General features: G+C 67.1%; 93 protein-coding genes, 10 pseudogenes and 4 riboswitches (1 of these 107 running past the window's edge). Of the genes and pseudogenes, 70 read left to right on the top strand and 33 right to left on the bottom strand.

What is annotated here, in order from left to right:
- The 4 genes from MSM1_RS00510 to MSM1_RS00495 form a co-directional block, all read left to right on the top strand.
- Nucleotides 1-977, top strand: the 3' portion of a protein-coding gene (locus MSM1_RS00510) for an APC family permease (protein WP_213439718.1). 502 nt of this gene lie to the left of the window's left edge; only the last 977 of its 1,479 coding nucleotides appear in the window; the start codon falls outside the window, past its left edge; it ends in the stop codon at nt 975-977.
- Between the two features lie 240 nt (nt 978-1,217).
- The gene (locus MSM1_RS00505; protein ID WP_307857238.1) at nt 1,218-2,657 is read left to right on the top strand and encodes an ammonium transporter; all 1,440 of its coding nucleotides are present in this window, start codon (nt 1,218-1,220) and stop codon (nt 2,655-2,657) included.
- Nucleotides 2,596-2,934, top strand: a complete 339-nt coding sequence (locus tag MSM1_RS00500; RefSeq protein ID WP_213439717.1) for a P-II family nitrogen regulator — start codon at nt 2,596-2,598, stop codon at nt 2,932-2,934. The genes MSM1_RS00505 and MSM1_RS00500 overlap by 62 nt, the downstream gene beginning before the upstream one ends.
- Nucleotides 2,935-2,984: 50 nt before the next feature.
- Nucleotides 2,985-5,465: a [protein-PII] uridylyltransferase gene (locus tag MSM1_RS00495; RefSeq protein WP_213439716.1), complete on the top strand. Its 2,481-nt coding sequence runs from the start codon at nt 2,985-2,987 to the stop codon at nt 5,463-5,465.
- Between the two features lie 257 nt (nt 5,466-5,722).
- On the opposite strand, the gene MSM1_RS00490 is transcribed toward MSM1_RS00495, so the two are convergent.
- Nucleotides 5,723-6,139: a trypsin-like peptidase domain-containing protein gene (locus MSM1_RS00490; RefSeq protein ID WP_374101646.1), complete on the bottom strand. Its 417-nt coding sequence runs from the start codon at nt 6,137-6,139 to the stop codon at nt 5,723-5,725.
- 153 nt (nt 6,140-6,292) lie between these two features.
- Here MSM1_RS00490 and ffh point away from each other — a divergent pair, with 153 nt between their 5' ends.
- The 4 genes from ffh (at nt 6,293) to MSM1_RS00470 (ending at nt 12,497) form a co-directional block, all read left to right on the top strand.
- Nucleotides 6,293-7,834, top strand: coding sequence for a signal recognition particle protein (ffh, locus tag MSM1_RS00485; protein WP_213439714.1), 1,542 nt, complete (start codon nt 6,293-6,295; stop codon nt 7,832-7,834).
- Between the two features lie 7 nt (nt 7,835-7,841).
- Nucleotides 7,842-8,942: an amidohydrolase family protein gene (locus MSM1_RS00480; RefSeq protein WP_213439713.1), complete on the top strand. Its 1,101-nt coding sequence runs from the start codon at nt 7,842-7,844 to the stop codon at nt 8,940-8,942.
- A gap of 9 nt (nt 8,943-8,951) precedes the next feature.
- On the top strand, nt 8,952-10,727 hold the full coding sequence (locus tag MSM1_RS00475) for a serine/threonine-protein kinase (protein WP_213439712.1): 1,776 nt from the start codon (nt 8,952-8,954) through the stop codon (nt 10,725-10,727).
- A gap of 87 nt (nt 10,728-10,814) precedes the next feature.
- Nucleotides 10,815-12,497, top strand: coding sequence for a serine/threonine-protein kinase (locus tag MSM1_RS00470; protein ID WP_213439711.1), 1,683 nt, complete (start codon nt 10,815-10,817; stop codon nt 12,495-12,497).
- Nucleotides 12,498-12,499: 2 nt separating this feature from the next.
- On the opposite strand, the gene MSM1_RS00465 is transcribed toward MSM1_RS00470, so the two are convergent.
- A complete protein-coding gene (locus MSM1_RS00465; protein ID WP_213439710.1) occupies nt 12,500-13,384 on the bottom strand; it encodes a D-alanyl-D-alanine carboxypeptidase family protein in 885 nt (294 codons plus the stop codon).
- Between the two features lie 258 nt (nt 13,385-13,642).
- On the opposite strand from MSM1_RS00465, the gene rpsP reads away from it, so the two are divergent.
- Genes rpsP through trmD form a run of 4 tightly spaced genes read left to right on the top strand, consistent with a single transcriptional unit; the run spans nt 13,643 to nt 15,723 of the window.
- Entirely contained in the window at nt 13,643-14,245 is a 603-nt protein-coding gene (gene rpsP / locus MSM1_RS00460) for a 30S ribosomal protein S16 (RefSeq protein WP_213439709.1), read from the top strand.
- A gap of 8 nt (nt 14,246-14,253) precedes the next feature.
- Nucleotides 14,254-14,496 (top strand): RNA-binding protein, encoded by a 243-nt coding sequence (locus tag MSM1_RS00455; protein ID WP_213441213.1) that lies wholly within the window; start codon nt 14,254-14,256, stop codon nt 14,494-14,496.
- Between the two features lie 28 nt (nt 14,497-14,524).
- Nucleotides 14,525-15,043 carry a ribosome maturation factor RimM gene (rimM, locus tag MSM1_RS00450; RefSeq protein ID WP_213439708.1) on the top strand — a complete coding sequence of 173 codons (519 nt, stop codon included), beginning with the start codon at nt 14,525-14,527 and terminating at the stop codon, nt 15,041-15,043.
- Between the two features lie 2 nt (nt 15,044-15,045).
- Entirely contained in the window at nt 15,046-15,723 is a 678-nt protein-coding gene (trmD, locus tag MSM1_RS00445; RefSeq protein WP_213439707.1) for a tRNA (guanosine(37)-N1)-methyltransferase TrmD, read from the top strand.
- A gap of 94 nt (nt 15,724-15,817) precedes the next feature.
- On the opposite strand, the gene MSM1_RS00440 is transcribed toward trmD, so the two are convergent.
- Nucleotides 15,818-16,720: a hypothetical protein gene (locus tag MSM1_RS00440; RefSeq protein ID WP_213439706.1), complete on the bottom strand. Its 903-nt coding sequence runs from the start codon at nt 16,718-16,720 to the stop codon at nt 15,818-15,820.
- A 359-nt stretch (nt 16,721-17,079) separates the two neighbouring features.
- On the opposite strand from MSM1_RS00440, the gene rplS reads away from it, so the two are divergent.
- The 8 genes and pseudogenes from rplS (at nt 17,080) to MSM1_RS00400 (ending at nt 29,840) form a co-directional block, all read left to right on the top strand.
- Nucleotides 17,080-17,421 carry a 50S ribosomal protein L19 gene (rplS, locus tag MSM1_RS00435; RefSeq protein WP_213439705.1) on the top strand — a complete coding sequence of 114 codons (342 nt, stop codon included), beginning with the start codon at nt 17,080-17,082 and terminating at the stop codon, nt 17,419-17,421.
- 72 nt (nt 17,422-17,493) lie between these two features.
- Nucleotides 17,494-18,357 (top strand): signal peptidase I, encoded by an 864-nt coding sequence (lepB, locus tag MSM1_RS00430; protein WP_213439704.1) that lies wholly within the window; start codon nt 17,494-17,496, stop codon nt 18,355-18,357.
- Nucleotides 18,358-18,359: 2 nt separating this feature from the next.
- A pseudogene (locus MSM1_RS00425) lies at nt 18,360-19,236 on the top strand (ribonuclease HII).
- A complete protein-coding gene (locus tag MSM1_RS00420; RefSeq protein WP_213439702.1) occupies nt 19,233-19,538 on the top strand; it encodes a DUF2469 domain-containing protein in 306 nt (101 codons plus the stop codon). Before MSM1_RS00425 ends, MSM1_RS00420 begins: the two are co-directional and overlap by 4 nt.
- Nucleotides 19,539-20,027: 489 nt before the next feature.
- Nucleotides 20,028-26,321: a type I polyketide synthase gene (gene pks2, locus MSM1_RS00415; protein ID WP_213441212.1), complete on the top strand. Its 6,294-nt coding sequence runs from the start codon at nt 20,028-20,030 to the stop codon at nt 26,319-26,321.
- A 48-nt stretch (nt 26,322-26,369) separates the two neighbouring features.
- The gene (locus MSM1_RS00410) at nt 26,370-27,821 is read left to right on the top strand and encodes a condensation domain-containing protein (RefSeq protein WP_213439701.1); all 1,452 of its coding nucleotides are present in this window, start codon (nt 26,370-26,372) and stop codon (nt 27,819-27,821) included.
- A gap of 67 nt (nt 27,822-27,888) precedes the next feature.
- Entirely contained in the window at nt 27,889-29,124 is a 1,236-nt protein-coding gene (locus MSM1_RS00405; RefSeq protein WP_213439700.1) for a glycosyltransferase, read from the top strand.
- On the top strand, nt 29,124-29,840 hold the full coding sequence (locus MSM1_RS00400; RefSeq protein ID WP_213439699.1) for a GAP family protein: 717 nt from the start codon (nt 29,124-29,126) through the stop codon (nt 29,838-29,840). The genes MSM1_RS00405 and MSM1_RS00400 overlap by 1 nt, the downstream gene beginning before the upstream one ends.
- 90 nt (nt 29,841-29,930) lie before the next feature.
- On the opposite strand, the gene MSM1_RS00395 is transcribed toward MSM1_RS00400, so the two are convergent.
- From MSM1_RS00395 to MSM1_RS00360, 8 genes and pseudogenes are all read right to left on the bottom strand, one after another.
- Nucleotides 29,931-31,676, bottom strand: coding sequence for an AMP-binding protein (locus MSM1_RS00395; protein WP_213439698.1), 1,746 nt, complete (start codon nt 31,674-31,676; stop codon nt 29,931-29,933).
- A gap of 94 nt (nt 31,677-31,770) precedes the next feature.
- The gene (locus tag MSM1_RS00390) at nt 31,771-33,147 is read right to left on the bottom strand and encodes a hypothetical protein (RefSeq protein WP_374101645.1); all 1,377 of its coding nucleotides are present in this window, start codon (nt 33,145-33,147) and stop codon (nt 31,771-31,773) included.
- A 36-nt stretch (nt 33,148-33,183) separates the two neighbouring features.
- Nucleotides 33,184-34,692, bottom strand: coding sequence for a DNA mismatch repair protein (locus MSM1_RS00385; protein ID WP_213439697.1), 1,509 nt, complete (start codon nt 34,690-34,692; stop codon nt 33,184-33,186).
- Nucleotides 34,689-36,263, bottom strand: coding sequence for a DNA mismatch repair protein MutS (locus tag MSM1_RS00380; protein ID WP_307857237.1), 1,575 nt, complete (start codon nt 36,261-36,263; stop codon nt 34,689-34,691). Before MSM1_RS00380 ends, MSM1_RS00385 begins: the two co-directional genes overlap by 4 nt.
- A riboswitch (Fluoride riboswitch) is annotated at nt 36,260-36,320 on the bottom strand. Its footprint overlaps the gene before it by 4 nt.
- A gap of 224 nt (nt 36,321-36,544) precedes the next feature.
- Nucleotides 36,545-37,510 (bottom strand): IS3 family transposase, encoded by a 966-nt coding sequence (locus MSM1_RS00375; RefSeq protein WP_213439696.1) that lies wholly within the window; start codon nt 37,508-37,510, stop codon nt 36,545-36,547.
- Between the two features lie 85 nt (nt 37,511-37,595).
- A pseudogene (locus MSM1_RS22830) lies at nt 37,596-37,799 on the bottom strand (transposase); the annotation flags it as partial.
- A gap of 262 nt (nt 37,800-38,061) precedes the next feature.
- Complete coding sequence (locus tag MSM1_RS00365; protein WP_213439695.1) at nt 38,062-39,300, bottom strand: MFS transporter; 1,239 nt, start codon at nt 39,298-39,300, stop codon at nt 38,062-38,064.
- Nucleotides 39,301-39,929: 629 nt separating this feature from the next.
- Entirely contained in the window at nt 39,930-40,706 is a 777-nt protein-coding gene (locus MSM1_RS00360; RefSeq protein ID WP_213439694.1) for a transposase, read from the bottom strand.
- A 223-nt stretch (nt 40,707-40,929) separates the two neighbouring features.
- Here MSM1_RS00360 and MSM1_RS00355 point away from each other — a divergent pair.
- Nucleotides 40,930-42,251 (top strand): annotated as a pseudogene (locus MSM1_RS00355) (ISL3 family transposase).
- 181 nt (nt 42,252-42,432) lie between these two features.
- Here MSM1_RS00355 and MSM1_RS00350 read toward each other — a convergent pair.
- On the bottom strand, nt 42,433-42,666 hold the full coding sequence (locus MSM1_RS00350; RefSeq protein WP_213439693.1) for a hypothetical protein: 234 nt from the start codon (nt 42,664-42,666) through the stop codon (nt 42,433-42,435).
- A gap of 143 nt (nt 42,667-42,809) precedes the next feature.
- On the opposite strand from MSM1_RS00350, the pseudogene MSM1_RS00345 reads away from it, so the two are divergent.
- Together MSM1_RS00345 and MSM1_RS00340 are read left to right on the top strand one after the other, a co-directional pair.
- Nucleotides 42,810-43,871 (top strand): annotated as a pseudogene (locus tag MSM1_RS00345) (IS110 family transposase); the annotation flags it as partial.
- Between the two features lie 103 nt (nt 43,872-43,974).
- Nucleotides 43,975-44,877 (top strand): hypothetical protein, encoded by a 903-nt coding sequence (locus MSM1_RS00340; RefSeq protein WP_213439692.1) that lies wholly within the window; start codon nt 43,975-43,977, stop codon nt 44,875-44,877.
- A 117-nt stretch (nt 44,878-44,994) separates the two neighbouring features.
- Here the strand turns inward: MSM1_RS00340 and MSM1_RS21375 are convergent.
- Nucleotides 44,995-45,135 (bottom strand): annotated as a pseudogene (locus tag MSM1_RS21375) (transcriptional regulator); the annotation flags it as partial.
- Between the two features lie 128 nt (nt 45,136-45,263).
- Between MSM1_RS21375 and MSM1_RS00335 the strand changes: the two are divergent.
- The 4 genes and pseudogenes from MSM1_RS00335 to istA all read left to right on the top strand — a co-directional run.
- Nucleotides 45,264-45,608 carry a transposase gene (locus MSM1_RS00335; RefSeq protein WP_213439691.1) on the top strand — a complete coding sequence of 115 codons (345 nt, stop codon included), beginning with the start codon at nt 45,264-45,266 and terminating at the stop codon, nt 45,606-45,608.
- A 369-nt stretch (nt 45,609-45,977) separates the two neighbouring features.
- Nucleotides 45,978-46,271: a transposase gene (locus tag MSM1_RS22825; protein WP_374101644.1), complete on the top strand. Its 294-nt coding sequence runs from the start codon at nt 45,978-45,980 to the stop codon at nt 46,269-46,271.
- 690 nt (nt 46,272-46,961) lie between these two features.
- On the top strand, nt 46,962-48,050 hold the full coding sequence (ltrA, locus tag MSM1_RS00325) for a group II intron reverse transcriptase/maturase (protein WP_213439689.1): 1,089 nt from the start codon (nt 46,962-46,964) through the stop codon (nt 48,048-48,050).
- Nucleotides 48,051-48,104: 54 nt separating this feature from the next.
- A pseudogene (gene istA, locus MSM1_RS00320) lies at nt 48,105-48,881 on the top strand (IS21 family transposase); the annotation flags it as partial.
- 12 nt (nt 48,882-48,893) lie between these two features.
- On the opposite strand, the gene MSM1_RS00315 reads toward istA, so the two are convergent.
- The 4 genes from MSM1_RS00315 to MSM1_RS00300 form a co-directional block, all read right to left on the bottom strand.
- Nucleotides 48,894-50,984, bottom strand: a complete 2,091-nt coding sequence (locus MSM1_RS00315) for a recombinase family protein (protein ID WP_307857236.1) — start codon at nt 50,982-50,984, stop codon at nt 48,894-48,896.
- Between the two features lie 73 nt (nt 50,985-51,057).
- Nucleotides 51,058-51,210: a hypothetical protein gene (locus tag MSM1_RS00310; protein WP_213441665.1), complete on the bottom strand. Its 153-nt coding sequence runs from the start codon at nt 51,208-51,210 to the stop codon at nt 51,058-51,060.
- Nucleotides 51,211-51,433: 223 nt separating this feature from the next.
- Entirely contained in the window at nt 51,434-51,913 is a 480-nt protein-coding gene (locus MSM1_RS00305; RefSeq protein WP_213439687.1) for a helix-turn-helix domain containing protein, read from the bottom strand.
- 174 nt (nt 51,914-52,087) lie between these two features.
- Nucleotides 52,088-52,372 (bottom strand): DUF5372 family protein, encoded by a 285-nt coding sequence (locus tag MSM1_RS00300; RefSeq protein ID WP_213439686.1) that lies wholly within the window; start codon nt 52,370-52,372, stop codon nt 52,088-52,090.
- Between the two features lie 47 nt (nt 52,373-52,419).
- Between MSM1_RS00300 and MSM1_RS00295 the strand changes: the two are divergent.
- The 4 genes and pseudogenes from MSM1_RS00295 to MSM1_RS00280 form a co-directional block, all read left to right on the top strand.
- Nucleotides 52,420-53,206, top strand: a pseudogene (locus MSM1_RS00295) (IS21 family transposase); the annotation flags it as partial.
- A 65-nt stretch (nt 53,207-53,271) separates the two neighbouring features.
- Nucleotides 53,272-54,027, top strand: coding sequence for an IS21-like element helper ATPase IstB (istB, locus tag MSM1_RS00290; RefSeq protein ID WP_213439685.1), 756 nt, complete (start codon nt 53,272-53,274; stop codon nt 54,025-54,027).
- Nucleotides 54,028-54,126: 99 nt separating this feature from the next.
- On the top strand, nt 54,127-54,438 hold the full coding sequence (locus MSM1_RS00285; protein WP_213439684.1) for a group II intron maturase-specific domain-containing protein: 312 nt from the start codon (nt 54,127-54,129) through the stop codon (nt 54,436-54,438).
- A gap of 47 nt (nt 54,439-54,485) precedes the next feature.
- The gene (locus tag MSM1_RS00280) at nt 54,486-55,226 is read left to right on the top strand and encodes an IS3 family transposase (protein ID WP_213439683.1); all 741 of its coding nucleotides are present in this window, start codon (nt 54,486-54,488) and stop codon (nt 55,224-55,226) included.
- Between the two features lie 72 nt (nt 55,227-55,298).
- Here MSM1_RS00280 and MSM1_RS00275 read toward each other — a convergent pair whose 3' ends face one another.
- Nucleotides 55,299-56,246, bottom strand: coding sequence for an IS5 family transposase (locus MSM1_RS00275; RefSeq protein ID WP_236054694.1), 948 nt, complete (start codon nt 56,244-56,246; stop codon nt 55,299-55,301).
- 148 nt (nt 56,247-56,394) lie between these two features.
- Here MSM1_RS00275 and MSM1_RS00270 point away from each other — a divergent pair, with 148 nt between their 5' ends.
- From MSM1_RS00270 to MSM1_RS22820, 4 genes and pseudogenes are all read left to right on the top strand, one after another.
- Nucleotides 56,395-56,679, top strand: a complete 285-nt coding sequence (locus tag MSM1_RS00270; protein WP_236054693.1) for a DUF2892 domain-containing protein — start codon at nt 56,395-56,397, stop codon at nt 56,677-56,679.
- 90 nt (nt 56,680-56,769) lie between these two features.
- On the top strand, nt 56,770-58,044 hold the full coding sequence (locus MSM1_RS00265) for an NAD(P)/FAD-dependent oxidoreductase (RefSeq protein WP_213439682.1): 1,275 nt from the start codon (nt 56,770-56,772) through the stop codon (nt 58,042-58,044).
- A 90-nt stretch (nt 58,045-58,134) separates the two neighbouring features.
- Nucleotides 58,135-59,042: pseudogene (locus MSM1_RS00260) on the top strand (FAD-dependent oxidoreductase); the annotation flags it as partial.
- A gap of 63 nt (nt 59,043-59,105) precedes the next feature.
- Complete coding sequence (locus MSM1_RS22820; RefSeq protein WP_374101676.1) at nt 59,106-59,471, top strand: hypothetical protein; 366 nt, start codon at nt 59,106-59,108, stop codon at nt 59,469-59,471.
- A gap of 412 nt (nt 59,472-59,883) precedes the next feature.
- Here the strand turns inward: MSM1_RS22820 and MSM1_RS00250 are convergent, their stop codons facing one another.
- Nucleotides 59,884-61,278 (bottom strand): IS1380 family transposase, encoded by a 1,395-nt coding sequence (locus MSM1_RS00250; RefSeq protein WP_213439679.1) that lies wholly within the window; start codon nt 61,276-61,278, stop codon nt 59,884-59,886.
- Between the two features lie 337 nt (nt 61,279-61,615).
- Nucleotides 61,616-61,675, top strand: a riboswitch (Fluoride riboswitch).
- Nucleotides 61,676-61,937: 262 nt separating this feature from the next.
- On the opposite strand from MSM1_RS00250, the gene MSM1_RS00245 reads away from it, so the two are divergent.
- Both MSM1_RS00245 and MSM1_RS00240 read left to right on the top strand, forming a co-directional pair.
- Nucleotides 61,938-64,253, top strand: a complete 2,316-nt coding sequence (locus MSM1_RS00245) for an APC family permease (RefSeq protein WP_213439678.1) — start codon at nt 61,938-61,940, stop codon at nt 64,251-64,253.
- A gap of 47 nt (nt 64,254-64,300) precedes the next feature.
- Nucleotides 64,301-66,390, top strand: a pseudogene (locus MSM1_RS00240) (APC family permease); the annotation flags it as partial.
- A gap of 34 nt (nt 66,391-66,424) precedes the next feature.
- On the opposite strand, the gene MSM1_RS00235 reads toward MSM1_RS00240, so the two are convergent.
- The 6 genes from MSM1_RS00235 to MSM1_RS00210 all read right to left on the bottom strand — a co-directional run bounded on the left by MSM1_RS00235 (nt 66,425) and on the right by MSM1_RS00210 (nt 71,182).
- Complete coding sequence (locus MSM1_RS00235; RefSeq protein ID WP_213439677.1) at nt 66,425-66,778, bottom strand: hypothetical protein; 354 nt, start codon at nt 66,776-66,778, stop codon at nt 66,425-66,427.
- Nucleotides 66,779-66,789: 11 nt separating this feature from the next.
- Nucleotides 66,790-67,236: a hypothetical protein gene (locus MSM1_RS00230; RefSeq protein WP_213439676.1), complete on the bottom strand. Its 447-nt coding sequence runs from the start codon at nt 67,234-67,236 to the stop codon at nt 66,790-66,792.
- Entirely contained in the window at nt 67,190-67,522 is a 333-nt protein-coding gene (locus tag MSM1_RS00225) for a hypothetical protein (RefSeq protein WP_213439675.1), read from the bottom strand. Before MSM1_RS00225 ends, MSM1_RS00230 begins: the two co-directional genes overlap by 47 nt.
- A gap of 248 nt (nt 67,523-67,770) precedes the next feature.
- Nucleotides 67,771-69,042: a phosphopyruvate hydratase gene (gene eno / locus MSM1_RS00220; protein ID WP_213439674.1), complete on the bottom strand. Its 1,272-nt coding sequence runs from the start codon at nt 69,040-69,042 to the stop codon at nt 67,771-67,773.
- A gap of 419 nt (nt 69,043-69,461) precedes the next feature.
- A complete protein-coding gene (locus MSM1_RS00215; RefSeq protein WP_213439673.1) occupies nt 69,462-70,862 on the bottom strand; it encodes a PPE family protein in 1,401 nt (466 codons plus the stop codon).
- A 20-nt stretch (nt 70,863-70,882) separates the two neighbouring features.
- Complete coding sequence (locus MSM1_RS00210; RefSeq protein ID WP_213439672.1) at nt 70,883-71,182, bottom strand: PE family protein; 300 nt, start codon at nt 71,180-71,182, stop codon at nt 70,883-70,885.
- Between the two features lie 362 nt (nt 71,183-71,544).
- Nucleotides 71,545-71,605, bottom strand: a riboswitch (Fluoride riboswitch).
- A 73-nt stretch (nt 71,606-71,678) separates the two neighbouring features.
- Here MSM1_RS00210 and MSM1_RS21370 point away from each other — a divergent pair.
- The 12 genes from MSM1_RS21370 (at nt 71,679) to MSM1_RS00150 (ending at nt 84,948) form a co-directional block, all read left to right on the top strand.
- Nucleotides 71,679-71,921 (top strand): hypothetical protein, encoded by a 243-nt coding sequence (locus MSM1_RS21370; protein WP_236054692.1) that lies wholly within the window; start codon nt 71,679-71,681, stop codon nt 71,919-71,921.
- A 22-nt stretch (nt 71,922-71,943) separates the two neighbouring features.
- Nucleotides 71,944-72,017: riboswitch (Fluoride riboswitch) on the top strand.
- A gap of 72 nt (nt 72,018-72,089) precedes the next feature.
- Nucleotides 72,090-73,049, top strand: coding sequence for a respiratory chain complex I subunit 1 family protein (locus tag MSM1_RS00200; RefSeq protein WP_213439671.1), 960 nt, complete (start codon nt 72,090-72,092; stop codon nt 73,047-73,049).
- On the top strand, nt 73,046-73,729 hold the full coding sequence (locus MSM1_RS00195; protein WP_213439670.1) for a hydrogenase: 684 nt from the start codon (nt 73,046-73,048) through the stop codon (nt 73,727-73,729). The genes MSM1_RS00200 and MSM1_RS00195 overlap by 4 nt, the downstream gene beginning before the upstream one ends.
- Nucleotides 73,730-73,732: 3 nt before the next feature.
- A complete protein-coding gene (locus MSM1_RS00190) occupies nt 73,733-75,244 on the top strand; it encodes a proton-conducting transporter membrane subunit (RefSeq protein WP_213439669.1) in 1,512 nt (503 codons plus the stop codon).
- Nucleotides 75,241-76,761, top strand: coding sequence for an NADH-quinone oxidoreductase subunit C (locus tag MSM1_RS00185; protein ID WP_307857235.1), 1,521 nt, complete (start codon nt 75,241-75,243; stop codon nt 76,759-76,761). Before MSM1_RS00190 ends, MSM1_RS00185 begins: the two co-directional genes overlap by 4 nt.
- On the top strand, nt 76,762-77,556 hold the full coding sequence (locus MSM1_RS00180; protein ID WP_213439668.1) for a ferredoxin: 795 nt from the start codon (nt 76,762-76,764) through the stop codon (nt 77,554-77,556).
- Nucleotides 77,553-79,568: a proton-conducting transporter membrane subunit gene (locus tag MSM1_RS00175; protein ID WP_213439667.1), complete on the top strand. Its 2,016-nt coding sequence runs from the start codon at nt 77,553-77,555 to the stop codon at nt 79,566-79,568. The genes MSM1_RS00180 and MSM1_RS00175 overlap by 4 nt, the downstream gene beginning before the upstream one ends.
- Before the next feature lie 158 nt (nt 79,569-79,726).
- Nucleotides 79,727-80,095, top strand: coding sequence for a YraN family protein (locus MSM1_RS00170; RefSeq protein ID WP_213439666.1), 369 nt, complete (start codon nt 79,727-79,729; stop codon nt 80,093-80,095).
- Nucleotides 80,096-81,607 carry a YifB family Mg chelatase-like AAA ATPase gene (locus MSM1_RS00165; protein WP_213439665.1) on the top strand — a complete coding sequence of 504 codons (1,512 nt, stop codon included), beginning with the start codon at nt 80,096-80,098 and terminating at the stop codon, nt 81,605-81,607.
- Nucleotides 81,604-82,782: a DNA-processing protein DprA gene (dprA, locus tag MSM1_RS00160; protein ID WP_213439664.1), complete on the top strand. Its 1,179-nt coding sequence runs from the start codon at nt 81,604-81,606 to the stop codon at nt 82,780-82,782. The genes MSM1_RS00165 and dprA overlap by 4 nt, the downstream gene beginning before the upstream one ends.
- 64 nt (nt 82,783-82,846) lie before the next feature.
- Entirely contained in the window at nt 82,847-84,019 is a 1,173-nt protein-coding gene (locus tag MSM1_RS00155) for an alpha-hydroxy-acid oxidizing protein (RefSeq protein WP_213439663.1), read from the top strand.
- 32 nt (nt 84,020-84,051) lie between these two features.
- Nucleotides 84,052-84,948 carry a tyrosine recombinase XerC gene (locus tag MSM1_RS00150; RefSeq protein WP_213439662.1) on the top strand — a complete coding sequence of 299 codons (897 nt, stop codon included), beginning with the start codon at nt 84,052-84,054 and terminating at the stop codon, nt 84,946-84,948.
- Between the two features lie 274 nt (nt 84,949-85,222).
- On the opposite strand, the pseudogene MSM1_RS00145 reads toward MSM1_RS00150, so the two are convergent.
- Nucleotides 85,223-85,708, bottom strand: a pseudogene (locus MSM1_RS00145) (M23 family metallopeptidase); the annotation flags it as partial.
- Nucleotides 85,709-85,998: 290 nt separating this feature from the next.
- On the opposite strand from MSM1_RS00145, the gene rpsB reads away from it, so the two are divergent.
- The 7 genes from rpsB (at nt 85,999) to MSM1_RS00110 (ending at nt 92,346) form a co-directional block, all read left to right on the top strand.
- On the top strand, nt 85,999-86,853 hold the full coding sequence (gene rpsB, locus MSM1_RS00140) for a 30S ribosomal protein S2 (protein ID WP_236054691.1): 855 nt from the start codon (nt 85,999-86,001) through the stop codon (nt 86,851-86,853).
- 1 nt (nt 86,854) lies between these two features.
- Nucleotides 86,855-87,697 (top strand): translation elongation factor Ts, encoded by an 843-nt coding sequence (gene tsf, locus MSM1_RS00135; RefSeq protein ID WP_213439660.1) that lies wholly within the window; start codon nt 86,855-86,857, stop codon nt 87,695-87,697.
- A gap of 336 nt (nt 87,698-88,033) precedes the next feature.
- Nucleotides 88,034-88,819, top strand: coding sequence for a UMP kinase (gene pyrH, locus MSM1_RS00130; RefSeq protein WP_213439659.1), 786 nt, complete (start codon nt 88,034-88,036; stop codon nt 88,817-88,819).
- Between the two features lie 117 nt (nt 88,820-88,936).
- Complete coding sequence (gene frr / locus MSM1_RS00125; protein ID WP_213439658.1) at nt 88,937-89,494, top strand: ribosome recycling factor; 558 nt, start codon at nt 88,937-88,939, stop codon at nt 89,492-89,494.
- Between the two features lie 17 nt (nt 89,495-89,511).
- Complete coding sequence (locus tag MSM1_RS00120; RefSeq protein ID WP_213439657.1) at nt 89,512-90,417, top strand: phosphatidate cytidylyltransferase; 906 nt, start codon at nt 89,512-89,514, stop codon at nt 90,415-90,417.
- Nucleotides 90,418-90,585: 168 nt separating this feature from the next.
- Nucleotides 90,586-91,677, top strand: coding sequence for a 23S rRNA (adenine(2503)-C(2))-methyltransferase RlmN (gene rlmN / locus MSM1_RS00115; RefSeq protein WP_307857323.1), 1,092 nt, complete (start codon nt 90,586-90,588; stop codon nt 91,675-91,677).
- A gap of 159 nt (nt 91,678-91,836) precedes the next feature.
- Nucleotides 91,837-92,346 (top strand): protein disulfide oxidoreductase, encoded by a 510-nt coding sequence (locus MSM1_RS00110; RefSeq protein WP_213439655.1) that lies wholly within the window; start codon nt 91,837-91,839, stop codon nt 92,344-92,346.
- Nucleotides 92,347-92,403: 57 nt separating this feature from the next.
- Here the strand turns inward: MSM1_RS00110 and MSM1_RS00105 are convergent, their stop codons facing one another.
- Entirely contained in the window at nt 92,404-92,670 is a 267-nt protein-coding gene (locus MSM1_RS00105; RefSeq protein WP_374101675.1) for a DUF2631 domain-containing protein, read from the bottom strand.
- Between the two features lie 77 nt (nt 92,671-92,747).
- Between MSM1_RS00105 and dxr the strand changes: the two genes are divergently transcribed.
- The 10 genes from dxr (at nt 92,748) to MSM1_RS00055 (ending at nt 104,419) form a co-directional block, all read left to right on the top strand.
- Nucleotides 92,748-93,920, top strand: coding sequence for a 1-deoxy-D-xylulose-5-phosphate reductoisomerase (dxr, locus tag MSM1_RS00100; RefSeq protein WP_213439653.1), 1,173 nt, complete (start codon nt 92,748-92,750; stop codon nt 93,918-93,920).
- On the top strand, nt 93,917-95,119 hold the full coding sequence (locus MSM1_RS00095; RefSeq protein WP_213439652.1) for an RIP metalloprotease: 1,203 nt from the start codon (nt 93,917-93,919) through the stop codon (nt 95,117-95,119). Before dxr ends, MSM1_RS00095 begins: the two co-directional genes overlap by 4 nt.
- A 79-nt stretch (nt 95,120-95,198) precedes the next feature.
- On the top strand, nt 95,199-96,365 hold the full coding sequence (gene ispG, locus MSM1_RS00090) for a flavodoxin-dependent (E)-4-hydroxy-3-methylbut-2-enyl-diphosphate synthase (protein ID WP_213439651.1): 1,167 nt from the start codon (nt 95,199-95,201) through the stop codon (nt 96,363-96,365).
- A gap of 39 nt (nt 96,366-96,404) precedes the next feature.
- Entirely contained in the window at nt 96,405-97,259 is an 855-nt protein-coding gene (locus tag MSM1_RS00085) for a GNAT family N-acetyltransferase (RefSeq protein ID WP_213439650.1), read from the top strand.
- 59 nt (nt 97,260-97,318) lie between these two features.
- Nucleotides 97,319-98,290: an amidohydrolase family protein gene (locus MSM1_RS00080; RefSeq protein WP_213439649.1), complete on the top strand. Its 972-nt coding sequence runs from the start codon at nt 97,319-97,321 to the stop codon at nt 98,288-98,290.
- 79 nt (nt 98,291-98,369) lie between these two features.
- Nucleotides 98,370-100,181, top strand: a complete 1,812-nt coding sequence (locus MSM1_RS00075) for a penicillin-binding transpeptidase domain-containing protein (RefSeq protein ID WP_213439648.1) — start codon at nt 98,370-98,372, stop codon at nt 100,179-100,181.
- A 24-nt stretch (nt 100,182-100,205) separates the two neighbouring features.
- Entirely contained in the window at nt 100,206-101,063 is an 858-nt protein-coding gene (gene map, locus MSM1_RS00070; protein ID WP_213439647.1) for a type I methionyl aminopeptidase, read from the top strand.
- Between the two features lie 79 nt (nt 101,064-101,142).
- Complete coding sequence (locus MSM1_RS00065; protein ID WP_307857234.1) at nt 101,143-102,657, top strand: cobyric acid synthase; 1,515 nt, start codon at nt 101,143-101,145, stop codon at nt 102,655-102,657.
- Between the two features lie 151 nt (nt 102,658-102,808).
- Nucleotides 102,809-103,360 (top strand): alpha/beta hydrolase, encoded by a 552-nt coding sequence (locus MSM1_RS00060; RefSeq protein WP_213441206.1) that lies wholly within the window; start codon nt 102,809-102,811, stop codon nt 103,358-103,360.
- Nucleotides 103,361-103,546: 186 nt separating this feature from the next.
- Nucleotides 103,547-104,419, top strand: a complete 873-nt coding sequence (locus MSM1_RS00055) for a gamma-glutamyl-gamma-aminobutyrate hydrolase family protein (protein WP_213441205.1) — start codon at nt 103,547-103,549, stop codon at nt 104,417-104,419.
- Between the two features lie 134 nt (nt 104,420-104,553).
- Here MSM1_RS00055 and MSM1_RS00050 read toward each other — a convergent pair whose 3' ends face one another.
- The 4 genes from MSM1_RS00050 to MSM1_RS00035 form a co-directional block, all read right to left on the bottom strand.
- A complete protein-coding gene (locus tag MSM1_RS00050; RefSeq protein WP_213439645.1) occupies nt 104,554-105,726 on the bottom strand; it encodes a PPE family protein in 1,173 nt (390 codons plus the stop codon).
- Between the two features lie 24 nt (nt 105,727-105,750).
- A complete protein-coding gene (locus tag MSM1_RS00045) occupies nt 105,751-106,065 on the bottom strand; it encodes a PE family protein (protein ID WP_213439644.1) in 315 nt (104 codons plus the stop codon).
- Between the two features lie 841 nt (nt 106,066-106,906).
- A complete protein-coding gene (locus MSM1_RS00040) occupies nt 106,907-108,028 on the bottom strand; it encodes a HoxN/HupN/NixA family nickel/cobalt transporter (RefSeq protein WP_213439643.1) in 1,122 nt (373 codons plus the stop codon).
- Between the two features lie 145 nt (nt 108,029-108,173).
- Nucleotides 108,174-109,292, bottom strand: coding sequence for an alkaline phosphatase family protein (locus tag MSM1_RS00035; protein WP_213439642.1), 1,119 nt, complete (start codon nt 109,290-109,292; stop codon nt 108,174-108,176).
- Between the two features lie 144 nt (nt 109,293-109,436).
- Here MSM1_RS00035 and MSM1_RS00030 point away from each other — a divergent pair, with 144 nt between their 5' ends.
- Entirely contained in the window at nt 109,437-109,874 is a 438-nt protein-coding gene (locus MSM1_RS00030) for a Fur family transcriptional regulator (RefSeq protein ID WP_213441204.1), read from the top strand.
- Between the two features lie 20 nt (nt 109,875-109,894).
- Here the strand turns inward: MSM1_RS00030 and mtr are convergent, their stop codons facing one another.
- Together mtr and MSM1_RS00020 are read right to left on the bottom strand one after the other, a co-directional pair.
- Complete coding sequence (mtr, locus tag MSM1_RS00025; RefSeq protein ID WP_213439641.1) at nt 109,895-111,274, bottom strand: mycothione reductase; 1,380 nt, start codon at nt 111,272-111,274, stop codon at nt 109,895-109,897.
- 5 nt (nt 111,275-111,279) lie between these two features.
- On the bottom strand, nt 111,280-112,317 hold the full coding sequence (locus MSM1_RS00020) for an alpha/beta hydrolase (protein WP_213439640.1): 1,038 nt from the start codon (nt 112,315-112,317) through the stop codon (nt 111,280-111,282).
- A 287-nt stretch (nt 112,318-112,604) separates the two neighbouring features.
- Between MSM1_RS00020 and MSM1_RS00015 the strand changes: the two genes are divergently transcribed.
- The 3 genes from MSM1_RS00015 to MSM1_RS00005 all read left to right on the top strand — a co-directional run.
- Nucleotides 112,605-113,024, top strand: a complete 420-nt coding sequence (locus MSM1_RS00015) for a hypothetical protein (RefSeq protein WP_213439639.1) — start codon at nt 112,605-112,607, stop codon at nt 113,022-113,024.
- Nucleotides 113,025-113,073: 49 nt separating this feature from the next.
- Entirely contained in the window at nt 113,074-114,621 is a 1,548-nt protein-coding gene (gene mqo / locus MSM1_RS00010; RefSeq protein ID WP_213439638.1) for a malate dehydrogenase (quinone), read from the top strand.
- A partial coding sequence (locus tag MSM1_RS00005; RefSeq protein ID WP_213439637.1) for an ATP-binding protein occupies nt 114,618-115,343 on the top strand: 726 nt, incomplete at its 3' end. The genes mqo and MSM1_RS00005, both read left to right, overlap by 4 nt.

Genomic DNA, 115,343 nt, shown 5'->3' with positions numbered 1-115,343 from the left:
TCACCAAGGTGTTCTTTGGGATTGAGATCGTGTCGCTGGTGGGCTTCGCGGTGCTGGGGCTGGTGAACCTGCACCGGGTCGGGGTGCCGGTCCACTTCGGCAAGCCCCCGATCGGGGGCATCCTCGTCGTCGCCGTCGTCGCCGCCACCGTGCTCGACGGCTGGGAGATCGACTCCTACGCGGCAGAAGAGTCCAAGCGGCCCCGCAGGGATACCGGCATCTCCGGCATCATCGGGGCGTTTCTCGCCTTGGGCTTTTACGCTGTGCTCTATCCGCTGATGTTCGCCGAGACGCCGATGGGGCTGCTTGCGAACGCCAGCGACCCGCTGGTGCAGTGGGCGAACCGGCTCATCCCCGGGCAGACGTGGGCGATGCTCATCCCCGTCATCGGCTCGACCGCCGGCGGCCTCTGGCTCACGACCTTCATCCTGACCAGGGCGCTCTTCGCCATGGGCCGGGAGGGGCTCATCCCCGACGCCTTCGGGCGCACGAGTTCGCGCGGGGTGCCGCACGTGGCCACCATCGTCGTCCTGGGCCTCACGCTGCTGGTCACGGCCCTGCAGATCATGGTCACCTCGCTGGGCGGCTTCTTCAACCTGGTGCTTTCCGCGGCGGGATTCTTCCTGCTGGCGGAGTTCTTCTTCGACTCGATCACCGCGGTGGTCTTCCTGACGTGGCGCCACGACCGCGTGCCGGCGGCGGAGCGGCTCGGGACCGCCCCGCGCCGGCTGCTGATCGTCGCTGCTCTGTTCGCAAGTGCTGTCATGGGGTGCTTGCTCGTGGCGTTCTTCGTCTATGGCCCGCAAGCCATCGGCAACGGCATCGACCAGACGTTGGCCGTGCTGCTGGTGCTCGGGCTCGGCTTCACTTGGTGGACCGCGCGGCGCGGGGCAGCGCGCTACGACTTTCACGGCCGAGACGCCGAGGACACCGGGCGTGGGCGCCCGGACCGGCGACGGCAGGCGATGGTCTCCTAGAACCGCTCGCCGAGAACCGCTCGCCGAGAACCGTTCGTCGAGGGTGAGCATAGCGCGACGCAGCCGCTAGAAGCCCCCGGCGGGGCGCGGCTCGGCTGACCCGCGCGTGGGTTCTGTAACGCCGCCGAAACACGGACGCGTCGAAACCGAAACAACCGGTGCGCATTGTCTTGGGCGAGTCATCAGTGTTGTCCCTGGCGGCCGTTGCGGACCCGGCCGCGGCGAAGGAGGTTGGCGCCCGTGGACCAATTCCCGACTATGGGAGTGCCGAACACCGGTGATACCGCCTGGATGCTGGCCAGCTCCGCGCTCGTGTTGTTGATGACGCCGGGACTGGCCTTCTTTTACGGCGGGATGGTCCGCGCCCGGGGCGTGCTGAACATGATCATGATGAGCATCAGCGCGATCGGCGTGGTGACGGTGCTGTGGGTGCTCTATGGCTACTCGCTGGCCTTCGGCGACGACGTTCATGATCTTGCCGGCAACCCCCTCGAATACTTCGGCCTGAAGGGTCTCATCGGGGGCAACGCCTCCGCGGGCGGCGCGGGCAGCCCGGGCGTGCAGATTCCGTTGGCGGGCACCGTGCCCCATGTCGTCTACGTGGCCTTCCAGCTGATGTTCGCCATCATCACGGTGGCGCTGATCTCCGGAGCGGTGGCCGACCGGCTGAAGTTCGGCAGCTGGCTGCTCTTCGCGGGCCTGTGGGCCACGGTTGTCTATTTCCCGGTCTCCCACTGGGTCTTCGCGTTCGACAAGGTCACTGCCGCCCACGGCGGCTGGATCGCCAACAAGCTGCACGCCATCGACTTCGCCGGGGGCACCGCGGTGCACATCGACGCCGGCGTGGCGGGCCTGGTCCTGGCGATCATTCTCGGCCGGCGGCAGGGCTGGCCGGGGATACCGATGCGGCCACACAATCTGCCGCTGGTGATGCTGGGCGCCGGCCTGCTGTGGTTCGGCTGGTACGGGTTCAACGCCGGCTCCGCCGTCAGCGCCAACGGCGCCGCCGGATCCACCTTCATGACCACCACCATCGCAACCGCCACGGCTATGCTCGCGTGGCTGCTGACCGAGCGCATCCGCGACGGGCGGGCGACCTCGCTGGGGGCGGCGTCGGGCATCGTCGCCGGATTGGTCGCCATCACGCCGTCGTGCTCATCGGTCAACGTCCTTGGCGCCCTCGCGGTCGGCGCGGCGGCCGGTGTGTTATGCGCGTTAGCAGTCGGCCTGAAATACCGTTTCGGCTTCGACGACTCGCTCGACGTCGTGGGGGTTCACCTGGTCGGCGGTCTGGTTGGCACGCTGCTGGTGGGTCTGCTCGCGGCGCCGCAGACCACGGCGATTGCCGGGGTCGAGGGCGTGTCGCCGGGGTTGTTCTACGGGGGCGGTTTGGATCAGCTGTGGCGGCAGATGATCGGCGCGTTCAGCGTTCTCACATATTCGGCCGTCGGCACGGCTATCTTGGCTTTGGCCCTGAAGTACACTGTCGGGTTGCGCCTGAGCGCCGAAGATGAAGCCTCGGGTATCGACGAGGCGGAGCACGCCGAAAGCGGTTACGATTTCGCGGCCCTGGGCACCGGCTCGGTTCTTGGTCGTCATGGCTTGGAGGAAAGAGGGCATGAAGCTGATCACCGCGATCGTGAAGCCGTTCACGCTCGAGGACGTCAAGGCCAACCTTGAGCAGGCCGGAGTCCTGGGCATGACGGTCAGCGAAGTTCAGGGCTACGGGCGCCAGAGGGGTCACACCGAGGTGTATCGGGGTGCCGAGTACTCGGTCGACTTCGTGCCCAAGGTACGCATCGAAGTTGTCGTCGAGGATGCTGCGGCCGACAAAATCGTCGACGGCATCGTGCGGGCCGCGCGCACCGGCAAGATCGGCGACGGCAAAGTATGGGTCACCCCCGTCGAGACGGTGGTGCGGGTGCGCACCGGTGAGCGCGGATCCGATGCGTTATGAGGCGCTGCGCGAGATTCAGCGCGCAGACCTGATGCGATCCGGATAGAGCGATGACGCAGCGCGGGCCGGATCCCTTGGGGTCTTCCGGGGGGGTGGTGCCTGAGAGCACTCGCCCGGCAACCGATTTGATCGCCGCGCGAGAGCAGTTGCTCGCCCGGGGTCCGCGGGAGCTGGATGCGGCCGAGTTCCGCGAAGCCTGGCTGAACCTGCACGAGTTGTGGTTGGCGACCAAGGCGGCGGAGATCGGTATCACCGAAACCAGCGGCTTCGCGATCGTTGCGACCGGCGGATTGGGCCGCCGCGAGCTGCTGCCCCACTCCGACTTGGACCTGATGCTGTTACATGACGACATGCCTGGCGATATCCTCGGGCGGCTCGCCGACCTGCTGTGGTATCCGTTGTGGGATGCCAACATTCGTCTTGACCACTGTGTGCGAACCGTCGCCGACGCCCTGCGCGTCGCCGGAGCGGAGCTCTCCGCGGGCCTGGCCATGCTGGAAGCACGCCACATCGCCGGCAATGCGGGGCTGTCGGCGCAGCTGGTCGCCGGGGCGCGTCAGCAATGGCGCACCGGAATTCGTGGCCGCTTAGACGAACTCGTCGAAGCGGCACATGCCCGCTGGCGTCGCAGCGGTGAGATCGCGCACCGCGCAGAGCCCGACCTGAAATTTGGGCGCGGCGGTCTGCGCGACGTCCAGCTGCTTGACGCGCTGGCGATTGCCCAGCTCGCCGACCGTCACGTCGCCCACCCTCCGGGTAGCCCGGCGGGGTCGCTGACCGGCGCGTATCGGACGCTGCTCAATATTCGCACCGAGTTGCACCGGGTATCCGGCCGCGAGCGTGATGTCCTGCTCGCGCAGTACGCGGATGAGATCAGCGTCGCCCTGAGCCTCGGCGACCGATTCGACTTGGCTCGTCTCTTGTCCGACGCGGCCCGCACCATCAGCTACTGGGTCGACGCCGGGCTGCGGACCGCCGCCAATTCGTTGCCACGGCAAGGGATATCGGCGTTACGGCGGCGGCGACGCCGACCGCTGGACGAGGGTGTCGTGGAGTACGCTGGGGAGGTCGTGCTGGCCCGCGGCGCCCGGCCGGACCGCGACCCGGGGTTGCTGCTGCGAGTAGCAGCGGCATCGGCTGTCGCCCAAATCCCCATTGCGGCAGCAACATTGGGCTGCCTTGCCGATACCGCCCCCGAACTGCGCACCCCATGGCCGCCCGAGGCATTAGACGACTTGCTGGTTTTGCTCAGCGCCGGCCAGGGTGCGGTGCCGACGATAGAATCCCTCGACCGGGCCGGACTGTGGTGCCGGATGTTCCCGGAGTGGAGCGCAATCCGCGATCTGCCACCGCGCGATGTTGTGCATACCTGGACGGTTGATCGTCATTTGGTCGAAACCGTAGCGCAAGCAAGCGCTTTCACGACCCGAGTGGCGCGTCCCGACCTGCTGCTGCTCGGTGCGCTGCTGCACGACATCGGTAAAGGCCGCGGTAGCGAACACAGCGAGATCGGTGCCGAATTGGCCGCGCAGATCGGAACCCGGCTGGGGATGGCGCCCCCCGACGTCGCGATGCTGTCGACACTGGTTCGTCACCACCTGCTCTTGGTCAAGATGGCCACTCGCCGTGACCTGAATGATCCGAAGACCATCGCAACCGTTGCGGAGGCCGTCGGTGGCGATTCGGCGCTGCTCGACGTGCTGCACGCGATGACCGTGGCCGACGCGCTGGCCACCGGCCCCGGGATGTGGGGCGAGTGGAAGGAGTCACTAGTCGGCGAGCTGGTCCGGCGTTGCCGAGCGGTGATGGCCGGCGAGGCGTTGCCGCGTCCCGATCCGGTCGAGCCCCGCTATCTGTCATTAGCCGCGGATCACGAGGTGCACGTGGAGGTCCGCCAGGACGGCAGCCCGCGCATCTACCGGGTCGTCATGATCGCTCCTAACCGGCGGGGACAGCTGTCGAAAGCCGCCGGCGTGCTAGCCCTGAACTCGTTGCGGGTGCACTCCGCCGCGGTGAACGCTCACCAGGATGCGGTGATCAACCAATTCGTGGTGTCGCCCCACTTCGGCTCCCCGGCCGCGGCTGAACTGCTGCGGCAGCAGTTCATCGGCGCGCTTGCGGGCGAGGTCGACGTCATCGGCATGCTGGAGCGGCGCAGCCACGAGGCCACCTCATCCACATCCGTTGCGGTCGGCGAGGTTCATGTGGGGGTGCCCGCAAATCATTCGAGCGCCCCGCCCCGCATTCGCTGGTTCGACGGCGCCGCCGCCGGGCAGCTGATCGTTGAGATCCGCACCACCGATCGGGCGGGGTTGCTCGCATTGCTCACCCGGGCGCTGGAGCGCGCCGGGGCGGACATTGTGTGGGCGAAGGCCACCACCGTCGGGTCGACGGTCGACGACACGTTCTGTGTCGTCTTGCCGGGCACGCTGGCCGGCGGGCCGGGCGGCGCACCCGACGCAGGCGAGCGAGCAGCGGTCGAAAGGCACCTGTTCGCGGTGTTGCGCGCCGCTGACGGGGCCGTCGGCTAGCGTAGTCGCGACCCGCGCCGGGCCGCGACGGTCATCCCGATCGACCGGGAGAGTCCGGCTCAGTGGACGCGGACCCACCGGGTTTGGCACGGCGTGATCGCCTCCGCCGCCGGGAAATTGGGCGCCGCCCTGCGGGGGATAAGGCGGCACCGGGCGTTGCGGCGGTTGCCGGCGTCCCCGCGCGCGCAGCACCACCAGCGGCACCACGGCCAGCGCCGCCACCGCTGCCGCAACGACCACACCAACAATGACCCAGATCAAGGGGAAAGCCTTGTTCGGCGCGGGCTGCGCCAAGTGCCGACCGTGGTTCTGCAGGAAGGCCCCGCGGGGTGGTTCTGCAGGAAGGCCCGCGGCGCGGAGGTGTCGGTGATCATGTTGAAGTTCTGCTCGACGCCCTCCTCGCCGACGAGGCTGTAGGAGTTGACTCCCAGCACTTGACCGGTTGCGTTGTCGACAGTTGGTCCGCCGCTCATACCGCCGGGCATGGTTGCGCTGATCTCGGTTCGCTGGCCCCCGCCCGCCACCGGCTGCACGCTCGAGACCGTCCCCGTTTTGAAGCTGGGCTGCGGCAGGCGGGTGGAGTCTAAACTAACCTTCCATCCAGCCAGGGTTGACGGACTTATTGATCGTGCGTATAGCGGCGGTCGGTACGGGCGAAAATTTCTAATTGCCAATTGCGCCGCTCCGCAGCGGGCTGCGTCGCCCGCATCGTCGCCCCATTACGCTGGTGTCAATGTCGTGTCAATGTCAGGGTGAGGTTGCCGCTTGGTGCGGTGGTTGGATCAACAGCCTTGCCAGCCGGCAGCGGCTTGACATAGGAGAAACACGTGTTTGAATCGTTGTCCGACCGGCTGACCGGCGCCCTGCAGGGGCTGCGCGGCAAAGGCCGGCTGACCGACGCCGATATCGACGCCACCGCCCGCGAGATCCGGCTGGCACTGCTGGAAGCCGATGTCTCACTTCCGGTGGTGCGGGCGTTTATCGGCCGCGTCAAAGAGCGCGCCCGGGGTGCCGAGGTATCCGGTGCGCTCAACCCCGCGCAGCAGGTCGTCAAGATTGTCAACGAGGAACTGGTTGCCATCCTCGGCGGCCAGACCCGCCGGCTGGCGTTTGCGAAGACACCGCCGACCGTGGTGATGCTGGCCGGCCTGCAGGGCTCCGGCAAGACGACGCTGGCCGGCAAGCTGGCGGCCTGGCTTCGCGGGCAAGGCCACACGCCGCTTTTGGTGGCCGCGGACCTGCAGCGCCCGGCGGCGGTGACCCAGCTGCAGGTTGTCGGTCAGCGCGCCGGTGTCGCGGTGTTCGCGCCGCACCCGGGCGCCTCGGCCCAGACGGGCCCCGGCGACCCGGTCGGCGTCGCCGCACAGGGGCTTGCCGAGGCCAAGGCCAAGCATTTCGACGTCGTCATTGTCGACACCGCCGGGCGGCTGGGCGTCGATGACGAGATGATGGCCCAGGCCGCGGCCATCCGGGCGGCGATCGACCCCGATGAGGTGCTGTTCGTCCTGGACGCGATGACCGGCCAGGACGCCGTCACCACCGCCGAGGCGTTCCGGCAGGGCGTCGGGTTCACCGGGGTAGTGCTGACCAAGCTCGATGGCGACGCCCGCGGCGGTGCCGCACTGTCGGTGCGTGAAGTGACCGGGGTGCCGATCCTTTTCGCCTCCACCGGCGAGAAGCTGACGGACTTCGACGTCTTCCATCCGGATCGGATGGCCAGCCGCATCCTGGGCATGGGCGACGTGCTGAGCCTGATCGAACAGGCTGAGCAGGTATTCGACGCCCGGCAGGCGGAGGCCGCCGCCGCCAAGATCGGCTCCGGGGAACTCACGCTGGAGGATTTCCTCGAGCAGATGCTCGCCATCCGCAAGATGGGCCCGATCGGCAACCTGCTGGGAATGCTGCCCGGTGCGGGCCAGATGAAGGAGGCACTGGCCGCCGTCGACGACAGACAACTCGACCGGCTGCAGGCCATCATCCGCGGGATGACACCGCAAGAGCGGGCCGACCCGAGGATCATCGACGCCTCACGGCGGCTGCGGATCGCCAAGGGCTCCGGCGTTACGGTGGCGGAGGTCAACCAGCTGGTCGACCGGTTTTTCGAGGCGCGCAAGGTGATGTCGTCGATGATGGGCGGGCCGGCGATACCCGGTTGGGGCCGTAAATCCGCGACGCGCAAAGCCGCGAAAGCTAAGGGGGCCAAGGGTAAGAAGGCCAAGAAGCGCGGCCCCACCCCGGCCAAGCGCAGTCCGGTGGGTCTGCCTCCCGGCTTTCCCGACTTGTCGCACCTGCCCGCCGGGCTCGACGAGCTGCCGCCCGGGCTGGCCGACTTCGATCTGTCGAAGCTGAAATTCCCGGGCAAGAAGTAGCCCCGCCGTGCGGCTGCACGTGCGGGGGCTGGCCCTGCCCGACGAGGTCCCGACCGAGCTGTGGGTCGTCGATGGACGCCTCAGCATGGAGCCGGTCGCGGGCGCCGAGACGGTGTTCGGCGCTGACGGGGCCGGCTGGATCCTGCCCGGCCTGGTGGACGCGCACTGCCATGTCGGGCTGGGACCGCAAGGGGCGGTCGACATCGGCGACGCGATCACCCAGGCCGAGACGGACCGTGACGCCGGTGCGCTGTTGCTGCGGGACTGCGGATCGCCGATCGACACCCGTGGCCTCGATGACCGCGACGACCTGCCGCGCATCATTCGCGCCGGCCGGCACCTGGCCCGGCCGAAGCGCTACCTCCGTGGGGTGGCGCTCGACCTCGAGGACGAGTCGCAGCTGCCGGCGGCGGTCGAGGCCCAAGCCCGCCGCAGCGACGGCTGGGTCAAACTCGTCGGGGACTGGATCGACCGGGACGCCGGTGACCTGGCGCCGCTGTGGTCCGACGAAATCCTCAAGGCCGCCGTCGACATCGCTCATGCGCACGGGGCACGAGTCACCGCGCACGTTTTCGGCGAGGATGCGCTGCCGGGCCTGGTCGCCGCGGGCATCGACTGTATCGAGCACGGCCCGGGGGTCACCGACGAGGTCATCGAGTTGATGCTGGCCCACGGCACCGCGCTGGTGCCAACCCTGATCAACGTTGACAATTTTCCCCGGATCGCCGACTCGGCGCAGCGCTACCCGAGGTATGCGGCTCACATGCGTGACCTCTATGCGCGCAGCCGCCGGCGGGTCGGTGCCGCCCGCGAGGCCGGGGTGCCGATCTATGCCGGCACCGACGCCGGCGGTGGTATCGCCCACGGCCGCATCGCCGACGAGGTCGAGGCGCTGAAGGGGATCGGGATGAGCCCCACCCAGGCGTTGGGCGCGGCCTGCTGGGACGCCCGCCGTTGGCTGGGCCGGCCGGCTTTGATCCACGGTGCGCCCGCCGACCTGGTGTGCTACAGCCACGACCCGCGGCGGGCCGCCGCCATCCTGAGCCGGCCCGATGTGGTGATCCTGCGCGGACGGCTATACCGAGCGGCCGGCGGCGACGGCGGTTAGTATCGGGGCATGCCGTTGGCCCAGGGCACGTCCTTTGCTGGGTACACCATTTTGGGACTGCTGGGCTCCGGCGGGATGGGTGAGGTCTATCTGGCCCAACACCCCCGACTGCCGCGCCGCGACGCGCTGAAAGTCCTGCCCAAGGCCGCGACCGCGGACCGCCAGTTCCGCGAGAGGTTCCAGCGGGAGGCCGAGGTGGCCGCCACGCTGTATCACCCCCACATCGTGGCGGTGCATGACCGCGGCGAGTTCGACGGGCAGCTGTGGATCGCCATGGACTACGTCGACGGCACCAACGCCGCGAAGCTCATCCGGGACCGATTTCCGGCCGGCATGCCGGTCGGTGAGGCGCTGGACATCATCACCGCCATCGCCGGCGCCCTCGATTACGCCCACCAGCGCGGACTGCTGCATCGCGATGTCAAGCCCGCCAACATCCTGCTCACCGATCCGGAAGATGGTGAGCGGCGAATTTTGTTGGCAGACTTTGGAATAGCGCGATACCTCGGTGATCCCAGTGGTCTCACGGCGACCAACCTGACTCTGGGAACGGTCGCTTACGCCGCGCCCGAGCAACTGATGGGTTCTGCCGTCGACGGGCGCGCCGACCAATACGCGCTGGCGGCCACCGCGTTTCACCTGCTCACCGGCGCGCCGCCGTTCCGGGATGACAACCCGGTCGCGGTCATCAGCCGGCATTTGACCGGCACCCCACCGAAACTCAGCGATCGGCGCCCGGAGCTGGCGCCGCTTGACGACGTGTTGGCTATCGCTCTCGCCAAGAACCCCGACGACCGCTTCGGCCGCTGCCGGGATTTTGCCGACGCGCTCGGTGCCCGCGTTTCGATCGGATATGCCGGCCCACCGGCCTCCGACACCGCCGGCGCCGTCGCCTATCCCGACGACGGGCCTGCGGTGGACCCCGCGTACGCCGGATCGACCCTGATATCCGCGGACCTATCCGCAAAGTCACAACTGCCCATCCCGCCCGGGCAGTCACTGCCCGGGCGGGATGGCAACGGGTCTTCCGGGGAGGCACATCCGGTTCCGGGAACGGTGGAGGAGATGCCGCCCGGGCCGATAAGACACCGGCGGCGCTGGATTCTCGTCGGGTCGGTGGCGGTTGCGGCGCTGCTGCTGGTGGTCCTGGGCAAGCTGGCCGTGGGCCTGGGGGCCGACCGCAAGACCGACAGGGCCGTAGCCGCAAACCCCGCCTCCGCGACTCGCACTGCCGCCCCGGCGGCCGCGCCGCCGCCCAGCGTCTCGAGCATGCCGCCCGCCCCCCTCGACGGTGTCTATCGCGTGGACATCGACCGCGCGCATCAGACTTTCAACGACAACCCCGATCCGCAGCCACCGAATGTGATCACCTGGTGGGCGTTTCGCTCGTCGTGCGCCCCCGGGGGATGTGTAGCCGACGCGGTCATGCTCGATAACAACGACCACCAAAAGGTGAGCGCGCCGACTGGGCCGCCGCTCGTGCTGGATTTCCGCGAGGGCGCCTGGCAGTCGCGCCCGCAAACCCTGCAATTCCCGTGCGTTTCAGCCAGCGGAACACCAAGCAAAGAAACCGTGACGCAGGTGCTGTCGTTGCAACCGCACACCAATGGCCCGCTGCGCGGGGTGATGACGGTGACCGTTCAAACCAATGAGTGCGGCCAGCAAGGTGGGCAGATCTCGATCCCGGCGGTAGCCGAGCGGGTCGGTGACGTGCCGCCCGGCGTCACGGTGCCCAACCCGGCGCCCGGCTCCCCGACGGCGCCGACCACGACGCCGAGTCGCTGATCGCCGCGCGGGTATCGCAGCCCCCGGATCGTCCCGCGGCCGATGTTCGGCCAAGCGGGCCGCCGCGGCGACCGATAGGATCTGGGCATGCCGTTGGCCCCCGGGGCGACGTTTGCCGGGTACACCATCCTACGGATGCTGGGAACTGGCGGGGCGGGGGAGGTGTATCTCGCGCAGCACACCAGCCTGTTGCACCGCGCCGCACTCAAAGTGCTTCCGGCGGAGATGACGACGGATCCCGAGTTCCGCGCGAGATTCACTCGAGAGACTGCGATCGCCACCGGGTTGTGCCATCCGCACGTCGTGGCGGTGCATCACCGCGGTGAGTTCGACGGACGGCTGTGGATCGCGATGGATTACGTCGAAGGCGTCACCGCCGCACAGCTCATGCGGGAGCGGTTCCCGGCCGGTATGCCGGTTGGTGAGGCGCTGGCGATCGTCACCGCGATCGCCAGCGCGCTGGATTACGCCCACCAGCGGGGAATGCTGCACCGCGATGTCAAGCCCGCCAACGTCTTCCTGACAAACCCGGGCACCGGTGAGCAACGGATTTTGTTGGCGGACTTCGGAATAGCGCGCCCACTCGGCGAGGCCGCCAGACGGACGGCGATCAACCTGAGCGCGGCAACGGTCGCCTATAGCGCGCCGGAACAACTGCAGGGCGCGGGTATCGACGGGCGCGCCGACCAGTACGCGCTGGCGGCGACGGCGTTTGACCTGCTTACCGGCGCGCCGCCATACGATGACGCCAACCCCGAGGCGGTCATCGGCCGCCACCTCAGCGCGCAGCCGCCGAAGCTTAGCGACCGGCATCCCGAGCTGGCACGCCTCGACGGCATCATGGGCAAAGCCCTTGCCAAAAACCCCGCACACCGCTTCGACCGGTGCGGTCAGTTTGCGGACGCGCTCAACCGCGCGGTCGGGGCCGGCGACCACAGCCCGGAGGCCGTCCGCACGGCCGGATATCCCGACGGCACGGCGCCCGGGATCCACGCCGCAGCGGGCGGGTCGCCCCGCCACGGCGTGCTCGCACGCCTGGGCGCCGCGGTCACGACACCGGTGCCCCCAGGCCGGTGGCGCTCGAGCGTGCCCGGGCGGGCGATCGCAGCGGCGGTGCTGCTTTTTGTCCTGCTCGTTTCCCTGCTGGTCCTGGGCATTGAACGCAGGAGCGGGACGACTTCCTCGCGGGAGGGTGCTCCCATGAGCGGCACCTCCCCGGCGTCCGCCGCCCCGTCGCCGGGCGGCTTCGCCGGTGTGCCCGCGTTACTGCAGGGCACCTACCGGATAGACCTCGAGCGCACGCAGGAGACCTACAACGGGACCCCGAACCCGCAACCACCCAACGCGGCAACCTGGTGGGCTTTTCGCTCGTCCTGCACTTCCACCGGATGTGTTGCTCGCGGGATCATGCTCGACGAGAACGATCACCGCGCGGCCAGCACGTCCGCCGGTGGGCGGCCGATCGTGCTGGATTACCAGGTCGGCGCCTGGCAGTCACGGCCGGAAACCCTGCCGTTTGCCTGCGCCAGACCGGATGGAACACCGGCCGAAGAGGCCACGACCCAGGTGATCTCCTTGCATCCGAGCGATCACGGGTCGCTACGGGGCGTGATGACCGTCACCGTGCACACCGATGAGTGCGGCCAGAAGGGCGGGCGGTTCGTGATCCCGGTGGCGGCCGAGCGGGTCGGCGAGCTGCCGCCCGGGGTCACGGTGCCCAACCCGGTCCCCGACACCCCGACGTCGCCGACAACGACGCGAACCCGCTGACGCTAGAGGGAGCCGACGCTGGATTGCCGGTCGAGGGCGAAGCCCCAGTCGAACAGGTTAGCGGCCTGATCCCAGTAGGTCGGCCCACCCGGGGTCACCAGCCCGTACATCAGGGCGAGCACCAGCCGGCGGCCGTCGCGGGCGGCGGCGCCGACAAACGTCTTGCGGGCGGCAGTGGTGAAGCCCGTCTTGCCGCCGATCGCGCCGGGATAACGCTGCAGCAACTCATCTTGGTTGATGATCGGACGGTCGCCGTTGTCGGTGGGGAACATCGCCGACGGCTCGGCGGTGATCTGCGCGAACAGCGGATTGGCCATGGCGGCGCGGAAGATGACCGCCAGGTCGTGCGCGGTCGACCAGCCGGGGCCGTCGGGACCGTCCAGGCCGGACGGGGTGGTGGCGTGCGTGTTCACCGCACCCAGGGCCACGGCCTTGGCGTTCATCTTGGCGACCGTGGCCTGTGGGCCACCCAGCATCTGCGCCAGCGTGTTGGCGGCGTCGTTGCCCGACACCAGCAGCAGCCCGTCGAGCAGTTGGCGGGCGGTGTAGGTGTGGCCGGGCCGGACACCCGCGCAGCTGCACTCGACGGCGGTGTCGGCGGTGTCGGCGACGACGGTGGCGTCCATGCTCAACTCATCGAGTGCCACCTGCGCGAGCAGCACTTTGATGGTGCTGGCCGGCGGATGGCGCACGTTCTCGTCGCGAGCGGCCAGCACCTGGCCGCTGTCCAAGTCGGCGAGGACCCAGGTTTGCGCCGGGCCGTCCGGGATCGGTACCGAACCCACGGGCTGCACGCTGGCGTCCGCCCGGGCCGGCACCGCGCCGGCAGCGGCCCAGCCGACGCCCGCGACCACCAGCGCCGCGGCCACGGCCGGAAACGTCCGCATGCCCGCCGAGCATAGCCCGGCGATTATTCGGGGAACACCGGCCGCGGCGACGGGCGGTGTGGACCCGCATCGTCGCGACCACGAGCCCCCGCGGTTGGCGGATTTTCACCGCGGTGGGCGGCTCTGGCACAATGGGCGGCTGTCCGCCCTGCGCCAGAGGGTGCCGGCGAGACACACACGCGAGGCAAAACCGAATCCGGGCATCCCGCCCTGATTGCTGAATTGCAGCGTGACACGTGCAGGAGTGTTCGCATCACCATGGCTGTGAAGATCAAGCTCACCAGACTGGGTAAGATCCGCAATCCGCAGTACCGTATCGCCGTCGCCGACGCGCGGACCCGGCGCGACGGCCGCGCGATCGAGGTCATCGGCCGCTATCACCCCAAAGAAGAGCCCAGCCTTATCGAAATCAACTCCGAACGCGCCCAGTACTGGCTTTTCGTGGGCGCCCAACCCACCGAACCCGTCCTTAAGTTGCTGAAGATCACCGGTGACTGGCAGAAATTCAAAGGCCTGCCGGGCGCCGAGGGCAGGTTGAAGAAGGCCGAACCCAAACCCAGCAAACTGGAGTTGTTCAACGCCGCGCTGGCGGCCGCCGAGGGCGCTCCCACCGCCGAGGCCGCCAAACCCAAGAAGAAGGCGCCGGCCAAGAAGGCGGCGGGGAAGAAGGCGGCCGACACCGAGAAGGCCACCGCGACCGAGGAGACGGCCCAAACCGGGAAGGCCGCTGCGATCGAGGAGGACGCCGCGACCGGGGAGACCGCCGCGACCGGGGAGACCGCTGCGTCGAGGGCGGCTGCGAAAGCCGCGGAAACGCCCGCCCAGGCCGGTGACCAGGCCGGGGCGGGAGCCGAAACGTGACGGGTGTGATGAATACCGTCGTGGTCGACGCCGTGGAGCATCTGGTCCGTGGGATCGTCGACAATCCCGACGATGTCCGGGTCGCCATGGTGACCAGCCGGCGGGGACGGACGGTCAAAATTCGCGTCCACCCCGACGATTTGGGCAAGGTGATCGGTCGCGGGGGCCGCACCGCGACCGCGTTGCGCACCCTGGTCGCCGGGATCGGCGGTCGCGGTATTCGCGTCGACGTGGTGGACACCGACCAGTAGCGGAGCCCTCGTCGATGGAGCCCGCATCATGGAGCTGCTAGTCGGGCGCGTGGTGAAAGCGCACGGCATCAGCGGCGCGATTGTCGTCGAGGTGCGCACCGACGAGCCCAAAGACCGGTTTATGCCCGGGAACACGGTGCGGGTAAAAGGATCCGGTGACCAAGAGCGCAGCTATGTCATTGATGCGGTGCAAGAGCATGGTGGGCGGCTGCTGGTGCGCTTGGCCGGGGTAAGCGATCGTGCGGCGGCCGATGCCCTGCGGGGCAGCTCATTCGTCATCGACTCCGAAGACTTGCCCCCGATCGACGAGCCCGACACCTACTACGATCATCAGTTGGAAGGTCTTCGGGTCATCACGGTGAGCGGCCAGCGGGTGGGCGTTGTCGCCGAGGTACGCCACACCGCCGGCGGAGAGTTGCTGGCCGTCAGGTGCGAGGCCGGCGGTGAGGTGCTGGTGCCATTCGTGAGGGCGATCGTGACGGCGGTATCCCTGGAGGAGCGCAGGATCGAGATCGATCCGCCGGATGGTCTCTTGGATTTGACATAGCGGTGCGCATCGACGTCATCACAATCTTCCCGGCCTACCTGGAGCCGCTGCGGCAATCGTTGCCGGGCAAGGCGATCCGGTCGGGTCTGGTCGAGCTGCAGGTGCACGACCTGCGCCGCTGGACTCATGATGCGCACCACTCGGTGGACGACACCCCCTACGGCGGTGGCCCCGGGATGGTGATGAAGGCACCGGTGTGGGGTGAAGCGCTCGACGAAATCTGCTCCGGTGACACACTTTTGGTGGTGCCTACCCCGGCGGGGGTACGGTTCACCCAAGCCGTGGCCCAACGGTGGAGCGGCGAAGCGCACCTGGTGTTCGCCTGCGGCCGCTATGAGGGCATCGACCAGCGGGTCATCGACGATGCCGCCCGGCGGATGCGGGTCGAAGAGGTCTCGATCGGTGACTACGTGTTGCCGGGAGGGGAATCCGCGGCCCTGGTGATGATCGAGGCGGTGATCCGGCTGTTGCCCACCGTCTTGGGTAACCCGCAATCGCACCGGGACGACTCGTATTCACAGGGTTTGCTGGAAGGGCCGTGCTACACACGGCCGCCGACCTGGCGGGGTCTTGCTGTCCCCGAGGTCCTCCTCTCCGGTGATCATGCGCGCATCGCCGAATGGCGCCGGGCGGCCTCGTTGCAGCGTACCCGTGAACGCCGCCCGGACTTGCTGAAATAGCCCGGTAGCCCGGCTCCTAGCGCGAGAAGGCGCAAACGCTCCGCGACACGCCCGTCGGAGGGTGCCGTTGTGTCTCCTCGCGCACCGGATCGCGTCAAATGCGGCCGACGGGAAAGATGGTTCTTACCGCGCGGGTGATCGTTGCTCGTGCGGTGGCGTCATCGGCCTGCTGGAGCGACTCGATCACCATGACGTAGCGGCGGTCCGGGCCGATCACTCCGGTCGACAGATGCATCCAGCCCTCGCCGATGCAGCACAGCCAGCCCTGTTTGACGGCAACGGCTTCGGCGTAAAGGCCCTCGGGAATGCCGAATCGCTGCGGGTAGCCGTCGATTCCGGCGGGGGTGGACCGGGCGAGGTTGCTGATAATGACGTCGGCCAGCTCCGGTGGCAGTCCCCCGGTGCCGTCGAGCAGCATGTCGTAGTAGCGGATCAGGTCCGGCACCGAGCTGCTGGTGTTCCACCAGCGGCCGTCGGCGGGCGGCGCGGTGGACGCCAGGCCGTACCGGGACGCGACCCGAGCGACGATGGCGCTCCCGCCACCCTGGTTCCAGAATTTCTCGGCGGCGTCGTCGTCCGACGATCGCAGCATGGCCTGCAGTGCCTGCTGGTCTTCGACGGAGAGGGTGATGTCGCCTCGCGACTCTTGCAGCAGCACCTCGTCGGCGATGAAGAGCTTGGCCACGGAGGCGGTCGCCAGAATCTGCGGATCGCCCTTGGCGACCATCTGATGCGTCGCGCGATCCAGCACCGCGACCGAGATGGTGGCGCCGTCGGCGGCGGCTTCGTCGGTCGCCCGCTGGAGCCGCGCCGGCAATCCACCGAACACGGACCGCGGTTGCGCGGGCCGCGGCAGGGCCGCCCGGGCCGGCGGGGCGGCCAACGGCGCAGCGGTCGAAACGGGCCGGGGTGCGCCGGGCACCGTGGCCTGGCACCCGGTCAGCGGCGCCAGCGCCGCTACCCAGGCGGTGACCAGTGCCGCTGACCCAGCTCGCATGGCTCTCCTTAGACGTGGCGGAACACAACGCCGCCTGCCGGCCCCGGCATCCGGTCGGGCGCATGCGCGGTTTTGCCCTCCGGCGGATGCTCCCGCGCCTTCCGGCGGATGCTCCCGTCATATCTACCATCCGGGTGGGGCAAACCGGCGCACCGATGGCCGACGCCTGCCGGGCGATTTTCGCCGCGTGCGCGGCGTCTGGCACAATTGAGGCACAATTGAGCAATTGTCCGCACCGGCCGGCGGCGCCCGCCTGGTGCGAGACGCACCCAGATCCCCCGATCCGTCGGCCCGGTGACTGGCTCGGCGCCTGCGGCGCGAGCGGGAACCCGTGGTCGCGAGCCACAAGGAAGTGTCCGATGAACACGCTGGACTTCGTCGACCGGGCATCGCTGCGCGACGACATCCCGGCCTTCGGCCCGGGTGACACGGTTACCGTGCATGTCAAGGTGGTCGAGGGCGCCAAGGAGCGCATCCAGGCGTTCAAGGGTGTGGTGCTTCGTCGCCGGGGCGGGGGGATCCGCGAGACGTTCACGGTGCGCAAGGAGAGTTACGGCGTCGGCGTCGAGCGGACCTTCCCGGTGCATTCGCCCGCCATCGACCACATCGAGGTGGTGACTCGGGGCGATGTCCGCCGCGCCAAGCTGTACTACCTGCGTCAGCTGCGGGGCAAAAAGGCCAAGATCAAGGAGAAGCGCTGACCACGGTGGCCCGATTACCGGTCTCCGGGGCCGTGGCGGCCCGCATCGTCGCCGACTGGCTACGCTTAGACCGTGACCGACACCACGGACTCATCACCTGAGCGCCCCCCCGATGCCACTGTGACGCAGCCCCCGATTTTCACCCGGGACCCGGGCGCTGACTCTGGTTTTGATGAGGCCGTCGCGGACAAGCCGACCCCCAAAAAGCACACGGCGCTACGGGAGACCGCGATCCTCGCGGCGATCGCGGTGATTCTCTACTACGTCATGCTGACCTTTGTGGCGCGCCCTTACCTGATTCCGTCGGAGTCTATGGAACCCACATTGCATGGATGTCCGGGCTGTGTCGGCGATCGCATCCTGGTGGATAAGCTCAGCTATCGCTTCGGCGCACCGCAGCCCGGTGACGTTGTCGTGTTCAAAGGGCCGCCCTCGTGGAACCTCGGGTACCGGTCGATTCGCTCGCACCACGCCGCGGTGCGCTGGCTGCAGAACACGCTGTCGTTCGTGGGCTTCGTGCCCCCGGACGAAAATGATCTGGTGAAACGGGTCATAGCGGTCGGCGGGCAGACGATCGAGTGCCGAAACACGACCGGGCTGACCGTCGACGGCAAGCGGCTGCAGGAGCCGTATCTGGATCCGGCCGTCATGATGGCCGACCCGTCGGTGTACCCCTGCCTGGGCAGCGAGTTCGGTCCGGTCACCGTCCCGCGGGGACGACTGTGGGTGATGGGTGATAACCGGACTCATTCGGCCGATTCGCGCGCGCACTGCGCCAGCGTCCCCGCCGACGCCTTGAAGGGCATCTTGTGTACCGGGGACCCGGCGTCGGGGACGGTGCCGGTGGCCAACGTCATCGGCAAGGCCCAGTTGATCGTGTGGCCGCCGTCGCGCTGGGGCCTGGTGCGTTCGGTGAACCCTCAACAAGGCCGCTAGCCGTGGCGACGACCACCTGGCCGCCGCGGACGGTGATCCGCAAATCGTCGGGCCTGCGCACCCTGGAGTCCGCGCTGTACCGCAACGGCCTGGGGCCGGTCGCCGGTGTTGATGAGGTGGGCCGGGGCGCGTGCGCCGGCCCGCTGGTCGTCGCGGCCTGTGTGCTGGGGCCGGGACGGTTGGATAGCCTGGCCGGCCTTGATGACTCCAAAAAGCTCACCGAGCCGGCCCGCGAGAAGTTGTTCTCGGTGATCTGCCGGCACGCGCTGGCCTACCACGTGGTGTTTATCGGCTCCGGGGAGGTCGACCGGCGCGGGGTGCACGCGGCCAACATCGAGGGCATGCGCCGCGCGGTGGCCGGCCTGTCGGTGCGACCCGGGTATGTGCTGAGCGACGGCTTCCGGATACCGGGAGTGCCCATGCCCTCGCTGCCGGTGATCGACGGCGACGCTACCGCCGCCTGTATCGCCGCGGCCAGCGTGCTGGCGAAGGTGAGCCGCGACCGGTGGATGACCCAACTGGACGCCCAGCATCCCGGATACGGCTTTGCTGAGCACAAGGGCTATTGCACCCCCGGACACAGCGAGGCGCTGACCCGGCTCGGCCCCTGCCCCCACCATCGCTATTCGTTCATCAACGTTCGCCGGGTGGCGACCGCCTCAGCACCGCGGGCGCTGGCCGAATTCGCCCCGCCGGATGAGCATGGCGATTAGCGGTGAGGAAAGATGGGAGCAGGTTTGCAGCCCAGCGACGACCCGGCCCGGGCGTTCCGCCCGTGAGGGCCCCCCGGCTTGCCGGGGGCACCTCCCATACGTGCGGAAACCAGACGGGGGGAAGGCCGGGCGAGTTGGCACAGCAGAAGGACGGCTGAGCAGATGAGTGCCGAAGATCTCGAGAAATACGAAACCGAGATGGAGCTCTCGCTGTACCGCGAATACAAGGACATCGTGGGCCAGTTCAGCTATGTCGTCGAAACCGAGCGGCGGTTCTACCTGGCTAACAGTGTCGAGATGGTGCCCCGCAACACCGACGGCGAGGTGTACTTCGAGCTGCGGCTCACCGACGCGTGGGTCTGGGACATGTATCGGCCCGCCCGGTTTGTCAAGCAGGTGCGGGTCGTCACGTTCAAGGACGTCAACATCGAAGAGGTGGAGAAGCCCGAACTGCGCCTGCCCGAGTAAGGGCCCGGCCGCGACAGCGCGTGGGCCGCGAGCTGTCGAGTCCATGGGAGCTGCCCACCGTGGGCGAACGGCTCGCGCCGTCCCTCCCGGCGCCTACCCATACCGGGGTGGGGTCTTGTCCACCCATCCGGTGTCGTCTTTAATGCCGCCAGCGCCCAGTCGGCTCGCCGCGGAGGAACTCGATGGGCGGGCCGCTGCGCGCCAATCCTGACAGCGGACCGGCAGGGGTGCCTTAGGTGATCTCCGGCGAGCGGCGCGATCCCCAAGTCGCCCCGGGCATCGACTTTGTTTACGATCTGTGCACCGAACCGGCTGCGCGGATCACCGCATGAACGTGCAATCGCGTGCCTCATGGAGTCGGTGGGTCCAAGGGGTCCAAGGGTGATGCTGCGGAGCTTTCGGCCGCCAGCAGCGGCCACGACCCCCGGTGCCATAGCGGTGCCGAAAAGGGGACTCACCCGCGGACCGAACGAGGAGAGGTGAACGGCCCTGGGTAACACACCTGTCACACCGGTCGCCGTCATCGGCATGGCCTGCCGGCTTCCCGGAGGGATCGACTCGCCGGAGCAGCTGTGGGAGGCGTTGCTGCGGGGTGCGGACCTGGTCACCGAGATTCCGTCGGACCGATGGGACGCCGACGACTACTACGATCCCGAGCCCGGGGTGCCCGGGCGCTCGGTCTCCAAATGGGGCGGCTTCCTGCACGACGTGGGCGGCTTCGATTCCGAGTTTTTCGGCATCAACGAGCGCGAGGCGATGGCGATCGATCCGCAGCACCGGTTGCTGCTGGAGACTGCCTGGGAGGCGATGGAGCACGCGGGTCTCACCCGGGAGACGATCGCCGGCTCGCTGACCGCCGTGTTCGTGGGATTGACTCACGGTGACTACCAATTGCTGGCCGCCGACGCCTCCTGCGTGGAGGGGCCCTACGGGTTCACCGGGACGACTTTCAGCTTGGCCTCCGGGCGGATTGCCTATGCCCTGGGGGTGCACGGCCCCGCGTTCACGGTGGACTCGGCATGCTCCTCTGGCTTGCTGGCCGTGCATCTGGCCTGCCGCAGCCTGCACAGCGGCGAATGCGACCTGGCTTTCGCCGGCGGTGCCTGCGTGTTGTTGGATCCGCGGAAATTCGTCTCCGGGTCGGCGCAGGGCATGCTGTCTCCGACCGGGCGGTGTCGCGCGTTCGACGCGGCCGCCGATGGGTTCGTCAGTTCTGAGGGTTGCGCGGTGGTGTTGCTCAAGCGCTTACCGGACGCGCTGGCTGACGGTGACCGCATTTTGGCTGTGGTGCGCGGCACGGCCGCTAACCAGGATGGGCGCACCACGACCATCGCGACACCGTCGCTTACCGCGCAGATCGAGGTGTATCGGGCCGCGTTGGCTGCGGCGGGCGTGGACGCCCACAGCGTCGGCATGGTCGAGGCGCACGGACCCGGCACCCCCGTGGGCGACCCGATCGAATACGCGAGCCTTGCCCAGCTGTACGGCGTTAGCGGCCCCTGCGCGCTTACCTCGGTGAAGACCAATTTTGGGCATACCCAGTCGGCAGCTGGCGCACTGTCCCTGATGAAGGCGGTTCTCGCGTTGCGCCATGGTGTGGTGCCCCCGAACCTGCACTTCACCCGCCTACCAGACGAACTCGCCCCGATAGAGACGAAACTTTTTGTGCCGCAGGAGACCACGCCGTGGCCCGGTAATGGCCGGCACCCGCGGCGGGCGGCGGTGTCCTCCTACGGGTTGTCCGGCACGAACGTGCATGCGGTCCTGGAGCAGGCGCCGGAGACCACCACGCGGGACGACGCCTCCACCGAAGGCACGGCGGGTCCGCTGCTGTTCCCGCTGTCATCCACCTCCGCGGGGGAGCTGCGCCGGACCTCTCGACGGCTGGCCGAGTGGGTGCGCCGGCATGCCGGTGGACATCCGGACGGCCCGGCGCTTTCCGACCTGGCCTACACTCTCGCGCGGCGACGGGCGCACCGGCCGGTGCGCACCGCCGTGATCGCCGCGGACCTGCCGGAGCTGCTGGCGGGCCTGCGCGAGATCGCCGAGGGCGACACCCCCTACCCGCCCGCGGTGGGGCAAGACGCTGGACCGGTATGGGTGTTCTCCGGGCAGGGTTCGCAGTGGCCCGCGATGGGCGCTGAGCTGCTCGCGACCGAACCGGCGTTCGCCGCCGCGATCGCGGAGCTGGAGCCGCTGATCGCCGGCGAGGCCGGGTTCTCGGTCAGCGAGGCGCTGTCGGCGCCACGGACCGTGACCGGTATCGACCGGGTCCAGCCCGCCCTGTTCGCCATGCAAGTCGCGCTCGCGGCCACCATGACCTCATACGGGGTGCGGCCGGGCGCGGTCATCGGGCACTCGATGGGCGAGGTGGCCGCCGCTGTCGTCGCCGGTGCGCTGTCGCTTGCAGACGGTGTGCGCGTGAGCTGCCGGCGGTCGCGGCTGATGTCCCGCCTGTCCGGCGCCGGCGCCATGGCCTCGGTGGAGCTGCCCGCCCAGCAAGTGCTCGCCGAGCTGCTGCCGCGCGGGGTGAACGACGTCGTCTTGTCGGTGGTCGCCTCCCCGCGGTCGACCGTCGTCGGCGGCGCCACGGCCGCGGTTCGCGACCTGGTCACGGCGTGGCAGCGCCGCGGCCTGATGGCGCGTGAGGTGGCCGTGGACGTAGCCTCGCACTCCCCGCAAGTCGATCCCATACTCGGCGAGCTCGCCGACGCCCTGGCAGGGCTCACCCCGATGAAACCGCAGATTCGCTTCTATTCCGCGACCTTGTTCGACCCACGCGAACAACCCGTCTGCGACGCCGGCTACTGGGTCGACAATCTGCGTCACACCGTGCGCTTCGCCGCGGCGGTGCAGGCGGCGTTGCAAGACGGCCACCGGGTTTTCGCCGAGCTCGCTCCGCACCCCCTGCTCATCCACGCCGTCGAGGAGACCGCCCGAGGTCTCGATGCGCCGGTGGCCGCGCTGGCCGGCATGCGGCGGGAACAGGAGCTTCCGCACGGGCTGCTGGGGTTTCTGGCGGACCTGTACAGCGCGGGCGCCGCGGTGGACTTCTCGGTGCGCTATCCGCGCGGGCGCCTGCTGGACGCGCCGCTGCCCACCTGGACCCACCGGCAGTTTCTGCTGACCCGCGACGGTCGGGCCGCCGACGGGGCCAGCACCGTCGCCGTGCATCCCCTGCTGGGCCCGCATGTGCGGCTGATGGAGGAGCCCGAGCGGCACGCCTGGCACGCGGAGCTGGGCACGGACGCGCAGCCCTGGCTCGCCGACCATCGGGTCCACCACGTGCCCGCCCTTCCGGGGGCGGCTTATTGCGAGATGGCGCTGGCGGCGGCGCGGACGGTGATCGGCGACGTGTCGGAGGTGCGTGACGTGCGCTTCGAGCAGCTGGCGCTGCTCGATGATCGCTCCCCGGTCGGCGCGGTCGCCTCGGTGGCGGCGCCCGGCGCCGCCACGTTCACCGTGGAGACGAACCGCCACGGTGAGCGCGCGCGGCTGGCCTCCGCGGCGCTGCACGCCGCGGAGAGCGACGACCAGCGACCCGGGTATGACGTGGCCGCGCTGCTGGCCGGGCACCCCCGCCGGGTGGGGGGGAGCGAGCTGCGGCGATCGCTGGACACCCGGGGTATCCAGTTGGGTCCGGCCTTTGCCGGGCTGACGGCGGCGTACACCGCCGACGGGGCCCGGCCCACCGTGCTGGCCGAGGTGACCCTGCCCAGCGCGATTCGCCCGCAGCACGGGCCCTATGGCGTTCACCCCGCCTTGCTGGACGCGTGTTTCCAGTCCGTGGCGGCGCACCCCGCCGTGCAGGAAGCCGGCCACGGCGGCCTGCTGCTGCCGTTGAGTGTGCGCCGGCTACGCGCCTACGGCCCGGCCCGCTCCGCCCGATACAGCTATGCCCGGGTGACCGCGGCCGACACCACCGGGGTCGAGGCCGACCTTGACGTCCTGGATGAGCAGGGGAGAGCCCTGCTCGTCGTGCGGGGATTGCGCATGGGCGCCGGGGCCGGTGCGGGCACCGAGCGGGATCGCGTGCTTGGCGAGCGGCTGCTGGCAGTCGAATGGCGGCGGCGCGAGCCACCCGAAATGGACCACGCCAACCCGGGGACGTGGTTGCTGATCAGCACGTCCACCGCCGCGGATGTCATGGCCACCCAGTTGACCGACGCGCTGAAGCTGGGTGGCGCGCACTGCACGACCATGTGCTGGCCGCCGCAGGCCGATCACCGGGCCAACGCCGGGCTGCTCGGCTCGCACCTCGGCGCCGGCGGGTTCACCGGTGTGGTCGTCCTCACCGGGCCGAGCACCGGTGACCCGGATGAGCACTGCGGGCGCCGGGCGGAAGCGCAGGTGCGCCATCTGGTGCGACTGGCCCGCGAGCTGGCGGAATATCCCGGCGAGTCACCCCGGCTCTACGTCGTGACCGGGGCGGCCCAGGCGGTGCTGCCCGGCGAGGCGCCCAACCTGGAGCACGCCGGGCTGCGCGGCCTGATGCGCGTGATCGGCGCCGAATATCCTCAGCTGCGCGCGACCTTGATCGACGTGGACGAGCGGACGGACCTCGAGCGGGTGGCGCGGCAACTGGTGGCCGGTTCCGAGGAGGACGAGACCGCCTGGCGCAACGGCGCGTGGTTTACCGCCCGGTTGTGCTCGAGTCCGCTGCGAGCCGACGAGCGGCGAACCACGGTCGTCGACCACGAGCACGACGGTATGCGCTTGCAGATCCGCATGCCCGGTGACCTGCAGACCCTGGAGCTGGTGGCCGTCGACCGTGTTCCCCCGGGTCCGGGGCAAATCGAGGTGGCGGTCAGCGCCTCCAGTGTCAACTTCGCCGATGTCCTCGTCGCGTTCGGCCGCTACCCGAGCTTTGAGGGCTGGTTGCCGCAGTTGGGTACCGATTTCGCCGGCGTGGTGACCGCGGTCGGGCCCGATGTCACCGATCACCGCGTCGGCGACCATGTGGGCGGCATCTCCCCCAACGGCTGCTGGGGCACGTTCGTGACCTGCGACGCCCGGCTCGCCGCAACACTCCCACCGGGCCTGACCGACGAGCAGGCGGCCGCGGTGGCCACCGCGCACGCCACCGCCTGGCACGGCCTGCACAACCTGGCCGGCATCAGGGCCGGTGAGCGGGTGTTGATTCACTCGGCGACCGGGGGCGTCGGGCAGGCGGCCATCGCGATAGCCCGGCGGGCGGGAGCCGAGATCTTCGCCACGGCGAGCAGCCCGAAGCGGCGAGAGCTGCTGCGCCGCATGGGCATCGAGCACGTCTACAACTCGCGAGGCACCGAGTTCGCCGAGCTGATCCGCCGCGACACCGACGGGTACGGCGTCGACATCGTGCTCAACTCGCTGCCCGGCGCCGCGCAGCGCGCGGGCCTGGAATTGCTGACGTTCGGTGGACGGTTCGTCGAAATCGGCAAACGTGACATCTACGGCGACACCCGGTTGGGGCTTTTCCCGTTCCGGCGCAATCTCACCTTCCACGGTGTGGATTTGGGCCTGCTGGCCGCCACCGACCCGGCACGGGTCCGGGGCCTGCTGGATACGGTGTACCGCCTCATCGCCGAGGGCGCGCTGCCGCGGCCGGAGCACACCCGTTACCCGCTCGCCGACGCGGCCACGGCGATCCGGGTGATGAGCGCCGCCGAGCACACCGGCAAACTCGTGCTGGACATCGCTCGCAGTGGGCGCAGCCGCGTGGTGGTGCCGCCGGAGCGGGCGCCGGTTTTCCGCCGCGACGGTGCCTACATCGTCACCGGTGGCCTGGGCGGCCTGGGGCTTTTTCTCGCCGGGAAGATGGCCGCGGCGGGCTGCGGCCGGATCGTCCTCAACTCCCGCTCCCGGCCCGACCGGCACGCGCGCGAGGCCATCGAGCGCATGCGCGCCACCGGGGCCGACGTCGTCGTGGAGTGCGGTGACATCGCCGAGCCGCAAACGGCACAACGCTTGGTGGGCGTGGCGACCGGCACGGGGCTTCCGGTGCGCGGTGTGCTGCATGCCGCGGCGGTGGTCGAGGACGCCACCCTGCCCAACATCACCGCGGAGTTGCTCAACCGCGACTGGGCGCCGAAAGTCTACGGCGCCTGGCATTTGCACCGGGCCACCGCCACCGCGCAACTGGACTGGTTCTGCTCGTTCTCGTCGGCGGCCGCTCTGGTGGGCTCGCCCGGTCAGGGCGCATACGCCGCGGCCAACAGCTGGCTGGATGCGTTCACCCACTGGCGCCGGGCCAAGGGTCTTCCGGCCACCGCAATCGCCTGGGGTGCCTGGGCCGACATCGGCCGGGCAACCGCATTCGCGGCGGGCGCCGACACCGCTATCAGTCCGGACGAGGGCGCCCACGCCTTTGAGGTGGTGCTATCCCACGATCGCGCATACACCGGCTATGCCCCGGCCATCGACGCACCGTGGCTGACGGCGCTCGCGCAGCGCAGCCCGTTCGCTGAGGCTTTCCGGGCCACCGCCGAAAGTCATTCGGCCGTAAGCAGGTTCCGGGCCGAACTGAGCACGCTGCCCCCGGACGAGCGGTTTGATCGGATTCGGCGTCTGGTCTCCGAGCAGGTGAGCCTGATTTTGCGCCGCACGGTCGACCCGGACCGCCCGCTGTCGGAATACGGGCTTGACTCGCTGGGCAACCTCGAACTGCGCACCCGCATCGAAACCGAAGCAGGGGTCCGGGTCAGCTCCACGGACATCACCACCGTGCGAGGTTTGGCAACCCAGGTGTGCGAGGCCCTGACCGGCCCGGAGGCGACCCCGGCATCACGGCCCGACCCCTGACGTCGGCGACCCGCTGAAAGCCGCAGCTGCCAGAGCATTGGAGGGATCGTGATAGCGGTAGGGAAGGTGACAGTAGGGCCGATCCGCGACTGGACGCCGGCCCCAGGTTCGGTGGTGTGCTGGCAACCCTCGCCCGCGTCACTTGCGGCAGCCCGGCGGGCCCCGGCCAGTGCGGTGCCCGCCAGCTACCAGCAGGCCCAGCATCTGCGCCGGTTCGGTGAGTATCGGTCCCGGGGTATCGATATGTCACGGCTGCTCACCGCCTGTTGGGACGTACCCGGCCGATGCGACATCCGTGCCATGACGCACGTCATCAACGCGCATCTTCGCCGGCACGACACGTATCACAGCTGGTTCGAGTGCAGCGACACCGGCGGCATCGTCCGGCGGACCATCCGCGAACCGGCCGACATCGCCTACCTCCCGATCCGGCTGGGCGAGATCACCGCGGCCGATCTACGGCGCGAGGCGCTAAGCACCCCGAATCCGCTGCAGTGGGATTCGTTTCGCTTCATGGTCATTCAGCGCGCGGATCATTTCACGTTTTGCCTGTGTGTCGACCATGTCCACATCGACGCGATGTTCGTGGGCGTGGCATTCGCGGAGCTTCATATGATGTACGCCGCCCTGGTGTCCGGTGCGGCGCCGCTCTCGCTGCCGGCAGCGGGCAGCTACGACGCCTATTGCGTGCGGCAGCACCGGGAGCTATCCGCCCTGACGTTAGAGTCCCAACCGGTGCGCAGCTGGGTCGAGTTCTTTGACGAAAATAACGGAACCCTACCGCAATTCCCGCTTCCGGTCGCCGATGAACCGGTTCCCTGCGACATGATGGGCGTTCGGCTGCTAGACGAGCGGCAGACAGCGCGGTTCGAATCCGCTTGCGTCGCTGCGGGTGCGCGTTTCAGCGGCGGTGTGTTCGCTTGCGCCGCGCTCGTAGAGCACGAGTTAACCGGCGCGGACACGTATTACGGAATCATTCCCGTCGACACCCGCAGCACTCAGGCCGAGCTGATGACGACGGGATGGTTTGTCGGCTTTGTTCCGCTCACCGTGCCCGTCGGCACCTCGTTCGCTGAGACCGTCCGCGCCGCCCAGGAATCCTTTGACTCGGGTAAAGAGTGCGCGCGTGTGCCGATCGACCGCATCCTGGAATTGGCGCCGTGGCTGAGAATGCCGCAGCGGGGCGCCCCGTTGCTGTTTTATCTCGACGCCGGTGTCCCACCCCTGTCGGCGTTCGTCACCTCACAGCTGGAGGGCATGAATGCCGGTCTTTATCACGACGGCAGGATTCCGTCCCAAGTCGCTATCCGGGTGAATCGGCTGGAAAACGAGACGCAGATGATTGTGTTGTTCCCGGACGATCCGGTCGCCCGGGAATCGATCACCCGCTACCTGGCGGCGGCGAAATCGGTGTACGTCCGCGTTGCCGAGCACGGCGGGGCGATGAGACCGCAGCGCCACGGCGCTCAACCAGGACACCACGTGGCCTGCCGGGTTTGAAGCGCGATGCGACCGTTGGGGCTTTGCGTACCCGGGGCCCGGGACAAGTGAGAAGCGGGCCCCACTGGTGAAATGCGCTCTGGCCGTTCACGGGTCACGCGGCGACGTCGAGCCGCACGCGGCCGTCGCCCGGGAGTTGCTGCGCCGCGGGCACGAGGTGCGCATCGCGGTCCCGCCCGACCTGCGTGGCTTGATGGAGTCGGCCGGGCTTGCCGCGGTCGCCTACGGGCCGGACACGCGGGAGGTGCTGTTCGGCACGGCCTGGGGGAAAAAGAATCCGATCAAGCTGTCCGCCTGGAGGAATTACCTCGGCCTTGTGTGGCGGGAGATGGCAACGACGCTGACGGCACTGGCAGACGGGGCCGATCTGCTGGTGACGGGCAATGTGCACCAGGGGCTGGCCGCCAACGTGGCGGAGCACTACGACATTCCGCTGGCTACCCTGCACAGCATGCCGATCCGGGTCAACGGGCGGCTTCTGCCGGGCCTGCCCGCGCCGCTGACCCGTTGCGCGATCTCGGGGTTTTGGTGGCTGCATTGGCTGCTGACGAAGGAGGCGGAAGACGCCCAGCGCCGCGACCTGGGCCTGCCGCAGACGAGCGCACCCTCGACACAACGGATCGCCCGACGCGGATCCCTCGAGATCCAGGCCTACGAGGAGTTCTTCTTCCCCGGGCTGGCGGAAGAATGGGCGCAATGGAACGACCGGCGTCCCTTCGTGGGCGCGCTGACGATGGAGTTGCCGACGGCGGCCGATGACGAAGTCCTGTCGTGGATTGCGGCCGGAACACCGCCGATCTACTTCGGCTTCGGCAGCACCCCGCTTCGGTCCCCCGCCGACACGGTCGCCATGATCGCCACCGCCTGCGCCCAGCTAGGTGAGCGGGCCCTGATCTACTCGGGCGCGCACGACCGCAGGCTCATCCCGCATGCCGAGCATGTCAAAGCGGTCGGCGCGCTGAACTACGGGGCTATCCTGCCCGCGTGCCGGGCGGTCGTCCACCACGGCGGCGCCGGCACCACGGCCGCGGGCCTGCGCGCCGGCATCCCCACGTTGATCCTGTGGATCAGAAACGAGCAGCCGATCTGGGGGGAGGTGGTCAAACGGCTGAACGTTGGATCCTGCCAGCGACTCTCGCGCACCACCCGGGAATCGCTGGTCGCGGGCCTGAGCTTTATCCTCAGGCCCGAATGCGTCCGCCGGGCCCGCGACCTCGCCACCAGGATGACCAAGCCCGCCGTCAGCGTCACCGCCGCAGCCGATCTGCTGGAAAGCACCGCCGGCGCAAGGCGGTTCGGCTGATGGGCGCGGTTCTCGCGATGGCGCTCATAGCGGCGGCCAACCCGGTGCGACTCGGTGTCGCGCTGCTGCTGATTTCGCGGCCCCGGCCCTTGCTTAACCTGCTGGCGTTTTGGCTGGGAGCCATGGCAACGGGTATCACCGCGGGCCTGAGCCTGCTGATAGCGATGCACGACTTCGGGCCGGCGGCTATGCAATCCCTGTCCGCGTTGGCCGCACGCCCCGCCGCCCGACGGGCTCACATCGCGATTGGGATGGCGGTGTTGTCGCTGGCCGTGCTCGTCGCGGTGGGCTTTTCTGTCCGGCGGGCACCGCTCACCGGCGGTGGTGCCGTGGCCCGGGTGCCGCGGGCCAGCACGCCGAGCCTGGTCAGCCGGCTGCTGGGCCGCGCTCAGGGCGTGCTGCAAGGCAAGTCGTTGTGGCCGGCGTTCGTGGTCGGCCTGAGCTCTGGATTCCCCGCCGTCGAGTACCCGATGGCACTGGCCGTTATCGCGGCCTCGGGAGGTGCCATCGGCACGCAGCTCAGCACCGTCATCATGTTCGTCGTGGTGATGCTCGCGGTCATCGAGCTCCCGCTGCTCAGCTACCCGGCCAGGCCGGAGCAAACGCAAGCGGCCTTGATGCGCCTGCACGGCTGGGTGCGGCCTCGTCGGCGGCGGATCCTGGCCCTAAGTCTCGGCGCGGCGGCGGTCGCGATCATGGCCACCGGGATGGGCTAGTCGCCGAAGTCCGTGAGTCACCGGCGTGCGAAAGCGCCCAAGTTCCCGCGCAATCGGGTCATGCGGTGTTGTTGGCGCGACCGGATCGCTCTACCCGTCCAGGCGGACGAACCGGCCTTGCCGGTACCGCTCCGCACACGCCGCCCGCCTGACCTTGCCGCTCGTGGTGATCGGTATCGAGCCGGGGGCCACCAGCACGAGATCCGCGACGCTAAGGCCGTGCGAGCAGGATATCGCCGCGGTAACGTCCCGCTTGACCGCGTCAAGTCCAGCCACCCCATCCTTGTGGGAGCCGCCACGGTTTTTGACTTCGATTATGGCGACAAGTTTTTCGGTGTGCTCATCGGAAACCGATATCGCCGCGCACCGGCCGCGGGTGATCTCCTGGATCGTGGCCTCGATGTCGTCAGGAGAGTGATTGCGCCCATAGACGATCAGCAGATCCTTGATACGGCCGATAATGAACAGCTCACCGTCGCAAAAGAATCCCGAGTCTCCCGTTCGCAGCCAGGGCCCCTCGGGTGTTCCGGCGGATGGAGCGGCAAGCCGTGCGCCAAAGGTGATTTCGGTCTCGTCCGGTTTCCGCCAGTAACCCATTGCGACGTTGTCGCCGTGCACCCAGATCTCCCCGACGGTTCCCGGCGCGCACTCGATACGGGTCTCGGGATCAACGACGCGAACCATCGGCGACTGTGGCGCACCGTAGCTGACTAGCGGTGTGCCCCTGGTGCCGTCGCAGCGTTGTGCGCGTCCGGCGGTCAGCTTCTCCGAGTCGAAGTGCACGACGGCCGGTGGCTGGGCGCCGACGCGGGTTGCCACATACACCGTCGCCTCGGCCAGGCCATACGACGGCCGGATCGCGCGCGCGGGCAGATTGAAGGGGGTGAACCGGCGGGTGAAGCGCCGTACCGTGGCGGGCTGCACCCGTTCACTCCCGTTGATGATGACGAGCACGTCGCCGAGATCGTGCCCGGCCATGTCCTCGTCCGACGTTTTTTGCGCCGCCAATTCAAACGCGAAGTTCGGCGCCGCGGAAAACGCCCGACTATGGCTTGCGAGCAAGCGCATCCACCGGGCCGGTCGCTTTAGGAAGGACACCGGGCTGGTCAGCACGGCGGGCAGGCCGCCGAGCAGCGGGAGGAAAATTCCTAGGACCAAGCCCATGTCGTGATAGAACGGCAGCCAGGACACAACGGTGGTGTGCGGCGGGGCCACTTTCCCGAATTCCAGGAAGTAGTCGGACATCAGCTGATCGAAATTGGCGAAAAGGTTTCGCGCAGAGACCATGACTCCGGCCGGCTGACGCGTCGACCCGGACGTGTACTGTAAATATGCCGCACCCGGGTAGCTCACGCGGCTGCGCAGCGATCCTCTCGGGCAGTCGAGGTCGAGCGAATCGACCTCGATGATCGCCGCGGCGGCGCGGCCGGACTCCGGCGCAGCGTATGCGGTCACCTGCCCTGCGGCGGCGGATGTCGTGAGAATCGTGGTCGGCGAAGCGTCCCGCAGCACCGCTGTGACCCGCTCATCGTGGGCGCGACCCTCGGGAACCGACAGCGGCACCGCGATCCGCCCCGCCTGCAACGCGCCGAGAAACGCGACGACATAGTCAAGCCCCTGTGGTGCCGCTATGACGGCGCGGTCTCCCGCCGAGCCGCAATCCTCGAGGGCCCGGGCAACGTTTCGTATCCGGCGATACAGCTGCGACCAGGTCAGGCTCTCGGCGACGCCGTTCCAGTCCTGTTCGTAATCAATAAACGTGAACGCCGTGTCATCGGGCTGCAGACTGGCGCGCTCACGCAGCACCGTGATAAGCGGGGACTCATTCACCGCCATCGCGGTCACCCACTATCCGACAGTCGTGCCGGTCAAAAAGCACCATCAGCGATCTCATCAGGGCTCTCCCGGGACCGTTATCCATGCTGATTTCCTAGTCGATCACACCTGCCAGGCCAAACTCCGCGAGCGTGTGCGCCGCCAGCTCGCGCAAGTCCGGCCGAGCGTCCCGGACCGAGTTGTTTCCGGCGAGGTGGTAAGCAACGACGGTGATGAAGATCTGTCCGCCGAGGCGTCCGGATACCAGCAGGATGCCGCGGGGGCGTTCGAAGCCCTCTTGGGTGACGTGTTGCCGCAGCCCTCGGATGAAGACCCGATCGGCGTCGGTGCCGTCGGGGCGGGCCACCGCCGGGTCGAGGTCGCCGAGATTGGAGCAACCCACGTCGGTGTAGCCGTAGGCCGTTGCCGCCAGTTTGCGTGCCAGCCGCTTGGGTGTAAACGGGGACAGCGGAAGCAGCCCCAACACCTCCTGCGGCGTCTCCCGCAGGGTCTGAAGCGCCCGGCCGATAGCGCCACGGACATCGCGCAGACATGCCGTCACCGTTGCCGGCTCAACCTCGACGATGGCAAACGACAATGCGTTCGCCCGCGTATCGCCCTGGACGCGGTCACTGACCGGGATAGATATCCGGACCGCGCCATCACCGGCGTCTCGGCATCCAGAGCGCTCCGCGAGTTTTGCCGCGAACCCAGCGAATAGTGAGTTACTTGTTCCACCAAGAGATTTCGCGCGGACATCCCAATCGTCTAGATCGACGAAGATCGTGACGGCCGGCGCCGGAGCACCGTGGCCGGCGGCGCCGCGCGCAATCCCAGCGCGGCTTGGGGCGCGCGGTGGGGCAAGGCCGGTGCGGCGACGACGAACCAGTTGGGCTGCCGTGACGAGCGCTCGCGCGGCCTCGGGCGCCCCCCGGGCGATCTGGTAGGCGTCTTGGAGCAGCGCACGGGTGAGGGTGCGCGAGTGCGGCGGCGGGTAGCCCAAATGACGGGTCTCACCCCTGACCGCGTCGGCTATCGCCTGGCACAACCCCATGCCGTCGACCAGGGTGTGCGATGCCACCAAGCTGATCGCCGTGGAGCCGTCGGTGAACGGCACAACTGCCAGGTGCCAACCGGGTCCGGCCAGCGGATCAACGGTTACTTGCCCGCGCTCGTCAGCCCATGCGCCCAGCTCGGCGCGCGGGCGGGGGCGGTCGGCGACGTCGATGGCGGCCGGCGCCGGGCAGGAAACCCACCGGTGACGGGCGAACGGCAGCGGAGAGCACTCGATCAGCCGTCCCAACAAGCCCAAGCCGAGGTTGTGGTGGAAGCGCCGCACGCCGTCGAGGTCGATGGCGCGCTCATAAACCCACACGCATTGGGCGACGGTCCCCTGCCCGGTGGCGCGCAGCACGAGCAACGACGTCTGATCGGTGAATGCGAGCAGGTTCTGCATCAGATAGGAATAGCCGACCCGGTGTTCGACGGTCAACGAAAGCGCACCGCGCGCCGGCGCCACCGCGTCCTGTCATGGCCCGCCCCCCGCCGAGGCGCCGAAGACTCGCTGAAATGAGTCCACACCGTGGCTGGTGGGTTTGGGTGCGCCGGGGATCAGCCGGAAGGTGCGCACACCGTCGGGGCGACGCTGCGCGCGTAAGAAGAGACAGCCGGGATCCCGGTGCGCGTACAGGCCGTGCGCGAGGTCGTAGAGATGGGTGACGAAAACAACCTTGACCCCGGCATCGAGCATGGCGCGCAGCACGCCGCGCGCGATTTCCGAGCCCTCGCGCTCGTTGGTCGACGCGAAGGACTCGTTGCACAGCAGCAGCGACCTCGGCCCGACGTAGTCGGCGATCATGCTCATCCGGGCCAGCTCTTCATCGAGCTTGCCGTGGGTAAGGGTGGTGTCCTCTTCCCGCTTGAAATGGGTGAAAACGCCATCACGCACGTCGGCGCGAAACGACTTCGCGGTGACGAACATGCCGGCTTGCATCATCACCTGAGCGGCGCCCACGCTGCGCAAAAACGTTGACTTGCCACCCTCGTTGGCGCCGGTGATCACGATCAGTGACTTTCCCTCGGCGTCGACGTCGTTGCCGGTGACCTTTTTAACCGTGGTCAGGCACAGCCCCACGTCGCGCAGGTCGCGGCACTGCAACCCCGGCGCGCCGGCCGGGGTGGGAACCGGAAAGCACGTCGGCGCACCGAATTTCGTGAGCTCATCATGCAGATTCAGGCACCCGAGATAAAATCCCAGTTCGGTGCGCAGCCGCCCGAAGAATCCCTCGACGTGCTCCGCGGATTGCGTGACGATGTTGGCGACGTCGTTGATCGCGCGGGCCGCTAATGCGGCGAGAGCCTGAGCACCGGCCTCGTCGCGGTCGTCGACGACGAACCCGCAGCCCTCGTGGTTTCCGGTCAACCTATCCCACCAGCTGCGCCGAGGCGCCTGGTGGAGCAGGTGACGCTCGCCCTTGTTGCCAAGCCCCAATTGGGCGCTCAACAGGACACCGCGCGGCAGGTGCAGCTCGGAAAGATCCTCGTCGAGCCGCCTCAGATAGTCGTCGGAAAGCTGTTCACCGATCATCGCGAGCAGCTGCCGAAATCCGGCGGAGCGAAACCGCCCGGCATGCGCGTCGCACACCCTGCGCAGTTGTTTGAGATTGCCCGCCAACAGTTCCAGGACCCGCACAGAACGACGCAGCAGCGAGTCCGGGTTGCGCACCATCAGCGCGCCGAGGAAGATCTTGCGCCGTACCTGAACACCGTCCACGGCGATGTCGTATATCTGTTGCACCGCTGCGCGATTGGCCAGGCAGTCGGCCAGCACCCGTTGGCGGTACACGATGACCTCGGGATCGGTGACGGGAAGCGACAGCACGGTCTTGGCGGTCTCGAGCAGGAATTCGTCGCCGGCCGCCATCGCTTGATAGACCCGGGTGAGCTCCAGGTCGTCGTCGATCAAAGCGCGCAGCTGCCCTGGGAGCGCCGGCTTCAGCTCGGGGTCGTGTGCGGGATGCAACAGCCGGACTTTCATCGGGTGATCCTCCGCCGCAAGGTGTCGTGGTCGAGCCCGTATTTGTGTGCCAGCGCGGCCGCGTAGGCCAGACCGTCGGCGGGTCTGCGGGTGAAGGCGAACGTCCGCCGTGTCGGATCATCTGGGGCGACTTCGCCGACCATGCTGACACACACCGGGTCGAGGCCGGCCAGCTCGTCGAGGAACGTGACATACACCGCGACACAGCCCAACTTGATCACGCGTTGAAGGACTTCGGTGCTGATCAGCAGCGCATCCTCAAGGGTGGTCGACGAGAAGCTCTCATTCATGATGATGATGCTCGCCGTGGTCGCGCGCGCGAGGATGTCGCGGACGCGCACCAGCTCGTCGTCGAGCTTTCCGCGCAGGGTCGACAGGCTCTCCCGGCGTTCGAAGTGGGTGTAGATCTGGTCCGGCAGGCTCAGTTCGGCGTGGCTCGCCGGGACCGGGCAGCCCAGCGCCGCAAGATAGGCGCACTGGCCGATGGCCCTGGCGAATGTTGTCTTGCCGCCCTGGTTGGGGCCGGTGATGACGAAGATCCGCTGTGGCCCCGAGAGCCGAAAGTCGTTACGCACCACGGGCTTGTTGTCCTTGACCGCCTTGATCGCCAGCGCGACGTCGAAGGCGTCGTTCGCGCGCATGACGCCGGGTTCGGTGGTGAGGTGGGGATAGCTGAACGTCAATCCGGCCGTGGCGAAGCGGCTCATGAAGTGAAGGTAGGACAAGTAAAACTGGATTTCGCGTTCGAACCGCTCGACGGTGTCGTCGACGAAGTTCCGGTTGCGGCCACAGAAGCGTTCCAGCCGCGCGAAACTCTCTGGGTGTAGTTTGGCGACGCACTCGAGAATCTGCTCTTCCACATGGTCCATGTCGGGGAAGTCTTTGAGCGGAACCCGATAATCCGTGCTCGCCTCGGTGGCAAAGCGCTCGAATGTCGCAGTGATCGCCGAGCTGTAATCGGCTTGCCCGGTGAATTTCTCGACGTGTACCCGCAGGCCTTGAATGTGCACGGTGTAGCGAACCTTGCGTAGTTCGGCCGCGACGGCTTGGGTCTCGGCGGACAGTCGCTGAAATGTTTCGCTGTCGACGTAGCCGGCCACATAGTCGGCGAAGCCGCGCAGGCCACGAGACGTCACCTCGACGTGGTCAAGATCATCTCGCAGGGCTTTCATCGCGCCGCAGTAACTGTCGGCGGCGTGCAGCAACCAGCCTTGCTTTTGCAGGGGATGCCAGACACGTTCGGCGTGGTGGAGCCGAAGCCGCACCGTGCGCATAGCGTCGACAAAGTTCTCGATGGGCTCACGCCGCTCGCGCTGCTCGAGATCGCGGAATACCTCCTGGCGATACTCGACCGCCGAAACATCGTGTAGCGGTGTGTAGAAGAACTGCTCGAGGCCATCGTCGGCGTGCGCGAACGTCACCTCGCCGATGATCTGGTCGAGGCACAAGTCGGCAAGGGAATCCGGTGGCGCCTGCCCCGTGAGACCGGGTGCCGGGTGCGCGCCGGGAATGAGGATGCTGCGAAAGCCTGCCATCGGGATGCTCATCCGTCTTTGCCGTGCGTCATTCACCGGTAGAAGCTATCAGCCGGTTCGGCAGTCAAGGCGGGCTTCATCGCCTACCGGCGATGTTACACCGTGATCGGCGCAGTCGGCCATCGCGACGCCCGAGGATTAGCGGGGCTTTGCGACCAAACCCGCCTTGGCTGTCAGCCTGGTCGACCGTGGTGTATGACTCGGAGACTGTTTTGGCCGCGAAAGTCCACGCGGCAGGGGTGGCCGGTGACGAAGTCTATGGCGGTCTATGGCGCCGGTCCCCGACCGCGCGCCGCGGTTGATGGTCACGGCCTGGGCTATGTGCTGGCCGTGGCGGCCAACCGGCGCGTACCTGCCGCCGGCCCGATCGGCGTTGGGCTTGACCCCGTTTGGTGGGCACAGGGTCGGGCGGCTTGTGCCGTCTGAGTGAGTCGGTCTTCGAACTCGACCGGCCTTATCATAGCGAGGGCCGAATAACCTCTGCGTCGGTTGTAGACCCGCTCGATCCCATCGCCGGCGGCGAGCGTGGCGGCCGTCTTGGTCGGCCACAGGTATCGGTCGTAGAACTCGACTTTCAGTGTCGCCCAAAACGATTCCTGCTGAGCGTTGTCCCAGCACACCGCGGTGCGGCCCACCGAGCGAGCCAGGTTGTGCTCGCGGGCCAACCGCGCCAGCTGCGCGGAGGTGCACCGGCAGCCGCGATCGGCGTGCACCACGACCCGCTGGGCGAGCTCGCCGCGCATCGCCACAGCCCTCTGCACGGCGGCCCGCACCAGATCGGTGTGCAGGCAATCGTGGCTGCCCCAGCCGATCACCCGCCGTGAGCAATTGTCGCGCACGGCACACAGATAAAGCCAGCCCTCACCCGTGCCCAGGTAGGTGATATCGCTGGCCCCCACCCGGTTGAGGATTGCGGTGTCGAAGCGGCGCGTGAGCGGGTCTTTAGGCACCGCGGCATCCAGGTCGACCACCGTGGTGGCCGGCGCGAACCGGCGCGCACAGATCCCGGCCAAAGCCCGCCGGCGCAGTGCGGCCGCCACCGTCTTGCGCGACACCCGCTCAGCCTCATCGCGCAGATCGGCCAGGATACGCGGGGCGCCGCAGCCACCGTCGGAGGCCCGCGTGGACCTTGGCGAGCGTGGCATCCAACTGCGCGCCGCCGCTGAGCCTGGACTCGGCTCGCGATCGCGGGATGTACGCCACTTGTAGTAGCCCGAGCGCGACACCTCCAGCAGCTCGCCCATCCGCTTGATCGGGTCGGTGGCCCGCTGCGCCTCGATCACCCACTAGTCTGCTACCGGTGCTGCTCGCAGACGAACAAGGCCGCGGCTTTTTCAAAAACTCACGATCCAAACGTAATTCGGCGTTCTTTTTACGCAGAGGCTCCAACTCAGCGCGCTCATCAGCATCGAACACCGCGCCAGTATCGCCAGCTTCGGCCGCGTGGCGTTGCAGGCGCACCCAACGCCCCAGCACTGGATCACCAACCCCGATCACGGCGGCCACATGAGCCACCGGGCGGCCGGTCTCAATCACCAGGCGGGCAGCCTGCTCCCCAAACTCCGGGGTGTACTTGCCACGCTTGCCCGAGACACGGACATCCTTCCCGCGGGACCAGCAGCCCCACCAGTCAGGTGTCCACCCTCAGGGGTCAACCCCATGAGACCCGGTCATACGCCACGCAAGACACGCTCTTAACCGAGCGTTCTTTGTGACCAACGCGAGATTCGCGGGGAGAGCGCAGACCCGTCCTGGTGTTGGCGCAGCGCCGCACCGTACAATATTACAATATTACCGGACGCAGCCCTAAGGCCGTTGCGCCGCGACATGTCCTTCAGTTCGTCGACCGACGCGCGACGAGCATAACCAGCGGGATCGCCGCGAGTTCGGTGACGACGCAGAACAGCACCACGGTGGACAGTGAGACCCTGAACAGGGCGCCGACCACGGTACTGCCCGCGAACCAGGCAACCCCGTAGACGGCGGTGAACAGCCCATAGGCGGAAGCGCGCCGGTCCGGGGACACCATGGGAGCGACGGCGGCGGGGATGATCGATTCGTGCACCCCCATGCCCAGGCCCCACAGGCAAGAGCCGACCAGGGCCGGCCAGAAGCCGCCCAGGAACGCTAGGGGCGCGTAGGCGGCACTGAGTAGAGTGAGCGGTATCAGCAGTCCAATTCCGAGCCGGTCGAACAGGCGACCAAACACCAGTGATCCGGTGCCGGATATCGCCATCGCTGCGGCGTAGAAAACTGGTGTGAGGTCAGCGGGTACGGTTCCGGTTCGCTGAAAGTGGAAGGCCATGATCGGAAAATCGGCGAATCCCGCGGCGACCAACGCGGCGGCCGCGAGGTAGATCCAGAATGCGCGCGGCAACCCGCGACCGCGCATGGTGGCGCCGTATTCGGTGGAAAGATCTTGCGGTCGGGGATAAAGGCTGCGGGCCACGGCCAGCAACGACAGCATGATCACCGCGGGCACCGCCAGCACGGCGAACGCGAGGCGGTAGTTCTGCGCGCTGGTGGCCCCCACGAACGCGACTAGCAGCGGGCCGAACAGCGCGCCGAACTGGTCGAGCGCTTCGTGCACCCCGAAGCCCCAGCCGTAGCCAATGCCCTTCGCGGCGCGAGACAGCATCGCGTCCCGCGGTGGGTTGCGCAGCGCCTTGCCGATCCGCTCGAGGATGATCAACGCGGCGGCTATCTGCCACGAGCTGGCCAGCGCGAGCAACGGTACCACCGACATTTGCAGCACGTAGCCGGCGATCGTGATCTGCCAGTACTTCCCGGTGCGGTCGGCGCCCGACCCAGAGACCAGCCTCAGCCCGTAGCCGAGCAGTTCGCCGAATCCCGTGACCACCGCGATGGCCAGCGCTCCTGCGCCGAGGAGACCCAAGTACTGGCCGATGATGCTGCGTGAACCTTCATAGGTGAAATCGGCGAAAAAGCTCATCACGCCGACCAGCAAGACGAACTTGAAAGCCGCGGACAGCCCTGCTCTGCCCTGGTGCCGCGGGCCGCCGCCAGCGGAGGTTCGCGGGGAGATCCCCGGCGGGCCGGGTGGCTGACTCATCTGCTGAGGCTCCTCACCTAACGATCACCTTATGGTCCTGGACGATGGCCGCTTGCTGAACGGCGTCGTCCAGACGATGGCACCGGAGCTGTGCGCATGGTGCCGCCCGGCGACCAGCGCATGGGTTCGCCGCACCGTCGAGTACATCGCAGCCAGGGCGAGGCCCACGACTGGGTTGCCTGAGTTTGCATGGCCGACCCGTTGCCGAGGTGGACCGTCTCCGCGCCGATCAGGACGGGCAGGCCGTCTGACGCGGCCCTGGCCAAGCTTGACGAAAGGGCCGCGCATCATATACGCGTCATACACGACATATGAGCAAAGTTATTTCTTCAGAGCAACCACTGACCCGTGACGTGGCATCGTGGCGGCGTGGAATCCAACGCCTAATTCTGACCCTGATTTTTCAGCCGGCCTGTGATGATCTTGTTTTCGGTGGCCGGGGCGGTGGTGGCTGCGCTGTTGGGATGCGCTGATGGGGGTTGGAGGCTGTTGGGTGATGGTGTAATTGGGGGTGGGCACGGCCGCGGGGCTGTGGTGACCGGTTTTAGGGATAGGTCGATCGCGTTGGGGCGCGGTGGAGGGTTGGAGATGGGGTGCGAGGTGTGCGTTGACGGGCCGGTTTGCGGCGGTCAACCGAAGGCCGGTAGCGCCCGGATGCGTGGTAGCGCGGTGGCGAACGCCTCCACGTGGGGGTAGGCGGCGGCAAAACGCAGGTGCAGGCGTCGGCCGTGACGCACCAGCCGGGCGGCGACGTTGAGAAATGCCAGGCGTAGTCGTTTTCCCCGCGCTCGACGCACCGCGCGGGGCAACGCCAGGGCGCGCAACCAGCACCCGATGTTGTGGGCCAGCGCGGCGGCCTGCCAGTACAGCCAGTTACCGAAGAACGATCGCACCGGGGCGTGGATCATCCCGAAGTCGTTTTTAAGCGCCCGGATGGTGTCTTCGGGGATGCCGCCGCGCAGCCGGTGATGCGCGGCGACCTCGGCGGCGCTCATCCGCTCGGCGGGCACGTTGGTGATGATCGCGTGCAGCCGCCAGCCATCCAGGTCATCGAAGGCCAGCTGCTCACCGGGCTGTTTGGGTTGGCGGCGCACGATCAGCCGCACACGCCGTCCCAGCACCGTGGTGGTGGTCTCGGCGATCTGGCTGCCCTTGTCGGTCTCCTGCCCTTTTGCCGGGGCCCATACGGTGTGCGGGTCGGTGGCCAGCGCGTGGATCACGGCCGCGACCGGCTTGTACTGTTTGACCGTGACCGAGTAGTCCGCGCCGTGGCGTTCGGCGGCCTCGATCACCTGCTGCTGGTAGCCGGCCGAGTCGACCCGCATCAGCGGGTGCGGCACCGGGTGTTTCGGACTCGCCAGCACCACATCATCGACATCGAACAACAAACCGGTAGCATTCACCACACGGGTTCCCTTTCTCTGGGATCATCGTCGCCTTCCACAAACACGATTATCCCTTGCAGGAAGGGCACTTCCGCGCTACGACGCGGCCCTCAATCCATAGCCGGCTGAAAAATGGCTCTTCTGACGCTTCCGTGGGTGGGTTGTTGATGTAAGGGGCGCACGTCGTTGTGGCTTAAGGTTTCTGGCTTGTGGAAGGTCAGGAACCAAAGGAGCCAACAACGACGTGCGCAATGTGAGGCTATGGCGTGCGCTGCTGGGTGTCGACCAGCGCACCGTGATCGAAGACATCGAGTTCGAGGAGTTCGGGCAGGAAGACGCCGACGGCGACACGCTGGTGGTGGCGCGGGTGCGGCCGCGAAGTGGTGTTTCGCGCCGTTGTGGCCGCTGCGGTCGCAGGGCGCCCTGGTATGACCGGGGTGAGGGTCGGCGCCGGTGGCGGGGCCTGGATTGGGGCACGATGCAGGTGGTGCTGGAGGCCGATGCGCCGCGGGTGAACTGCCCCGCCCATGGGCCTACGGTGGTGGCGGTGCCGTGGGCGCGCCACCATGCCGGGCACACTTTGGCCTTTGATGACACGGTGGCCTGGCTGGCGGTGGCGTGTTCGAAAACCGCGGTGTGCGAGTTGATGCGGGTCGCCTGGCGCACCGTAGGGGCGATCGTGGCGAGGGTGTGGGCCGACACGGAGAAGAGGATCGACCGGTTTGCGGGTCTGCGTCGGATCGGCATCGATGAGATCTCCTATAAGCGTCACCACAAGTAGCTCACGGTGGTGGTTGACCACGACAGCGGCCGGCTGGTGTGGGCCGCCCCGGGCCGCGACACCAAGACGCTGCGGCGGTTTTTCGACGCTCTGGGCGCCCAGCGGTGCGCGCAGATCACCCATGTGTCCGCCGACGCGGCGGACTGGATTGCCGATGTGGTCGCCGAGCGCTGCCCGGGCGCGATCCGCTGCGCAGATCCGTTTCATGTGCTGGCCTGGGCCACCGAGGCGCTGGACGCCGAGCGGCGCCGGGCCTGGAACGACGCGCGAGCGATCGCGCGCGGCGAGGCCAAGTGGGGCCGTGGTCGCCCCGGCAGGAACACCGCGCCGCGCCCGGGTCATGAGCGGGCACGGCGCTCAAAGCCGCCCGCTATGCGCTGTGGAAAAACCCCGAGGACCTCACCGAACGCCAAACCGCCAAACTGGCCTGGATCGCTAAGACCGACACCCGGCTCTACCGCGCATACCTGCTCAAAGAGGGCCTGCGGCATGTGTTTTCGGTCAAAGGACAGGACGGCAAAGACGCCCTCGACAAGTGGATCTCCTGGGCGCGGCGCTGCCGCATCCCGGTCTTCGTCGAGCTGGCCGGCCGCATCAAACGCCACCGCGAGGCCATCGACGCCGCCCTCGACCACGGCCTGTCCCAAGGATTGATCGAATCCACCAACACCAAGATCCGCCTGCTCACCCGCATCGCGTTCGGATTCCACAACCCCGCCGCGCTGATCGCCCTGGCCATGCTCGCCCTCGGCGGCCACCGCCCCACCCTGCCCGGCCGCGGCTAACACCCCTCCACCAGGGCACCCCTCGGGTTTCCCCTCTCAGACGTCGCCGATTCTGCGCTACCCGCTCGTCGGTGTCCATGTCGTTCCGCCTCGCTGCGCTCGGGGGCTCCACATGGACACCTCCCACCCGGGCAGCGCTACAGGCAACTATCGCGGAAGCAAGCACAAACGAATTCAACCATCAGATCACGGCCCCGAATCGGCCCCACCCACCCACGGATACGTCAGGAGGTCCTGAAAAATCAGGGTTAGAGAAATCGCGATGCTCGGCCAGATGCCGGTCCGTGAGGGCTCGGAGTTCAGCGAGATGGTCGTCCGCCAGCTCGCGATGCTCTCGCAAGTGTGCCTCGGCCATTTTCTCGTGCTCGGCCAGATGCGTCCGTGAGACCTCGGCGCTTTCCTTTGATGCGAGCATGAGATGTGCTCCTTGTGCGAATGCGACCGACTCGCATTATAGCCATCGGCGGAGTCTTCGTTGCATGACTGGACGCCTGGTGCCCTGCACCAGGACCCGACTTCCGCAGTCCGTAGGGCACCTGGTGGAGCAGAAGGACGTGTGTGGTGATGGAGGCCACCAGCGATTACTGGCGCCCGTTCTACTACCTGCTCGAAGAACACGTCGAGGTGATGCTGGTCAACGCCCGTGACGTCAAGACCGTGCCGGGCCGCAAAAGCGACGTGTCTGTCCGATTGCGCGTGGCTCGCCGATCTCGGGGCGCACGGACTGGTGCGCGCGTCGTTCGTGCCGCCCGAACCGGTCCGGGCGCTGCGTGATCTGACTCGTGCCCGCACCGTGATCACCCAGGAGCGCAGCCGCGAGATCCAGCGACTGGAGAAGCTGCTCGAAGCCGGGGTCAAACTGTCCTCGGTGGCCACCGACATCACCGGGGTGCCCGGGCGGTTGATGCTGGCGGCGTTGATCGAGGGCCGTGAGGATCCTGCGGGGATCGCCGATCTGGCGAAACGACGGCTGCGCAGCAAGATCCCGGCGTTGACCGAGGCCCTTAACGGGCACTTCAGCGCCCACCACGCGTTCATGGCCCAGCTGTTTTTGGACCGCATCGACGCCCACACCGCCGACATCGCGCAGCTCTCGGCCCGCATCGAGGAATCGATGCAACCTTTCTGCGCGGCCCGGGAGCTGCTGATCAGCATCCCGGGCTTCTCCCGGATCGTGGCTGAGGTGTTCCTCGCCGAAACCGGCGGGGACATGACCCAGTTCCCGACCGCCGGGCATCTGGCCTCGTGGGCGGGCACCGCGCCGGGGTCCAACGAGTCTGCAGGGCGGGTGAAATCGACCAAGACTCGCCCCGGCAACCACTACCTCAAGGGCGCCCTGGGCACTGCGGCATTGGCGGCAACCCGCTCCAAGAGCACCTACTTCTCGGCCAAATACAGACGCATCGCATCCCGCCAAGGCCCATGAAAGCCCTTGTGGCCGTGGAGCATGCGATGCTCGTCGCCGCCTGGAACATGCTCACCCACGGCGAGTTCTACCGCGACCCCGGCGCCGACTACTACACCCGGCGCGTTCCAGCCAAGACCAAAGCCCGCGCGATCGGACAACTCGAAGCACTCGGCTACCGCGTCACCTTGCAACCACTCGCCGACACCGCATAACCAAACCCGCCCGATCCACGCATGCACCGATACCGCTGGCGGGTCACCACCACCTGTGCTCACCAGGCTTGTGGTCACCTAATTTTCGTAGGAGAATGGCAACATGACGCAGCTGAGATCTGGGTCCGAGACCACGCCTGAAGGGCCTGTGACGCTTTATTTCGAGTTTCGCGTCGCCGGCCCGGAACACGACGCCGCCATGGGGACGCTGAGGGAACGGGCTTCGGCATGGCGGCAGGCCCCGGGTTTTTTGAGCCTCATGCTCAAGCAGATGAGCGGCGACTCGACCATGGTGAAAAACTACCCCGAGGCATATAAGGGAGTCCTCGCCGAGGCGTACCTCGATGGCATCAGGAGCCATTCACAGCCGTATTTCTATTCGCTGTTCGTTCGCTTTGCCGATCATGCGCAACTGCAGGCATCACAGATCAACGAGGACTTCGACCGCGCGGTGCTGCCGTTTCTTCATGCCGTGACGGAGACGTCGACCGGAATCGCCAAATCTCGCCGGCCGATGAGCCTCTACCGCAGCGTTTTTCAAACTATCGCCGCCGGCAACCGCGCGGGCATTTATACGACGACCAGGGAAATGACGGACTTTTTGCGCCATCCCGTCGAAGCCCCCGAGCGCGACACCGTCACGGTCGTCAACCATGTCATGGTCGCCGATGCCGGACACCTCGAGTGGGAGAAGCTCGTTCTCCCACTCCTCGAGGTGGCGCAAGAGACCTATCAGCCAACTGATGATCCAAACGGCATCGGCCAACCCGGCAGCAAGGCCAATCGGCTTTATCGCAAAGCGTTGTCGACCGAGATCCTGCGCAACGCAACCCCTGACGGCGAGTTGCGCGCCTACCTCATGCACGGCGTGTGGGAGTCGGTCTGGGATCATGAAAACTCCCATCTCGACACCAGGCTTCAGGAAGCCTTCGGTCCGGTCGGCGCCGGGGTCGTAATCGGCCCCATCGAACCGTTCTATCTGACGCGGTTCCTGGCCGAGGCGTGAGCAAACCATGAGTTCAACCGATCACGTTTGGCGCGGCACGGTCTTCGCATACACCTATCTGGGCTGGACGACGGCCAGATCCGGTCCTTCGCTCGGGCCTGCAGAGATCCTTGCCGGTCAAATCGCAGGACTGAGGGCGTCAGTCCCAAGCAGCTGCGAAAGTTGCTGCAGCGCATCCCGATTTACCCGGTAATACACCCACGAAGCACGCCGTTCGCTGTCCAGCAAGCCAGGCGTGCGCACAACCCTGACGTGGTAGATGCTGGCCTCGAGTTTTCACGGTGATCAGCGGATTTCGGGTGTCGTGAACGCGAAAAGTGCGCTCGCGCTGGGAGAATGGGGTTAGTTGAAGACTCCGCAATCCACACAACAGGCGCACTTCTAAGATGCAGACTACTACCGACTGGTCCAAGGACCTGGACATCGAGGTCCTTGGCGACGATGTCGTCTCCCACGCCGGGACCGTGATCACCCCGATGTTGGCCGACGGCACCGGGTTGACCGGGCAACTCTGCGATGCCCTGGCCCGCCCGGATGTGGTCCACGACCGCGGCCGGGTACTGGCCGACCTGGCGTTGGCGATCGCCGATGGCGCCACCTCGATCAGCGACATCTCCGTGCTCGGCGACCAGCGGCGGATCCTGGGCCCGGTGGCGTCGGCCTCCACGGCGTGGCGCACACTCAACGAAATCGACGAACGGGGGGTTGACGAGGATCACCGCGGCCCGTAACCGGACCCGTCAGCGGGTGTGGTCGCTGATCGAGGAACGCCACGGCGCGATTCCGCCGATCGCCACCGCCTACGGCGACATCTGCGGGGTGATCGGCATCCGCATCGACGCCACCTTGATCAACTCCTACAGCGACAAGCAGTGCGCGGCAGGCAATTTCACGGGCGGTTTTGGTTTTCACCCGCTGACGGCGTGGTGTGCCAACACCGGCGAATGCCTGGCGATCATCGCGCGTCCCGGCAACGCCGGATCCAACACCGCCACCGACCATATCGCGATCATCGACGCCGCGATCGCCGCCCTGCCGGCGAAGTATCGGCGGTGGGTTTCCCCTCGTAGCGTGGAGATGTCGCTATTGAGGAGGCGGCGATGGCAGCAAACAGAAGGAAGTTCGACGAGGACTTCAAGGCGGGCGCGGTGCGGATCGTGGCCGAGACGGGCAAGCCGATTGCGGCCGTGGCCCGAGAGCTCGGGATCCACGAGGGCACGCTGGGCCACTGGTGCGCCCAGGAGCGACGCCGAGCTGGCGGTACCGATGAGTTGAGTGAATCCGAGCGCCAGGAGTTGATCCGGCTTCGACGGGAGAATGCGGAGCTGGCGATGCAGCGTGATGTGCTCAAGCGCTCATGCGCCCTTTGGGTTCGAGAAGCGATGGGCCGGTAGAGATGTCGCGGTTCATCGACTCCCAAAGGGCGCACTACGGCATCGCGCACGCAACGACGTGCCGGGCGTTGGGGATCTCGCAGTCATGGTTCTATAAGTGGGTGCGTCCCGAACGTGGAAGGGAGTGAGATGTAGGTAGAGCTTCCAGAAGCGGTGCTGTGCAAAAGATGAAGGATTGTCGGCCCTTCGGAGCCGCCCTGCGGGGGGAGGCTTCAAACCACCACATGCTGCGGAATCGGAGACGTGACCGTGGTGAGCGATGTGGACACGGCGCGCATGACGTGTCAGGTGGGGATCGGGAAGGCGAGCGCGAGCGAATCGCTGTTGACGTGTCGAAATAGAAACAGGTGGCATCGAAACCGGGGTGTCCATTTGATCCCGGGATCAGTCTGGCGGGTGCCCGCTGATTGGCCAGGCGGTGTCCGGCATGGAGGCGACGCGAGCCCGGTCTGCGGCTTCTGCATGGAACGGGAGAGAGCCGGAGCCGATACGTTTCGTTCGGGTTTCCGAGCGGGCGAGAGGGAGTAGCCTGCGCCTGGCGTGGGTGTGAGTACCGTCGCGGGTCCGGCTGGCGGACTGGCTCGTAGTAGTGATGAAGCTCCTGTAATGGGGGTGGAGCGAAGGGGCCGGGTTATCTGTGACGGTGTTCGTTAGAGCAACTGAAACCCGCTGGGGTTCAGGAGGAGTCGCATGAACGCGTTGAAGTTGCCGGACAAGCCATTCGAGATTTCGAAGTGGGCGGTCCAGGAGGCATGGGAGAAGGTCAAGGCGAACAAGGGCGCACCGGGCGTGGACGAAGTAACAATCGAGGCATTCGAGGCCGACCTGCAGGACAACCTGTATAAGGTGTGGAACCGGATGTCGTCGGGCAGTTACTTTCCGCCTCCGGTGCGTGCGGTGGAGATACCCAAGCCGCACGGCGGCGGGACCCGAATGCTGGGCGTGCCTACCATCGCTGACCGGGTGGCGCAAACGGTGGTCGCAGAGCAGTTGAAGCCGAGGGTCGAGACGATCTTCCACGACGACTCTTATGGCTACCGCCCGGGCCGCTCGGCAGTGGACGCGGTGGGCGTATGCCGGCAACGCTGCTGGAAAACCGACTGGGTGATCGATTTGGACATCCAAAAGTTTTTCGACAGCGTGTCTTGGGACCTGATGCTCAAGGCGGTGCAGGCCAACACCGATTTGCCGTGGGTGATGTTGTATGTGCGCCGGTGGCTGCAAGCCCCGGTGCAGTTGCCCGACGGCACCCTGCAACAGCGAGACCGGGGCACCCCGCAGGGTTCGCCGGTCTCGCCCGTGCTGGCAAACCTGTTCTTGCACTACGCGTTCGACGCGTGGATGGGTCGGGAGTTCCCGACCGTCCGGTTCGAGCGCTATGTCGATGACGCGGTGGTGCACTGTGTCAGCGAGCGCCAGGCCCACCGGGTGTTGGCCGCGCTGCAAGACAGGATGGTCGACGTCGGGCTGCGGCTGCATCCCGACAAGACCCGGATCGTGTACTGCAAGGACGGCAAACGGCGCGGTGACTATGCGCACACGTCGTTTACCTTCCTCGGCTTCACGTTCCGGCCACGGGGAGCGCGGGCCAAGGACGGGAGCATGTTCGTCTCGTTCTCGCCTGCGGTCAGCAGGGACGCCTTGATGTCAGCGGTCACGCAATTCCCCAGGTTTGAGGGGGTTGTCCGTCACGGAATTCCCCACCCTGGCTGTCAGGTAATTCCCCACCCTGGGCGGCGTGTCTACCGGGTGTGGGCCTCGCACACATGTTCGCTCTGAAGTCGTCGGAGAACGGCGGACGGAAGGGCGCTGATGGCGAGGAGAGATATCGAGATGTTCGATCTGATCGAGTTGTACACGCATTGGCAAGCTGGCCGCTCACAGGTGCAGTTGTGGCAGTCGCTGGGGATGGATCGCAAGACGATCCGCAAGTATCTTGCCCCGGCAATCGCCGAGGGCATCGATCCTGGCGGCGAACCATTGACCGCCGGGCAGTGGGCTCAGCGGATCGCGGAATGGTTTCCCGGACTGGATGATCGGGGTGCACGGGCGTCGACGCGGCCGCTTATCGAGCCGCATCGCGACCGGATCAAGGCTTGGTTGGACGCCGATGTCACGGTCGCGACGATCGCGCAGCGGCTGCGGGATGACCACGGGGTCGAAGCGTCGGAGTCATCGGTACGGCGTTGGGTGGCGACGCAGTTCGCTGAGGAGGTGGCCCGGGCGCGGGTAACCGTGCCGCGTGGTGAAGTGCCACCGGGCAGTGAGGCGCAGATCGACTACGGCAAGCTGGGGATGTGGCTGAACCCGGCGACAGCCAAGCGGGTCGCGGTGTGGGCGTTCGTGATGGTGTTGGCGTGCTCGCGGCACCTGTTCGTGCGACCCGTGATCCGCATGGACCAAACTACCTGGTGTGCTTGCCATGTCGAGGCATTTGAATTCTTCGATGGGGTCCCGGCCCGGCTGGTGTGCGACAACCTGAAGACCGGGGTGGACAAGCCCGACCTGTATGACCCCAAAATCAATCGCGCCTACGCCGAGCTCGCCGCCGACTATGACTGCTTGATCGACCCGGCGAGAGCGTTCAAACCCAAGGACAAGACTCGGGTTGCATATTGCACCTCATTGGGTTGATGCGTGGGGAGTTTCTTGTTCGGGTTGGCCAGCGCGTTTTGGTCGTCTTCCGATTTTGGGTCGTTGCGGTGGGTTGTCGGGGTCGGGTGGGTGGTAGAGCGTTTCGCCTTTGTCGTTATAGCGCAGGCCACTGACAATTCCGGTGCGGTGCCAGGCCTTGAGGGTGTGCCTGCTGATGCCGAGCAGGGTGGCCGTCTCGGTGGGGGTGAGCATTCCGGCTGCGCGTAGGCGCTGGCGGCGGCTGCGCAGCCGGTAGGTGTGGATGATGTTGTCCACGATCTTGTGGTGGAAGGGCTGCCCGGTGCCGGTGGTCAGACCACGCTGGTTAAGGATCTCGGCGACTTCGCCGCTGATGTGTTCGTCGAGTAGTTCGTCAACGACGGCGACGATGTTGGCGGGTGTTTTGCGTTGCTCTCCAACGGGTTTGGGGGCGGGCAGGGTGAGCGTGGTGTCGGTGCCGCCGGAGAAGCGGACGTGCGCGGTGATGGTGTCGCTGTCGCGGTGGATGGTGACGTCGGTGAGGAGCAGCCGGGCGATGCGTTTGCGTTCCCGGGTGGGGGTGTGCGGGTCGTTCCAGATTGCGGGCAGGTCGGTGACCAGCTGGCCGATGCGGGCGCGTTGGGCGTCGGTGAGCTGCCCGGGGTGCTGCTGGCGGGCCTTGTCGTAGGCCTGTTGGGTGTCGCCTAGTTCGCGCAGGGCGGTGTTCCAGTCGGCTTCGAGGCTGTCGGCGACGAGCCGGTTGGCGGGGTCGACGGCCAGGTAGCGGCGCCGGGCCAGGTCGGCGCGGTAGCGGGCGCGTTCGACGTGGGCGGCGCGGATGCGGTCGGCGTCGGCGGAGCGTTGTTCGAGTTCGGCCGACACGGTGAGGGCTGCCTCTACAGCCAGCGGGGTCAGGGTGTCGCACAGCAGCTGTCCGATGCGCCGGTCGAGGTCAGCGCCGAAGATGTTGGCGCAGATCCGTTTTGCGTTCTCGATCCCGTCGCGTTGACACACGTAGGTGGGCAATGGCTGACCGCGGCGATGGTTGTGGCGCACCGTCATCCGTTTGCCGCACCGGCCGCAGATGATGATCCCTTGCAGCAGGGCAGGTCCCTCCCGAGGTGGCCCGCCGGCGCGGTCGCGGCCGTGCGCGGCGGCATTGGCGGCCAACCGGGCGCGGTTGGCGTCGTACTGGTCTAGGGTGATGTAGCCGGGGTGGGCGTCGGGAATGAACGAGATCCACTCCTCGCGCGGCAAAAGGGTGGACGACCATTTTCCGCTGGGCAGTTTGTGATGGCGGTAGCGGCCGTAGGTGAACGCACCGGCGTAGCGGGGATTGTGCAGCACCCGCAGCACGGTGTGATGCCCCAACGGCTTCCAGTCCAGTTCGTCCTTGCGGGGACCCTTGAGATGGCGCCACGGGAACAACAGGTCGGCCTCACGGAACGCCTTGACGCAGGCCGAGGCGGATCCGGTGGCGGCAAACGTGTCGAACAGGTGGCGCAGCGCGTGCTGCACCGCGGTGTCGGGGTCGAGCACGACGTGGCCGACGGCGTCGTGGACCAGCCCGACCGGCAGCGGCATGACGAGCTCGCCGCGGCGGGCCTTGGATAGCACCCCGCCACGCAATCTTGCCTTGATGAAATGCAGTTCGGCCTCCGACATCTGGCCTTTCATGCCGAGCAACAGCCGGTCGTTGAACTGGCGGGGGTCATAGAGGCCGTCCTCGTCGCAGATCAGGGTGCCGGTCATGGCGCAGAGCTCGAGCAGTTGGTGCCAGTCGGCGGAGTTACGGGCCAGCCGCGAGCATTCCAGGCCGAGCACGATCCCGGCCCGGCCCAGCGACACCTCGGCGACCAGGTGCTGAAAGCCCTCGCGGTCGGCGGAGCTGGCGCCGGAGTGGCCTTGGTCGATGTCGATCACGCTGATCTGATCATCGGCCCAGCCCAGCGCGATGGCCCGGCTGCGCAGGTCGTATTGGCGGTGCGCGGATTCGGCGTTGTGGATGACCTGCTTGAGGGTGGATTGGCGGACATACAACAGCGCTGGTTTGGCCAGCTGAGCAGCGCTCACCTTGGAGGCGGCGGTATCGGTGAACACGGGCATGCTCCTTCCCGCCGAACACGGCGGTCATGGGGAGTGGGACGTTGCGGGTGCCGACGATCGGGGTGGGTTAGGTGCCGGCGAGCACAACAGCGGCGAGGGCATCGACGAGCTCGGCGGAGATCGGGGCCGACACCGCCGCGCCGACTGGGGCCGCCGTCGCGATCGGGGCCGGTCGGGTATCGGGGGTGAGGTCGGTCAGGGCGCGACGCCAGGCTGTCACGCCCTGGCGGGTGAGCACGGCGAAGCCCAGCGGGAACGCCTCGGCACGCGCGTGCAGGGCGGCGTGACGCAGCTGTTCGTAGCAGGCGTCCAGCCCACCACCGGGAACAGCGTGATCCTGGCCGGCATCCGAGCAGGTGCTCGGTTCAGCAGTCGCGGGGCCAGGCGAGGGTCTCGGGGACAGCGGCGGGGTGTCCTCCCTCCTGGGCTCGTGAGCGGATGAGTCAGCGACTTTTGGACTGCTGATCCCGGTAGCGGGCCAGCGCGCGCTCGATCGAGCGGGGGTGCACGCGCGCGCCGAAGCGGGCCGCGATCGGCTCCACCAGATCCGCCGACCGCAGACTCGGGTCGGTGGACAGCTGTTGGTCGGCGAACGCACACACCTCGTCGGTGAGCTTGTGTCCCCGGCGCGGTCCGGGCTTGCCGGGCACCAGCCCGTCCAGCCCTTGCTCGTCGAGCGTGGCGGCCGCCTCGTAGTAGGAGGGACGGGAATACCCGAACGCCTCGGCGGTCGCGGTGACCGAGTCGCCGTCCACCCGCACCCGCCGCACCATCTCGTATTTGACCTGCACCGCGTCGCGGGCGTCGAAGAACTCCTGCGAACGGAACGCCTCGTCGGTCACATCCTCGGGATGCGGGTTGAGGCAGCGCGCCTCCCGCAACGCTGCTACCTTCGGGTCCTCGCTCGCGCCTCGTCGGCCCATATCGCCTCCCAATCACCCAAACTGTTAGATGGATTATGCCGTTAAAGTATAGGGGTGAGGTGTTGACACGCCGCAGATAGCCGCGTGATCCGCGGGAATACTGGCGGATAGAGCCGAGTGACACGCCGACTGTGGGTAAGATCGTCAGTAATTCCGGCGTAATCTGGTTGACAGTCACGGCGTAATCTTCCTGACAGCCCGGTCCCGATCAGGCTGGGACCGCAGTCGGTCGATCAGATCCGCGAGGGCCAGCAGCCCCGCCGTGGTGAACGGGCAGCGGCCCTCGGCGACCACCACAAACGGATCGACCGGTGCCGCATCGGTCCAGCCAGTCAGAACCGAGAACAACTCCCCGTTCTCGTCATGCAGGTAGACCCGGTCCTCACCCCAGTTCTGCCGGTGAACGACGAACTCGTACTCCCGGCCATACAGCGGATGGAACCGGTGCGTGACCCGCACTTTGCGGTGCCGATCGTCGGGATTGGATGTAGTTGACGACGTGGTCCAAACCGCGCGTCGAACGGCCAATGACCTATGTGCGGGACTCGTTTTGGCGCGGCCGCCAGTTCACCTCACTGGCCCAGATGCAGGCCGAAGCGCTGCGGTGGAGCCGGGAGGTGGCCGGGCTACGGCATTCACGCGCCCTCGACCGCGGTCAGCCACTGCGGGTGTTCGAGACGTTCGAGGCACAAGCATTGAAGCCATTGCCGAGCAACGCGTTCGAACTCGCCACCTGGTCCATCGGCGTCGTCGGTGTCGACACGCACCTCAAAGTCGGCAAGGCCCTCTACAGCGTGCCGTGGCGGCTGATCGGGCAGCGCCTGCACGCCCGCACCGCCGGTGACATCGTGCAGATCTTCGCCAGCAACGAGGTCGTCGCCACCCACGCGCGGCGGCCCTCCGGGCGCTCCACCGACTTCGCCCACTACCCGCCGGAAAAGGTCGCCTTCGCGATGAAAACCCCAACCTGGTGCCGGCACACCGCCGCCAAGATCGGGCCGCACTGTGAGGCCGTGATCGCCGAATTCATGCGCGACAACGCAATCCACCACCTGCGGGCCGCGCAAGGAGTGCTCGGGCTGCGCGACAAACACGGCTGTGACCGGCTCGAGGCCGCCTGCGCTCGCGCGCTCACCGTACGGCGATCCGGCGTATCGGACCATCAAAGGCATCCTCACCGCCGGCACCGAACACGACGGCACCACCCAACCGGCAACCGGCGCCGCCGCCACCGCAGCGTTCCTGCGCGGCCCCGACCAGTTCGGCGCAGGCGACACCAACGGCGTCGCCTGAAGATCAACCAATCCCGGAATCTAACCCAAGCGTCACCCGCACCGACTATTTAAGGAGACCACGCAATGGGTATCTGCGACCCCGCGCTGCGCAACGCGCTGCGCACCCTGAAACTGTCCGGCATGCTCGACACCCTCGACGCCCGGCTCACCCAGACCCGCTCAGGCGAGATCGGCCACCTGGAATTCCTCCAAATGCTATGCGAGGACGAGATCACCCGCCGCGAATCCGCTGCTCTCACAAGACGATTAAGACGGGCGAAATTCGAGGAACAAGCAACGTTTGAATGCTTCGACTTTTCCGCCAACCCCAAACTGCCGGCCGCGATGCTAGGCGACCTGGCCGCACTGCGCTGGCTCGACGCCGGCGAATCGGTCATCCTCTACGGACCCGTCGGCGTAGGGAAAACCCACGTGGCACAAGCACTCGGGCACGCCGTCGCTCGGCGTGGCGGAGACGTCCGCTTCGTCAAAACCTCCCGCATGCTCTCCGATTTGGCCGGCGGGCACGCCGACCGCAGCTGGGGCAAACCTATCCGCGAATACACCAAACCCCTCGTGCTCATCTGCGACGACTGGGCTATGCGCGAGCACACCACCATGCACGCCGACGACCTCTACGAGCTGATCAGCGAGCGCGCAGTCAGCGGCAAGCCGCTGATACTGACCTCCAACCGTGCCCCGAGCGACTGGTACGGCCTGTTTCCTAACCCCGTCGTCGCCGAATCACTACTTGACCGCATCGTCAACACCAGTCACCAGATCCTCATGGATGGACCCAGCTACCGGCCCCGTAAACGGCCCGGACGCAACACCGGCTAGACAACATCACCGCGGGCACGGTAAGACCTACCATCGAGGCCCGCACCTGGGGAATTCCGTGACGGCAGCCCCTGGGGAATTATGTGACGGTCGACAGCCTTGACGAAGATCGGACGCGAAGTACGGTCCTGGCGACTGCACCAGCGCACCGGGCAATCCTTCTCCGAGCTCGCACGGTGGCTCAATCCCATCGTGCGCGGCTGGATGAATTACTACGGCGCTTTCTATCGGTCGGCGCTGTATCCCCTCCTGACACGCATCAATGCCTACCTGATGCGTTGGGTCCGCAAGAAATACCGGCGGCTGCAGGGACGCCGTGCGTTTCAGCAAGCGTGGCAGCGGGTCACCACTCAGTACTCGCGGTTCTTCGCCCACTGGGCCTGGACCACTGCCGTCCCGGCCGTCTGGTGATCAAGGTGACAAGAGCCGTATGAATCGAGAGGTTCACGTACGGTTCCGTGGGAGCCGGAGGGTGCGACCCCCTCCGGCCACCCGACCGCCACGGCGACGCCTCGCCACGACACGCCCGCCGGGCGGCACTGACCGCTGCGGTCGGGAGGCTGTTCGCGGCGCACAAGGGCAAGTACGGGTCTCCGCGGATCTGCGCTGATCTTCGTGACGAGGGCTGGAGCGTCAGTGCGAACACCGTCGCCAAGATCATGGCCGAGCAGGGGTTGGTGTCTCGCCCCAAGCGGCACCGCCGCGGTAACACCCGGCCGGGAAAAGGCCGGTGGCGGGCCCCTGACCTGGTTAAACGCAAGTTCGCCGCACAACAGCTCAACGGCAAGTGGTACGGCGACGGTACCGAAGTGCCCACCGGCGAGGGAAAGCTCCAGTTGGATTCGGTACTCGACATGGCCTCACGGCGCATCGTCGGATTCGCGATCGGCGAGCACCACGACGCCGAGCTTGCCTACGGCGCGTTGTCCATGGCGATCGCGGTGCGCGGCGGCAAACAGGAAGTCCGTGGGGTCATCTTGCACACCGACCAGGGCAGCGAATTCACCGCCGGCACGTTCCGGGCAGCATGCAGACGTTGCGCGATCCGCCAGTCGATGGGCCGGCCGGGCTCGGCTCTGGACAACAGGGCGGCAGGAACGCCGAACGCGGCGCCGACCAAAAACCCTACCCAAAGCGGAGCGGTCACTTGCACCATGTTGTTCCATTGTGCGCTTAGGCGAGGATGCGGACGGCGCTAGCGTACCGAACCGGTCTTGACCGGCGACGGTGAAGGTGCCGGCGAAAATGGCTAAGAGCCTGTTCACAAACGTTTAGGCTGCCTGCTCGATGGGCGCGGGCGGGCCGGTGCGAGGGCGTCCCCATCGAGGATTCGGTCGCGCCCCTGGGGTCGCTTGGTGGAGTTTGCGGGTCATGATCGTGACGTTGACCCAGAGCACCATGGCTTCGTGGTGGTCTGGGCGGCGTTCGTAGTCGCGGACGAGTCGGCGGTAACGCAGCATCCAGCCAAAGGTGCGTTCGACGACCCAGCGGCGCGGCAGCACCGTGAAGCCAACCATGTCGTCGCTGCGCTTGACGACTTGGACGGTCAGTGCCAGAACGGATTTCGCCCAATCGACCAAACGCCCGGCATAGCCGCCGTCGGCCCATACCAGCGAGATCATGGAGAAGCGTTCCCGCACCACGCCCAGCACCCGAAACGCGGCGTCTCGATCCTGCATCGAGGCCGCGGTGACGACCACGACCAGCAGCAGGCCCAGCGAGTCCACCACGATGTGGCGCTTTCGGCCATTGATCTTCTTGCCGGCGTCGTAGCCGCGGGTGGTGGCGCCCACGGTGTCGGCGGCCTTGACCGACTGCGCGTCGATCACCCCGGCGGTGGGCAGCGGAGCCCGACCCCACGCGACACGCAGCCGAGCGCGCAACCCGTCGACCAGCCGCTGCGGCATCCCCCGCTGGCTCCAGCGCTCAAAGAACGCATACACCGCCCGCCACGGCGGGAAATCTGCTGGCAGAGCCCGCCATTCGATGCCGTAGCGGGTCACGTAACCGATCGCATCCAGGACCGCCCGCAGATCGTGGACCATCGCCCGCCCACCTGGGCCGCGGCGTAACTCGGCCATCACCGCCTCGACCTCCGGGCGCAAAAGCTTCCACTGCTCATCGCTCAGATCCGATGGATACTGCGGCTTTCGGTCACGACAAAGGCAACCCGCCGCGGCGCAACTGGTTTTCCTGGACTCGACGGGGTAGACAGGCATTCACGGGGCTCCGGCAGCAGGGGATTTGGTGTCTACCTGCTATCGCGAGCCCCGTCTTGTGCCGTTGAACGACACCCAATCGTTATCACACTGTTATCACCAGTCACTACTGCCACACAAGTTTGTGAACAGGCTCTAACATCATGTGATGGACAACCACCGAGACGCAGCTTCGATCCAACGTGGAATGTTCGGGATGCCCAGGCCGCAGGGGTGGGCGATCGAGCGGGTCGTGTCACTCATGGCGGGAAGCATGATTCTGACCACCTTGACCCTTGGGCGCACCCGATCGCCGCGGTGGCGGCTCCTGACCGGTTTCGTCGGAGCTAATCTGCTGCTCGACGCGACCGTGAAGTGGTGCCCGTCGAGCGTTGTGCTGCATCGGCTGGGGATTCCCGCGGCGGCTGAACGCGCGTCCGGCGCCGGCGGCTAGAGCGCGCCGAGACATCCGGCGGTCCTGACGTTTTGAAGTGCGCCGTAAACATCAGCATTGTGCAATCGACCATTGAAGGGAACGACCGCGATGACGCAAGCCAAACCGCGTGTCCTTGTGCTGGGGAGCAGCTTTGCCGGGCTGACCACGGCGCGATTCATCCGTGAGCACAGCGGCGACGCCGTCGAGCTCGTCGTGGTCGACCGCAACCCCTACCTGACGTTCGTGCCGAACATCCAGATGGAGGTGCTCGCTGATCGCGATCCGCTCGAATCCATGCTGCTGGACACCCCGACGATCCACGACCGCGACGGCAACATCTTCCTGAACGCGGAAGTGATCGCGATCGACCCCGATGCCCGGCGCGTGCACGTCGTCCCGAGTGACCGTCCGGGCTCGGCGACCGAGGTGCTCGGCTACGACTACCTGGTGATCGCACTCGGGAACCGGCTGGCCTACGACCAGATCGAAGGCTTCGGGGAGCACGGTGACACGGTCTCCAGCGGCTACTACGGCAACAAGCTGCGCCGTCGTCTCGCGTCCTACGGGGGCGGTCCGATTGCGATTGGCTCGGCCCGGTTCCATCAGGGGCTGCAGGGCAAACCGGACTGGCTGCCGGTCGGGCTCGCCGCCTGTGAGGGCCCGCCTTTGGAGCTTGGGCTGGCGATGGCGCACTGGCTCGGTGCACACCACCTCGGCGACGCGCACCGCATCACGCTGTTCACGCCCGCCGCGATGATCGCCGAGGATGCCGGTGAACAGATCGTCACCGGCTTTTTGAAGATGGCAGCCGAGCGCGGATTCGGCTATCTGAACAAGACCGAAGACATCACCCGTCTTACCGCCGAGGGCATCGAATTCCGAAACGGCGCAAGCCTGGAGGCGGAGATCAAAATCATCCTGCCTGACTGGGTGCCCCACCCGTTCTTGAAGGATCTGCCGGTCACCGATGAGCGGGGTTTCGTGCTCACCGACCGCCGGATGCGCAACTCCGAGCATCGCGAGCTGTTCGCCGTCGGTGACGCGGCGGCACTCACGGTGCCCAAACTGGGAGGCCTGGGACACCAGCAAGCAGAGATTGTGGCCCGCCAGATCGCCATCGACGTCGGCGCACTCTCTCCGGGCGACGCCGGACCCGAATACCAGCCCGAGATTCTCTGCTTCGGCGACATCGGCGCGCACCAAGGCTTCTATATCTATTCGAACACCTGGTTCGGCGGCCAGACCTCGGTGTTCAAAATGGGTCACGCTCCCTATGCGATGAAGCTGGCGTTCAAAGAGATGTACTTTCGCACCGGAGGGAAGCCCCCGGCGTTCGGGGTGCCGGCCACTCATTTGCTGATGGACCACTTCCCCGGCGAATAGGAGAGACCGGACGCAGATCAGCAAGCCCAGACGATCCGGGGTGCTACCCAAGGGCCTGTTTGTCCGGTGCCGAAGAACGGAGGATTTGGAATGGATGACGTCGATGTGCTCGCCATCGGTGCAGGTGGCGGCGGCTACCCGGCGGCTTTCCAGTTGGCGGCGGCAGGGCGCAGGGTCGTGATGGTCGATCCCAAGGGCGTGATGAGCGGAAATTGTCTGGCCGAGGGCTGCGTGCCTTCCAAAGCTGTGCGCGAAATCGCCCATCACCTGCTACAGCACCGACGCTTTGAAAAAAGTGGGCTGCACGGGGAAGTCCACGTGGACTACTCCGAGGTGGTCGCCCACAAGGACCAGGTGCAAACCCGCCGCTACGCGCAGCACGACGCAGAGTTGCGGGCAGCACCTGATGTCGCGCTCCTCACGGGAACCGCCCGCATCGAAGATCCCCACACGGTGGCGGTGGACACCGGTGAGGGGCTTCGCCGCTTCAACGCGCGCAATATCATCGTCGCCAGCGGCTCGGACATTTCCGTTCCACCGATCCCCGGCCTCGAGCACTGCCTCAACAGCAGAGACCTCTACGCACTTCACCCGTCTGTGTCGAGGCTGCCGGCCTCCATGCTGGTCATCGGCGGCGGTTACGTGGGTTTGGAGACCGCGTCGTTTTTTCGGCCTTCGGCACTCGGGTGACCGTGTTGGAACGCGAAGCCCAGCTGCTGCCTGGAATGGACCCCGATATGGTTGCGTTGCTGGCTCCGCTGCTGGATCCGAATATCGACATCATTTTGCGGGCCGAGGTGAGGCGGGTCGAACGAACCTCCCAGGGGGTGCGGGTGGTGTTCTTCGACGGAGCCGCAGAACAGCACAGCTTGGCTCAGGAAGCGTTTCAGGCGCTCGGCCGCCACCCGGTGATTCCCGCGGGCCTGCGCGAGATCGGTGTCACAGTCGGCACCCACGGAGTGCAGGCCGATCCCACCCTGCAAACCAATCTGCGCCACATCTACGCCTGCGGCGACGTCAACGGAAGAATTCCCCTCTTCCACGCCGCGGTCCGCCAATCCGTGGCCGCCGCGGCCAACATCCTGGCCGGGGATCGACATGCCGATGCCGTGGACTTTCTGTCGACCCCCACAACCGTCTTCACTCTTCCCGCCGCCTATGTCGGTTTGACCCGCGCATCCGCGGCGGCGAGAGGAATCTGCGTCGAAGAGGGTGCCTACTCATTTGCCGAGGACAGTCGCGCGCAGATCTTCGGCGAAACCGACGGTGAGATCCGGCTGTTCTTCCAGGCGGGCTCACTGCGGCTGGTGGGCGGCTGGGTGGTCGGAATCGACGCGGGAAACCTCATCGGCCAGATCGGGCTCGCAGTCTCACGTGGACTCACCGCCCGGGACCTTGCCGCTGGTGGCGTCCCAATCGCGGTGTAAAAGTAAACGTGGTGTTAAATCCGGCCACGGCCACCCGCAGACCGACGCGGTGCGCCAGCGCACCGGCCAGCAGAGCCACAAGCCGTGACTTACCTGCACCAGGGCAGGCGGCATCGTCATTGAGGGCAGCGACCGGCGGGCCCTAGAGGACATGCAAGGGTCGCGCTGCTGATCTGACCCTGATTTTTCAGCCGGCCTGTGATGATCTTGTTTTCGGTGGCCGGGGCGGTGGGTGGCTGCGCTGTTGGGATGCGCTGATGGGGGTTGGAAGCTGTTGGGTGATGGCGTAATTGGGGGTGGGCACGGCCGCGGGGCTGTGGTGACCGGTTTTAGGGATAGGTCGATCGCGGTGTGGCGGTGGAGGGTTGGAGATGGGGTGCGAGGTGTGCGTTGACGGGCCGGTTCGCGGCGGTCAACCGAAGGCCGGTAGCGCCCGGATGCGTGGTAGCGCGGTGGCGAACGCCTCCACGTGGGGGTAGGCGGCAGCAAAACGCAGGTGCAGGCGTCGGCCGTGACGCACCAGCCGTGCGGCGACGTTGAGAAATGCCAGGCGTAGTCGTTTTCCCCGCGCTCGACGCACCGCGCGGGGCAACGCCAGGGCGCGCAACCAGCACCCGATGTTGTGGGCCAGCGCGGCCTGCCAGTACAGCCAGTTACCGAAGAACGATTGCGCCGGGGCGTGGATCATCCCGAAGTCGTTTTTAAGCGCCCGGATGGTGTCTTCGGGGATGCCGCCGCGCAGCCGGTGATGCGCGGCGACCTCGGCGGCGCTCATCCGCTCGGCGGGCACGTTGGTGATGATCGCGTGCAGCCGCCAGCCATCCAGGTCATCGAAGGCCAGCTGCTCACCGGGCTGTTTGGGTTGGCGGCGCACGATCAGCCGCACACGCCGTCCCAGCACCGTGGTGGTGGTCTCGGCGATCTGGCTGCCCTTGTCGGTGTCCTGCCCTTTTGCCGGGGCCCATACGGTGTGCGGGTCGGTGGCCAGCGCGTGGATCACGGCCGCGACCGGCTTGTACTGTTTGACCGTGACCGAGTAGTCCGCGCCGTGGCGTTCGGCGGCCTCGATCACCTGCTGCTGGTAGCCGGCCGAGTCGACCCGCAGCCACAACCGGTAGGTATCGCGGCAACCGGCCGGGATCGCGCTCACGCACTCGTCGATGAAGCTGCCCATCGCCGGCCCGTCGTTGGCTGCGCCGCCGCGGGCGCGCAGTGCGAGCACGTCTCCGGTCTCGCCGCACACGCCCACCAGCGGGGAGAGCGCGCTCTGCCCGCTGCGCGAGAATGCGCTGCCTTGCTTGCCCGCCCCGTAGGTCGCCACCCGGGTGGCATCAGGGTCGATGGTCAGCCGCTCGCCTTCAGGGGCGGCGCCAGCAGCCCAGGCTCGGCGCAGCATCACCCGGTTGACCGCGCCGGCCTTGGCCACCTGACCCAAATCCGCGCCCGCCACACACCGCCACAACGTGGGCACCGACGGCAACGGGTTGGTCCCGCGCAGCACCGTGGTCGCCGGGTCGGCCAGCACCACCCGATCACTCAAGAAGTCCCCACCGGCCAGCAGCGTCTCGGTCAACGCCCGATAACACTGCCCACCGCTATAGCCGCCCGGCCCGATCAGACGCAACCCCCGCCGATCGGCCTCGCCGACCACACCCAGCCGGTCCAGCAGCGGACCCCACAACGCCACCCCCGCCACCGGCGTCAGATCATCCTCGCCCGCGCTGATCCGCGGGTGCGGCACCGGGTGTTTCGGACTCGCCAGCACCACATCATCGACATCGAACAACAAACCGGTAGCATTCACCACACGGGTGCCCTTTCTCCGGGATCATCGTCGCCTTCCACAAACACGATTATCCCTTGCAGGAAGGGCACTTCCGCGCTACGACGCGGCCCTCAATCCATAGCCGGCTGAAAAATCAATCAGGGTCTGACCAAAACTAGCAGCGGCGGAAATGTTCAAGATCGCAATGGATTGGGCTCTCACTCAGGTGGCCAGCCATGCTCGAAACTGCATGAAGCCACGCCAGGAGCCAGATTCGCCGCATGCCCGCCGAAGCCCGTGGGCCATTTGTCAAGGGGTGTGACAGGCATCACACAGACCCGAATAAGGCGGGTGGCGCGTCAACTTGATGCGTGGTAACATCGCCGCAGGCGATGAAGCTCGCCTTGAATGCCCACCGGCTGATGGCTTCTATCCGAGGATTGCTCGCGATAGGAGGGTTAAGCAAGCGGTGAGGGCACCCCCTGGTAGATCTTTCTGACCGATCCTGTGTGGCCGTGTGTTGTCACACTTGCGCATACGGTGTGATCGCCAACGCCATTTGACGATGCCGCGTTGTAGCTTTCTACCTATGCGCTCTCGAGCATCGGGCATCTAATTCAGCGCACACGCGCACGGGACTGCCGCGCGAGAACTCGTGTTGCCCACTAGCTTTAACCGAGACAAAAGAGAGGGAGCTGGGCATGACATCATCGGCACGCCGGCTTGCCGCCCCGTTGTCGATCACGGACGTCTTCAAGCGAATTTTTCTGGGAAAGCCGCTGATCAGTGAGCGGTTGGAGACGGAGCGATTATCGAATCCGGTTGCTCTGGGCGCGCTTTCACCGGACGCGATCTCATCGACCGCCTACGGGCCCGAGCAGATCATGATCGAATTGCTGCCCGCCGCCGGCATGGCCGCGTTCACGTTGTTGCTTCCGATCACCGGCGTGATCTTGCTGATTCTGGCGTTGGTGGCGGCGTCGTACCGGCAGGTCGTCATGGCCTACACGCGGGCCGGCGGTTCGTATGTGGTAGCGAGGGAGAATTTCGGACCCCGGGTTGCGCAGATCGCTGCCGCCGCATTGTTGATCGACTACGTGGTTACGGTCGCGATCCAGTGCGCCGCGGGCACGGTGGCGGTTGCCTCGGCGATTCCCCCGCTGGGCCCCTACAGCCTGGAAATCACCGTTGGGGCGGTGCTGCTTTTTTGTTATGCCAACCTACGCGGATTGCGGGAGGCGGGCCGGACATTTGCGGTGCCGACGTATTGGTTCGTTGCGATGCTGACCGTGATGACCGTCATCGGGGTTATACGTGAGGCCTTCGGGGACTTGCCGAAATACGATCCGACGCATCTTGCCGGAGCGGTGTCGGTCCATCAAGGTAACGGGTTGGTGATGGGTGCCACCATCTTGGTGATACTGCGGGCGTTCGCCAACGGCGGCTCGTCGCTGACGGGAGTCGAGGCAATCTCCAACACGGTCAACGTCTTTCGCGACCCACAAGGCCCCAACGCTCGACGCGTGCTCACGGTAATGGCCTGGATTCTGGGCCTTTTGCTCGCGGGCGTAGCATGGCTGGCTTATGCCACCCGGGCTACTCCGTATGTGGCCGGGTACCCGTCGATGCTCTCGGAGGTGGGTCGCGCGGTCTTCGGCGGTGGGGTGATCGGGAACATTCTGTACCTTTCCCTGCAAGCGTCGAGTGCGGCGATCTTGTACAACGGGGCGAATACCAGCTTCAACGGCTTTCCCGCGCTGGCAAATTTCGTCGCCGAGGACCGTTTTCTGCCCCGCCCGCTGATGAAACGCGGTCATCGCCTGGTGTTCTCCACGGCGATCATCACGCTGACTGTGCTGGCGGTGGCATTGCTGCTGGTAACGCACGGCTCGGTCAACGCGCTGGTACCGCTTTTCGCCATGGGCGTGTTCAGCGCATTCGCGATGGCCGGCTACGGCATGACCAAACACCATCTCACGCACCGGCAGCCCGGGTGGCGCCACAAGCTCGTGATCAACCTGTCCGCGGGGATAATGTCGACGCTCGTGGTGGGGATCTTCGCGGTGGCCAAGTTCACCGAGGGGGCCTGGCTAGTAGTCGTTGCCTTCCCCGTGCTGGTGTTCATATTGATGCGGTTGAACCGGCAGTATCGCGCGGAGGCAGCCGTTTTGCAGATGTCGCGTGACGGACGCCACGAGCCGGCCGAGTATGCGCGGCATCGGATGTTCGTGTTCGTCGATTCGGTCGACCTCGCCGAGCGAGAGGCGCTGCGCTATGCCAAGGAATTGCAGCCGGACGAATTGGTCGCGGTGCACTTCGTGGTGGACGCGGCTCATGGCGCGCGGTTGCAGCGGCGCTGGGAGCGTTTTGATCCCGATATCCCGCTGCGGATGCTCGACTGCCCGGATCGTCACCTCAGCCGGGCCGCACAAGAACTGGTCCTGCGGGAGCGAAACGAGCATCCAAACACCAAGGTGACGGTGGTGTTGCCGCGCCGCAGCTACGCACCGCTGATAGGCCGGCTGCTTCATGATCGCACCGCGGACAAGATGGGCCGGGCGGTGAGCCAAGTCCCAGGTGCGACGGCGCTCATCGTGCCCTACGACATCGACTCCCGGATCGCGCAGGCCATCCCCGGCCGCCTCGGGCGATGGAGCGCACGGGCGGTCGGTGCCGCGCACAGGTGGGTGTCGCGGGGTGAGGACTATCAGCATCTCCACTTGCCTGCGGCGGTTACCGCGGTGGGAGGCCTCATCGCTGGGCGGTGGGCCACCATTGAGGGCCGGGTCAGCCGGGTCGAAGAGATCAGCAAGGGCCGGCGAATGTTTCGGCGGGTCGTGGTGGCCGATGACAGCGGCGACGTCGAGGTTATGTTCCCTGCCGGGCAGGGTGCGGACATCCGCCCGGGTCAACTGCTGCAGGTCAGCGGGAAAGCACGCCGACACCGCGGCCGGGCGCTATCGATGGTCCACCCCGCATACCACGTCGTCGAATACCGAGAAAGTGAGGTGTTGTGACAACATCGGCTACGGCAACTGCGGCCGTCACAGCATCGGGCGAGCGGATAACCGTTCGGCCGTCGATCGCCGACGTGTGCAAGCGCGTCTTTTTGGGAAAGCCGCTGACCCGTGAGCACCTGGACTCGGAGAGATTATCCAATCCCATTGCACTCGGGGCATTTTCACCGGACGCGATCTCCTCGACCGCGTACGGTCCCGAGCAGATGATGATCTCGCTGTTGCCGAGTGCCGGGCTGGCCGCGTTCGTGCTGGTGCTTCCGATCACCGGTGTCATCTTGCTGGTTTTGGCGCTGGTGGCAACGTCGTACCGGCACGTTGTCATGGCCTACACCCGTGCCGGTGGCTCTTATGTGGTTGCGCGGGAGAACTTCGGTCCCCGGGTGGCGCAGATCGCCGCCGCGGCGCTGCTGATCGACTACGTGGTCACGGTGGCGGTGCAGTGCGCGGCTGGGGCAGTGGCGGTGGTGTCGGCGATACCGCAGCTGCGTCCCTACCACTTGGAAATCGCCGTGGCTGCGGTGCTGCTGATTTGTTACGCCAACCTGCGCGGAATGCGGCAGGCTGGCCGGATGTTCGCCGTGTCGACCTACTCCTTTGTCATCATGCTCACGTTGATGATCGCTGTCGGAGTGTTCCGCGAAGTCGTCTGGGGTTTGCCGAAATACGATCCGGCGCACATCGTCGGCTCGGTGCCGGTCCATCAGGGCAACGGGCTGGTGATGGGCGCGACGATTCTGGTTTTGCTGCGCGCTTTCGCCAACGGCGGCACGTCGCTGACCGGAGTCGAGGCGATTTCCAACGCGGTCAATTACATTCGCGAGCCGCAGGGCATCAATGCACGGCGAATCCTCACCGCAATGGCTTGCATCCTCGCATTCTTGCTGGTTGGGGTGGTGTACCTGGTGCGCGCCACCCACGCCACACCGTATGTCGCCGGATATCCGTCGATGCTGTCCGAGGTTGCCCGTGCGGTCCTCGGCAACGGGGCAGTCGGGAGCGCGCTGTACTTGCTCGTGCAGGCGGCGAGCGCGGCGATCCTGTTCACGGGTGCAAACACCAGCTTTAGCGGCTTTCCGCCAATGGCGAGCTTCGTTGCCGAGGACCGCTTTCTGCCGCGGCCGCTGACCAAGCGTGGACATCGCCTGCGGTTTTCCAACGGCATCATCACGCTGACCGCTGTGGCACTGATACTACTGCTGGTGACCGGTGGCAAGGTCCACGAACTGGTGCCGCTGTATGCGATCGGTGTGTTCACCGCATTCGCTATGGCCGGCTGCGGCATGGCCAAACACCATTTCACACACCGGCAGCCGGGGTGGCGACACAAGCTGGTGACCAACCTGTCTGCCGGGATCATCTCGACGACGGTGGTGGGGATCTTTGTGGTGGTCAAGTTCACCGAGGGGGCCTGGCTTATCGTCGTGGTGTTCCCCCTGCTGGTCCTGGCGTTGATGCGGATCAACCGGCAATACCGCGCCGAGGCCGCCGTTTTGGAGATGTCGCGCACCGAACACGAGCGCCCCGAGTTGTTCAACTATGCGCGGCATCGGGTGTTTCTCTTCGTGGATTCGATTGACCTCGCGGAGATAGCGGCACTGCGCTACGGAAAGGAATTGCGCGCCGACGAGCTGACCGCGGTGCACTTCGTGGTGGATGCGGCTCATGCCGCGCAGTTGCGCGAGAGTTGGGAGCACTTCGATGGCGACACTCCCCTGTGGGTGATCGACTGCCCGGATCGAAACCTTAGCCGGGCCGCGCAAGAACTGGTTTTGCAAGCGCAAAATGAACAGCCCGACACCAAGGTCACAGTCCTGTTGCCGCGCCGGGAATATGCGCCGCTGGTGGGCCGGCTGCTTCACGACGCGACCGCGGACAAGATGGCGCGGGCCGTCAGCCGCATCCCGGGCGCGACCGCGATAATCGTGCCCTACGACATCGGGTCCCGGATCGCCCGGGCGAACCCCGACCGCTTCGAGCAACCGCTCGCGCAAGAACTCGGCAAGGGACGGCCCCCGATCTCGCGCGGCGAGGAATACACGGCTTACTAGCCGAGTGCCCCGCCGTTATCGTATTGAGGGCCTTATTATCCGGCAACTGGGTTATCCGGCAACCGGTCACCATGGAAGGACGACTTCGCAAGCGGCATTGCGGCAGCCTTATGGTCTCTCTCACCGTATGAGGAGGAGGCTCGAGCCCCTGACCGACCAATGTGCAAGGCAGCTCGAGCCTGCCGCCGAGCGCTCTGCGTCCAGCAGCTCCAGCCGCAGCGCGAGGTACCGTGGCTCGTGGACTCTGCCTAGGGCCTCGCTTGACCGATCCTCGTCACCGGCCTCCAGGCGCCGCGCCCTGGAGGTATAGCGTGCGCGCAACTCCTCGATCCCAGCATCAGCGGTGTCCGCGGTGGTACGTCGGTCCAGCCTGGCCAGCGCGGCGCGGACGGCGTCCAGGCGGGCCAGCCGCTCCTGCTCGCGAGTGTCCTTACGTACGATCCCGAGCCTGCGCAGCAGCCGTAGCAGGGTCATGCCCTGCACCATCAGGTGACGAAAATAACTGCTTCCGCAACCACAATAATCAGGTCGCGGTCGGGGAACGGTGAGCCGTCAGCACGCTGCAGCGGCACGGCCATCGCTGCGGCCAGTGACACGCCGCCACGCGCCCCGGTCCAGCCGAGAACTATTCCTTCCCGCCACGCCACGGATCGCTCTGTGTGGCCTCGCAGCTTTGCGGCGACCGGTCCAAGCAGCGTCCACACCATTCGCGACTCCACCACCGTGGTCACTGCCGTCATTACGGCCACCACCTGCCAAATGGGCATGTCGAGCGCCTGGCCTGCCACCCGCACAAGCTGCATGCCCACCAGGGTGAACAGTACCGCGTTGAGCAGGAATACCAGCACGTCCAGGAACGCGAATGCCCGCAGCCGGGCACCCGGTTTACAAGTTGACGTTGCCGGATTGGATTCGCGCCGCCAGGCACGCACAGTACCGCACGAACGCGACGAGCGGGCCATACAGATAGCGCTGGAACAGCGGTGTGGCCTCGGTTTCGTAATGCACCGGCCCCGACCGCCCGGCGGGGTCGTTGGATGCGCGCTCCGAGGTGACGGTCGGCTGATAGAGGCGGGCGAAGGTCACCCGGACGGGCGCGGCAAATGTCATGGCCGAGTATTGCATCCGAGGTTTGAACGCGACGATGCCGCCAACCCACACTGGGGCCCGGCGGCTGGGTGCCGCTGCACGCCCGGCCAGATAGATCAGGATCGGCACGATTGAGACGGCGACCAGGAGCACCACGAGGTAGGTGGGGTTCAGCTGGCCCCGCAGGAGATGAAAGTCGTCTCCGACTGTCCTTCCGGACCTGCCGCCGTTGCGGTAGCGTCGCGGACGAGTTGATGGTGTAGACGGTATCGGCGAAACGTCGTTTCAGGCAGCATCGCTTCTTTGTGACTCTTACCCTAGGATCGTTTTTTAAGGTCGTAGGCCCTGCCTGGGGGTGTGGATCTACTGGCCACGGATCAATGATGCGCAGCAGGCAAACCGAAGCTTAAATCCGATGCTGCAGCTGCTATTTCGAGAAGACGATTGTATTTAGCCACCCGCTCGCCGCGGGCCGGCGCGCCGGATTTGATCTGACCGCACCCCGACCCCACCGCCAGGTCCGCGATGAAAGAATCACAGGTTTCCCCCGAACGATGTGAAATCATTGAGCCATATCCTGCATCCCGACAGATTTTAAGCGCCTCAAGGGCTTCCGTCACCGTGCCGATCTGGTTGACTTTGATAAGGGCGGCGTTGCCGATGCCGTGGCGCACGGCGGACGCGATCAATTCGGGGTTGGTGACCAAATTGTCGTCGCCAACCAGCTGCACCCGATCACCCAACGCCTCAGTCAACTTATGCCAGCCTGCCGTGTCATGCTCGCCCATGCCATCTTCGATGCTCCACACCGGAAACCTCTCAACGAGGTCGGTGTAGAGATCGATAAGTTCATCGCTTGATAACGATTTCCAGCCTAATCGGTAGTGGCCGTCGTGGTGGAACTCACTGGCGGCCGGATCCAGTGCGATCGCGACACCGTCGGGTCCGGGGGTGTAACCAGCGTCGGAAATGGCCTGGGTAAGCAGCGCCAAAGCCTCTTCTGCGCCGTCGACCTCGGGCGCGAAACCACCCTCGTCACCCAGTCCCGTTGCAAGGTTGCGGTCGACCAATGTCGATCGCAGGCGTCGATACACCTCAGCGCCCGCGCGGATCGCTTCCGGTAGTGACGGCGCTCCAAGGGGGGCGATCATGAATTCCTGAAAGTCCAGACTATTGGTCGCGTGTGCTCCGCCGTTGATGACGTTGAAGTGCGGAACCGGGAGCCGCGGAACCACCCCGGCGGGAGCCAGCCACTGCCACAACGGTTGTCCGGACTCCAGCGCGAATGCCCGCGCAGCGGCCATCGAGACTCCGACGATCGCATTGGCGCCCAACCGCGACTTGTCGGGCGTGCCGTCCAGCTCACGCAAGGTCTGATCAACCTCATCCAGCGTGGTGAACGACCGACTTGTCAGCGCATCCGCGATCGGACCGTTGATGCCTGCGGCAGCCTTCTGCACACCAAAGCCCCCGTAGCGCTCGTCGTGGTCGCGTAGTTCGACCGCCTCCCGGCTGCCGGTCGACGCCCCCGACGGTACGCCGGAGTGCACCCGCCTACCGTCCGACAGCGTCGCGCACACCGACAGAGTGGGTCGGCCACGCGAGTCGAGGATTTCGATCGCGGATATCGACGAAAACTTCACGGTCACCTGATTCCCTCCGCGTCAAGATTGACCAGGCGCAGCCGTCAGGCGGCCAGGTCGACCATTGATCTCGCTCCGCAGGGGCCGTTGGCCGTCCACGATGGACATGCGGTTGTGGCGAGCCCCACCACCATCTGCGCTGGATGTTACCAGGATGTTCAGCACGACGACCGGCGTTTCACTGCCGACACAACGTCTTCGGTGCAGATGCCATTGTCGGCCACGCCATTGGAAACTCATGCGACGGAATGGGAAAGAAGCAACAGGGGGCGAGGTCTGTAACGGGGACGCGCGTTTGGTGGTCCAGTATCGGGTGCCGTTTGCGCGCCGGGAATCGAGAATAAGGACGCGGCTAAAGCCTGCCATCGGGACGCTCATCCGGGGGTAGCTAGCCGACCGCACTTCGACCCATCGGAAAACCGTGGTTAGCGACCGACGAGGCGCTGTTTTTCGGTGAATTCCTCTTCCGTTAAAACCCCGGAGTCGCGCAATACGACGAGGGCGAGCGCGCGCAACTCGGTGGAGATTCCCGGCACGGCCTCGCCCGCGGGCCGCTGCGGTGGCCCCACACGGGTCTGCGGCGGGCTCGCCTCGACACGCTCCCGGCGACCCGGGCTGACGGTGTTGCCGATGGCACCTCCGGCCATACCCGCCAGGGCCGTGCTGCTGACCATGCTTCCCGGGATACCCGCCGTCATCGCCGGGGCGATCTCCGCAGCCGTCGCCGGGGCGGCGCTGACGCCGGTGAACGGCAACGCCAACGCGGCGCTGCGTATCGCTGGCGCGGCCATGACCCAGCCCCGGGGCACGGACAAGCCGCCGAGCGAAGTCCCCTGCCCCAGGCCGGCCGCCACCGAAGGCGCGGCCGGGGTCGATGGCTCACCGAAAGCAGCCGGGCCGCCGAGGATCCATTGGGGCAGCATCTGCCCACCCGGCCCATTGCCGGTAAACGGCCCCCGGCCTTGAGCAAAATCGCGGTCGGCGTTGATCAACATGCCTCGATACGTCATTGCTGCCGACGTCGACGATGCCGACCCGCTAAACGTCGAAGCGGGCGCAGCAAAAGACGCGGCGACTGTGTCGGCACCGGCCACGACGATCGCCACTTCCGTCACCAGCGTCGCGAATGTCGTCAGCCCCGGCGGGTCCGTCGACGACGCAAATGATGCGAGCCCCTGCAGCGCCGTGGGCACCGCCGCCATCAGCTGCGACCCGCTCGAGGTGATCGTTTGCGCGGCCGTGCCGGCCGGTGTGCTGACGGCATGCGCGGTCGCGGCGGCCTGGTCGGCCAGCCCGGCCGGGTTGGTGGTCGGCGCCGGCGGGGTGAACGGCGTCAGCGTCGAGGCCGCCGCCGACGCACCCGCGTAGGCGTACATCGCCGCGGCATCCTGGGCCCACATCTCGGCGTAGTCGGCCTCGGTGGCCGCGATCGCCGGGGTGTTTTGCCCCAGGAAGTTCGTCGCGATTAGCGATATCAGCAAAGACCGGTTGGCCGCGATCACCGGCGGGGGAACCGTCATCGCGAACGCCGACTCGTAGGCCGCCGCAGCCGCCCTGGCCTGGGTGGCCGTCTGCTCGGCCTGCACTGCGGTGGTGCGCAGCCACGCCACGTAGGGCGCGACGGCGGCCGCCATCGACGCCGCGGCTGGCCCCAGCCACGGCCCACTGATCAGCCCGGTGATCTCCGACTCGTAGGCGGCGGCCACGGAATGAAGCTCGGCGGCCAGCGTGTCCCACGCCGCCGCGGCCACCAGCATCGGACCCGACCCTGGGCCGGTATACATCCTGCCGGAGTTGATCTCCGGCGGTAGCAGCGCGAAATCCACTTCTGTCGGAGTCCCGTTGCTCAGCCGGCCGCGATCGCGTTAGTGGCTTCGGTCACCGCGTACGATCCGGCGCTGGTTCCCAGCGTGGTCACAAACATCTCATGGATCGCTGCAGCCCGCACGCTGACGGCCTGGTACATCTGCGCGCGCGTAGCGAACTGCGCCGCAGTCAATGCCGACACCTCGTCGGCGGCGGCAGGAATCACCCCGGTCGTCGGGGCGGCTGCAGCCGCATTGTGGGCGGCCATTGCAGAGCCAATGGCCTGCAAGTTACCTGTCGCTGCTGCTGGCATTTCGGGCTGTGTGGTCACAAACGGCATCGATTCCGCTCCTTTGTAGCTGTGTTGCCGCAACTACGGTGCTCCGCCGGCCTGGGTCCACCTGGCCGGGCGCATCGGTTACACGGCTCGATAGTGCGAACACAACCATCGACTTACGAAGCACGGCAGGAATATTGGTTGCGTATTGCATCTCCAGACAACGCAGCACGCGACTGAAGCCGGCGTCGGGCAGCCGAAACAACGATCACACCAGTAGTTTGGCGTCGCTGGACGTCACGAACGCCATTCAGTACTGCTGGCACAACGAACCGAACCGCAATAACAGCACTCGGAAGCACAGTGCGCCACGACTACTCACCACCTGCCGTCTATCCTGAAGTACTCCCTTCTACCCGATTCACTCACAGGTAGAAGCTATCAGCCGGGGTGGCGGTTGTGGCGAGCTTCATCGCCGTCAGGGGATCTTAACGGACCGTTACTGAGTGCGCAAACTAAGGCAGTTGCCATGGCGAGCGCCGACCCGGCATGATGGGAGATGGTGGTGGGGCCCGCCGAAACCGCGGATGTTGCCAACGGTCCCTGGCAATGCAATCGAGCCAGGAAAGAACGCATGTCCAACCAGTCCATGCCATACGGCGATGGATATTGCACGGTGATGGATGGCGTGAGTAAATACGGTGATCCGATCGACAACAACATGGTGGTGGTCAATCTACCGGAATTGGGCTTCCATCGACTCGGTACCGGAACGAATGCACATAGCCCTTGTTCGGCTTGACCGACCGAGCTGCCGTTGGTTTACTTGAAGCGGCGATGGGGTCCGCCTGGAGCGTCGCTTCCGAAACGCCGTACGGCTGATGGCACCTGCGAACGAAGGAGTCGCTGTGTTGCCGTTTTTGTCGCGCGTCGTCGACGCCGCGGCGCGGCGCCCGTGCCCGGCCGAACGATGACGGAATTGCCGCTGCCGATCATCCAGGCGCTGCAGGTGCTCACGGTTGCCGGGGGAGCACCGGGCGTCAGCGGTCTCATCGCGTGGCTGGAAGCGCGTTTGCAGGGCCGGCGCGGTCCGCGGATTGCGCAGCCCTACTTCGATTTGGCCAAACTCTTCCGGAAGGAGTCGCTGGCCCCGCCCGGTGCCAGCCCGCTATTCCGGCTGGCGCCGGCGGTGTCTTTCGCGTGTTATCTCACCGTGCCGATGCTGATCCCCGTGCTCACCAGTTACCCGTTGCCGTTGGGGTACATGGGAGACATCCTCGGCGGCGGGCTGATCCTGGCTTTCGCCAGCTTCCTGGGTGCTGCAGCCGCGGCCGAAACCGGCGATGCCTATGCCCAATTAGCGTCCAGCCGTGCCAAAACATTCGCCGCAATCACCGAACCGGTCATGCTGCTGGTCTTCTTCACGGTGGCGCTGATCACCGCGACCGACCTGCCCTACGCCCTTGGGGAGACGGTGCGCAGCGGCCCCAAGCAGATCGTTCGTCCGGCACACCTACTGGTGTCGGCTGCGCTGCTTATGGTGATTGTGTATGAGACCGCGCGCATTCCTATCGAAACACACACCGGGACGAGCGAATTAGGAATGATCGAATCCGGGCGCGGCTTCGAGTACTCCGGTCCGGATCTGGCCTTGCTGCACTGGGGTTCGGCTACTAAACAACTTGTGCTGTATGTGATCTTCCTCAACGTCTTCGTCGCACCCTGGGGACTGGCGTCCAGTCGATCGGTGATCGCGGTCGCGCTGGCCATCCCCGCTACTTTGGGCAAGGCCATGGCGCTGGGGTGCGCCATCGCCGTGCTGGACAACAGCTACGCGAAGCTGCGTCTCTTCAAAATCACCGAATTCGTTTCGGCTGCGTTGCTGTTGGCTGTCTTGGCAGTGTTCACCCTCTACCTGGGTGGTGGATGATGGTTCTCGCTTATCAGCCAGCCGTTCCCAGCGTCTTTGGCGGGACCGTTACCACGGTAGCGCTGATTGTGCTGCTGCTGGAATTCGGCATGCTGCGGCAGGCGTTGCTCCGCGGACAGATACGCCTGTACGCCGCGCAATCCACGGCTGTCAGTGTCCTGGCCGCGGTTGTCGGTTTCGGTCACCATGTGCCGGAGCTTTATGCCCTGGCTGTGTTTTCGTTCGTGCTCAAGGTCATCGCGGTGCCGTTGGTGATCGTGGGGCTGCTGCGGGAAGTTCCCGATGAGATCGCCGGCAGCGGGGCGGTCGGCGTGGCCAACGCGGTGCTGATCTCGATCGGGGTCGCCGCGTTCGGGTTTTTCGCCGTCGGTGTCCTCGGGATCGGTTCCCACGTGGTTCCCGGCGTCGCGCTGAGCCTGGCTGTGGCGGTGGTTCTGGTCGCGTTCGTCCTGATGATCGTGCGTCGCGACGTGGTCAGCCAAGCAATCGGGTTCTTTTCGCTGGAAAACGGTGCGTCGGTGGCCAGTTTGGTGGTCGCCGCGGCGATGCCGCTGATCCTCGAGGTGGCGCTCTTGTTCGATCTGCTGGTCGCTGTCGTGGTTTTCGGGTTACTGGCGCGCACTCATCATCGGCGCGCACAGACATTGTCCACCGAGATTCTCGATCTGCTCAGGGGATAGGCGATGCCCATGCTGCTGGTGTTGCTGGTTTTTTTACCGCTGGTCGCGATGATCGTGTGTGCCGGTGCGCCGCACCGGGTGGCGGCAGCGACGACCGCGCTGACCGGTGTGCTGGCGTTTGTGCTGGCGGTGGCGCTGGTGCCGGCGGGAGCCGGCCGCACCATTACCGCGGTGCGTTTCCTGCGGGCCGATGCACTGTCGGTGATCTTTGTGTTGGGCACCTGTTTTCTCTACGCCGTTGTCGCCATCTACGGCGTCGGCTACCTGGCCGATGAGGAACGCGCTGCGCGCTGCGATATGCCGGAAAGCCAGGCGATCTTCGCCCGCTACAGCAGGAGGTTTTATCTGGGCCTGAACGCATTTGCCTGGGCGATGATCTGCGCGCCCTTGGTGAACGACCTCGCCTTGCTGTGGATCGCCATCGAAATCACCACGGTGGTGTCCGCGCTGCTGGTGGCCCTCGATAACACTGACGGGGCTATCGAAGCCGCGTGGAAGTACGTGTTGATTGCCTCGTCCGGGCTGGGGATCGCGCTGCTGGCAACCATTTTTATGTACTATGCGGGGGCGCAGGTCCTGGGTCAGTCCTATCACTTGGCACTTGACCCACTGCTCGCTGTGTCCGGCCAGCTCCCCCATACGCCGGTGCGTTTGGCGTTCGTGTTGACGGTGGTGGGTTTCGGCACCAAGGTGGGCCTTTTCCCGGTGCACACCTGGCTGCCCGATGCGCACGCCGAGGCGCCCACACCGGTGTCGGCGCTGCTGTCGGGATCGTTGCTAGCGGTGAGTTTTTACGCGATCTTGCGGTACTACCAGATCGGCGTCGGCGCGCTCGGGCCGCGGTTTCCGCAAGCTGTGCTGCTGATCTTCGGTGTGCTCTCACTGCTGGTGGCGGGACTGTATCTGCTCGAGCAGGGCGATATCAAACGGCTATTTGCGTATTCCAGCGTCGAACACATGGGCATCCTGGCGATCGGTGTCAGTTTCGGCGCGCCCATCGCCTTGGCCGGGGTGCTGTTGCATGTGCTCGCGCACGCCGTCGCCAAGGCCAACGCGTTCATGGGCGCCGGTGTGCTGGTGCGCAAGTTCGGCACCAAACAACTCGGGCGCATGGCCGCCGGCATCGAGTTGCTGCCCTGGTCTGGCCCATTGCTCTTGACCGGCGTTTTCGCGTTGTCGGCGATGCCACCGTTCGGCCTGTTCCGCAGCGAATTTCAGATTGTTTCCGGCGGCTTTGCAAACGGGCGGAACGCGGCCGCGGTGGCCCTGGTTGGTCTGGTCACCCTGGCGTTCCTCGGTCTGACGCTGGCGACGACACGAGTTCTCTTTCGCCCCAGGACAGAACTGCTCGACGCTGGCGCGCCGAAGCTGAGCCGTGGTGAGCCCAGCCACTGGATGGTGTCACCCGTCGTCGCCGGAGTGCTGGTGTTGCTGCTGCTCGGCGTTGCGCCGCCATCGGAGCTGGTTGATCTGCTCAGCCGGGGGGCAAGTGAGCTGGCGGCGGGTGCGCGGTGACCACCGAGGTAATGGCCACCGTGGCCGATCTTCCCTTGGAGCAATGGCACGCCCGGGTGGCCGCGCGTGTCGCCGCCGGCGAGCGGTTCGCCGGCGTTTATGCCAGCCATCACGGCGATACGGCGACATTGCACGCGCTGCTGGTCGCGCGGGCGACGGTCAGTTGCGTGCGCACGGAACTAGCGCCCGACGCCGCGGGCTCGCTGGCGTACCCGGCACTGACACCGGCGGTGCCGGCCGCGTTCTGGTATGAGCGCGCATTGCATGACCTCTCCGGCGTGGTGCCGATGGGCCATCCCCGTCTGGATCCGCTGTTGCTGCCGCGGCGCCCCGGACAACCCTCCCCGCGACCGGGATATCGCGACGGCGCCGAGTTCGACCGGCATCTCCACGCCCGCGCCGCCGACGAACCCGGCCCCGTCGACGTCACCGGCGGTGGGGTGTTCACCCTGCCGTTCGGGCCGGTGCGCTCCAGGGTGACCGAATCGATCGAATTCCTCATCGAAACACCCGGCGAGGACATCGCACATCTGAACATCCGGCCGCACTTCAAGCACCGAGGAATTGCCAAGCGGTTTGAGAGATTGACCGTCGGCGATGGGATCCTGGTCGCAGAACGCGTCGAGGGAGTCGCCTCGGTGGCGCACGCGCTGGCGTTCGCCCACGCGGTGGAGGCACTCGGTGGCGTTAGCCCGCCGCCACGCGCGCGATTGGTCCGGCTGATTCACGCCGAGCTGGAACGCATCGCCAATCATCTCGACGTCGCGATGAAACTTTGTGATGCCGCTGGGCTCGCGGTCCCGTTCACCAGATTCGGGTGGCACAAAGAATCGGTATTGCGGTTGATATCGAGGATGTGCGGCAACAGGTTTGGACGTTCGGTTGTGCGCGTTGGCGGCGTTGCCGCCGAGCCGCTGCTGTCGCCGGCGGCGGTGTCCGGGCAGCTGGCGGTGATCCTGCATCGGGTGCGCGCTGACCGAGACACGCTGATGGTCGATGCATCGTTTCTGGACCGGCTGCGCGGCACCGGGCACCTGGATCCGGTGCTGGCCGCCTCGCACGGCGCACTGGGCCCGGTGGGCCGGGCCTCCGGCTACGACGACGACGCTCGCCGGCGGCCATACGACGGCTACGCGGAACTCCCGGTGTTTGACGGCGCTGCGGTCGATCACCGAGGTGACGCGTTGGCGCGGTTACGGGTGCGGTGGTCGGAAATCGATATCGCGGCGGAGCTGATCCGGCACGCCTGCGACCGGCTGACAACGCTATCTGACACCGCCCTTGTCGCCGAGGTTCCGGCGGTGGACGGTTTCGCGGCGGGCTGGGCCGAGGCGCCGCAAGGCGAGGTGCTCTACGCGTTGGAGGTGCGCGATCAGCTAATCGGGCGCTGCTTCGCGCGGACGGCGTCGCTGCACAACATGCCGCTGTTCCACGACGTGCTCGGCGACGACGTGTTCACCGACTTTCCGTTCATCGAAGCAAGCTTCGGGCTGTGCTACGCCGGGGTGGCGATGTAGATGGCGTGGGTGTTTAGGGGGCTGCGCAACGGAATCCTCACGACCCGCTGGCCCAAAGGCGCAGACGGCTACTTCGACGGGTTCGCGGCTGGGGTGAGCGTAATTGAGCATCCCGAGGAGACCGCGGTGCCGGCCGCGGTCGCCGACGCGGCCGCGGCCTGTCCCACCGGAGCCATATCCGTTGCGCCACGGCCGCGGCTGGATCGCGGGCGCTGCATCCTGTGCGGGCGCTGCGTGGAGCGTGCGCCCGAGTGGTTTAGCTGGGAGTCCGGCTGCGCGACAGCGCAACTAAGTCGGGGTGCCCTGGTGGTGGGCGAGGTCGAGGAAACCGATGAGGCGCTGGCCGGGCTGCGCGCCGGGCTGGCCAGTCGGGTGCGGCGGCTGCGCCGGTCGGTGCATCTTCGGCACATCGACACCGGGTCCGACGGCAGCGACGAATGGGAAATCGAGGCGTTGACCAACCCGGTCTACGACCTGCACCGGTTGGGTATCTTTTTCACCGCCAGCCCCCGCCACGCCGACATCCTGCTGGTCACCGGCATCGGTGTCGGCGGAATGGTCGAACCGCTGCGCCGCACGCTGGACGCGATGCCGGCACCGACGGTGGTGATCGCCGTCGGCGCCGACGCCGTCAGCGGCGGAGTGATCGGCGGTGGGTACACCGGGGGCACCGGTGTCTCGGAGCAGGTTCCGGTGGATGTGTGGGTTCCCGGGGCACCGGCCTGCCCGTTCAGCGTGCTGCATGGCATCCTGTTGGCACTGGGCAGGCTTCCTTTGCCCGGGAGTTCCCGATGATCCTCACCGGGCTGCTGTTAACCGCCGCGGCCACGCTGGTCGGCTGGGGCGCCGGGCTTGCCCGCCGTAGCGGCACCCAACTGCTGCTTGCCACCGTGGCGTCGACAGCAAACATCGCCGCCGCGGTGGCGTTCATGGTCGCCGGTGCGTTCGGTCTAGCCGGCCGCGCTCAGCGGCTCAACCTCGGCGGGCTGGCCGGCCTCGGTCCGGCCGGCCTGTCGATCGACGCCCTTTCCGGGCTGTTCCTGGTCGTCTCGTTCGGCGTGGCGATTCCGGCGCTGGCCGCCGCCGCGGCTTCCGCCAACCGCAACCGGCCACGTTTGCCCGCGGCCGTCGCTGTGGCGCTGGCGGCGGTGGCGGTGATCGTCGCGTCCGATAACTTCTTCGTCCTGCTGTTCGGCTGGGAGGGACTGACCGTCGCGTTTTACCTATTGGCCGGCTACGACCGTGACCTGCCCGGCAGAGCCGCCGGTTCGGTGAGCACGGTGGTGTTCGGAAAAGCCAGCGGCGCGGCAGTATTGAGCGGGGCGCTGCTGCTGGCCGGGCGAACGCACACCTTCGCGTTCACCAGCGGCGCGGTGGATCCACGCAGCGTTGTGGGCCAAGCGGCGTACGCGTTGCTGCTGTTGGGTTTCGGTATCAAAGTCGGGCTCGTTCCCGCGCACGCCTGGATGCCGCGCGGTTATGCCGCGGCTCCCGGGCCCGCCCGTGCGGTGATGGCCGGCGTCGCCGTCAACGTCGGCTTCTACGGAATGTGGCGCACCCTGCATCTCATGGGCGCTCCGGTGGTCTGGCTCACCTGTGTGGTGCTCGTGGCCGGGGGAGTCACCGCAATCCTGGGCATCGCGCATGCCGCGGTCAATGCCGATCTGGCCAGGCTGATCTCGTGGTCGAGCGTGGAGAACGCCGGTGTGATCACCGCGGGTTTCGGGGTGGCGCTGGTGGGCGCGTCGGCGGCTCACCCGAAGCTGGTCGCCGCCGGGCTGGTGGCCGGCACCGCCCAGGTGATGGCGCACGCCCTGGCCAAGACGCTGCTGTTCGTCTCGGCCTCGACGATCGAGCAGGCGACCGGCACCACCGATCTGGACCGGCTTGGCGGTGTGGTGCGCCGTTTACCTTGGGCGGGAACGGGGTTGGTGATCGGTTCCATGACGTTGGCCGGACTGCCGTTGACCGCCGGTTTCGCCGCGGAGTGGTTCACCCTGGAATCGCTGATGCAGCAGTTCCGGGTTTCCAGCCTTGCCATGCAGCTGGCCACCGCCGTGACCGGGGCGTTGGTGGCGTTGACGATCGGCATCGCGGGTGTGACATTCGTGCGCGTTGTCGGGCTCACCGCGTTCGGGCCGGCGCGCCTGGGTGAGCCGCCGCTGGATCCTGCCTTCGCGGGTGTGGATCGCCGGTGGTGGTATCGCTTCGGGGTGGCCGCGCTGGTGGCGGGCTGCCTGGGCGCTGCGGCGTTTGCGCCGCTACAGGTGCGGCTGATCGGGCGCGGTCTTACGCCGATCGTGGGTAACCGTGCGGCCGGGGCCAACGCCGAGCCGTGGGTGCTGCAACCGGTGTATGCGCAGTTCTCCGCGCTCTCGCCGAGCTGGCTGTGGATCGTGTTGCCGGCGATGACCGTCGTGATCGCCGTATTTGCCGCGGCGTGCGCCGGTCGCAACCCGTTCCGCGCGCGCACGGTGCCGGCGTGGTCGTCCGCGTCGCCGGGTGTTGACCGTGGAGTCGGCTACACCTCGTTCGCCTACGCCAACCCGGTGCGCAACGTGTTGTCCAACGTGCTGTTGACCCGCGCCGAATTGGCCAAGTCGGTGGACGACGCCACGGTCGGGTATACCTACCGCGTTGAGGTTGTCGATCTCGTCGAACGCTACTTCTACCGGCCGCTCGCAGCGGCCGTACTGCTGGTGTCGCGATCGGCCAGGCGGCTGCAATCGGGGCGTCTTGACGCCTACCTGACCTACCTGCTCATCGCGGTGCTGGCCGTGCTCACGGTGGTAATCGCGACATCCTGAGGTGCGGTGCGCACCGGGCCGCTGATCGAGGGGCGCTGCCGGCGTGCGTCGAGCACCGGGTTGTGGAGCAGCGCCCGACTGGGGATAACCGGGCGGTCGCGGCGGCGGGGACCGCCGAGATGGATCACCCGTGTCGCTGCCCCCGCGAGCATGGTCGCATGACGACACTGACTCGGGCCCAGCTGGGGGCGCTCGGCGAACAGGCGGCCGTGGATCACCTTGCCCGGCTGGGGCTCCGGATTGTCACCCGCAACTGGCGCTGCCGATACGGGGAGCTGGATGTGATCGCCACCGATCCGGCAACCCGCACCGCGGTATTCGTGGAGGTGAAGACCCGCACCGGCGACGGCTTCGGTGGTCTGGCGCAGGCGGTGAGCGGGCGCAAGGTCCGCCGCCTGCGCCGCCTGGCCGCGTTATGGCTGGCCGGCCAAGAACAGCGTTGGGCGGCCATCCGCCTCGATGTGATCGGTGTGCGGTTCGGCCGGCGTGGGGTCCGGGAAATCTATCACCTGCAAGGAGTCGGCTGAATGGCACTCGGGCATGCGTTTTCAGTGGCGGTGCGCGGATTGGACGGCGAGATCGTGGAGATCGAAGCCGACATCACCTCGGGGTTGCCCGGCGTGCACCTGGTCGGTCTGCCCGACGCTGCGCTGCAGGAGTCCCGTGACCGGGTCCGTGCCGCGATCACCAACTGCGGTAACCGATGGCCGATGGCGCGCCTCACGCTGGCGCTGTCACCGGCCACGCTGCCGAAAATGGGCTCGGTTTACGACATTGCCCTGGCGGCGGCGGTGTTGTCGGCGCAGTGCAAGAAGCCGTGGCCACGCCAGGAAAAGACCGTGCTGCTGGGCGAGTTGGCGCTCGACGGCCGGGTGCGGCCGGTGCACGGCGTGCTGCCCGCGGTGCTGGCCGCCAAACGCGGCGGCTGGCCGGCCGTCGTCGTTCCGGTGGACAACCTGGCGGAGGCCAGCCTGGTCGACGGCATCGACGTCTGGGGGGTACGCAGCCTGGGGCAACTGCAGGCGTGGTTAGCCGGCTCGGCAGGGTTGGAAGACCGGATCACAGCGCTGCCCACGGCGTCGGATCGGCCGGCGGACCTCGCCGATGTGGTCGGTCAGACGCAGGCACGTTTTGCCGTCGAGGTGGCCGCAGCCGGCGCGCACAATCTCATGCTGACCGGCCCGCCTGGTGTAGGAAAAACCATGCTGGCACAACGCCTTCCGGGGTTATTACCCGCGCTCACCGAAAGCGAGGCCTTGGAGGTGACCGCGATCCATTCGGTGGCCGGCTTGCTGTCGGGCGCCACGCCGCTGATCACCCGGCCGCCCTTCGTCGCGCCGCACCATAGCTCCAGCGTCGCGGCCCTCGTCGGCGGTGGCTCCGGGATGGCCCGACCGGGCGCCGTCAGCCGGGCACACCGGGGGGTGTTGTTTCTCGACGAGTGCGCCGAGATCGGCGTCAGTGTCCTGGAAGCGTTGCGAACACCGTTGGAGGACGGCGAAATTCGCCTCGCCCGCCGTGACGGCGTGGCCCGTTACCCGGCGCGGTTTCAGTTGGTCCTGGCCGCCAACCCCTGCCCGTGCGCGCCCGCGGACCCGGCTGATTGCGTCTGCACGCCGCGGGAAAAACGGCGCTACCTTGGTCGGCTGTCCGGCCCGCTGCTTGACCGGGTGGACCTTCGGGTTGAGATGCATCCGGTGCGGGCCGGCGTGTTCGCCACACCCGAAGGTGAGTCGACAGAGCAAGTGCGTGGCCGGGTGGCGGCAGCCCGTGAGGCGGCCGCCGAGCGGTGGCGGCCACACGGATTCCGCACCAACGCCGAAGTCGGCACGGCGTTGCTGCGGCGCAAGTTCCGCCCCGGCAGCGCCGCAATGGCACCGCTACGTACGGCGCTGGACCGCCGGCTGCTCAGCATTCGTGGTGTCGACCGGTGCCTGCGAGTCGCCTGGACGCTGGCCGACCTGGCTGGCCGGGTATCACCGGGGCTCGACGAGGTGGCGGCGGCGTTGAGCTTTCGGCAACCGGGAGTGTGGCGATGAGCGCGGTGTTCGGCCCGGCGCCGCGGGCCTGGGCGTATTTGTCCCGGGTGGCCGAGCCGCCATGCCCGGAACTCGCCGACCTGGTGGGCAGCGTGGGTCCGGTGGAGGCGGCTGAACGGGTCCGGCGCGGACAGGTCGGCGCGGCGCTGGCTCGCTGCACCGCGACCAGACGCGGAATCGACAGGGCCACAGCGGATCTAGAGCTGCTAGCCCGCCGCGGCGGCCGATTGATCACCGCGGCCGATGCCGAGTGGCCGGTGCTTGCCTTTAGCGCATTCGCCGGGGCGGCCGGTCGAAGAAGACCACACGCCCGACCGCCACTGGTGTTATGGGCGCTAGGCCCGGCGCGCCTCAGCGACATCGCGGAGCGCGCGGCCGCCGTCGTCGGAACGCGGGCCGCCACCCCCTACGGTGAGCACGTGGCGGCCGACTTGGCCGCCGGGCTGGTGGCGCATGACGTCGCGGTGATCTCCGGCGGCGCGTACGGCATCGACGGCGCGGTACATCGCGCGGCCCTGGCAAGCGAGGGAGTCACCGTGGCGGTTCTGGCCGGGGGGCTCGACATCCCTTACCCGGCTGGGCATTCGGCGCTGCTGCACCGCATTGGAACGCAAGGGCTGCTGGTGACCGAATACCCGCCCGGCGTACGACCGGCCCGGCATCGGTTTTTGACCCGTAACCGGCTGGTCGCCGCCCTCGCCGGGGCGGCGGTGGTGGTGGAAGCCGGTCTGCGCAGCGGAGCGGCGAACACCGCCGCCTGGGCGCGGTTATTGGGCCGGGTGGTGGCCGCGGTGCCCGGCCCGGTAACCAGCTCGGCGTCGGTCGGGTGTCATGCGTTGCTGCGCGGCGGCGCGGAGCTGGTCACGCGCGCCGACGACATTGTCGAGCTGGTGGGGCGCATGGGCGAGCTGGCGGCCGACGAGGCGCGACCGACGACCGCACTCGACAAGCTGACCGAGATTGAGCGGCTGGTCTATGAGGCGTTACCGGGCCGCGGTTCCGCGACCATCGACGAAGCCGCCGTCGCATGCGGACTGCTGCCCACTGAGGTGCTGGGGCCGCTGGCGATGTTGGAGGTAGCCGGGCTGGTCGAACGCGATCAGGGGCGTTGGCGAATCGTCCGAGCGGGTGCCAACGGGCAGCGCCTAACGCGCGTTTTGGATAGCTTTGGCTAGCTTTGGCTAGCTTTGGATAGCCGGGCCATTCGGCGCTCGAGCTCGGGCTGGCATCCTCTTCGTCATGGCATTCGCACCTGCTTTCGGGGATTACCAGTACGAGATCTACCTGCAAGGGCTGGCCGGGGTGCTGCCCGCGCTGCCGATGAGCTTCGCGGAGTTGGAGGCCAAAGCTGCCGCCGCGCTGCCGCCGTCGGTGTGGTCATATGTCGCTGGAGGCGCGGGTGACGAGCGCACCCAGCGGTCCAACTGCGAGGCGTTTGAGCGCTGGGGTTTGATCCCCCGAATGTTCGTCGGGGCAAAAGACCGTGACCTGTCGGTGGATCTCTTCGGCATGAGGTTGCCGTCACCGCTGTTCATGGCGCCGATCGGTGTCATCGGCATTTGCGCCCAAGACGGTCACGGGGACCTGGCCACGGCCCGCGCCGCCGCCCGCACCGGGATCCCAATGGTGGTGTCGACGCTCACCGCCGACCCGCTGGAGGACGTCGCTGCCGAATTCGGCGATACCCCGGGGTTTTTTCAGCTCTACACCCCCACCGATCGGGAGCTGGCGGCCAGCCTGGTGCATCGTGCCGAGGCTGCCGGCTTCAAGGGCATCGTCGTCACGCTGGACACCTGGGTTCCCGGGTGGCGTCCCCGGGACCTGAGCACCGCCAACTTCCCGCAACTGCGCGGGCACTGCCTGAGCAACTACACCAGCGACCCGGTCTTCCGGGCCAGCCTGCAACAACCCCCCGAGGAAAACCCGCAGGCGGCGGTGCTGCGCTGGGTGCAGGTGTTCGGTAACCCACTGACCTGGGATGACCTGCCGTGGTTGCGGTCGCTGACGAGCTTGCCGTTGATCGTCAAGGGGATCTGCCATCCCGACGACGCCCGGCGCGCCAAGGACGGTGGCGTCGACGGCATCTACTGCTCTAATCACGGCGGCCGGCAGGCCAACGGCGGGCTGCCCGCGCTGGATTGTTTTCCGGCGGTGGTCGATGCCGCCGACGGGCTGCCGGTGTTGTTCGATTCCGGGATCCGCAGCGGTGCCGACATCGTCAAGGCCCTCGCGCTGGGCGCCACCGCTGTCGGGATCGGCCGTCCGTACGCCTACGGCCTGGCGCTGGGGGGCGTCGACGGCATCGTGCACGTGCTGCGCGCGCTGCTGGCCGAGGCCGACCTGATCATGGCCGTCGACGGCTATGCCGCATTGTCGGACCTGCGACGCGACGCGCTGCGGCGCGTCGACTGAGACAACCCACCCCGGTCTGCGACGGTAGGAGAGTGCAGGCGATCCTCGAGGAGTTCGACGACTTCCTGGCGCTGCAATGTGGTCGCTCCGCGCACACCCGTCGCGCCTACCTGGGCGACCTGCGGTCGCTGTTTAGCTTTCTCGTCGAGCGCGGTTGTGATCTGCAGCGACTGGACTTGTCGGTGCTGCGGGCCTGGCTGGCGACCCAGGCCGGTGCGGGCATGGCGCGCAGCACGCTGGCCCGGCGCACCTCGGCCGTCAAAGCCTTCACCGCGTGGGCGACGCGGCGCGGCCTGCTCACCGGCGACCCGGCCATGCGGCTGCGCCTGCCCAAGGCGCACCGCTCCCTGCCGGCGGTGCTGCGCCAGGATCAGGCGCTGGCGGCGATGGCGGCGGCGAAATCCGGTTCCCAGCAAGGCGATCCGCTGGCTGTGCGCGACCGGCTGATCGTCGAGCTGTTGTATGCCACCGGCATCCGGGTCAGCGAGCTTTGCGGCCTGGACATCGACGACGTGGATCTGGGGCATCGGCTGCTGCGGGTGCTCGGTAAGGGCGACAAACAGCGCAGCGCGCCGTTCGGCGAGCCGGCCGCCGACGCGTTGCGTGCCTGGCTGGCCCGCGGGCGGCCCGCGCTGGCGACCGCGGAGTCCGGTCCGGCGCTGCTGCTGGGCGCCCGAGGCCGACGGCTCGACGTGCGGCAGGCCCGCACCGTGGTGCACCTGACCATCGCGGCGGTGGACGGCGCGCCCGACATGGGGCCGCACGGGCTGCGACATACCGCGGCCACCCATCTCCTGGAAGGCGGGGCGGACCTGCGTGTCGTGCAGGAGTTGCTCGGGCACTCGAGCCTGGCAAGCACCCAGCTGTACACCCATGTCACCATCGCCCGGCTGCGGGCCGTGCACGACCAGGCCCACCCGCGGGCCTGACGGCCGGCACGGATTCCTACCCGGCTCAAACCGGGAGGCGTGGGTGAGTCCGCGTGCGCCGGCCGGAGCGTGTGTCCCATATGTCACAGCAGTCTCGGAGCGGGGGACACCTGATGTGCCCGCCTTCGAGCGATTGGGTGTCCCCCGGGGCGCCCGTGCAGAGGCGGTGACGACGAATGAGACGAATGATGGGCCGGAATCGCTCGGAGGCGGGCAAAAGTGTGCCCCCCTGGCAGCACGGACTGCTGGGGCGGCAACCCGACACCGGTCACCCGGCCAGGGGTTTGAGCCGGATCGGGGTGGAGGTGAGTAGTCCCAGCGGGTCGACGTAGTCGGCGCGGGACGCGGCACCCCACATCGCACCCCAGTGCAGGCACGCCGCGGCCCCGCAGCCCGGATGGCCGCCTAGCAACTCGCCGATCACCGAACCGGCGCTCACCCGCTGACCGATCCGCACCCTGGGCCGCACCGGCTCGTAGGTGGTGCGCAAACCGCCCGGGTGTGCCAGGGACACCACCGGCCGCCCGGCCAGGACGTCGGCGAACAGCACGGTCGCGTCGCCGGGCGCATACACCGGCTGTCCCGGAGTGCCGGACAGATCCACCCCCCGGTGTCCGGGGTGCCAGTTGGGTGACGGGGCATCGAATTCCCGCACGACGGCTGGCCGCGGCCGCAGCGGCCAGTCCAGGCGCACGCCCTCCGCGTGCGCCGGCGCCGCGCACAACAGCGGCACCGCCAGTATCAGCACCGCCCGCCCCACGCCTCCAGTTCAGTACCGCACGACGCCTGAGGCCAACCGTGCGCCAGGGATCTGTGGACACTGGTGGCACTGTGAAAAGCGGCTGTTCGCGGCGTGTAAACTTGGTTTTCGCAGCCCGACACCGGCGGGCTGACTTCGCGTGTTTGCATCGCGAGCCCCACCTTTTCGATGGGGTACGCAACTGCATGCCGGGCGGTCCCGTCCGACGACGGGTCCGGCATCGCCGCAGACACCAGGGCCCGGCCTCACCCGATGCCGGGCGGCAACCGACAACAAAAGGACGCGCCGGCATGGCCGTAGTCACCATGAAACAGCTGCTCGACAGCGGCACCCACTTCGGGCATCAGACCCGTCGGTGGAATCCCAAGATGAAGCGGTTCATCTTCACGGACCGCAACGGCATCTACATCATTGACCTGCAGCAGACGCTGACTTTCATCGACAAGGCGTACGAGTTTGTCAAAGAAACCGTCGCCCACGGCGGCACGATCCTGTTCGTCGGCACCAAAAAGCAGGCACAAGAAGCCATCGCCGCCGAGGCCACCCGAGTCGGGATGCCGTATGTTAATCAGCGCTGGCTGGGCGGCATGCTCACCAACTTCGCCACGGTGCACAAGCGGCTCCAGCGTCTCAAGGAGCTCGAGGCCATGGAGCAGACCGGCGGTTTCGAGGGGCGCACCAAAAAGGAGATCCTGGGCCTAACCCGGGAGAAGGCCAAGCTGGAGCGCAGCCTCGGGGGGATCCGCGACATGAACAAGGTGCCCTCGGCGATCTGGGTGGTCGACACCAACAAGGAGCACATCGCCGTCGGCGAAGCCCGCAAGCTGGGCATCCCGGTCATTGCGATCCTGGACACCAATTGTGACCCCGACGAGGTCGATTACCCGATTCCAGGCAACGACGACGCCATCCGCTCGGCGGCCCTGCTGACCAAGGTGATTGCCTCTGCGGTAGCCGAGGGATTGCAGGCGCGCGCGGGTCTCGCCGGCGGGGATGGCAAGCCCGAGGTTGAAGCCGCCGAGCCGCTGCCCGAGTGGGAGCAGGAGCTGTTGGCCGCCGCGACAGCGGGCACCCCCGAACCGGCACCTCCCGGTCCCCGGGACGAACCAACGGATACCACCGACGCGACCACCACGGAAGGCTGATATGGCGAACTACACCACCGCCGACGTCAAACGGCTTCGCGAGCTCACCGGCGCCGGCATGCTCGACTGTAAGAACGCGCTGGAACAGGCCGACGGCGACTTCAACAAGGCCGTTGAGGTGTTGCGCATCAAGGGGGCCAAGGACGTGGGAAAGCGCGCGGAGCGCGCTACCGCCGAGGGGTTGGTTGCCGCCAAAGACGGTGTGCTCATCGAGTTGAACTCGGAGACCGATTTCGTGGCCAAGAACGCGGAATTTCAAGCCCTGGCCCAGCAAATCGTGGCGGCTGCGGCGGCATCCCGGGCCGCCGATGTCGATGCGGCCAAGGCTCTCCCGCTCGGAGACCGGACCGTTGAGCAGGCGATCGGAGAGCTGTCGGCGAAGATCGGCGAAAAGCTCGAACTGCGCCGTCTCGCACGGTTTGACGGAACTGTCGAAACCTACCTGCACCGGCGGTCGGCTGACCTGCCACCGGCCGTGGGCGTGCTGGTCGAGTACGAGACGAGTGCCGACCGCGAATCGGATGCCCAAGCGGCCCGAGACGTCGCGCACACGGTTGCGCTGCAAATCGCCGCGCTTAAGGCTCGCTACTTGAGCCGCGACGACGTGCCCGGCGACGTTGTGGCCAGTGAACGTCACATCGCCGAGGAGACCGCGAAAGCCGAGGGCAAGCCCGAGCAGGCGTTGCCCAAGATCGTCGAGGGCCGGCTGGGCGGGTTCTTCAAGGATGCGGTGCTGCTTGATCAACCGTTGGTCTCCGACAACAAGAAGACCGTCAAGGCTCTGCTCGACGAGGCCGGCGTCGCGGTAACGGGGTTCGTGCGCTTCGAGGTGGGTCAGCCTTGAGCCCGGCGACGATGCGCGCCGGGACGGCGTGAGGAGGAGCCGGGCGTGGACTGGTGAGCCCGGCGACGATGCGCGCCGGGACGGCGCCAGCTCCCATAGCGCTCCGCGGTTGGATCCGAGAGTGTGACCGTCACGTGTGATCGGTGAGACCAACGTATGCACAACTCGGATCGGTCTTTTCCGGGTCCACGCGGGATAGCCGGGTTCGAATGTAAGTTCCATTCCACCGACAACGGCCAGCTAAAATTTACCCGGGCCACGCGCGGGTATGGCGATCAGGCAGGATGGCATATGCCGCGCCTGGCGGTTTGCCACCGCTGTCATGCGAGGAGTCTGATGACGGAGCCAGGGACCCCGACGGGTGCGGAGGCGTTTGCACGGGACGGCGGGCATCCGGCCGGGAAGGCGGCGAGCCGGCCCAAGTACTCGCGGGTGTTGCTCAAGCTCGGCGGCGAAATGTTCGGCGGCGGCCAGGTGGGCCTGGATCCCGACGTAGTGGCCCAGGTGGCGCGCCAGATCGCCGAAGTGGTCCGCGACGGCGTGCAGGTCGCCGTCGTCATTGGCGGCGGTAACTTCTTTCGCGGTGCCCAGCTGCAGCAGCGGGGAATGGACCGGGCGCGGTCCGACTATATGGGCATGCTGGGTACTGTGATGAATAGCCTTGCTCTGCAAGACTTCCTAGAAAAGGAAGGCATCGCCACCCGGGTCCAGACCGCGATCACGATGGGCCAAGTCGCCGAGCCCTACATTCCGTTGCGGGCGCGGCGGCATCTGGAGAAGGGACGGGTGGTCATCTTCGGCGCCGGCATCGGCCTGCCGTACTTCTCCACCGACACCACCGCGGCCCAGCGGGCACTGGAGATCGGCGCGGAAGTGGTGCTGATGGCCAAGGCGGTCGATGGGGTGTTCGCCGAGGATCCCCGGGTAAACCCCGACGCCGAACTGCTCACGGCCATCACCCACCGCGAAGTCATCGACCGTGGGCTGCGGGTGGCCGACGCCACGGCGTTCAGCCTGTGTATGGACAATGGCATGCCGATCTTGGTGTTCAACCTTTTAACCGACGGCAATATCGCCCGGGCGGTCGCCGGTGAGAAGATCGGAACGCTGGTCACCACCTGACGGGAGGAAGCCATGATCCGCGCCGGCGACGATGCAGTGCGCAGCGATGAGGAGGAGCGGCGCCAATGATCCGCGCCGGCGACGATGCAGTGCGCAGCGATGAGGAGGAGCGGCGCCATGATTGAGGAGACTCTCTTTGACGCCGAAGAGAAAATGGAAAAGGCCGTGGCGGTGGCCCGTGACGATCTAGCGACCATTCGTACCGGCCGGGCCAGTCCCGCCATGTTCTCCCGGATCGCCATCGACTACTACGGCGCCACCACCCCGATAACCCAGCTTGCCAGCATCAATGTCCCCGAGGCGCGGCTGGTCGTCATCAAGCCATACGAAGCAAACCAACTGCGTGCCATCGAGACCGCCATCCGCAACTCCGACCTCGGGGTGAACCCCACCAACGACGGCACCTTGATCCGGGTGGTGGTGCCGCAGCTGACTGAGGAACGTCGCCGCGAGCTAGTCAAGCAGGCCAAAGCGAAGGGAGAAGAAGCGCGCGTGTCGGTGCGCAACATCCGTCGTCGGGCAATGGAAGAGCTGCATCGCATCCGCCGGGACGGGGAGGCCGGCGAAGACGAGGTCGGCCGTGCCGAAAAGGATCTGGACAGGATCACCCACCAGTACGTCACCCAGATCGATGAGCTCGTCAGGCACAAAGAAGGCGAGCTGCTGGAGGTCTAGCGGCCGTTCAGCAACCAATGTCCGTGGCAGACACTGATACCGGTGCGGGCACCTCAGCCGGGGGGCCGGCGCAGAACATCTCTCGGGCGGGACGCAACCTGCCGGTCGCGATTATTGTCGGCGCGGCGTTGGGCGGCGTCGTTGTTGCGAGCCTGGTGTACGCGCGACCCTACGGCTGGGTCGGCGTGCTGTCCGTGGGGGCGCTGCTGGGCACCCTTGAGGTGGTGCGCCGATTGCGTGCCGGCGGATATGTGATCCCAGCGATCCCGCTGGTAGTCGGAGGCCAGACCATGCTGTGGCTGACGTGGCCATTCGGAGCTCGTGGCGCGCTGGCCGGCTTCGGTGCCACGGTGGTGACCTGCATGATGTGGCGGCTTCTAAGCCAACACACCCGAGCGGCTCCCCTGCGGTGGGATGCTGCCGTCCAGGCCAATTACCTGCGGGACGTCTCCGCCACCGTCTTTTTGGCTACCTGGGTTCCGCTGTTCGCGTCCTTTGGTGCGCTGCTGATCTACCCGCACGACGGCGCCGGGCGGGTGTTTTCCCTGGCAGTCGGTGTCGTCAGTTCCGACATCGGCGGCTACGCCGTCGGCGTGCTCTTCGGTAAACATCCGATGGTCCCCACCATCAGCCCGAAAAAGTCCTGGGAGGGCTTCATCGGTTCCGTGGCGCTCGGCATCACCGCGACCACCGTTAGCGTGACGTATCTGACCGGCAAACCGGCCTGGATCGGTGTGCTGCTCGGACTGACACTGGTCGTCAGCGATACCCTCGGCGACCTGGTGGAATCGCAGGTCAAGCGCGATTTGGGCATCAAGGACATGGGCAGCATGCTGCCCGGCCATGGTGGGATTTTGGACCGATTCGACGGATTTTTACCCTCGGCGGTTACCGCCTGGATCGTGCTGACACTGGTGCCCTGACATCGGGGAGGCGACGGCTTGCGCCCAGAATGCGGCCGTTCATCCATCCCGGGTCTAAGGACGTCACACTGGTTGGTGATGCAACTGCGACGGCCGACACTTCAGACACCCGCTGCGCACCATGACGCACTCCGCCCTGACGATGCCTTCCGGCAGGGCCAGCCGCGGGTGTTCCCGCCGCCGCGGGTTGCGTCACCGCGGCCGGCGCGCCACCTCGCCGATCTTGACGCGGCAGGCCGCGTGGCTGCCGTCGTGGATTTGGGGCTGCCGGCGTTTCGCGCCAAACAGCTCGCATACCACTACTACGGCAGGCTGATCGCCGACCCGCGACAGATGACCGACCTACCGGCAGCCGTTCGTGACCGCGTCGCGGCGGCGTTGTTCCCCCAGCTGTTGACCGTGGCCCGAGAAGTTGCGTGTGACGCCGGCCGAACCCGTAAGACGGTGTGGCGGGCGACCGACGGCATCATGGTCGAGTCGGTGCTTATGCGCTACCCGCAGCGCAACACCGTGTGCATTTCGTCGCAGGCGGGTTGCGGCATGGGGTGCCCGTTTTGCGCCACCGGACAGGCCGGGCTGAGCCGGAACCTGTCGACCGCAGAGATTCTGGAGCAGGTGCGCGCCTCGGCCGCGGCGCTGCAGGACGACTTCGGCGATCGGTTGTCGAACATCGTTTTCATGGGTATGGGTGAGCCGCTGGCCAACTACGGCAGGGTGGTGGCCGCGGTGCGCCGCATTATCGAGCCGGTGCCCCACGGGTTTGGGATTTCGGCTCGAGCGGTGACGGTGTCGACGGTGGGGCTCGCCCCGGCGATGCGCAGGCTTGCCGACGAACGCCTCGGGGTGAGGCTGGCGTTATCACTGCACGCGCCCGACGACGAGCTACGCGACACCCTGGTACCGGTTAACAACCGGTGGAACATCAGCGAAGCGCTGACCGCCGCCCGCTATTACGCCGACGTCACCGGCCGGCGGATCTCTGTCGAGTATGCGCTGATTCGTGATGTTAACGATCAGCCGTGGCGGGCCGACCTGCTGGGCAAGCGGTTGCATCGCGTTCTCGGACCGCTAGCGCACGTCAACGTGATCCCGCTGAACCCAACGCCGGGCAGCGATTGGGACGCCAGCCCCAAACCGGTCGAGCGCGACTTCGTCCGCCGGGTCCGCGCCAACGGGGTGTCGTGCACCGTGCGCGACACTCGCGGCCGGGAGATCAGCGCAGCCTGCGGCCAGCTGGCCGCCGAGGACGCCGAGAACTAAGCACCGCGCGCGACCGGCAGCCGAGGGCCGGCCCCGCCGCGCCTTGCGAACCCGCTACACGGAGCGCCCTTTTGGCTGGGTCCGGCGAAACTGAACGTCGTCACTGGGATTTGCGTCATGCTGTACGTATCACGACGTATCACGCAGAGAGGTCCTCCGATGAAAATTCACCATTTGTCGTCAGTCAAACTGTTTGCGTTGGCCGTGGTGACCGCGGCGCTGGTGTTCGGACTGGTCAGCGCGCCGCCCGCGGTTGCCGCCGACGAGCGTTTGAACTTTACCGGCACGACTCTCACCGGCGCGCCCTTCAACGGGGCAAGCCTGCAGGGCAAGCCTGCCGTGCTATGGTTCTGGACGCCATGGTGCCCGATCTGCAACCAGGAAGCCCCGGGTGTCAGCCGGGTGGCGGCCGCTAATCCGGCGGTTACCTTCGTCGGTATCGCCGCCAGGTCGGATGTTGCGGCGATGCAGGACTTCGTGTCGAAGTATCACCTCAACTTCACCAACTTAAATGATGCCGACGGCGCGATCTGGGCACGCTACAACGTCCCGTGGCAGCCAGCCTATGTGTTCTATCGCGCTGATGGCTCCTCCACGTTTGTGAACACCCCGACCACCGCGATGCCCGAGCAGGAGCTGGCCGATCGGGTGCATGCGCTCACGGCCTAGCCGCGGGCCGGCCCGTGGGCCGCGGCCTGGCGGGCGGCCGACTGCTCCGTACCGGCCTTAGCGGATCCAGCCGCGCCGACGCCCCCACAAATCGCGCACCAGCACCACGAGCACGAGCGCGGCGAACCCGACGAGAAACCAGTCCTCGATGTGGCCAACATGGTTGCCCTTGAGCATGCACAGCAAAAATCCGAAAATGGCGAAGCCGGCGATGTGCCAGGTGCGGTGGTTGATCCTGCTCCAGCCCCAGTTCGCGGAGGGCACTTCGGCGGTGTCGACAGCGGTGTTGGGCGTGCTGTTGCGCAGCACCTCGGTACCGGCCACGGCGATCCCCTCCCGCTCACGTCGCATTGGCAGTGTCGAGACATTCTGACACACGCGGCACGCGGCACAATGAGGGGATGACGAGTCGCGGCGATGGCCGGTTGCGTGTTCTGGTGCTGGGCAGTACCGGCTCGATCGGCACCCAGGCGCTGGACGTCATCACCGCGAACCCGGATCGCTTCGCCCTGGTCGGGCTGGCGGCCGGCGGAGGGCGCCCGGAACTGCTGGCGGCGCAGCGCGCGCAGACCGGGGTTACCAATATCGCCGTCGTCAACGAGCGTGCGGCCGACGCCATCGGCGACGTCACCTACCGCGGGCCCGATGCGGTCACCCGGCTGGTGGAAAACACCGAGGCCGATGTCGTTCTCAACGCGCTGGTGGGGGCGTTGGGCCTGCGCCCGACACTGGCCGCCCTGGCATCCGGGGCCCGGTTGGCGCTGGCGAACAAGGAATCGCTGGTCGCCGGGGGATCCCTGGTGCTGCGGGCTGCGCGACCGGGGCAGATAGTGCCCGTCGATTCCGAGCACTCCGCGCTGGCACAATGCCTGCGCGCGGGCAGCGTCGATGAGGTCGCCAAGCTGGTGCTGACCGCGTCCGGCGGGCCGTTCCGCGGCTGGTCGGCAGCGCAGCTCGAACGCGTCACCCCCGAGCAGGCCGGCGCCCATCCGACCTGGTCCATGGGCCCGATGAACACACTGAACTCGGCGTCGCTGGTCAACAAGGGGCTCGAGCTGATCGAGACCCATCTGCTGTTCGGGATCGCCTACCACCGCATCGAGGTCGTTGTCCACCCGCAGTCGATCGTGCATTCGATGGTCACGTTTACCGATGGTTCGACGATTGCCCAGGCCAGCCCCCCAGACATGAGGCTGCCCATCGCGCTGGCGCTGGGCTGGCCCGCGCGGGTACCCGCCGCAGCCCCCGCCTGCGATTTCTCCACCGCCGCTCGCTGGGAGTTCGAGCCGCTGGACACCGAGGTTTTCCCCGCGGTCGAACTCGCGCGACAAGCCGGGCAGGCCGGGGGGTGCATGACCGCGGTCTACAACGCCGCTAACGAAGAAGCCGCCGCCGCGTTTCTGGCCGGGCGGATCCGCTTCCCGGCCATCGTGCGCACCATCGGTGAGGTATTGCACGAAGCCGGCCAATGGGCCGCGGAGCCCGCTACCGTGGATGAGGTGTTCGAGGCGCAGCGCTGGGCCCGCGAACGCGCGCAGCGGGTGGTCACACAGGAGGTCATGCCAGCCCCATGATGTTCGCTATCGGCACCGCGGCGTTCGCGCTCGCCATCCTTACCTCGGTGGCATTACACGAGTGTGGTCACATGTGGGTCGCGCGGGCCACCGGCATGAAGGTGCGCCGCTATTTCCTCGGCTTCGGTCCGACCCTATGGTCGACGCGGCGCGGCGGAATCGAGTACGGCGTCAAAGCTATTCCGCTAGGCGGTTTCTGCGATATCGCCGGGATGACCGCCGTCGAGGAACTGGGGCCCGACGAACGTGACCGAGCCATGTTCAAACAGGCCACCTGGAAGCGCGCCGCGGTGCTGTTAGCCGGGCCCGCGATGAACTTCCTCATCGGTCTGCTGCTGATCTACGGCATAGCCCTGGCGTGGGGGCTGCCGAACCTGCACCCCCCCACCGCCGCCGTGATCGGCGAAACAGCTTGTGTTGCACCAGAAACCGCCAGGGGTCAGTTCGGGCACTGTACCGGTCCGGGGCCGGCGGCGATCGCGGGAATCCGCCCCGGTGATGTCGTGCTCAAGGTCGGTGCCACCGACGTGCACACCTTTGACGAAATGGCCGCGGCGGTGCGTAGGCTGCACGGTGTCGTTCCATTTGTCATCGAGCGTGACGGCACCCGCATGACCCGGTACGTCGATGTCACGCCCACGCAGCGCTGGGTCAACGGCAGTGACACCCCGTCGACGGTCGGCATGATCGGGGTGGCGCCGAAAATTTATGCCCCGACACGCTACGGCGTGGTCTCGGCCGTACCCGCCACGTTCGTTTTCACCGGAGATTTGAGCGTCGAGCTGGGCAAGTCGCTGCTAGCCATGCCGACCAAGGTCGGCGCTCTGGTGCACGCTATCGGCGGGGGGCATCGCGACCCGGACACTCCGATCAGCGTGGTGGGCGCCTCCATTCTCGGCGGCGAAACCGTCAAACACGGCTTATGGGTGGCGTTCTGGTTTTTCCTCGCCCAGCTGAATTTCGTGGTCGGCGCGATCAACTTGGTCCCATTGCTGCCGTTCGACGGTGGGCACCTGGCCATCGCCGTGTTCGAGAAGATCCGCAACACGATCCGCTCGGCCCGGGGGATGGTGGCGGCCGCGCCGGTGAACTATCTCAAACTCATGCCCGCGACCTACGTAGTGCTGGCCCTGGTGATCGGCTACATGGTGTTGACGGTGACCGCCGACGTGGTCAACCCGATCAGGCTCTTCCAATAGGCTGCAATGAGACCAGACCACAACAAGACTCGGCCAGAGCAAGACCACAAGCAGACACAAGCAGAAAGGCAAGGATGACGTGACTGTCGGGTTAGGAGTGCCGGCACCGCGGCCGCCCACCCTGGCGCCGCGCCGCCCGACGCGTCAGTTGATGGTCGGCGGCGTCGGGGTGGGCAGCGACTACCCGATTTCGGTGCAGTCGATGTGCACCACCAAGACGCATGACATCACCGCGACCTTGCAGCAGATCGCGGAGCTGACCGCCGCGGGCTGTGACATCGTGCGGGTCGCCTGCCCGCGCCAGGAGGACGCCGACGCGCTGGCCGAGATCGCGCGCCACAGCCAGATCCCGGTGATCGCCGACATCCACTTCCAGCCGCGCTACATCTTCGCGGCCATTGAGGCGGGGTGCGCGGCCGTCCGGGTCAACCCGGGCAACATCAAAGAATTCGACGGCCGGGTCAAAGAGGTCGCCAAGGCCGCCGGTGACGCTGGCGTCCCGATCCGCATCGGCGTCAACGCCGGCTCGCTGGACAAGCGGATCCTGGCCAAATATGGCAGGGCCACGCCGGAAGCGCTGGTCGAGTCGGCGCTGTGGGAGGCCTCGCTGTTCGAGGAGCATGGCTTCGGTGACATCAAGATCAGCGTCAAGCACACCGACCCGGTGGTGATGGTTAGCGCCTACGAGCTGCTGGCCGCGCAGTGCGACTACCCGCTGCACCTGGGTGTCACCGAGGCGGGTCCCGCTTTTCAGGGCACCATCAAGTCCGCGGTCGCTTTCGGCGCGCTGCTCTCCAAGGGGATCGGCGACACCATCCGGGTGTCGTTGTCGGCGCCACCGGTCGAGGAAGTCAAGGTAGCCAACCAGATTCTGGAGTCGCTGAACCTGCGGCCGCGCTCGTTGGAGATCGTGTCCTGCCCGTCGTGCGGTCGCGCGCAGGTCGATGTCTATACCCTGGCCAACGAAGTCGCCGCCGGCCTCGACGGGCTCAACGTGCCATTGCGGGTTGCGGTGATGGGGTGCGTCGTCAACGGTCCGGGGGAGGCCCGCGAGGCCGACCTGGGCGTCGCGTCGGGAAACGGCAAGGGCCAGATCTTCGTTCGTGGCGAAGTGGTCAAGACCGTGCCGGAGTCGCAGATCGTCGAGACGTTGATCGAGGAGGCCATGCGGCTTGCCGCAGAGATCGACAAAGAACGCGGACCGGACACAACGGTGGGCGGTTCGCCCGTCGTGACCGTAAGCTGAAGCAAAGCCGGTTCCCTGGCCGTCACAGAAAGACGCACTATGTCGGCTCCGCCCATCTTTCGCCCGGTCGGCAAGCGACGGGTATCGGTGGTGCGCGACGCCTCCGCCGTGTGGCGCGTGCTGGACGACGACCCCGTCGGCTCGTGCATGGTCGCCGCGCGGGTCGCCGACCACGGCATCGACCCCGATGCGATCGGCGGTGAGTTGTGGACACGCCGGGGTGCCGACGAGTCGCTGTGCTACGCCGGCGCCAACCTCATCCCGTTGCGGGGCGGCCCGGCCGACTTGGCCGCGTTCGCCGACGAGGCGATGAGCGGGTCACGCCGCTGTTCGTCACTGGTCGGGCGGGCCGAGCTGGTGATGCCGATGTGGCGGCGGCTCGAACCCACCTGGGGCCCGGCGCGCGACGTGCGTCCACACCAGCCGTTGATGGCGTTACACAGCATGCCCAGATGCGCCATCGACCCCGAGGTGCGCCAGGTTCGCCCCGATGAGCTTGACGCGTATCTGGTGGCCGCCATCGACATGTTCATCGGCGAGGTGGGGGTGGACCCACGGCTGGGCGACGGGGGGCGCGGGTACCGTCGGCGGGTGGCCAGCCTGATCGCGGCCGGCCGGGCTTGGGCGCGTTTCGAGCACGGCGAGGTCATCTTCAAGGCCGAAGTGGGCTCGCAGTCTCCCGCCGTGGGCCAGATCCAGGGTGTCTGGGTGCATCCCGAGCGGCGCGGTCGGGGTTTGGGCAGCGCGGGCACCGCGACGCTGGCGGCGGTCATCGTCGGCATGGGACGCATCGCCAGCCTGTATGTGAACGATTTCAACACCGTCGCCCGGGCCACTTACGCCCGCGTCGGTTTTGTTGAAGTCGGCAGTTTCGCCACTGTGCTGTTGGACTGACCCGAGACAATCCCACCGCCGCTCGCGGTGGCGAACCGTTCTGCGCAGAGGGAGCGCCGATGCGTTACATCGCTTTGGAAGAAGCGTTCTTTGTCGCCGAGCTGGCCGAGCGTCAACCCATGCCGGCGTTGCCGCTGGCATTCAAGAGCGAGTTCGCCGGGCAGATCCTCTCTCGGCTCACCGATTTCAGCCAATACCGGCTGCCCGAGATGGATGACGCCGGAATCGACATCCAAGTGTTGTCGCTGACGATTCCCGGCCTGCAGGTCGACATCGAACCCGGCTTGGCTTGTGACAATGCTCGATTCGCCAATAACTATCTGGCCCAGGTAATTTCGGAGCATCCCGATCGGTTCCGCGGTTTCGCTGCCCTCCCGCTGCAGGATCCGGCGGCCGCGGCCGGTGAGCTGGAGCGCGCGGTACACGAGTTGGGATTCTGCGGGGCGCTGGTCAACGATTGCGTGCACGGGCCCGGAGGCCGTTACCTCGATGCGCCCGAATACGACGAGGTATGGTCGGCGCTGGAATCGCTTGGCGTGCCGCTATATCTGCATCCGGGCGCGCCGCCGGTCGACCATTGGCGGGTGCTCGACGGACATCCGGAACTGTATGGGGCCACGTGGAGTTGGGCCGCCGAAACGGGCGGTCACGCACTGCGGATCCTTTTCAGCGGGATTTTCGACCGCCATCCCGGCGCGACGTTGATTTTGGGCCATATGGGCGAGTTCCTGCCGTTTCAGCGCAGCCGCCTTGATTCCCGCTCTCGCCTTGTCGAACTCGGCGTTCCGCTGCGTCACCCGCCATCGGCGTACCTTGGTACCAACGTCGTCTTTACCAACAGCGGGGTGTTCTCGCCCGCGGTCATGCTCGGCGCCGTGCTGGAAGTCGGTGCCGATGCGGTGATGTTCTCCGTGGACTACCCCTACGAATCGTCGCGGGAGGCCGTCGCCGGCTTCGAACGGACCACCCTGCCCGCCGCCGACCGGGAGAAGATCGCTCACGGCAACGCCGAACGCCTGCTGCGCATCTGACTGCCCCCCATGCGGATAACGCTTTGGTCTCGGTGCGCCTCCGCCGGTCCGACCGCATACTCTCATAACATCAGTCACAATGGCCACGAAAATCACACGGGCATCGGGGATCGCCTGCCTGCTGGCGGTCCTTGTCGCCACCGCGGTACCGTCGTGCACCCCGCGTCCCGACGGCCCCGCCCCCGCCGCCGAGAAGTTCTTCGCGGCATTGGCCGCCGGGGACACCGCATCGGCTGCCCGGCTCAGCGACGACCCCGACGCTGCCCGCGAAGCGCTTAACGCCGCCTGGGCCGGATTGCAGGCCACCCGCCTGGACGCGCACCTGCTCACCTCGAAATACAGCGAGGACACCGGCAGCGTGGTGTATCGCTATACCTGGCATCTGCCCAAGAACCGTACCTGGACGTATGAGGGCCAGCTGAAGATGGCCCGCAACGAGGGCCGCTGGCAGGTCCGCTGGACCGCGACCGGACTGCATCCCCGGCTGGGGGAGCATCAGACGTTCGCACTGCGGGCCGACCCGCCACGGCGTGCCTCCGTACACGAACTCGGCGGCACCGACGTGCTGGTGCCGGGCAACCTGTACCACTACAGCCTCGACGCCCGCCGGGCTGGCGCCAACCTCATCGGCACGTCCCGTGCGGTGGTGGACGCGCTGCGCCCTTTCGACGACACGTTGGACCCGCAACGGCTCGCCGAGCAGGCCAGCTCCGCAACCGAGCCGCTGGATCTGATCACACTGCGCCCCGGTGATCACAGCCAAGTCGCACCGGCGATCGGCGGCTTGCCCGGTGTGGTGATCACCCCGCAGGCCGACCTGCTGCCGACCGACGACCGGTTCGCGCCGACGGTGATCACCCAGGTGAAGAAGGCGGTGATCAATCAACTCGACGGGCAGGCGGGCTGGCGGGTGGTCAGCGTCAACCAGAACGGTGTGGATGTCGCGGTGCTGCACGAAGTCGCTCCCGCCCCAGCGCCATCGATCTCGATCAGTCTGGATCGTGTCGTGCAGGACGCGGCCCAGCACGCCGTGGATGTCCAAGGCCGCAAGGCGATGATCGTGGTGATCAAGCCGTCGACGGGGGAGATCTTGGCCATCGCCCAAAACGCCGCGGCCGACGCCGACGGCCCGGTCGCCACGACCGGGCTGTATCCGCCGGGGTCGACGTTCAAGATGGTCACCGCCGGCGCCGCCATCGAGCGTGACATGGCCACGCCCAACACGCTGCTGGGGTGTCCCGGCGAGATCGATATCGGACAGCGCACCATCCCCAATTACGGTGGCTTCGACTTGGGTGTGGTGCCGATGTCGCGCGCGTTCGCCAGTTCCTGCAACACCACGTTCGCCGAACTGGCCAGCCGGATGCCGCCCCGCGGTTTGTCGCAGGCCGCAGCTCAGTACGGTCTGGGGGTGGACTATCAGGTCGACGGCATCTCGACGGTGACCGGATCGGTTCCACCGACGGTGGACCTCGCGGAACGCACCGAGGATGGCTTCGGCCAGGGTAAGGTGCTGGCCAGTCCGTTCGGCATGGCTCTGGCGGCGGCCACGGTGGCGGCCGGGAAAACCCCGCTACCGCGTCTCATCGAGGGCCGGCCGACCCCGGTCGTCGGCACTGCTGCACCGATCACTGCGAAGATGCTCGATGCGCTGCGGCCGATGATGCGCCTGGTGGTAACCAATGGCACCGCTAAGGAGATCGCGGACTGCGGCGCGGTGTTCGGCAAGACGGGGGAGGCCGAGTTCCCCGGCGGATCGCATTCCTGGTTCGCCGGATACCGCGGCGACCTGGCGTTCGCGGCCCTGATCGTCGGGGGCGGTAGCTCCGAGCACGCGGTCCGGATGACCAAAGTGATGTTCACCTCGCTGCCGGCGGATTACCTGGCTTGATGCCGCCGCAACTAAGCTGGCGCCATGTCCGCTCGCACTGCGCTTTCGCCCGGCGTTGTCTCCCCGACGCTGCCGGTGCCCAGTTCGATCCCTCGCCCGGAATATGTCGGCAAGCCGACGGCGCGCGAGGGCAGCGAGCCGTGGGTGCAGACACCGGAGGTGATCGAGAAGATGCGCATCGCCGGGCGGATCGCGGCCGGTGCGCTGGCCGAGGCCGGCAAGGCGGTCGCGCCCGGGGTGACAACCGATGAGCTGGACCGGATCGCGCACGCCTACATGGTCGACCACGGTGCCTATCCGTCGACCTTGGGCTACAAGGGCTATCCGAAGTCATGTTGCACGTCGCTGAACGAGGTCATCTGCCACGGCATCCCCGACTCGACGGTGATCGAGGACGGTGACATCGTCAATATCGACGTCACCGCCTACATCCACGGTGTCCACGGCGACACCAACGCGACGTTTCTCGCCGGCGACGTTTCCGAGGAGCACCGGCTGCTGGTCGAACGCACCCGGGAGGCGATGATGCGCGCGATTAACGCCGTCAAGCCCGGGCGTGCGTTGTCGGTGGTCGGCCGAGTCATCGAGTCTTACGCAAACCGGTTCGGGTACAGTGTGGTTCGCGATTTCACCGGGCATGGAATCGGTACCACGTTCCACAACGGCCTAGTTGTGCTGCACTACGACCAGCCCGCCGTGGAAACGGTGATGGAGCCCGGGATGACGTTCACCATCGAGCCGATGATCAACCTTGGGGGGTTGGACTACGAAATCTGGGACGATGGGTGGACGGTAGTCACCAAGGACCGAAAGTGGAGCGCCCAGTTCGAGCACACGATCCTGGTCACCGACACCGGCGCCGAAATACTCACCCTGCCGTGACGTCTGCACCGCGAGCAGCCGCAAAAGCCCCTCGTTTCGGCGCGAAATGGGGGCTTTTGCGGCTGCTCGCCCCGAGCCGGTGAGCGGTGCCCTGCTGGTGGCGGGCACCGGCTCTGAGGCCGGGAAGTCGCTGGTGGTCGCCGGACTGTGCCGGCTGTTGGCGCGCAAGGGAATTCGAGTCGCACCGTTCAAGGCCCAGAACATGTCTAATAACTCGGCCGTCACGGTGGAAGGTGGCGAGATCGGTCGGGCACAGGCCACTCAGGCACGTGCCGCCGGCCTGGAGCCCAGCGTCAGGTTCAACCCGATCCTGCTGAAACCAGGTGCCGAGCGTATGTCGCAGTTGGTGGTGCGTGGACAGGTCGTCGACTCGGTCACCGCGGCAACCTACTTCGCGCACCGCGACCGGCTTGCCGCCATCGTCGCCGACGAGCTATCCGCTCTACGCGCCGAATTCGATGTGGTGATCTGCGAAGGTGCCGGCTCACCGGCTGAAATCAATCTGCGAGCAAACGATCTGGCCAACATGGGACTTGCCCGGGCCGCGAACCTTCCTGTCGTCGTGGTCGGCGACATCGACCGCGGGGGGGTGCTGGCGCACTTTTTCGGGACGATCGCGGTACTCGACCCCGGCGACCAGGAGCTGGTAGCGGGATTCATCGTCAACAAGTTCCGCGGCGATCCCGGCCTATTGGCACCCGGGTTGCGGCAATTGGCCGAACTGACCGGGCGCCCCACCTACGGGGTGCTGCCGTATGTTGACCAGCTCTGGCTGGACGCCGAGGACTCGGTGTCGGTGCGGGCTGGCCAGGTATTGGGCATCCCCCAGCCACCACGCGGCCGCCAATGGCTGCGGGTCGGCGCGTTACGGCTGCCACGGATCTCTAACTCCACCGATGTCGAGGCGCTGGCCTGCGAACCCGGGGTGCTGGTGCGCTGGATCAGCGATCCGGCCGAACTGGCCGACGTCGACGTGATCGTCGTGCCGGGCAGCAAAGCGACCGTTGCGGATTTGCGGTGGCTGCGCGACCGGGGTCTGGCGCGTGCCGTCGCAGCGCACGCCGAGTCCGGCGGCGCGGTGCTGGGCATCTGTGGTGGGTTTCAGATGTTGTGCCGCTCCATCGATGATCCGGTGGAGACACGCTCCGGCCGCGTCGAGGGGTTAGGACTGCTGGACGCCGATATCGTGCTGGACCCCGCTAAGGTGCTCCGGCGCTGGCGGGTCCCGCTGGTCGGCTACGAGATCCACCACGGCCGGGTCATCCGCTGCTGCGAGGATGGCTGGTTCGGCGTGGACGGATCCCCGCAGGGCTATCGGCACAACGGCGTGTTCGGGACCCATTGGCACGGCCTGTTCGACAACGACGCATTCCGCCGGCAATGGTTGACCGATGTGGCGGCCCTGACCGGGCGGGACGGATTCGTCGCGGCCGATGACGTCGACGTCGGGGCACGCCGCGACGCCCGGCTGGATCTGGTAGCCGATTTGCTAGCCGCCCACCTCGATATCGATGCCGTCGCGCGGTTGATCGAGGGTGGACCGCCGCCACGGCCGACCATTGTCACCGTGCTGCACTCCGCGCATGGCTCGTAGCGATTAGCCACAAACGGGACTGCCGCCCGGGTTCTGACATCTTTGGCTCGCTGGCAAGGCGACCCGTAGCTGATAGCGGCCTAAGAGAGCGGGCGAAACCGTCCACGTTCCGGTCGACTGAGGGTAACTTGCCAACGTGCCCTCGACGATGATGACCACTCTTGACGGGTTTCCCGTGCCCGTGGGGGTGGCGGGTCCGCAGAGAGGGTCCGTCGTCGTCGTGCTTGGCGCCGCCCGGTGCGCGGTCGCCGCGTATGACCCGGTGTGTCAGCGGCTGCACACGGCGTCGCTGCGGACGGTTGTCATCGGCTCCGACGCGCGGCTGACCGGCGAGTCCGTTGTCGGCATACTCGATTCGCTGGGGATCCGGTGGGGAGTGATCGTGGGCGACCGAGCCGGTGGTGAGCTCGCGTGGGAGCTGGCGGCGACCAGGCTGGACCGCTTCACCGCCTTGGTGGTTATCGACCGGGGACATCCGCGGGTGGCCGACCCAGCCGGTGTCATCCGTGACGAGCATTGCCCGCCGGTGGAGATCGACACCACCGCGCTGGTCAGCAACCCGGCGGCGCGGGCGGTGGCCCGTGCCAGCCAGCGGTTCGTTTACGCGGACTATCGGGTGGTGGACCTGCTCGGGCGACGCCACGCCCGGGAGTTGACGGCGCAACTGGCCGCCGAGATCGTGCTGCGCGCCCACACCTGGTGATCGCTGGGCCTGATTCCTATTCGCTCTCGTTCTATTCGTCGACGCCGAGTTCGTCGTCGGCCCACCTCACGGTGGCGTTCTGTCCCCTGGGGGCGGGCGCTACGGTAACGGTGTCCTCGCCGAACCATCGGAACACCGCCAACATCCGCGTTGGTGGGATTCACCGTGGCGGTCACCGACGAGAGGATGGCTAGGTTGGGTGCTTTCCGCCCCGGCGACGACCCAGGCCGTGTGCGGCCTGGGGAGGAGCGGGGCAATGTAGACCGCCCCGGCGACGACCCAGGCCGTGTGCGGCCTGGGGAGGAGCGGGGCAATGTAGACCGCCCCGGCAGCAGGCCGGTGGTGGGCATGACCGCCTATCTGGACCAGGCGCAAACCGGGGTCTGGAACGTGCCTGCCAGCTTCCTTCCGGCGGCCTACTTCCGGGGTGTCACGATGGCCGGCGGCATCGCGATGCTGCTGCCGCCGCAGCCGGTGGATCCCGGCATCGCCGAGCGGGTGCTCGACCGGCTGGATGCCCTGGTCATTACCGGCGGTAGCGACGTCGATCCCGCCCGCTACGGCCAGTGGCCGCACCCGGCCACCGACGCGCCCTGCGGTATCCGCGACGCCTGGGAGTTCACGTTGCTGGAATGTGCCCTGCGCCGTGGTTTACCGGTCCTAGGCATTTGCCGGGGCGCTCAGGTGCTCAACGTAGCGCTCGGCGGAACACTGCACCAGCATCTGCCCGACGTCATCGGCCACACCGGACATCGGCCCGGTAACGCGGTGTTCTCGACCGTTCCGGTGCGCATCGTCCCGGGCACCCGGCTGGCAGAGCTGCTCGGGGAGTCGGCGGAAGTGCAGTGCCACCACCATCAGGCGATCGCCGACACGGGCGGGGGCCTGCTCGTCAGCGCGTGGGATGCCGACGGGGTGATCGAGGCGATCGAGCTGCCCGGTGACAGCTTCGTGCTCGCCGTGCAATGGCACCCCGAACAAGCCCTGGACGACCTGCGGCTGTTCCTCGGGATCGTGGACGCGGCGCGGGCCTACGCGTGCGCACGGGCAGCCACCTGAGTTGTGGAGGCGGCGACGATACCGACCCGCCAGGGTTGCCGCACGCGGTGTCGCCGCAGCCCACTGGTGCAGACATCGTGTAGACCTGCAGACGGAGAAGCCCGGTCATCGTTGGCCGGAGCTGATCCGAACGGTTATCCGGCGGCCGGTGGACGCGGAACCACGGTGCGCCGAGCCTTGAGCCGGGAAGCGACGGCCGGGCTGACACGGCGCCCCGTGGTACTGGAGATCGGCGTAATGCGCACGCCGGCGGGTCCACTGCCCGACGATGCTTTCCACAATATGACCGGTAGCCCCACTCCGCTGGTCGCCGGTTTGCAGATCGACGCCACCGCGAACCATGTCCCGGGCACCGACAACCGGCCTACCCGGGTCGCCCCGCCGATCCCCGCAGACATGTCCGGCCCGGCGTCAACACCGTCGGAGCTAGTAAACGCCCCTACCGGCCGGATTGCCGTGCTAGCGGCATTTCCGGGCGTGCCGTTCGTCCTCTCGGAGCCCAGCGCGCTCATCACCATATTCATCGGATATGGCGCATACATCGCGAAAATAGCCGGAACGGTCGGTGAGGCCAGTTGCGGCAGCGAGGACAATCCCGACGGCGACGACACGGACCGCGACGGTCGCCAGGCAGACCCCGATGGTGAGGCCAGCCGTTGCAGTGCCGGAGGCACGGCCCCGATGAGTTGCGGGCCTGTCGCCAGGATCTCTTGCGCGCCGGCAGCGGACAAGGGCCCGGTGGTTTTGGCGATCGCGCCGTCTCGCCTTGCCAGCCCTGACGGGTCAACGGTAACCGGCGGCGAGTCGAATGGCATTACCTTCGCCGCGGCCGCGGCCGCGCTCGCGTAGGCGTACATCGCGGCGGCGTCTTGGGCCCACATTTCCTCGTAGTCAGCCTCAATGGCCGCGATTGCCGGGCTGTATTGAGCCAGAAAATTCGTCGCGGCCACCCTCCTTAGTTGAGCGCGATTGGCGGCGATCAACGGTGGTGGCACCGTCATCCGATGCGCGATGTCGAAGGCACCGGCAGCGGCCCTGGCCTGGGCGGCCGCCTGCTCGGCCTTTGCGGCGGTGTCGGTCAGCCACGCCACATAGGGTGCTGCCGCGGCCGCCATCAAGTCCGCCGACGCGCCGTCCCATCCACCGCCGGCCAGGCTTGAGGTCACCCACTGATAGCCCGCCGCCGCGGTGTGCAGCTCGGTGGCCAGCCGCCCCCAGGCCACTGAGGCAACCAGCATCGACAGCGCACCCGGACCGGCGTACATACGACCAGAGTTGACTTCCGGCGGCAATTTCCCGAAATCCATTGTCCATCACCCTTTGGTTGGTCTTTAGTTGGTCATGACCGCGTTGGCGGCCTCGGTGATCGCATAGGAGCCGGCGCTGGCTCGCAATGTGGACACGAACAGCTCATGCATCGCCGCGGCTTGGGCGATGGCTGCCTGGCACATGATGGCGTGCGCAGCGAACTGCGCTGCGGTGAGCGCAGAGACCTCATCGGCGGCGGGAGGGACCACCGCGGTGGTGGGTGCTGCTGCAGCCGCGCCGCTGGCGGCCATCGTCGAGCCGATAGCGTCCAAATTGCCGGCGGCCGCGGCGAGTGTTTCCGGTTCGACAGTGACGAAAGAGGTGGTGACGAAAGACACGGACTACTCCTCGATAAACACGGACTCGATAAACACGGACTCGATAAACACGGACTCGATAAACACGAACTCGATAAGCACGGACTCGTGGCTCGTCCGCGCTGGGGCGGCACCAGGCTTACCAGTGCTGTGCTGCGCAGAGCTTCACTCGGGGCAACCGGTCGACCTGTGGTCTTCGCTTGTTGCGGTCCGGCGCGGCAGTTGGCACCGGGTCAGCGGTTACCGGCCGTCGCGACAGGGCACCGCAGCCTGGCGCCGGCCGATCAGCGTCGGCTGACGCAAAGCCATGTCAAAAGATCAGCACCCGCGGTAACCGTGGCCGGCCCACGTGCGGTGGGCGGCGAAGCCAAGTGCCCAGTGCCCGATGGGTTCCACGCGGCAGGCAAAGAATTCGGCAACGTATCCGCCGCGTCGGGCGACGGCGACCACCACGACGCCAGTGACGGCGACAAAGTTGGCGGCAGCTCATGTCCCGGCTCGGCCGGGGTCACCACCTGATCGCCCTGATCGACCGCGGGTGAGGAGCCGGTGCCAAGCTGTTCGCGGCCGCTGTGCAAAGCGCTGTGCAAAGCGCCGGCGGACATCGGCACCGACTGGGGCAGCATGGCCACAATGCGCTCGGATTGCGCTAGCCAGAGCCCGGTGACGGCGGCGAGCAAACACAAACCCGTAATGATCCCGGCGACTGATCGCCGCCGTGGCCGCCTGGGTACCGCCGTCAACGTTCCGATACCTCAACCCTACCAGCGTTTCCGGGTGCGACACCTCCGTACGAGCGCGGGCGAAACCCCATCGGATGAGCCGGCTGGGCCGCTGCGCGACTCGACCGCGTCCGGCCTGGTCAGGCCTCGTGTTGCGGGACCATGGTCCATCTCTCTTCGATGCGGCCGAAACGCCAAACCACCAGGGCGAGCGCCCAGGTGATGACGAACAGGCCGACGATGCCGAAGCCGAGCTTGCTGAAGCTGACGTTTTGAATCCAATCCCAGAAGGCGCCCCTCAGGGCCAGCTGTTGGCCGAGGATCTGAAGGATTTCCAGGCCGCCGATGAGCAGCGCCACGGCGACCGAGAGCCCGGTGACGGTGATGTTGTAGTAGACCTTGCGCACGGGTTTGGAGAACGCCCAGCCGTAGGCGAAGTTCATGAACGAGCCGTCGATGGTGTCGAACAGGCACATGCCGGCGGCGAACAGCACGGGCAGGCACAGGATGGCGTACCAGGGCAGGCCGACCGCGGCACTGGTGCCGGCCAGCACGAGCAGGGCGACTTCGGTGGCGGTGTCGAATCCCAGCCCGAACAGCACGCCGACCGGATACATGTGCCACGACGTGGTGATCGATTTGGTAAGCCCACCCAGGATCCTGTTGAAAAAGCCACGGTGGTTGAGCTGTTCTTCGAGCTCGGCCTCGTCGTAGACGCCGCTGCGCATCCGCGCGAAGACGCGCAAGATACCGGCCAGCACGACGATGTTGATGATTGCTATCAGGCAGAGGAACACTCCCGAGACGCCGGTGCCGATCAAACCGGTGTAATGGTGCAGCGCTGACGAATCGTTTTTGACGGGTCCGATGATGGCCTTCATGCCGAACGCCAGCAGCGCCGCCAGTGCGAACACGATGGTGGAGTGGCCCAGCGAGAAGAAGAACCCGACGGCCAGCGGGCGCTGACCGTCGTTCATCAGCTTGCGGGTCACGTTGTCAATGGCCGCGATGTGGTCGACGTCGAACGCGTGCTTAGACCCCAGCGCGTAGGCCGTCAGCCCGATGCCGACGCCGAACACCTTGTCCCCGAGGCTGAAGTGGGCGGGCTGCACCACGAATACCAGCGTCCCCCAGCCGATGAGATTCAGCACGGCGATCGCTGCGAGCATCGAGCCCAGGCGCGTCCACTCCGAAGGCGTCAGGGTGCCTCGCCGCCCCGACCGTGACGAGGAGCGTCGCCTTACGAGAACATCACCGGCCATGTCGCGTCCTTCCGCCCGCATTGCACCCGCAGGTAGCCCGCATGTAGAAAGCCATGCCCCTGAACCCTATGCCGTGGCACTCGCGCGGGGTAGCCGGTTCACCAATGGAGCTGCAAGTATTTTGCAGGTGTTCACCGGCCTATGGTCAGCCGCGGAAGACGATCAGGGGAATTGCCATTTCTTGCGGGGTGGTTCCGCCGTGGAAGCCGACGAGGCGAGCCACTTCCGGTGGCTCGTGAGCGGTGGCCAGGATCGCGGTGTCGCCGGTGCAGATGACAACGACGTCGCCGATGCGGGTGCGGTGTTGCGGGCGCACCGGCCCGAACATTCCCATCGCCGTGGCTTCCTCGCGGCTGAGCACCTCGGCGCGCCCGCCAAGCACCTCCCTCCAGGCGGCCTGCACGTCGGCCGCGGCGCCGGGCTCGGTGTGCAGGTACCGAACGCGTGGCTCGCCGGCCACGACGCGGACGCCCGCGCCCAGCCGGGGGTCGGTGCTCAGGTCGACACGGGCATCCGCCGGGACGTTCAATCCCCCGTGATCGGCGGTGACCAGCAACGCGGCGTCCGGTGGCAGCGCCTCGAGCAGTCGGCTCAGCAGCGCATCGACCCGGGCCGCCGCCTGGTGCCACTGGGGCGAGCCGATGCCGAACAAATGCGCCGCGGTGTCGAGTTCAGCCGTGTAACCGTAGAGCAGCCCCGGTGTCGCGCGCAGCTCGTCGGCCAGCCGCGAGGCGTAGTCGTCGTCTTTGCCGGCGGCCCGGAACTCGGCGCCGCGGTAGGCCGCCTCGGTCAGGCCGCTGCCGATAAACGGTGCCGGCAGGACGGCCCGGGCGCGCGCGCCGGCCTGCGCGAGGCGTTGAAACCAGGTGGGGACGGGCTGCCAGCGGGAAGGCGGTGGGTCGTCGCGCCACCGGATATGGTTGAGCACCCGGTCGGCAGCGGGAAGTTTGAGGGTGAAGCCCAGGATGCCGTGCTCGCCGGGAAGCGCGCCGGTGCCGAGGGACACCAGGCTGGTCGGCGTGGTCGACGGGAAGGTGCTGGCCAGCTCGACCAGGTGCCCGGCGCCGCCGGAGAGGACCGAGGCCAGCAGCGGCGCGTCGGCCGCCATCTGCGGGAGCAGCCGCCAGCCCATCCCGTCGACGAGCACGACGGCGATGCGTCGCACGGTGCCAAGACGGCCGGTCAGTGCCAGCGGGTCGGCCACGCCCGAAATCCCGAGGAGCGCGGCCGCAGAAGGCAGCACGTCGCAGATAGAACCGGCCACGACCGCCAGTCTGGCAGCCACGGCGCAGCGCAGGCCGAATCGCCGTCTGCCCTCGGGCGGTGCGCTGCGGCGGATGTGCGCGATACTGGGGGGGTGGTCAAAGCGTCGGCTTTAGATCCGGCCGTCACCAAACGCATCGGTGAGATGCTGCGGTCGCGGGGGTTGCGGCGAATGGCGTCGCGTATCGCCGTGCTGGCGGTTCTTGAGCCGGTCAGCGGGCACCTGTCGGTTGCCGAGATCCACCAAGGGGTGCGCCGGTGCCTGCCCGCGGGCACCCCGCCACCGGATCTGGCGACGATCTATCGCACGGTGACCACTCTGGTGGATCAGGGAGTGCTGCATGCGTTGACCCTCGAGGGGGGTGTCACCACCTACGGGCTGGCCATCGATCCGCACCACCACGCGGTGTGCACCCAGTGCGGGTCGATCATCGAGGTGCCGGCGCGCCGGCTGACGTCAGCGCTCCAGCACGCGATGGCGGGCAGCTCGTTCACCCTGTCCGAACGGGCCGGGCTCACCCTGCACGGCCTGTGCCCGCACTGCCAGGGTGATAGCCGCGACGACGGTGAGCCAGTCGGCTGATTGCGCGTCGCGGGCAGCTGTCAGCTCAAGTTCAGTAACGCGTTCTCGACGACTTCGGGTAGCGCCGGATGGATCCAGTACTGGCCGCGGGCCATCTCGGCGGCGGTAAGCCCGAAGCTCATCGCGCCGATCAGCGGCTGGATGATCGACGAAGCCTGATAGCCCATGATGTGCGCGCCCAGGAGCCGGCCGCTGACGCGATCGGCGATCACCTTGGCAATCCCGGTGGTATCCTCCATCGCCCAGCCGTAGGCGACGTCGGCATAATGCTGGATCGCGACAGACACATCGAAACCCTTTGCAACAGCCTGGTTTTCGGTAAGCCCCACGGTAGCTATCGGCGGATCTGTGAATACCGCCGACGGGACGTAGCGGTGGTCGGTGGCGACCATCGAGTCGGTGTCATCCCAGTCGCACAGCAGGTTGTGCTGCACGACACGGGCCTCATGGTTGGCGACGTGCTTGAGCTGATACGGCGAGGAGACATCACCAAGGGCGAAAACGCCGCGGGCGGAGGTCCTTTGGTACTCATCGACCAGCACCCTGCCGTCGTCGATGGTGACCCCGGCCTGCTCGGCGTCCAGCAAATCGGCGTTGGATACCCGGCCGGTCGCCACGAGCAGCATGTCGGCGTTTACCTCGCTGCCATCATCAAGGCTCAGGGTGACGCCGGATCCGTCGCGGCGTGCGTCGACAACCTTGCGGTGGCTGCGAAGTTCCCATTTGGTGGCGGCCATGCGGGTAAAGCGTTCGGAGATGGTGTCGTCGCAATGCCGCAGCAGCATGCCGCCGCGGATCACCAGGGTGATCCGGACACCGAGCGCGGAGAAGATATGCGCGAATTCGGCCGCCACAAACCCGCCCCCCACGATCGCCAGGCGCTCGGGCAACTCCGGGATCCGCATGATGGTGTCGCTGGTGTGATAGTCGACGCCGCTGGTGAGGATGGCCCGCGGAATCACCGGCCGTGATCCGGCGGCGATCACCACTTGTTCGGCGGTGAACTCATCACCGGCGTCGGTGCGCAGCAGATAACGCCCGTCGGCCTGGACCGGCCCGAAGTGGGTGTGCCGGCCATACACGTCGATATTGGGCGAGGAACGGCGGAAATCCTCGCCGCTGATCGCGATCGGGTCGATGCGCCCGAAGACCCGCGAGACGATGTCATCCCAGCGCACCCTGTCGATACGCGCGTCGACGCCGTAACGTGCGGCGCGGCGTATGGTGTTAGCGACCTCCGCGGCGTAGACGAGCATCTTCGTCGGGATGCACCCGACGTTGAGGCAGGTGCCTCCGAAGGTGCCCTCTTCGCAGATCGCCACCCGTTTGCTCGCGTAACGCTCATCGAGAATGCTGTTGCCTGAACCGGTTCCGATGATCGCGAGATCGTAGTTTTCCATGCGCCTCACCCATCCCCGTCCGATGCTCTCGCATGAGCGGTGGCGTGCGGGCCGCAATCGGCCCGCAAATACCAGCTCAACCAGGTATCGAGTTCCCGGTAGGCGGCTTGACGAGGCCCTGGCATCGACAGGAATACATCGTGTTTGGCGTCGGTCACCGGGACGATGGTGCTGTGGTTGCCGACGCACCCGGCCCACCGAGCGATCTGTCTCACGTCGAGCACCGCGTCGCCGCAGTGCCGGGTGATCGAGTCGGCGGTTTCCGGCACGCTGTGATCTGAGCGCAGGATCAAGTTGGGCACACCGACGTCAAGCCCGCGGTGCAGTCGCGCCTGACCGCGGCGGACAGCGTGCAGCCACCCGAAGGTGATCGGGAAGCCGCCCAGCGGCTTCCACTGCAGGTTGTAGTCGAACTCGCCGTCGTAATCCCGATGCAGGCTGGCGCCGTACCCGACGTCTCCCGGCCCACGGGCAACCCGCCTTTTGCCCAGCCGCGCTATCGCGGCGATCACGGCCGACATCGCGCCGGTGCGCAAGATCGGGGGGCCGTGCAGATCCAGCCAGGGGCTGTTGAGCACCAAGCCGCCCACACCCGCTTGCGCGGTGGCACCCCGGCGCCGCAGTTGATCCAGCCAGAGCGACACGATGAGCCCGCCGGCGGAATGGCCATACACCAGCACCCGGACGGGACGGGTCGCAGATGTCTGCGCACGGATGACGGCCAGGGCCGCATCGAGATCGCGCTCGTAGCGTGCCAGGTCGGTGGTGAAGTGCGGGGTCTGGCCGGCGCGCTGCGACCGCCCGCACTTGTGCAGATCCACGGCATAAAAGGCGAAGCCGCGGTGGGCGAAGTGATCGGCCAGGGCGGTGTTGAAAAAGTAGTCGGTGTAGCCGTGCACCGCCAGCACGGCGTGCGCTGTGGCCGCGGCCTCCCCGCGTCGTACCAGGGTGGCCACCAGATCGCCCTCGCCGTCGGGATCGCGGCCCAACGCGATCGTGTGTTGCCAATAGCCGGGCAGGACATCAGGCTCCCAGCCAGTCACGGGGCCAGCTTAAAGGGTGCTTCGCACCGGTAGGCGCTCGGCAGCTTGGCCCGACAGCGGGCTGACCGCTATAGCGCCGGTCCCCAGGGCCCGGGCGGCGGGGGCGGGCCCCAGGGCCCGGGCGGCGGTGGCGGTCCCCAAGGGGGTGGCGGTCCCCAGGGTCCGGGCGGCGGTGGCGGTCCCCAAGGGGGTGGCGGTCCCCAGGGCCCGGGCGGCGGTGGCGGTGGCGGCCCGGGTGGTCCGGGCCACGGCTGCTCCGGCAGTGGCAGTGGCGCACCGGCGAGAGGTTGCGCTACGGGGGTTGTGGGGCCGGGCGCAACCACCGCGGCGGTGATGACAGCGCCGACGAGGAGTCCGGTCACGCCGACGCCGATCACCGTGCCGACGGGGCGCCGCCGCGCTTGTCCGCTCACGAAAACCCATGGCCCCTGATGAGTCCCCGCCGGCTGGTCGGCAACCGCTGGGTGTTCGACGCCCGTGCGGTTGGCTGCCGTGATCTTGCCGGTGTTGCCGTCGTGCTCGTCGTCGTGGGCCATGGGGGCCTCCAATTGCCGATCGGTGTCGATACCAGGAGGGTCGTCAGTCTAACCGGACGGGCATCTGGGGAAAACCGGCTTTTGTTGTCTGCTGATTTGTCTTCTGGGCAGGACCAACCGCGAAACCGTCGCCGTGCCGCGATGACGTCCACCCCGGCCGGGATAACCTGAGGACCATATCGCCGAACAGCCCGCGCGACCACGAAGGACCAACGATCCGATGCCAGGCCCAGCGAGAACCGCGAAGTCCGACGTCGTGCTGGTGGGCGCGGGCATTATGAGCGCCACGCTGAGCGCACTGCTGCGCCGGCTGCAGCCGGACTGGTCGATCACGCTGGTGGAACGGCTGGATGCGGCGGCCGCCGAAAGCACCGATCCCTGGAACAACGCCGGAACCGGGCATTCCGCGCTTTGCGAATTGTTTTACACGCCGCTGCGCAACGGCTCCGTCGACATCACCAAAGCCGTGCACGTCAACGAGCAATTCCAGGTCACCCGTCAGTTCTGGGCATACGCGGCGGAAAGCGGCATCGTGACCGACGTGCGCGGCTTCCTGCACCCGATCCCCCACGTCGTCTTCGTGCACGGCGCCGAGCGCGTGGACTACCTGCGCCGCCGCTGGCGCGCGCTGAGCGCCAACCCGTTGTTCGCCGACACCGAATTCATTGACAGCCCAGATGAATTTGCCCGCCGCTTGCCGTTCATGGCCGCCAACCGTGACTTCTCCGAGCCGATAGCGCTCAGCTGGGCCCAACACGGCACCGACGTGGACTTCGGCGCGCTGACCAAGCAGCTCATCGGCGACGGCCTGCGCAGCGGGATGGCCGCGCTTTTCGGTCATGAAGTCGCTGGGCTGTCGCGGGAGTCCGACGGCAGCTGGACGCTGACCATCCGCAATCGGCGCACCGCGCAGAAACACAAGCTCAACGCCAAGTTCGTCTTCGTCGGTGCCGGCGGTAACACGCTGCGGCTGTTGCAGCGCTCCGGCATCAAGGAAGTCAGGGGATACGGTGGTGTCCCGGTGAGCGGCAAGTTCCTGCGCAGCGCCAACCCCGAGCTCACCGCCGCGCACCGGGCCAAGGTGTACGGCTGCCCCGCGCCGGGCGCGCCGGCGATGACGGCGCCGCATCTGGACGCGCGGATCATCAACGGCAAGTCGTGGCTGCTGTTCGGGCCGTTCGCCGGCTGGTCGGCGAAATTCCTGAAGCACGGCCGGATCAGTGACCTGCCGCGGTCGATCACACTCCACAACGCGCTACCGATGCTTCGCGGCGGCATCGGCCAGTTGAGGCTGCTGAGTTATCTGATCGGCCAGCTGATGATGTCCCAACCCGCTCGGGTCGACGCGCTACGGGAGTTCGCCCCGGCGGCGGCGGAGGCGGACTGGGAGACCACGACCGCGGGTCAGCGGGTGCAGGTGATTCGTCGCGACACGCGAGCAGGCGGGGTGCTCGAGTTCGGCACCACGGTGGTGATCGGCGGCGACGGCAGCATCGCCGGGCTGCTCGGCGCCTCCCCGGGGGCCTCGACCGCCGTCTCGGCCATGCTCGACGTGCTGGCGCGCTGCTTTCCCGGCCGGTACCGGTCCTGGTTGCCCACTCTCAAAGACATGGTGCCGTCGCTGGGGATCCGGTTATCCGATGAGCCGGCGTTGTTCGAGAAGGTGTGGTCCTGGGGAACCAGGGTGCTGCGATTGGAGCCGGACACCTCGGGGGCGCCGGGCGGGGCCGATCATTCGTCGTTTTCACCGGCCGCGGCGGCACCATGACACCGTATCCGTTCAGTGCGATCGTCGGGCAGGACCAGCTGCGGCTGGCGCTGTTGCTGTGCGCCGTGCGCCCGGAGATCGGCGGGGTGCTCATCCGCGGCGAGAAGGGCACCGCCAAGTCCACGGCGGTGCGTGGGCTGGCCGGCCTGTTGTCCAGCGTCGCCGGGGGCGCCGGCCTGGTCGAGCTGCCGATCGGCGCCACCGAGGACCGGGTGATCGGCTCCCTGGATCTGCAGCGGGTGCTGCGCGACGGCGAGCACGCGTTCTCGCCCGGACTGCTGGCGCGCGCCCACGGCGGCGTGCTCTACGTCGACGAGGTCAACCTGCTGCACGATCACCTGGTCGACCTGCTGCTCGATGCCGCCGCGATGGGGCGGGTGCACATCGAGCGCGACGGCATCTCCTATTCGCATGAGGCCCGGTTCGTGCTGATCGGCACGATGAATCCGGAGGAGGGCGAGCTGCGCCCGCAGCTGCTGGACCGCTTCGGTCTGACGGTCGACGTGCACGCGTCGCGCGACGTCGACGTGCGGATGCGCGTCATCCGCCGGCGGATGGCCTACGAGGCCGACCCGGACGGGTTCGCCGCGCGCTATGCCGACGCCGACGCCGAGCTGGCCGACCGGATCGCCGCAGCCCGCCGGCTCGCCGGCGACGTGGTGCTGCCCGATAGCGAGTTGCGCCGCATCGCGCGGCTGTGCGCGGCGTTCGATGTCGACGGC

The sequence above is a fragment of the Mycobacterium sp. SM1 genome (assembly GCF_018361265.1).
Lineage (GTDB): Bacteria > Actinomycetota > Actinomycetes > Mycobacteriales > Mycobacteriaceae > Mycobacterium.
Note: the sequence above shows the minus strand (reverse complement) of the source record. Positions and strands in the feature narration are given on the sequence as shown.

Bases quoted from the DNA above. Each gene is read 5' to 3' on its own strand.
- ltrA (WP_213439689.1), top strand. From the start codon at position 46,962: ATGAACGCGTTGAAGTTGCCGGACAAGCCATTCGAGATTTCGAAGTGG.
- MSM1_RS00350 (WP_213439693.1), bottom strand. From the start codon at position 42,666: ATGCTCGCATCAAAGGAAAGCGCCGAGGTCTCACGGACGCATCTGGCC.
- map (WP_213439647.1), top strand. From the start codon at position 100,206: ATGTCCGCTCGCACTGCGCTTTCGCCCGGCGTTGTCTCCCCGACGCTG.
- MSM1_RS00110 (WP_213439655.1), top strand. From the start codon at position 91,837: ATGAAAATTCACCATTTGTCGTCAGTCAAACTGTTTGCGTTGGCCGTG.
- MSM1_RS00055 (WP_213441205.1), top strand. From the start codon at position 103,547: ATGGCTAGGTTGGGTGCTTTCCGCCCCGGCGACGACCCAGGCCGTGTG.
- MSM1_RS00305 (WP_213439687.1), bottom strand. From the start codon at position 51,913: ATGGGCCGACGAGGCGCGAGCGAGGACCCGAAGGTAGCAGCGTTGCGG.
- MSM1_RS00440 (WP_213439706.1), bottom strand. From the start codon at position 16,720: ATGCGAGCTGGGTCAGCGGCACTGGTCACCGCCTGGGTAGCGGCGCTG.
- MSM1_RS00235 (WP_213439677.1), bottom strand. From the start codon at position 66,778: ATGACCCTGCTACGGCTGCTGCGCAGGCTCGGGATCGTACGTAAGGAC.
- MSM1_RS00465 (WP_213439710.1), bottom strand. From the start codon at position 13,384: ATGCGGACGTTTCCGGCCGTGGCCGCGGCGCTGGTGGTCGCGGGCGTC.
- MSM1_RS00195 (WP_213439670.1), top strand. From the start codon at position 73,046: ATGATGGTTCTCGCTTATCAGCCAGCCGTTCCCAGCGTCTTTGGCGGG.
- MSM1_RS00475 (WP_213439712.1), top strand. From the start codon at position 8,952: ATGCCGTTGGCCCAGGGCACGTCCTTTGCTGGGTACACCATTTTGGGA.
- MSM1_RS00165 (WP_213439665.1), top strand. From the start codon at position 80,096: ATGGCACTCGGGCATGCGTTTTCAGTGGCGGTGCGCGGATTGGACGGC.
- MSM1_RS00190 (WP_213439669.1), top strand. From the start codon at position 73,733: ATGCCCATGCTGCTGGTGTTGCTGGTTTTTTTACCGCTGGTCGCGATG.
- MSM1_RS00400 (WP_213439699.1), top strand. From the start codon at position 29,124: ATGGGCGCGGTTCTCGCGATGGCGCTCATAGCGGCGGCCAACCCGGTG.
- MSM1_RS00095 (WP_213439652.1), top strand. From the start codon at position 93,917: ATGATGTTCGCTATCGGCACCGCGGCGTTCGCGCTCGCCATCCTTACC.
- MSM1_RS00200 (WP_213439671.1), top strand. From the start codon at position 72,090: ATGACGGAATTGCCGCTGCCGATCATCCAGGCGCTGCAGGTGCTCACG.
- dxr (WP_213439653.1), top strand. From the start codon at position 92,748: ATGACGAGTCGCGGCGATGGCCGGTTGCGTGTTCTGGTGCTGGGCAGT.
- MSM1_RS00270 (WP_236054693.1), top strand. From the start codon at position 56,395: ATGGACAACCACCGAGACGCAGCTTCGATCCAACGTGGAATGTTCGGG.
- MSM1_RS00335 (WP_213439691.1), top strand. From the start codon at position 45,264: ATGCAGACTACTACCGACTGGTCCAAGGACCTGGACATCGAGGTCCTT.
- dprA (WP_213439664.1), top strand. From the start codon at position 81,604: ATGAGCGCGGTGTTCGGCCCGGCGCCGCGGGCCTGGGCGTATTTGTCC.
- MSM1_RS00245 (WP_213439678.1), top strand. From the start codon at position 61,938: ATGACATCATCGGCACGCCGGCTTGCCGCCCCGTTGTCGATCACGGAC.
- MSM1_RS00495 (WP_213439716.1), top strand. From the start codon at position 2,985: ATGACGCAGCGCGGGCCGGATCCCTTGGGGTCTTCCGGGGGGGTGGTG.
- MSM1_RS00500 (WP_213439717.1), top strand. From the start codon at position 2,596: ATGAAGCTGATCACCGCGATCGTGAAGCCGTTCACGCTCGAGGACGTC.
- MSM1_RS00265 (WP_213439682.1), top strand. From the start codon at position 56,770: ATGACGCAAGCCAAACCGCGTGTCCTTGTGCTGGGGAGCAGCTTTGCC.
- MSM1_RS00080 (WP_213439649.1), top strand. From the start codon at position 97,319: ATGCGTTACATCGCTTTGGAAGAAGCGTTCTTTGTCGCCGAGCTGGCC.
- MSM1_RS00420 (WP_213439702.1), top strand. From the start codon at position 19,233: ATGAGTGCCGAAGATCTCGAGAAATACGAAACCGAGATGGAGCTCTCG.
- istB (WP_213439685.1), top strand. From the start codon at position 53,272: ATGGGTATCTGCGACCCCGCGCTGCGCAACGCGCTGCGCACCCTGAAA.
- MSM1_RS00085 (WP_213439650.1), top strand. From the start codon at position 96,405: ATGTCGGCTCCGCCCATCTTTCGCCCGGTCGGCAAGCGACGGGTATCG.
- MSM1_RS00060 (WP_213441206.1), top strand. From the start codon at position 102,809: ATGACCACTCTTGACGGGTTTCCCGTGCCCGTGGGGGTGGCGGGTCCG.
- MSM1_RS00210 (WP_213439672.1), bottom strand. From the start codon at position 71,182: ATGCCGTTTGTGACCACACAGCCCGAAATGCCAGCAGCAGCGACAGGT.
- MSM1_RS00075 (WP_213439648.1), top strand. From the start codon at position 98,370: ATGGCCACGAAAATCACACGGGCATCGGGGATCGCCTGCCTGCTGGCG.
- frr (WP_213439658.1), top strand. From the start codon at position 88,937: ATGATTGAGGAGACTCTCTTTGACGCCGAAGAGAAAATGGAAAAGGCC.
- mtr (WP_213439641.1), bottom strand. From the start codon at position 111,274: ATGGAAAACTACGATCTCGCGATCATCGGAACCGGTTCAGGCAACAGC.
- mqo (WP_213439638.1), top strand. From the start codon at position 113,074: ATGCCAGGCCCAGCGAGAACCGCGAAGTCCGACGTCGTGCTGGTGGGC.
- MSM1_RS00155 (WP_213439663.1), top strand. From the start codon at position 82,847: ATGGCATTCGCACCTGCTTTCGGGGATTACCAGTACGAGATCTACCTG.
- MSM1_RS00340 (WP_213439692.1), top strand. From the start codon at position 43,975: ATGACGCAGCTGAGATCTGGGTCCGAGACCACGCCTGAAGGGCCTGTG.
- MSM1_RS00455 (WP_213441213.1), top strand. From the start codon at position 14,254: ATGAATACCGTCGTGGTCGACGCCGTGGAGCATCTGGTCCGTGGGATC.
- rpsP (WP_213439709.1), top strand. From the start codon at position 13,643: ATGGCTGTGAAGATCAAGCTCACCAGACTGGGTAAGATCCGCAATCCG.
- MSM1_RS00275 (WP_236054694.1), bottom strand. From the start codon at position 56,246: ATGCCTGTCTACCCCGTCGAGTCCAGGAAAACCAGTTGCGCCGCGGCG.
- MSM1_RS00180 (WP_213439668.1), top strand. From the start codon at position 76,762: ATGGCGTGGGTGTTTAGGGGGCTGCGCAACGGAATCCTCACGACCCGC.
- MSM1_RS00030 (WP_213441204.1), top strand. From the start codon at position 109,437: ATGCTGCGGTCGCGGGGGTTGCGGCGAATGGCGTCGCGTATCGCCGTG.
- rimM (WP_213439708.1), top strand. From the start codon at position 14,525: ATGGAGCTGCTAGTCGGGCGCGTGGTGAAAGCGCACGGCATCAGCGGC.
- MSM1_RS00470 (WP_213439711.1), top strand. From the start codon at position 10,815: ATGCCGTTGGCCCCCGGGGCGACGTTTGCCGGGTACACCATCCTACGG.
- MSM1_RS00365 (WP_213439695.1), bottom strand. From the start codon at position 39,300: ATGAGTCAGCCACCCGGCCCGCCGGGGATCTCCCCGCGAACCTCCGCT.
- MSM1_RS22825 (WP_374101644.1), top strand. From the start codon at position 45,978: ATGGCAGCAAACAGAAGGAAGTTCGACGAGGACTTCAAGGCGGGCGCG.
- tsf (WP_213439660.1), top strand. From the start codon at position 86,855: ATGGCGAACTACACCACCGCCGACGTCAAACGGCTTCGCGAGCTCACC.
- MSM1_RS21370 (WP_236054692.1), top strand. From the start codon at position 71,679: ATGGTGGTGGGGCCCGCCGAAACCGCGGATGTTGCCAACGGTCCCTGG.
- pyrH (WP_213439659.1), top strand. From the start codon at position 88,034: ATGACGGAGCCAGGGACCCCGACGGGTGCGGAGGCGTTTGCACGGGAC.
- MSM1_RS00040 (WP_213439643.1), bottom strand. From the start codon at position 108,028: ATGGCCGGTGATGTTCTCGTAAGGCGACGCTCCTCGTCACGGTCGGGG.
- MSM1_RS00170 (WP_213439666.1), top strand. From the start codon at position 79,727: ATGACGACACTGACTCGGGCCCAGCTGGGGGCGCTCGGCGAACAGGCG.
- MSM1_RS00175 (WP_213439667.1), top strand. From the start codon at position 77,553: ATGATCCTCACCGGGCTGCTGTTAACCGCCGCGGCCACGCTGGTCGGC.
- MSM1_RS00395 (WP_213439698.1), bottom strand. From the start codon at position 31,676: ATGGCGGTGAATGAGTCCCCGCTTATCACGGTGCTGCGTGAGCGCGCC.
- rpsB (WP_236054691.1), top strand. From the start codon at position 85,999: ATGGCCGTAGTCACCATGAAACAGCTGCTCGACAGCGGCACCCACTTC.
- rplS (WP_213439705.1), top strand. From the start codon at position 17,080: ATGAACACGCTGGACTTCGTCGACCGGGCATCGCTGCGCGACGACATC.
- MSM1_RS00120 (WP_213439657.1), top strand. From the start codon at position 89,512: ATGTCCGTGGCAGACACTGATACCGGTGCGGGCACCTCAGCCGGGGGG.
- MSM1_RS00050 (WP_213439645.1), bottom strand. From the start codon at position 105,726: ATGGATTTCGGGAAATTGCCGCCGGAAGTCAACTCTGGTCGTATGTAC.
- MSM1_RS00385 (WP_213439697.1), bottom strand. From the start codon at position 34,692: ATGAAAGTCCGGCTGTTGCATCCCGCACACGACCCCGAGCTGAAGCCG.